Genomic DNA, 84,946 nt, shown 5'->3' with positions numbered 1-84,946 from the left:
TACAACTTGTCACTTCCTATTTTAGGGATTTTGGTGTCGTGTGGTAACCTCATCAAACCTTAAAATTCAGGGGGTGGCAAGTTTTTTGCATTCATCCCCCTATAAATCAAGGGGTTATTAACTTTTTACTATAGATTATTTGACAATACGAAAGAAAGAAAAGGGGTAAAAGGATGAAAAAACGCTGGATTTTTTGGTGGCTTGTTACGATTCTATGGATGATCATTTTGGGAGCAGGTACTGCTTTCATTTGGCTAAGAGAGGTCGATGGCGCAGGTGTTATACAAACACCCGAAGCTAAATTCGCATCATTTATCGTTTTATTGATCGCATTTTTATTTCCAATCCTCATTCAAGTAATCTGGCTAATCGTTAATTTGGTCACTAACAGTAATAAAAAATATAAATCAGCTTAAGTTGAAGAGTGAATCAGTGCGGAAGAGGTTCCCCCCTACTCTCCGCACTTATGGATCCCTATACTAATCAAGATTACTTTCCATCCTACCTATCCATAATTCCAATAAATCATAGTATTGCTTTAGATGCGAGTGGATTTCTATGGCAAGCTCTTCATTATGAGTATGAACAGTCAAATTACGATCATTGACCATCTGTAAGCCAAGAATTGCTTCCTCTTCATCCAATATATTGACTTCCCGACAACTTCGAATCACAGCTTTTGGGGAACCTACATCTATTCCCTCTATATCATAAAGATACTGCTTCCCCAATTTCCAACAGGCCTCAAAGGTAAATTCAAATCTCTGAATACAGGCATCTCGTTCTACATCACTTGGATCTTCAATAATAATTAATTTTTTAAAAGCAGTTAATGCTTGCTTTGCAGATATTATTCGTTCTTGAAGTCTTTCCATAAAATTCCCTCTCTCTTTATACTTTCGCCAAGTTTTACATTTACCTTTTTCATATCAACGATGTCGGCATTATAAGGAATAGTGGATTCCTCTACTTTCTCTAGGAGTTCCAGCCATTTTTTTGGAGAAATCTCGCCATCCCCTGGATTAATCGCAATATCAATGTCAGAGCTCCCCTTTTCTTCTTTACGGGCCCAGGACCCAAATAAATATACTTGTACATTTTCACTATCAAGAACGTCTGTTACAATGCCTCTTAATTGCTTTAATAACTGCTCTCGCCTCTCATCTTTCACTCTTCATTCCCCTTCCACCAAAACTCCATCTATACAGATCTTCTCCATATGATACTGAATCACCTTCACGATCCTTTCCTTGTCCATTCTTTGTGATTCTAGCAAAACATGCAAAGCCAATCCATCGATTAAAGCATATAATCTTTCGGTTTCCATTTCGATATCCAATTCCGCAAGGAGTACTTGCTGCTGTTGTAAATAGAGCAATAAGCTTCTCATTCCTTTAAAGATTTCATCCTTTTTTGCAGCAAGGACATCTTCTTTATGTCTTGTGTAAAACACATAAGCAAACCACACTTCCATCTCAGCCATTGTTTCAGGGTCGATGGGGACCACTTCTAATAAAATGGCCATGACTTTATCAAATGGTGGTAATTCGCTAGCAATGATTTTATTAATGCGCTCTGCCGCATTCGCTTTAACTAATTTCATCGCATAGACAAATAACTCATCCTGTGTTGAAAAGTAGTAACGTAAAGCCCCTAAGGAGAGGCCTGCTTCCTGCGCAATATTGCGTACTGTCGCTCCTTCCATTCCTTGTTCTAAAATCACCTTCCATGTGGCTTTCGCAATTTGTTTTCTTCTTTTTTCATGATCAACTATTTTTGGCATACGTTTATCTTAGCAAAAATATTTTAAAAAATACAATTGTATTAAAAAGGAAATCATGGTATATTTTAAAGCGAATTCATACAGCTGTATTGAAAAGAGGGATTGATTTGAATTTTGTTGCCTGGATGATTATCGCCGCTGAAATCGGCTTTTGGGTTGTCATCATACTCGGATTTGTGACCAGATATCTGCTCAAGAAAGAAAAATTAGGCTTTTTCTTCCTAGCTCTCACACCTGTTATCGACTTGATTTTACTATTAACCACAAGCATTGATCTCTATCATGGAGCTACCGCTACCCAAGCCCATGGGCTTGCAGCTATTTATATTGGTATTTCTCTCGCCTTCGGAAAAAGTATGATTCGCTGGGCAGATGAACGCTTCCGCTATTATATTATGAAACAAGGTCCTAAACCTTTGAAACGCCACGGCATGGAGTATGCAAAGCATTATTTAAAAAGCTGGGGACAACATGTACTTGCTTATATCATTGGAAGTGCTTTTTTATTAGGACTTATCTTCTTCATTCAAGACCCAGCCCGTACAGAAGTATTAGATGGTTTTTGGAAATTATGGTCCTTGATCCTTGGGATCGACTTTTTGATTGCCCTTTCTAATTTTATCTGGCCAAAAGCAAGAAAAGCGTAAGCGCCTTGATATGATAAACGGCTAAAGGCGCTCCGTCCTGGTGGCATACTCAAACCGCGACTTCCAGGCGATTCGTCTGCAGCAATACATCCTGCACGTTGCAACGCCGTTTTGACCTATGTCCTGTAGGCCCTCGACAAGCAAATGCTCGGTTTTGACTTTTAATAGATCAAGTTAAAAGTAGAACATCAGCTAAAAACACGCTGTCCTGACGTAAAACCATGGACTCGCTCCTACGAGCCTCTCAGGACTAGGCGCTAGAGCTGGATGCAAAACTCGACCATAGAAAAATCATAACGTATGCAGAATCATTAACCAGCTGATCCTGAATCGTTATGATGCTATTCACAGAAAAAGAAACCTCAATGTGACGAAATAATCAACGGTCAACAAAATGAGAATGAAGATAAAATGAGGGAAAGTAACGAAAATAAAGCTTTTCACCCACTGCATTCTCTCTTCCCCTGAACTTCTTGATTCCCTCTCATAAGTGGCGCTGATGCGCTCTCCTCCTGCCATCGCGCCGTAAAGAGTCCGGCAAGAAGTAAAACTACTAAAGTAACCCCTCCAGGAATTTTTAAGACAAGCATCCAATTATGTGTGACAAACCCAATAACGAAGGCAACGATGACAGTGAAAATGCCAAAGCTTAAAGATTTATCCACTTTCATCCCCCTTAGATTTTTGCTATCCCCTTATATCCACACTTCTAGAAACAATATCTATTTCCTGCTTAAACCCCTTTCTTTATCCTATGCAAGGACTAAAAAAGACTTCGTACTTTTTCTCTTACGAAGTCTTTTTGGCTTATTCACATGCCTCCAACAACAAATCCACAATATGAATGGCGCGCACTTGCTCCCCTAATCCTTCTCGTTCAATCCCAAGCTTCATCTGCAATAGGCACCCAGGGTTTGCCGTTACAATCGTTTGCGCCCTTGTTTCATTTACCTTTTCCATTTTATGATCTAATATTTGCATGGACATCTCTGGCTGAACTAGGTTATAGATTCCTGCGGAGCCACAGCAACTATCAGCCTTTTCCATCTCCCGGTATGTGACACCGGTTATCGCCTTCATTAAGACACGCGGTGCTTCCGCTGTTCTCATCACATTTCTTAAATGACATGAATCTTGATAAGTCACAGCTTGTTGTGTCACTTGCAGGGGAATACGTTCATGGAAGTTCAACTCATATAAAATCTGCGAAATATCCTTCATTTTCGCACTAAACTGCCGGGCCCGTTCTGCATATTCTGGATCGTCTTTTAGCAAGTGCCCATAATCCATTAGAAAGGCCCCACAGCCCCCCGCATTGACAATAATATAATCTGCCTCTGTTTTTTCAAACGCTTTAATATTTCTTCTTGCAAGTTCTTTGGCTTTTTCTTTTTCCCCACTATGGCCATGCAAAGCGCCACAACACCCCTGGTTCTCTGGAATAACGATCTCACAGCCAGCTTTCTGCAGTAATTTGATCGTAGCATCATTTGTCTCAAGAAACATCGTATCCATTAAACAGCCAGAGAAAAAAGCCACCTTTGCTATAGCAGATTCTGATGCAACTGCCTGCTGTGAACGGCTTTTCATTTTACGATGTTTCGGCACCGCAGGCAAAGCCCTTTCCATTTGTTGCAAACTTTCCGGAAATAAATTCATAAAGCCAATTTTCCGCGCAACTGTTTGCAATCCACTTTTTTGGTAAAAGCCTAGTAAACCAACAGCTTGAACCATTCGTTTTTGATGCGGAAATATACCAGCAAAAACCGTTTTACGCAACGCCTTCACGGGCAATGAATGAGGATGATATTCATTGAAGATATCTCTTGCCTCTTCCAATAAATGGCCATATTCCACACCCGCTGGGCAAACAGGCTCACAAGCTCGGCAGCCTAAACAAACATTTAATGAATGTTCCACTTCTTGGTCTGGGGCAATGAGTCCATCATAAACTGCCTTCATTAAAGCAATTCTCCCGCGTGGGGAATGGGTTTCATCAAAGTCTGTTTCAATATAAGTTGGACAAGCAGGCAAGCAAAAACCACAACGCATACAATTCAAAAGTTCTGACTCATTCATTCTTTCCTGAAATGTTTCCTGAATCTCCCTTTCCCGAGTTGTCATATTCATCATGAAGACACCACCAATCGTTTACGCGCCTCTTCCGTAAAAATCTTTCCAGGATTCAAAATATGTTGGGGGTCTAGAGACTGTTTAATCCCCTTCATAACGGCAATTCCCGTCGCCCCTACTTTCCATTGTAAATACGGTGCTTTCACCATTCCAACTCCATGCTCACCAGTGATCGTTCCGCCCAATTGTATGGCCCGCTCAAAAATATCCGCGAAGGCTGCCTCTACTCGCTCCATTTCCTCCAGATCTCGTGCATCGGTCGGACAAGTCGGATGTAAATTTCCATCCCCTGCATGGCCAAATGTGCAAATTTTTACCTGATGCCTATCTGCTATCTCATTAATCGCCTTTACCATATTGGCAATTTCTGAGCGTGGCACAGTCGCATCTTCTAATATAGTTGTTGGTTTTAATCTTGCTAAAGCTGATAACGCTGCCCGTCTGGCTGTTGTTAAAGCCTCTGCTTCTTCTAGAGTTGCGGCGACCTGAACAGAAATTGCCCCTGAAGCCATGCAAAGTGTGGCCATTTTTCTCATATCGCGCTCAACCACTTGCGAATCACCATCTTGTTCAATCAACAACACAGCTTCAACATCAGTCGGCAAGCCAATTTGGGCAAAATCCTCTACTGCCTGTAAAGTTGGCTGATCCAAAAACTCCAATGTAGCGGGGATAATTTGTGCTGCAATAATATTTGAAACAGATTGAGCAGCTGCATCAATATTTTCATAGAGTGCTAACATCGTTTGTTTGCTCTCAGGCTTGGGGATCAGTTTTAAAGTGGCTTCTGTGATAATCGCTAACGTTCCCTCCGAACCTACTAATAACTGGGTCAAATTATAGCCGGCAACATCTTTAGCTAATTTACCACCTGTACGAATCACTTCCCCATTAGCTAAAACTGCTTCCAATCCCATGACATAATCAGCTGTAACGCCATATTTTAAACCACGTAATCCCCCAGAGTTTTCATTAATATTGCCCCCAATCGTTGAGATCTTCATGGAACTTGGATCAGGTGGATAAAATAAACCTTTTTGTTCTACCGTCTCAATTAAATCTTGCGTAATGACACCTGGCTGCACAGTCACCGTTAAATTTTGCTCATCTACTTCAATAATTCGGTTCATATGCTTGAATAGCAGCACAACTCCCCCTGCAATCGGGACTGTACCCGCACATAAATTGGAGCCAGAGCCACGTGGAACAATAGGAATTTTTCCTTTCTGGCAAACGTTTACAATTTTAACGACTTCCTCTGTCGAACGAGGAGCTACTACCAGGTCAGGCATTGCTTGTATATTCGGTGTAGCATCATAGGAGTATACAAGCCTCTGGGCCGGTGAATCCATTATATTCTCTTTTCCTACTATCGCTTCAAATTGACTTTTGATCGATGGGGAAATCATTATGTTCCACCCTCCTCTTTTAAAAGTAAGAAACTCTTTCCTTACATCATAAAAAAAAACGATCGTATTTTCCATGGAGAGATGTTTAAATTATATTTCTTTTTTAATCTCCTTTTTTGTATGTTCATCTAAAAAGCATACAGCTAAATAAAGTTGAAATAGATCAGGAACTAGTTTTATATCCAATTCCGTAAGTTCCCTGATTTTATTAAGTCGATAGTGCAAAGTATTAATATGAATATGTAGCTCTTCCGCCGTCTTCTTTAGTGATAGATGTTGGGTAAACAATACCTTTAAAGTTGTTAATAGCTCTTTCTGTTCCAATAGAGGATCAAGTATACGTGTTATGTATTCTTTTTTAGTTGTTTGTTTAATTTCTTGTAAGCATAATTCCAGACGTAAATCTTCTTCAAACACAATGGGATTCTCAACTGAAGCTACAAGTAGTGCCTTTTCTGCATTTGTTACACCTATTCCCAATTTTCTTGATATCACTTTGTTTCCCACACCGATTCGAACAAAAATTCCCCAAGTCGTTTCGATGAATGCTTTCAATTGCTCTAACTTATGTAATAAACTATTTTTCTCTGTAATCTGTCCATGTAAAAGTAAAACACGATGACTCCCCCACTGTATGATAAGGTCTCGTCCTCGCGGATCTTCCCAAACTCGCTTTAATTGTCCGATAGTATTAAAAATAAAGGTTGAATCCTGATCCCATTCAATAAATAAAGGTAAGCGCTCCATTTCTAAATCAATATTCAACACACGAGCCCGTTCTATAAATTCTGTTGTCCATTCCCTGTTTTGAATCCAATCTAGTACAAAGGATTCTACCATTCTAGACCGCCATTGACTTTCTTCAGAATAATAACTCTCTTTTATCATCAATTCTGTCATCTTTTGTAATAATTCTCCATAAGGCATGATCTGTCTCGGTTCTCCCGTTATACCGATAACACCGATCACTTTATTTTGAAATAAGATTGGAAAATTTATTCCCGCCTTTACACCTTTTAAATAGGGGATGTCACTTTCCTTTATGATAACCTTTTCCAAATTTTGTACACAAAGTAATGCCCCTTCATGATAATCTCCAATTCTTTCTTCTTCAGTGCTAGCAATAATCTCTCCATCTGTATTGACAATAATCAGATCTTTTTCAAATAGCTTCCCCACTTCATAAATAATCTTTTTAGCTAGAATGGTTGATAACATTGGCCTTCCCCTCCGTTTTCCCATTTATTATACGATGAATTTGCTGTAATAGGGAGGATAACATAGGAAAGGTCCAAATTTATAAGATTTTTCGGGGCTAATTTATTGAGCCTATATACTAGGCTATCTAACTAGCGAAACACCGGTTCGACTTTTATCAGAAATATCCATATAATGAAAACCGTTTGAAAGGAGAGGTTTTATTTTGGGAGAATTTATATTTACCCTTATGTATGGAGGCTCGATGATTATCTATGGTTTTATCGCATTCCTATTTATTCGAAATATGGATGCGAAAGGGAAAGTAGAAAATCAGCAACATCTAAGCGAAAAGAAAGAGGCGATTTAGTCACATGTATTTTTCAATTGGAGTCATTGCTTCCTTCATCATCATTGCTGTCATCGGTATGCTAGTTTCTCGAAAGGTTTCAAGTGCGGAAGATTATTATGTCTCAGGGAGAAATGCTCCTACAATTTTAATAGTAGGGTCACTTGTAGCATCTTATTTTAGTACAGTAACATTTATGGGAGAAGTAGGAACATCTTATGATGGATATCCCATTATTATGCTAACGTTTAGTGCTTTTAATGCATGTGGATACGTATTAGGAGCTTTTTTATTCGGAAGATATTTGCGGCGGAGTAAAGCGCTAACATTACCTGAGTTTTTTGGTCAGCGTTTTAAGTCGATTAAGGTACGGCGCACAGCAGCCATTATTACAATATTAGGTTTAGGAACGTACCTTGTTGCTGTCACCCAAGGTGCTTCTTTATTATTATCCGATATTTTAGGTGTGAACTTTGTTACCGCCTTAGTGATTATTTGGATTACGTATACATCCTTTACTTTTATGGGCGGAGCGAAAGGAGTCATTATCACCGATACTGTCATGTTTTTCTTCTTTGCTTTGGCCACCTTTATCTCCGTTCCCTTTATTCTTAAAGCGGCTGGCGGTTGGCCTAATGCAATTCCCAGTACTGCCGCCTTATCGGAAAAACCAAATATATTCAGTTGGCATGGCATTACGGGGGATGCAGCTTTTATGGGAACTTCCTTAGATGCTTTTCTCTGGGCAGCTATTATTGGGCTTTCATGGGGAGTTGTCATCGCGATTAGCCCTTGGCAGGCGAGTCGATATATGATGGCTAAAAATGAGCATGTAATTATTCGCACAGGAATTATTGCCACCATTTCGATATTAGTCATTTATTTATTCCTGCATATTACCATTGCAACGGTTAATGTCGTCAATCCAAATATTAACCCATCGGAGCTTGTCTATATCTGGTCGGCGCAAAATATTATGCCAACCTGGGTCGGTGTAATCGTGATTAGCGGGATTATGGCTGCTGCTTTGTCTTCTTGTTCCACCTTCCTTCAATTAATTGGGAATAGTGTTGCACATGACTTATTCCAAATTAAATCAGACAAGGGAAGTAAAGCACTCCTTAAGACAAGTCGAATTGCCATGATTATCGTTGGTTTTGTCATTTTAATTGTGACCATCTATCCGCCACCTGCTGTCATGTGGATCGGTTTCTTTGCCGCTACAGTTTTTGCGGCATCATGGGGACCCGTTGCCTTTGCCAGCATCCACTCTAAAACCGCCACTAAAGAAGGCGCATTCTGGAGTATGATTTTAGGTGCAGCAGGAGTTGTGGTAGGGGAAATTATTGGCTCTTTTATTGACTTGCCGATTTATTTAGAACCTGTGATTGTCGGGGCAGTTTTATCACTATTAGCCTTATACATCGTTTCTAAGTTTAGCACTGTGACAAAAGAAGAGCGTACCTACCGAGAAAGCTTATTAAAAACACCTGAAGGAATCTATCATCCGAAAGATATGATTCTTACCAAAAGATTATCCTATGTTTTAATGGCTACCGGCGCAGTCGTCATCATTATTACATTTGCATTTTATTATCAACCACTTCAATCGATGACCGTATCCTTATTTGCAAAATAAGTCTAAAACATCACTAAACCGAGGTCCTTCATGGATCTCGGTTTAGTATATATATTTGGTTATTTCTCTAATTACTTATAATTTGGCTATATCACTTACCTCTCCCAAAGGTAAGTGATTCACAAGAACGAAGCAATTCTATGAATAGCTCCAATGCCTTTGTCTGGAATCGCGATTTAGTAATCATAGAAAATTGCCGAGAGAATGGTAGGCCCTTTGTATGTAAAATTTTAAGGTCTTTATTTATAATTTCCCTTTGCACCGCCCATTTGGATAATAGACTAATGCCCAAACCTGCTTCCACCGCTTCTTTAATTGGCTGTGTACTACTAAAGACAATTTTCTTCTTAGGAGTAAAGAGAAGATTGTGAAACATCTCTTCCGTTGCCTCTCGTGTGCCAGAGCCTTTTTCCCGGACAATCCATATCTCATTCTCTAAATCACTTATCGTCACCATCTCTTTAAGTGCCAATGGATGATGAGTTGAAACGACAATTACCATAGAATCTTCTGCAAAATTCTCTTCCATTAATTCTTTATCTTTAAATCCTCCTTCAATAATACCGATATCTAATTGATGACTTGTAACAAGTTCCGCAACGGTCGCAGTATTGGCAATGGTGACGGAAGGTTCAATTTCAGGATATTGCCGTTGCAAATCAGTTAGAAGATGAGGCAAAACATATTCTCCGAACGTATAACTGGCACCAATTTTAAGTTCACCTTTCGCTTTATTTGTTAAATCATCAACTAAGTTTTGCATTTTTGTATAAAGTCCCAGAATTTCCTTTGCATGATGATAAACAATTTCCCCTGCCTTATTTAATTGCACATATTTATTTGTTCGCTCTAATAACCTTATCCCGATATTTTCTTCCAAAGCACGGATATATTGGCTAACTGCCGGTTGTGTCATATGTAACTCTTCTGCTGCTCGAGAAAAATTTTGCTTTTCAGCAACCATAACAAAAACTAGCAAATGTTGATCCATGGATTCTGTCACCCCTTTAGTGCTATTATATCAGTTTACTTATCATTACTATCACAACTAATTATTTTACTTATATTATGTATCTCCTTATTCTTATTCTAGGAGGTGCTTGAATGGACATCGAGGAAAGAGCACTAAGTAACCAAACTGGCAAATGGATAGCCGGTATAGCTTTTACCTTTTTCATCGCATTATTAGGATATGTACTCGCAATGGTACCGGGATTTGACCATGTTGGACAATTAGCTTGTGCCATTATCATCGCTGTTGTCTATCGTCAATTTTTCGGCTATCCCGAAGCAATTCGAAAGGGAATTACTTTCTCTTCGAAAAAACTATTACGTCTGGCCATTATATTATATGGTCTTAAATTAAATATTGATGTTGTATTACATGATGGATTGGGATTGCTTGCCCGTGATGCGCTTGTCATTGCATTCGCTATTCTATTTACAATTTGGTTGGCAAAGATTATGAAAGCGGATAAGATGATTTCACTTCTTCTTGGTGTAGGAACTGGAGTATGTGGGGCTGCAGCAATTGCAGCTGTCGCACCCATCGTCAAATCAAAGGATGAAGACACTGCAATTGGTGTAGGGATTATCGCCTTAATGGGAACTATATTTTCAATTATCTATACACTACTAAGGCCTCTATTACCTTTAGAGGCATTGGATTATGGTATCTGGTCGGGAATCAGTCTTCATGAACTGGCTCACGTTGCCATTGCTGCAGAACCCGCCGGAAAAGACGCGCTTGCAATTGCTTTACTAGCCAAATTAGGGCGTGTTTTCTTGCTTGTACCACTCTGCTTCATTTTCATTTATTTGATGAAACGGAAAAATAAAGGTTCAGAACAAAATGCAAGGATTGAATTCCCCTGGTTTTTACTTGGCTTTATTCTGTTAAGTATACTAGGTAGCTATGTATTCGGACATTCTATCCCAGTAGCGGACTCCGTTATGCAGGGGATTTATACAGTCACTACTTGGCTATTAACTGCAGCCATGGTTGGGCTTGGACTAAATGTCAGCTTAAAAGATCTAAGATCAAAAGCTCTAAAACCTTTAATAGCGATGACAATAACATCTATTTGTCTGTCTATATTAGCATATTTCATTGTTTAATCATCGAATAGGGAGTACCAACCGGGAACTCCCTATTTGTCTATCATGATTCACTTGATGTGGATCGGGATGGAGAGGGTCCTTCATGCCTAGATGTATCGAACACTTGTCTAGCTGGAATCGCGATCGACAAATCTTTCTCTTCTAGGATTTCTAAGATCTTTAAATTAACATCTTCCTTTACATCTAAGTGCTCTGCCCAAGCCGTTGATTTTGTGAAGAAGTATAGCAAAATATCGTAGCCATTCTCCTTAAATTCATCAAATTTGACAACAATATAATCTTGATCAACACCAGGATGATTACGCAACAAGTCCTCTACTTTCCGTGTCGTAGCTTCTATCTTTTCACTTGAAGTATCATGAGGTAATCTTATAGAAAAACTCGCTCTTCTCTTATTCATTTTACTCCAGTTCGTGATCGCTTCATTCGCTAATGTGGAATTAGGAACTGTCACAACAGCATCTGCAAACGTACGAATTTTCGTACTGCGGAAAGTGATGTCCTCTACTGTCCCTTCTACTGTCGGTGTTAAAATCCAATCTCCAATCGTAAAAGGCTTTTCGGTAATAATCACAACTCCACCAAATAAATTAGCTAGTGCATCCTTTGCCGCTAATGCAAAGGCAAGTCCACCGATTCCTAACCCAGCAACAAATGTACTCACGCTATAATCAAATTCCTCGGCAATTACTGCAATCGTGATCGCAACAATAATAAAGCGAATGGTTTTCGATAAAATCGGAATCAAAATCTCATCAATATTAAAATGAAACTTCTCATTAATCTTAGTAAACAAGGCAGACGAGGCATCTGCGAGATTAAATAAACCCCAGCCTACTATAAAGATAATAGAAGATCGAATTAGATGCAGGAATAATAGATTCGTCTTATCCCAATATGGAAAATAGGCCACCGCTATGTATAGCCCTATAATGATAAATAACCAATGCATCGGCTTTTCAAAAGCCCTTGTAATATTAGTAAATAAACTTCCAGGAACCTTTTGTGTCAATTTTAATATAATCGTAAAGACTAATTTCGTAAGGGTCTTCCTTAAAAAGAGAAATAATAAAAACACCCCAATAGCAATGAGAATGCCGATTATTTCTTCGATATGGTTGGCTGGTTGCCAAAATTCCCATGATTTCCAGAACATATTTTGTTATAACCTCCTTGAGCAAAACTAAAGGGAAGAACATGAATTATCACATTCATTTACTCGTTAACTTCCACCATAATCTATTATTTACATGCTAACACAATGAGACGTTTTAAGGCTAAAAAAAAGATATCCAATATCGGATATCTTTTAATCGTTTTATTATGGTAAAGAGATTTTCATTAACTTCGCCATTTTCTTTGGCAAATCTGTATTTTCTTGTAACCCGTTAAAGCTTTCAGCTCCTGGTCCATAAGCATATACAGGCACATCTACACCTGTATGTTCATAAGTCGTCCAGCCAATTAATGCTCGTTTTGATAAAAGTTGATTAATAACTCGTTGTGGATCGTTTGCAATCTGAATTTTCGTTTGTTCCTCTGGAGTCAAAACAATGTTTGCATATTTTTTTAAAACATTTTTACTATTACTTCGTTCTTTATTCAATTGGGTCACCATATATTGCCCAGTTGCCCTGATATTCCGAAGAAAGTCAATATTGGCCGCATACTGGTTGTAACCCCCAATCGACATGCCCCCTGTATTATGGTCCCCAGCAATCACAACTAGTGTCTGCTGATCCTCAGCTGCAAAATCTATCACTTGTTTGACTGCTTGTTCAAAGGCTTCTATATCCTTCATTGCCCATGCCGCATCATTCGCATGACCAGCCCAATCAATTTGTCCGCCTTCCACCATTAAGAAGAAACCTTTCTTTTCATTTTGTAAAAGTTTAATCGCCGCTTCCGTCATTTCTGTAAGGCTAGGTTCCTTTGTCCTATGCCGATCAAGTTCAGGAGACATCGCCCCATCAGCAAATAAACCTAATAATTTACCTGAAGTATGTCCAGCTGAAAGCGTCTTACGATCGGTGATCATCTGGTATCCTTCCTCAAGGGCACGTTTTTGCAACTTTTCAGGAAAAAACTTCCTTCCCCCTCCAAATAGGACGTCTACCTTATTATCTATAAGTTGTGGAGCAATTTCCGCTTCCATTTTTCGGTTTTCCACATGGGAAGCAAAAGCTGCTGGTGTTGCATAAGTAATCGTAGTTGTTGTCACTAATCCTGTTTTCTTACCACTAGCCTTAGCCGCTTGTAAAATAGTTGGCAATTTTTCTCCTGTCGGTGACATCGCGATCATTCCGTTATTTGTTTTTACTCCTGTTGCCATTGCAGTCCCACCTGCGGCAGAGTCTGTTACAGCTGAACTTGCGGAATACGTTCGATGCATTCCGACCAACATATCATCCATGATAGAACTTTTCCCCTTATACCACCGATAACCAGTCGCATAGGTAGATGAAAAACCATCAGGAATCATAAAAATAACATTTTTTACAGTTTGCTCCTTAGCTTGTACTGAGCTCTTAGGGACAGATATAGGTACTAATGCAAGACAAATAAGGAAAATTAGCCATAACCTTTTCATATTTTAACTCTCCTTAAAATTAAAATTTAAGAGTTCGCTTTATTTTTTCACTTGCTCAAAATTTTATTCCATATTCAAATAAAGAAAAATCCCCAAAAAGAATGGGGAATATAATCAAGTAAAGTATTCTAATTTAGCTTTCGGAAAGAAGTGCTTAATATAATTGCCTAAAGTGTCTTTAATCTCCTCCTGTTCAGCATCTGTATATACATATTTTCCAATCCCATACCTTCCCCATTTCCATTTCCTTTTTGCCTCATCCAACTCAAGCTTTGTCATTGGGTAGTTTTCTTGAATCACTCGTTTGGCTGGTTTAGTAAAGCGGTGTTGGATCATTTCAAATGTAAGATCTTTTCTCGCGCTAGCTGGTAATGTGGCATCTAATTTTTCGAACATTTCCAAATAGCCCTCTTTCCAACCCTCATGCAGATAAATGGGGGCAATAATAAATCCTAATGGATAATTTGCTTCAGCTACCTTAGCTGCAGCTGCAATTCTTTCGTGAAGTCTGGAAGTACCTGGCTCAAAATATTTAATCACATAATCATCATTTATACTAAAGCGGAAGCGTGTCTTTCCTTGGTGATCGGCATCCAGAAGGTGATCAACATGGGCAAATTTAGTGACAAAGCGGAGCTGACCATGTTGCGAATTTCCAAAAAACTCAATCGCTCTTTTCAAGGAATGTGTTAAATGATCAACACCCACAATATCAGATGTACAAGATGCCTCAAACCGGGTCATTTCAGGTGCCCTTTCTTTCATATACTCTTCAGCAGCCTCAAAAATTTCATCAACATTTACATAAGTTCGGATATATGGTTTGCTTCCCATTGTCGTTTGTAAATAACAGTAATGACAATGTCCCATACATCCGGTAGCTAAAGGGATCGCATACTCAGCAGATGGCTTTGACGTATCAAATTTTAATGTCTTCCTTATTCCAACAACTAATGTAGATTTTGCCATTCGATATTTTTGAAAATGATTCTCTCCTGGTAAATTTCTAATTTGATTATGAGAAGTCGTATGACGAATCTCAATTCCCATATCTTGAAATTTTGTAATTAATTGTTTACCAAGTGGATATTCAAGAGCCTTTGGTTCGACATACACCAGCTGCGGAACGAATGGCTTAACCATAGAATTCCTCTAAATCTGGCACGCCAAATGCTTCCTGATATGCTGCCTCAGCCTCTCCTTCTGTTCGGTAAATCGCAAACTCTTCTGTCAAAGGGTAATAGTTTTCATGTAAAAATAATGCTAACTGAGAGGGGTTTTCGGGATTCTTTACCACTGCTGCTTGTTGGACATTTGCTACACTTTGCGCATGGGGATTACGAAGAATAATGTAGACAATTTCACCTGGATGATAAGACTGTTTCATTTCCATTGTTCCCACCATCTTTCCATCAATATTTTCCTTTATTTTTCGCTTGAGAATTTGTTTTATTCGAGATAAAAACTGCCAGTTTATAAACTGGCAGAATACAAATTCTAAATCGTAAAAGGAGGAATAAAAAATGGCTAAAAATAAAATTTTAGTCCCTGGAGCAAGAGAACAATTAAATCAGCTTAAAACCAATGTCATGAAAGCAAAGGGATATCAAATCGATCAAGCTCATCCCGATAATATTAAGTATGAAATTGCCAGAGAACAGAATATCCCGCTGAAAGAAGGATATAACGGACAACTAACATCAGAGCAAGCCGGAAAAATAGGTGGAACAATCGGTGGAAATATGGTCAAAGAAATGATTAAAATGGCTCAACAGCAGTTAAAAAAGTAACCCCCCTCCTACACCCTGAAAATACCAGGCATAAGTTAAGGGGCTGGGACAAAAGTGTTTTCACCGAAGAAAAATCGAACTACTAAAGCATATAACCCGCTCCGGAAATATACTTCGCTTTCCGCGGGCGGCAGGTGATTCCTCGTGCTAGCGCATTCCGAGTTTTCACCGATGCCTTTCGACGAACACGATGTTCTAGTGTCGGCGTTGGTTACAGGACGTGGCCGTCACTAGCCGATCTTCCGCAGGGGTCTACATAAAATTCCTGCTCTTTGGTAATTTATCAATCGTCTTTGCTGCTAAACATTTTAGTTATTTCCAGCCCCTTCATAGTTAGGAGACAGCTTTTAAGCCTGTGACTCCGATCACGATTAAACCAACACTAATGAGTCTAGCTCGATTTCTCGGCTCATCAAAGAAGATCATATTGACGAGCACTGCTCCGGCCGTGCCAATCCCAATCCACACAGCATAAGCGATACTAACTTGTAAATAGGAGAAAGCTGCATATAAAAAGACAAAAGATGCACCAAATCCCCCTAAATAAAGGGAGCCACTTTTCCAAGTCTTCTTCAGACTATACATTTTCAGCCCCATTGTTCCAATAATTTCACTAGTGGCTGCTAAAATGACGTAAATCCACCCCATCTTACACCGTCCCTTTCTCTTCTTTCCGGTCTGCTAAATTTAATCCGATGACCCCTGCAACCAAAATCATGATAAAGAAAATTTTCCCTGTATGAAACGTTTGCCCAAAGAATAATATATCCATTAAAGCAGTTCCCACTGTTCCAACTCCTGCAAAGGTAGCATACACCGAACCCGTTGGTAGCAGTTCACATGCCTTTGTTAAAAAAGTAAAATCTATAAATATAAAAAAGACAATAAAGATCCAATGCCACCAATGATTGGCTGTATTAAATCCATAAATCCAGACCAATTCAAAAAAACTCGTCAGCCCAACATAAAGCCATGCTTTTTTCAAAATTATCCCTCCTATATGAATGACTATCAGTCATTTCCATTTATCAAAAGGAGTCTGAATTTCGAAAGACTCCTATTTCTCCTTAGACACATATAGCATGAAGTAAAAAGGAATGAACCTCTTGCTTTTGAATATTCACTTCTTGTTCCCGGTTGGAATCATAAAGATAGATTTGCTCTGCTGCTGATTCAATTAGACCGATCACCAGCTTAGAAACCCGCTCTGTATTCACTGATTCTCGTATTGTCCCAGCAGTTTGTGCATCCTTTAAAAAGTCACTCATCCATCGATAAAAGGGCTCATAAACTGCTTCCCATTCGTTCATATGTTCTGTTGTTGCCATACCTGCATAGACCATCGCTAACATTTCGTGGTAATTTTCTGCCACAGAAAAAATAGCGTCAATGACTTGCGTAAGTTGTATAGAAAAATTAGCCTCTCGGTCCACATTAGCGCGAATTTCCTTGATACTCTTTTCTACCAACACCTCTGCAATTGCTGGCATCACCGCCATCTTTGAAGGAAAATATAAATAATACGTTCCTTGAGCAATCCCCGCTAATTTGACGATATCTGAGATCTTTGTTTTTTCCACACCCTTTTCTCGGAAAACCTCTACAGCCGCTTGAATAATTCGTTCTCGTTTATTCATATCGCCATACCTCCTAGTGGACTATCCACCCCATCTACCTACTTATGACTGACTATCATTCATAATACCATAAAAAATATAATCCAACTATTACACCATTATGTAAATTATTCAAACTGAACAATATTGCCTGCTCTTCACACTTCTGTTTTTCAAAGAATAAAGGTTATAAAGGAATTGGAAGGTACAGGCGGATAAGGAGTAATAGAACTTTCCGCTTTTAGTTTGCCTTCCGGACTGACTCATGACATTTTTAGCTATTGATCATTTTGACCCCTATTATTAAAATCCGATAAGAGCATCAATTTTATAATAGAGATTTTGGTATCAAATTCGAGCAACATTGATTTACGCTACAAGTGGACGCTTTTCGCCTAATCAACTAGGTTAGGGAATATTGATTAACCTTCTTTAACAATAAAATCCATGTATTAATTATTAATAAGCAATTATGGTATTGATTCTAGTAAACAGTCTTTTTATCAAATGAGTAAAAATTTGGCTGGGAGAGGTATTCTCTGCCAGCCAAATAAAGGTAAGGTTTATTTTTTCATTGGTAAATCGAATTGAACAGATTTTTCCTTGAATAATCGTTTCGCATTCTCATCACTCAATGGTCCCATTTGCAATTTCAACTCTTTGAATATACCAAATTCATCCTCGCGGAATAGGAATACAGCAAGACCTTCAAAGGTATCTCCTGGCTCCACCATATCTCTTACAGTTGGCTCTAACATGCCTTGTGACATCATTGTGCCCCGATCATCTACATGTAGCTTTCGATCAATAAAGGATTGAGAAAAAGCTTGATCACTATTATTTTTAACCGTAAATTTAGCGGTTAAGGCAATCAACGGACCATCTCCAAAATTCTTAAATCTTTCTTTATGACCATCCGTAGGTGTGATGTTCGCGTATTGAACACCATTTAATGTAACTTTTACTTTATCAATCTCTTTTGTTTCATTAATATCCTCTTTTGCGAAAAATATTTCTTTTTCAGCGATCGTATCTGTCACCATTTTATCTTGATACAAATTAGCCGTTTCCTTTGCTTTATCCTTTCCTTCATCAGATAAAGGTAATGGAATGACAGCTTCTTCTCCAATTCGATCACTAACATCTTCTCCACGCCATAGCGCATCAATTTTCAAAATAGGTAGCTTGGACTTTTCAAATTGATCTTTTGTGATCAGGAATGCATCTAAGCCAGTGAAAGACTTCCCAGCAGAATAAAGCGAAGCACTTTCGGTAGATTCATCTTTCATCCACTGATCACGATCCACTAGTGTCGTTCTTTTAATAATATGTTCTGTTGCATCATCTGTCTGCATAGATAGCCCGCCAGCGTAGCTAATTTCATCTTCTGATTGGTTATCAAGTGTTAATTTTAACGTTAATATATATCCTTCCTCTTCGTCATTGAAAGATCCCTTAGCTGATTCATTCATATTGCTCACATGGACAATCTGATATTCATCAATTGCCATACTAACCTTATCACTAAACGCATGAGTGAGTCCCGGGTTTTGGTTTGTAAATACAACCTCTACATCTCCACCAGTATACTCTTCAATATATGGGTTTAAAATCTCTCCATCATTTTCTGTCTTCTCTTCATCATCCTCCACTACTTCTTCATCCTTCGTAGCTTCCTCTGATTCATCTTCTTTTTTTACATCTTTACTTTCATTTGTTTCAGTTTGACCAGCAGTCTCTTTCCCTGATGTCGGCTTTGTCTCTTCCTTATCTTTGCTACTGCACGCCCCTAAAAAGATGAGGGCTAAAACAGTTGTAACAATCAACAGCTTTTTCATATAAACTCCCCTGCCTTAACTTGTTTAAAATAAAGCACGCCATCAATCATAGCACTTTCATGCCCTCCTCTTAGCCTTTTTTTAAAAATCCAATCTTTTTTCCTATAACAAAGCGAAAAAAGTTATAGAAACTTCCCAGTCCCATCCACATTCACATGACCAAAGAGCTGAACCAATTGATTCAGTTAGAAAGTTAAGGCGAAAGCCATTTTTCCCCTAAACATTCCAGATTAGATTAATTTTAAAGATATTATGAAACCATTCCATATAGCTATCCGTAAATAGATTAAAATAGATACTAAGCTTCTAGAACAACCTATTCCGGATTATAATCAATAAATCCAATAAAAATAAGGAGTGTGGATTAGAATGATCGTTGTTACGACTGAACAAATCGCTAATCATAAAATAACTGAAGTAAAAGGACCTGTATTTGGATTAACTGTACGTGCACGTGGGATCGGAAAAGATATCTTCGCTTCTTTTAAAGGATTAATTGGCGGAGAAATTAGTGAATACACGGAAATGCTAGAGGATGCTCGAAAACAAGCGCTAGATCGGATGGTAGAAAATGCACAGACAATGGGCGCTAACGCCATTATTATGGTGCGCTTTGATTCAGGAGAAATCGGTCAAAATATGAGTGAAATTGTTGCATATGGAACAGCTGTTATGATAGAAGAGGTATAAGAAAGATGGCAGTTGTGTTTAGCTTGTACGGCTTAAGTATTTTGGTTCTCATTATTTTGGCCATTGGCTCATGGTTTATTTGGGATCGTCGTTACAAAAAACAGTTGGATCACGCTGTTCCAGCAGGATATATCCAGACAAAGGAAGTCTTTATTGACCCTACCACTAAGAAAAAAATGATCGTCTATTTTCATCCTGAAACGGGAGAAAGATTTTACAAAGAAGAGCCCAATAAAAAAACTTAAAAGGAAGCAAGTAAGAAATTTTTTTCTTACTTGCTTCTTTGTCTTGATGAACGAATACTAGCTATTTCGGAAATAATGCAATGCTATCGCCTATATTAAAGGCTCAATATAGGCCACGCTTCTTTAAGAATTTCTTGTTTAGTAGCTAACTATGCTAGTGAAACGGCGTCCAATTCACTTAAAAACAAAGAGACCGCCCCATCTTCTAAAAGGGAACATTCGGAAGATGAATTTCGTTGAAGTGGGAAGCATGCTATAATAAAGTGTATTTTGCAACGAGAGTTTACACGTCATGGGGTGTGTTGGTTGAAAGGGATACCAGATAAGTTACTACAATCCGTTAAAATTATAATTCCATTGGCGCTTTTAATATTAGCCGGGACAGAACTAGATGGAATTGTAAGAAACACTGACTTCCATTTACTGAGCAAACAGATCCGAAATATGGATGATTATTTAATTCTATTTCTTTTTATCGCAACACTTTTTGCGATTTCTCCAATGTTTTTATACGACATAATTTTATTGGGTGCATTGAAAATTAAGCGATCGTTTCTCACGACAATTAAACAATCCTTTATCGTCAATACCATTTCTAATTTTATTGGTTTTGGTGGAGTTGCAGGCTTGATGCTTAGAAGCTTTTATTACTCTGCTTATAAAAGGGATAAATTGAAATTTTTTAAAAGTGTAACCTCTGTCACTTTATTTTCCCTGACAGGGATGTCCGTCTTAGCCTGGATCGTTCTAGTAGGATATCGCCATTTCCCTTTATTTTCAGAAACGCCCTTTTCTGTTCTTATCGTAATGGCGATGGGGCTTTATCTCCCCATTATGATTGGTTTCCATCTTTTTCAACGAAAACAGGGGAAGACATCTCTTATAAATAAAACCACTGGAACTCAACTTGTTCTCTCTTCTATTTTAGAATGGTCGGCGATCATCGTAATCATATGGTTAATCACTCTTTCTCTTCATATTCCAATTGGTATCGCTCAATTACTGCCAATCTTTATTGTTGCATCTTGTGCAGGGAATTTAAGTATGATTCCTGGTGGGATTGGTTCCTTTGATGTTGTCTTTCTATGGGGGATGGAAAGCTATGGGATTCAGGATGAAAATATTCTGCTGTTACTGATTTTCTACCGACTTTATTATTTGGTAATCCCGTTTTTAATCTCAGCTGTATTGTTTATTATCGATTACGCAAAGAAAGATAGGCATATACAAAGTTTAAATTAACGTAGATCCACCCTCTTTCTGTCTTGAATGGAAGGTAGAGAAGCGTCGCTTTGTAATCATGTTTAAGTAAAACCACACTTCCCCATTTTAATTCATATTGTTCCTTATTACATCGAGGTGCATAGAACTCCTGATTGGGTTTAATCTTTATCCCTTTCTTCTTGGAATACAAATACTAAATAGAGACCGATAATCGTGATACTGAGAATTGTTCCTATTGTTGATTGCATATTTTCCCTTAAAGGGGAATAGGAAAGTCCCAAAGGTGGTAAATACCAAGCGATTAAAATAAGGGGAAGAATCGCTGTCTTAGCCCAGACGGAAAACCCGATAATAAATAGAATCATCAGCACAGCAAGTGCGAGATTACCCCAAATACCGAAGTTTACAGCTGGAGCATCAATCGCTTTATCAAACAGCAAAATGCCTAATAATAATAACATACTAATTGATCCCGGAATTGCTAAGAGAAAATATTCTTTTGTCTTTGACAGTTGATTTTTAGATGAGAACCTTAAGGCAGTAAATGTCCCTACAATAAACACTATACTAAAGATAATGTAACCAATGACTTGCAAAATAGTATAACTTAATTGCCCTTTGATCAAATCATCCATTACTGGAAAAGATATGGCACCTAAAATGATCAATGGAATATATTTAAACCACCAAGATTTAAAATCATTACTCATTTCAGTTGAGATGTTTTCCATATATTCCTTTGGGGATTTACCTACAACTTTTTTTACTGACTTTCCATTCCGCTCAGCATCATAAAGATGGTCGGCTAGTTCTTGAATAGTATCATCAATCTCTCGAATGTTTTTTCCCTTAGTAAACAAATAGACTCTTAAGTCTTCAATAAATTTTTTACTATCTTTACTTAGTTGATACTCTTCCATTATGTATCACTCCTTCATTTTATTTCTTTATTGATAATAGAGTTTACACTCTGATTCAGATCGCTCCAGCGTCTAATAAAGTCATTCAGAGATTCTTCACCTTCTTCAGTAAGACTGTAATATTTCCTTTGGGGACCAGCCGTTGATTTCTTCCGCACTGAGTTTACTAGTCCTTCTCTTTGCATCCTCATTAATAAAGGATATATAGTTCCCTCGCTTATGTTATGAAATCCATATTCATTTAATTTTGTTGCCATTTCGTACCCATAGCATTCTGCATCTTTAATAATTGCTAGAAGACAACCATCTAAAATCCCTTTGAGCATTTGTGTTTGGGACATTCATCCATGCACCTCCCTATATATCTTGTTTAACAAGGTATACACTTATATTAAATCAAAAACACTTGTTATGCAAGGTAGTGAATTAAAAAAATTATTACTCTCCATTAAATCACCTAAGTTTTCATATTTACGCCGATCAACATATCTCTAACGCTTTATAATGATTATCACTCTTATTTGCATCCATTCCTGTTCATATGATAGATAATAAAATTTGGCCGGTTTAAGTCCGACATATACCGAACCTAAACCAGCCAAACGAACTGATTAAGTAAAAATTTATTTTTTTGGGGGGCACTCCTCTATATGGCCCCTTTTCTCATTATAACTTTACTCGATCTGTCTGTTTTAGCTCTTCTAAGGAGGAGCAACCAATTCCGAACATAGCCATTTGTAATTCTAGTTCCCGTGTTTCCATCACACGCATAACGTCTTCAGTAGATTGGGTCGCTTCTTTTAAAATTGACCTTCCAAATCCAATCATATCTGCTCCAATAGCAATGGCCTTGGCTGCATCTAAGCCTGTTCTCATTCCACCACTTGCCACAATCGGTTGTTTCTCAATCTGCTTGCGTACGGATATTACGCACTCAGCTGTTGGAATTCCCCATTCACTAAAGGCCTCTGCCGCCTCAGCTTTCACTTTATCCTTCGCTCGGAACTTCTCTACCTGACTCCATGAAGTACCACCTGCCCCGGCGACATCAATAAAGGCGATTCCCACATCAGTCAACTTTTTCGCTGTCATCCCATCAATTCCCCAGCCAACTTCCTTAACGCCAACTGGAACATTGAGTTTCTGACAGAGCTTCTCTATTTTTCCTAGCAAGCTTTTGAAGTTTGTATTTCCTTCTTGCTGGATGACCTCCTGAATGCTATTTAAATGAAGAACAAGCATATTTGCATCAGTAATCTCAATAATCTGCTGACATTCTTCGATTCCAAACCCATAGTTCAATTGCACTGCTCCAAGATTCGTTATAATGGGGACATTAGGTGCATATTTTCTAACTTGGAAGGAAGAACGATGGTCCTTACTTTCAATCAAAGCACGTGTTGAGCCAAGTGCTAGTGTCCACCCTCTTTGTTCAGCTGCTTCCGCTAAATGGCGATTAATCGATTCTGCTAAAGCCGCTCCGCCTGTCATCGAGCTAATTAAGAAGGGAGTTTTTAATGTATGATCTAAAAAGTTTGTTTTTAAACTGATTTCTGAAAAATCTATTTCTGGTAAAGCATTATGGATAAAGGAGACTTTTTCAAATCCAGTTGATATATGATCTCCAGTAACCTTTTCATTTAATGTAATCTCGATATGTTCCGATTTTCTTTTGTGAATGGAATCAGACATGATGGCACCTTCTTTCTATCATTATGATAAATCATCTTTCGTTTCAACATGGGCCCCCATAATAGAAACTTGAAGTGATAATGGGAGGATATTCTGTTCTTTCCATTTTTCATGCAATTCCCTGGCCGCCCGTTCACCCTCTACAAACGCTATACCGCAATCACCGCCACCAGCACCAGAGGATTTGCCGCTACCATAGTTTTCGGCTACTTCAATTAATTTCCTAATTTCCACTGTCTCAATGCCGGCTTTAGACTCTTGATCTAAGTGAAGAAGAGCTTCACGGTTCTCTCGTAATGACCGAATAGCCATTTGACAATCCTGCTCATCAAAACTTCTGAATAGATTTTGAACTGACTTTTGGCTTCGCTGTAAAAAGGATTGGTAATAAAATGGATTTTTCTCTTTTAATTGATGCACCTTACGAACCATTGGACCCGTTGCTGCCGCATTTCCTGTCCAACCTACACAAAGTTGCAAGGATGGGGGTGGGGTTATTTCTTTGATGGAAAGTCCAGGCCAATTTTTGTTCATTAAGGCTGTTAAGGATATCTCCGTCCCAATTTGTTTCAATAACCAACTAGGATCAAACGCTGAATATGCCAACCAATGGCCGAAGGTTGATGCGGCAATATCAGCACATGAGCCATTGCCTTGGGTTTGGTAGTGGGCCATTGCAGCCAATTTGAAAATAGTCCATTTAGAGGAAGCATTTGATTCAAATTTATGTAGCTCCCATAAGGAAGTGAGCACAGCTACTACAACTGCTGCACTGGAACCAAGCCCATACTTTCTACCTGATGGATCATCCAATTCACTTGTAATAGTTAATGAAAAAGGTATGGGGATTTTATTCTGCTCTTGGATATATTGATCCCATATCAATATGGCCGCACGAATAAAGGCAAACTTCGGATTTGATTCCCAAAGGTTCTTATGTTCCTCTTCCTCCCAAGCCATTTTCTTCATTCCCCATTGTGGCAGATAAATTTCATTTTTATCACTTTCTTGAATGACAGCTGTTATGTAACGATCCACCGCAATCACAATGGATGGTTGGCCTGGTTCTGTTACGGCATATTCACCTGCAACAAAAAGTTTTCCCGGGACTTTTACTTCGATTGAATCAAACACTTTCTCCATCCTTCCATATAGAACAACCATTGTTTCACTCTTCTCTAATCCACAGACTTCGTTGATTTTCGCATATAAGCCTTTTACACACTGATGAATATAGGCTGCCTAATTGTTTTCTGTCCTCTCTCCTCTTTTATCTGTGATGAACAGCATGGACTTTAAAAAGAGGTTGGCAAATAGGTTACCCCATTTCCAGGATGGCAAATAAACACATCTTGGACAGTTGGAAGAGCTTTTAGTATCTTACTTAATTTTTCCTCATTATGAGGTTCACATAACACTTTTACATTAGGTCCAGCATCAATCGTAAAATAGGCAAGAATCCCTTGCATCCGCAATTCCTGAACTTGCTCCATCACATCAAAAGTGGCACTTTGCCAATACATGAATGGGGGATTTGCCCCCAGCGTTGTCGCATGCATTTTCATTGCATTGCTCTCCAAAACCATTCCTAACTTTTCAAAATCTCGCCGGAAAATGGCGTCTTTGGCTAATTGCATATCCTTTTTAACCGCTTCGAGCCAACCTGTATAAAAGGGGGAAGTTTCGACCGTTCTCTTCATCCCTTCTCGACTTAAAACTTTCTTACGCTTTGATTCAACCAAAACGGATAAAATAGAAAGGTCCCATTCCTTTTGCGCTAGAATGGGAACGGCATGGGAATCAAGCCCATCTTTTCTTTCCCCTTTCTTCCATTCCACAAATCCACCATAAATCGAACGACATGCTGAACCAGAACCTTGGCGGGCTAATACAGAAAGTTGGGGATCACTTAACTCAAGGCCAACTGCTTTTGTTGCAGCTGCTGCTAATGCGGCATAACCTGAAGCGGAAGAGGCAAACCCGGCTGCAGTTGGTACATGATTGATCGAATCGACTGTCGCTGCCCACTGTTCTCCTGTTTGCATCCGGATAATATCTAAAAACCGACTAATCTTGCGTGTTTCTTCTTCTCCTTCCTCTTGTCCATTGAGAAGAAAAATATCTTCCTTTCGATCTGTATGAATGTGTACAGTTGTTGTCGTAGAAAACCGATCTAATGTAATGGATAAGTTACTGTTCATCGGAAGGAAAAGCTGTTCATCTCTTTTTCCCCAATATTTAATTAAAGCAATATTTGTATTTGCTTTAGCTGTGGCCTTCATCTTAACACTCCTATTTATCCTGTATTAACGGGTAATAAGACCCCACCTAAAAACTATTCAATAATATAAGACCAAGCTTGTGCTGCCCCGTTTTGTAATAAGGCCCCCGCTAAATCCTTAGCATGTTCAAGACTAGAAGCAAGAGCAATCATACAACCACCCTTACCACCACCAGTCAATTTAGCGCCAAGGGCGCCTCGTTCCTTTGCAATCTGCACTAAATGATCTAATTCTGTATCACTTACCCCTAATTTCTTTAATTCATTGTGAGCGGCATCCATCATACTCCCTACTAGAAGAGAATTCCCCTCTGCTAAAGCTTCTTTTGTTCGCAATGTATAATCACCTAAAAGGTCAATCGAATGCCTAACCTTAATGGGGGATAACAGGCTGTTTTTACGAATAGATTCAACAGCTTCCAAAGTCTCACCGATTCGCCCTGTATCAGCTACGACTAGATGTAAGGGGGATTTAATTTTAACAGGATATGTCTCACCATCCCTTTCGAACCATAAAGGATGGCTGCTTGATGCCGCAACCATATCAATGCCACTCGGATTACCATGGGCATAGGTTTCGGAAATGTGGACTAACTCTAAAAGCTTGGTTTTCGAGAGCTTTTGTTCAAAGTATTGATACAGGCTTTTTACCACAGCAATTGCACTTGATGCACTCGATCCTAACCCACGGCCGATCGGTACAGAAGAATCAATTTTAATTTGCAAGCCCTTTGCAGGCTGTTTTAAATTTTTCAAAGTCTCTGTAATACAGGTAGCTATTCCTTTTAAATCCTTTGGTGCTTCTTCTAGCTTCCCAACAAAATAGCGACAAGTCAGAAAAAGATCGCCGGAGATTTCCTTCACACTTGAAACCACTTCAAGCGATGGAAACGGAAGGGCAATGGCGGGTTTTCCGTATACTACGGCGTGCTCACCGATTAGAATGATCTTACTATGAGCACGACCGATCGCTGTCTTCTTTTGTGTCGTCATCATCTGTTCCCTCTCCTTATCGTTGACTGGAATATTTACTCACAGCCCTAGAAACCGGCGATTTTTGATATTAACCATGGAGCGGTATATAGAACCATAAATTGAATCCCATAGTTAATTCCTAAACGGTAAAGGAAGCCGGAAACAAGGCCAATTAAGAAGACTCCACCTATATTAAGCCAGCCACCGTCCATATAGGACAATAATAACACAAGCCCAAAAAACAAGCCTAATATGGCTTCATGCGGCACCCATCTAAAAACAAACGCACAGATTTCTTGAGAATATTTCACTACAACATAGTAGGTCATCACTAAAGCCACAACTGCACCAATAACGGTTGCCAAAACGAAATCCGACATACTTAATATGTGATGTAAATTATGATCTAAGTTAAACACAGGTGGCGCATTGAATAAAGCATTCCCTGGTCCTATGGCAACAGGTGATAAAGGAATCCCTAAGGCAATCAACGGGATCAAGGTACCAGAGATATACGTAGCATTTGTGAGTGCGTCCATAGAAGAAATTGCACGTGCTGCTCTTTTTACCGGATCCTTTATTCTGCTAGAAAAAAGTTCACCTAACAAACTTGTAATCCCGACCGCACTCATAATGAATGTGATCGAACCAATAAGGGAAGCTAACGCACTGGTCCCTACTTCTTGCTTCGTTAAAATTTTAAAAGGACTTGAAGATTCCTTCCTCTTTTTCTTCTTACTAAGCACAATTGATTTAAGACCAAAACGTTCTGAACGATCTCTTTTATCTTTATTTAACAGCTCGAAAAGAGTTAAAATAACGGGGCCAATGGTGATACCTAGGAAAAAGGAAATAAATACATTCGTATCTTCCGGAACTGTTCCAACTCCCCAGTATAAATGTCGTAAAGACTGAATAAGGATCGCAAATGGAATAATCGATGCCAATGCGATCCATCTGTTTTTACTCATAAGTGCCAGAATGACAGCTCCAATGAAGAAAAGCGGATCTGCATACTCTTTAATAACATCAGACACTGGAACCAAAGCATTAGCAAGAAGTAAACTAACGGGCACAGCCACTAATGTTCCAATCACAGAACCTGCAGCCATCTTCCGAATGCTAACATCTGGCTTGCCGTGTTTTTTTAATGTAACGGCATGCTCCACCATCGGGGCGGACATGACTCCACCCGGTACACCCGCAACCGCAACTGGTACGGAATCTGTTAATTTATTGGCCACAATCGCTGACATAAAAAAGGTTAGAACTACAATCGGTTCAATTCCCATTAGAACAAGCGCAAGTACAACAGGAGCAATTGTCGCCGTTTCATCCGTTCCAGGAGCAATCCCAATTATCGTATATATAATAGCAGCTAAAACTGCTGCCATAATCATTTGCAGTATTAAATTCACATCCATATTTTAATCCTCATCCTCATTGATTTCAAACGTTCTCTTTGGCTTTACAATGATACTGACAATAATAAAACCACCTATAGCCCCAGCAAGGCCGAAAAACAGCGGTTTTGGAGGCTCTGCAGGAGCCAAAAGATAAGCACCTAAAGTCGTCACACTACAGATCACAAGGGAAAGAACCAGTTCTCTCAAGTTCACTAAATCTTCCCAAACCTCAATATTCTTTTTTTCCTCTGGATTATTCTCTTTTCGCAATTCTAATCCTCCCAAAATCAAACTAACTGGAAAGGCTCCTTCCCCCTCCACTGCATAAACAATTAACATAAACTAAATGCACGCATCCTGCCGAAGCTTCTAAGTAAGCAATATCTTATCGCCCAAAGGGAACGAAGGTTTTACTTGCAATTACTACAGAATCATTATATTTACTATTGTAAGATAGCAAGTGCTTTCTATACAAGCAGATTAATGTTACCTCATTAATTAAAATTTTCCCCTTCCCTAGTTATGTTATCCATATCCTCTATCGACAGCTTAAAACTCTTTTCAATACCAGCCATTATTATAGTCCAATTGATAAACGTTATCAATTAAAAAAGGAATTATCCTTAAGCAACTCTATCGTTCATGGAACATAAGAACAAGCACGTTAAACAAAGCTATCGGATTTCATTTAACTATTTTCGGCATTTGCTCCATCATACAAAACCCTCTGCAGGACACCGGTAATTTTTTACATGTCACCGAACTAAAAAGACATCTTACCTATATTCAACAGACGGAAATGCAAATTCTCTATAAGATGTGATTAACAACAGCAATGACATGGAGGTAGTTGAAAAATGATCCAAGTTCAAAACTTGCATAAATCATATAAAGGGAATTCTGTATTACGGGGAGTAGATTTCAAAGCCAATAAAGGCGAAATTATTGGAGTAATTGGAAAAAATGGCGCAGGGAAGTCTACATTTCTTGAAATTATTATGACACTCAAAAATTATGACGAAGGCGAGGTAACCGTATTTGGTCAAGACTTGCAAAAACTAACTGAACAACAGCATCAAGCGATAAGAGCCAATATTTCAGCTGTCTTACAGCCAACCCAGTTCTTCAAAAATCTTAAAGTAGAAGAGTTGCTTCATCTTTTCAAGGCATACTATCGATCCAATACTAACATCGAACAAATTATAAAGGATTTCCAATTAGAATCCCATCGAAAAACATATTTTGAAAAACTCTCTGGTGGGTGGAAACAAAAGATTAGTTTAGCTGTTGCCTTTTTGTCTAATCCTAAATTAATTATTCTTGATGAACCAACTACAGGTCTTGACCCGCATATGAGAAATACTCTTTGGACCTATATTACCGAGTATAATCAGAAAACAAACGGTACAGTCATTCTAACTACCCATTATATGGATGAAGTAGAAATGTACTGTGACAAAGTATTATTAATCAATGATGGAAAAGCAGAGCTTTTTACTACTCCCAAAAACATTCTAGCATTAGGCTACTCATCGATTAACGATTTTTATTTACAAAATGTTTTATAAAATAGTTTTATAAATTCGTTTTTAAAAATTAGGAGGTATTTTTCATGTTACTTACACAATTACGTTATGACTTACTAATGTTTTCAAGAGAAATTTTTTACTTAGTCTTTTCACTTATTATCCCCCCTGTGACCTATATTTTTATGGGGCAATTATTCGGGGAGAATTCGTATACAGGCGGCTTAAGCTATGCGGAAACATACACACCGTCATTTATCTTACTCATTACATTTTCCGTTATTTTCTTTGCTTTTGGATTTGAACAAGTGATGAATCGTACAAACGGAGTGGAGAAAAGAGTGTTACTTTCACCTGTCCCTAAAAAAGTAATAATGATTTCCAATATTCTCAAGTCTACGATCATCACTAGTTTTGGCTATATTATGATTCAGTTACTCAGTATTTTCATCTATGATTTACCTTTTCACTTACTGGGATCGCTTGTTTCCTACATCTTCTTTATTCTACTCAATGCGATCTTGCTCTTAATTGCATCTGCTGTTTATTCCTTGTTCCAAAATATGAAAAATGCCTTAATTTTCTCGATCGTACTCTTTCAAGTTGTCATGTTTACTGGGGACTTTGCTCTCCCGATTCAAATGATGCCTAAGTTCATCCAAATTATCGCTCATTTTAACCCCCTGTATCATATGAATCATTTATTTATCGATATTTGGAATAGACAGTTCGATTTTCATATTGATAGTTTCTTATCGATTGGCTATATTCTATTCCTTCTAATTATTTCGTACTTTATCATTCAAATACGAAAAAAAACCGTATAATGAAAGGAGAAAAATGGCGGGGGACGATATAAATGAAGATATCCTTGGACATCGACCAAGATCATGAACAAACAAAGGTGACCATTCATTGCAAGGAACTTGATGATTCAATTCAAGAAATTCTAGACTTTTTAAAGGGAAAGGAAACAGAGTTTATTATTGGGAAAGATGGCGAAATGCAACATATATTAAAGCCCAACGATATTCATTATTTCCATACAGAGGCGGAAACCGTTGTCGCCGTGACACCAGCTGGATCTTTCAAGTTAAAAGAAAAATTGTATGAATTAGAAGAGATCCTTCCCTCTTCCAAATTTGTACGTTTATCAAAATCGGTAATCGCTAATCTGCATGAATTAAGTCGATTTGAACCTTCTTTTAATGGAACACTCTGTGTCCATTTTAAATCTGGTGCCAAGGAGTACGTGACACGGCACTATGTAAAAAACATTAAAGAATCACTTAAATTGAATAGGAGGAAAAACGGATGAAGAAATTTTTATTTCAAAGTGTAATGGGCATTTTATTCGGGGCCTTCATGGCTGTTTTACTTACCAATATCATTTATTTCAAGGGAGCGGATTTGTTAGATGGTCAACTTTTCCTAAAAAATTCTCTTGCTTGTCTTTTTTGTGGCTGGTTCTTCTCAGTTACACCACTTTTCTTTGAAATAAAATCACTAAAATTACCACTACAAACTGCCCTGCATTTTGTTTCAGTGGCTATCCTTTACTTCATTTTATCCTTTAGTGTTGGCTGGATCCCTTTTAATCTAAAAAGCGCCCTATTGTTTGCTGGGTTATTCCTTCTTATTTATGCTTGCATATGGATTGGATTTTATCTTTACTTCCGGAATGAAGCGAAAAAGCTTAATGATGATTTATTAAGAATTTAATAAAATCCGATAAATGCTGGGACATAACAAAAATGGCTAAGCAGGAAAGACAAACGATGCATTACCATAGCATTAGAAAAACTCTTGCGGTAGGTCGGCATTGATCACGTCCTGTGACCAATGCCGACACTAGAACAACGTGTTCATTGAAAAGGCATCGGTGCGATCATGGAGTGCGACTTAAGAAGGCTAAAACTGTGGCATCCTGCCGGCCCGAGGCTCACCAGCCGCCCGGAAAGCGAAGTATAATTCCGAAGCAAGTTATATGCACTTACTTGTTCGGTTTTTCTTTGGTGAAAACATTTTTGTTCCAGCCTCATTCTTCGCTATACTTTTCCAATACTTCTTCTATCGAATGATTTAGACTCTCTACATCTACCTTTTCAACAGGTTGATCTTCCAGATTATATTTCTTTTTTAACTGCAAAATCCTACGCACACTTTCATCAATTCTTTCCTCACTCAATTCGCCCGTTTCTACCGCTTGAACGAGGGCCTCAATCACATTTTTGACATTATCATACTCATGGGCAATGAGAATTACATCACTTCCCGCCTTTACAGATTGGACAGCAGCTTCCCCCATCTCATAATGATTCGTTATTGCCTTCATTGTCATATCATCAGTTACAACAACACCTGTGAAATCAAGTCGGTCTCGCAATAAATTGGTAATCACTTTTTTGGACATAGATGATGGATATGTAGGATCAATTTCCGGAAGCAAAATATGAGCGACCATCACCATATCAGCTCCGTCATGGATTGCCTTATAGAATGGGAGCAGTTCTATTTGTTCCATTTCTTTGACAGATTTCTCAATGATTGGCAAATCCAGGTGGGAATCCACCTCCGTATCCCCATGTCCAGGAAAATGTTTGATTACGGATATGATTTGCTGTGACTGAATACCTTTCATCGTTTCGATCCCTAGCCGACTCACAAGCTGAGGGTCGGAACCAAACGAACGATCATTAATTACTGGATTGTTCGGATTGCTATTAACATCTAGTACAGGGGCAAAATCAAGATTAAATCCGAATGCCTTCACCTGGTCGCCAAGTACCTGCCCTACTTCATAGGAAAAAGCAACGTCATTCAACATGCCAATTTCCTCATTCGTTGGCAAAGTCATCATATTATCAGGGAATCTTGAAATTCTTCCACCCTCCTGATCAACCCCTAAGAAAAGCGGAAATGGGTTTTGCACGTTTTCCCTTTTTATATCATTTAATAAGGTGATCATTTGCTTTGTGTCCAGCAGATTAGCTGCAAAGAAGATGAAGCCACCAACTTGATGATGTGTAATAAGTTCTTTCGTTCCCGCGTCCAATTCCACTCCATCCGTACCTGCAAAAATCATTTGGCCAATTTTTTCACGTATATTCATAGCCTTCAGTTGATTGTTCACACCCTTTTGCTCCTTTATGATTTTGGTTGAATCTGAATAAAGCGAGATATGATCAACAGCAGGATTAGGCACTGATTTTGTCGGTTTTGGCAATATCCATTTCAACTGTTCACTCTTAGATACGTTATATACTAAGATAACTTGATCGACATTTTTATCTTGATAATAGCGAACCTCATCAGGTTCACCTTTTAATTTTTCAATGGTCTCTAAACGAATAAAGTTAAGCTCAGGGGCATAAGAACGGATATCTACAACTCGATCTGCTCGCAAGCCTAAGGTAACTTTTGGACTTTGATACTGCTGATATATCCCTGCGGCTAGTCCATCAATTTGATCAGGGTCCCCCCAAAGCTGATCAACTTCTTGAAGACTAGATTTGCCGGCGATTAAGGGAGCTCCTGGAATCTTTCCAAATCGGGCTTCCCGAAAAATCGCCTTGATTAATTCTTCTTGATTCTCTCTACTATTAGGAACGGACTGTTCTTTCCAGCTCTGCCAAGCTAAATAGGATGACATTCCCAGCAAAAGAACAGCTAAGCAAATTAGCACCTTTTTTGTCATTTGCATCAACCCCATTATGGACTTTCTTTAGACTATACTAGTTTTCCTTTCTTTATAGAACCCTCATAAACCATCTCTTAATAAAAATCACGGTATCTCAAGTTTTATAAAATTATAGGCCTTTAAACAAGGGGGGATTTCTTTTTATATAACATTGACTTTCTCTTTCTAAACTGCTACATTAGCAATAACTAAAAACGGAAGGGTGACCCAATTAGATGAAGTACTAATCCTATTTTTTGAAAAACAATCGAACGAAACTTGTAAAGAACAGATTTTCATCTGTCTTCTTTCACATGTCTTCGAACGATCTTTTCAGAATAGGATTGGTACTACACATTGGGAAAATTAGGGACCAGTGTCTCTTTTTGTATTACCCGTATGCCTCCTATTCTGACTAAAATAGGGGGCTTTTTTGTCTCCGAATTTAAAAAGATGGAGATGATTTGATGCTATTAGAAGCAATTGAACTAAAGTATTATGTAAAAGATCGCCTATTAATCAAGACGGAGCACTTACAGGTTCAAGCAAAAGATCGGATTGGCTTAGTTGGGAGGAACGGATGCGGAAAAACAACCTTATTAGAACTATTAGCTCAAAAAAAGCAACCTGAATCAGGGAAAGTCCACTCTTATGCTAATAGTGAACTCCTTCCTCAACTAAAAAAGACGAATACAACTAAAAGTGGAGGTGAAGTGACACAGGATTATATTAATCAGACATTGGTTAAGAAACCTGACCTCTTACTCGCTGATGAACCAACAACCAACTTAGACACAGAACATATTGAGAAGCTTGAAAAACAACTACAAAGATGGCAAGGAGCGTTCATTCTTGTCTCCCATGACCGTGAATTCCTCGATGCCCTTTGCACAACTATTTGGGAGTTGAACGAGGGTAAGATCAAAGAGTATAAGGGAAACTATTCCGAATATGTTACACAAAAGGAAATAGAACGAAAACAACAAGAAAGTGCTTATGAGCAATATGAAAAGAAAAAGCAACAATTAGAGGAAGCGCTTGTATTAAAAGAGCAAAAGGCAGCTCGAGCCACAAAGCTCCCTAAAAAAACAAGTGCTTCTGAAGCCAAAATTACGGGGGCAAAGCCTTATTTTGCCAATAAGCAAAAAAAGCTCCGCCAAACAGCTAAAGCGATTGAGACTCGTTTAGAGAAGTTAGAAAAAGTGGAAAAGGTAAAAGAACCGCCCGCCATAAAAATGAATCTCCCGAATGAAGAAACTTTTACCGGACGAATTGTCTTAAGGGTAGAAGATGTTCCAGGAGTGGTCGGAAAACGAGTACTTTGGCATTCAGCCCACTTTCAAGTCAAAGGTGGTGATAAATTAGCCATTATTGGTCCGAATGGTAGTGGAAAAACAACACTTATGAAAAAATTGATTCAGCAAAAGCAAGGGATATACTTTTCACCTGCAGTGAAAATTGGTTATTTCAGTCAGAACCTAGATATTTTACAACTCGACCAATCAATTTTGGAAAATGTTCGTTCAACTTCCACACAAGAGGAAAGTTTAATTCGTACTGTGCTTGCAAGACTACATTTTTTTCGTGAAGATGTATATAAAAACGTGTCTGTCTTAAGTGGGGGTGAGCGCGTAAAAGTTGCCTTCGCCAAAATTTTCGTGAGTGATATTAATACCATTCTCATGGATGAGCCGACTAACTTCCTTGATCTTCAAGCCGTTGAGGCATTAGAGTCGTTGCTCCAAGGCTATGCCGGAACTGTCATTTTCGTTTCCCATGATCGTCGTTTTATTGAATCGGTCGCAAATCAAATATTATCTATAGAAAAGCAGGAATTAAAGCTTTTTGATGGAAGTTATAAAGAATACAAACAAGTTAATATAAGTACAAAGCGTGATACTTTAGAAGATAAACGACTTTTGCTAGAGACGAAAATAACCGATGTCCTCAGCCGACTAAGCATCGAACCTTCACAAGAGTTAGAAGCGGAATTTCAACAGTTATTGGCTGAAAAACGCAAATTGGAATTGTAGACGATAATATCCGTGATCCATCTTTATCACGGATATTATTTACAAATTTTGCAATCAACCTACGCTTCATTTTTAAAGGAGGGCTGTCCTATGTTTTTCAAACCGAATCCTAACTTTCACCCTAAAGCCGTTCATACCGCCTTATTCACTACCTTTATTTTTTGGAGTTTACTTCTTTTTGTGAATGCCATTTTTGAACAGATTCAAGGTGTGTCGCTCGTTCAGAGTTCATTTGCAATGCTTATTTCAGGGTTGTCTATTTTCTTTCTTACTGAATTTGTATGTTCATGTTTTTATCGAACTAAGTAACGCTATATGCACTCTTACCAATAAGAAAATAGTGTGATTCTATGTTTCTTTATACCACACAACAAATTAGCGAGTGGAAAATGGGTAACTTCCTGTTAGGCTCATTAGCTATCTACGAAATGGGGCATATTCGTGGTATTCGCGCTATATCTCAAGGCTTCCTAAGATGAAAAGTCTTTATCATATTCAATTATTTATTAAAAAATATAGGTATAACATCTCCAATAAATGAGGGAAGTGTTAACATGCCATCTTTTAAATTAGATATGGACATTCATGAAGCAACCGACAAATTAACTGACCTTTTTAAGGAACAAGTAACCAATGTAACAGCGATTGAGATGGGAGAGCTTAGTCGAGTATTCAGCTTTAACCATCAACAAAACGAATATGTGATTCATTTTAAACGCGATCGCTATTCGTTCGATAAAGCAAAATATATGTTTGAAACTTACTCTTCTGCCGCCCTTCCCATCCCCAAATTAATAGAAATCGGAAGCCTTTCTGGTATGTATTATGCGATTAGCGAAAAGGCATTAGGGCAACCAATAAGTAAATGGGATGAAGAAAATAAAGTAGACTCTATATTGAATCAACTCACAGATCATTTTACATATATGAGTCAAATCCCGATTGATCCAAACATTGGTTTTGGTACACTTACAGAAAAGGGAATAGCTAGCCAAAAAAGTTGGCAAGAAGCGTTAATGCATTTTTTTGATCCAGCTCAACTAGGATTCCATCATAATTGGACGAATTTATATACCATTAGTTTTTTAGAGAAAACCTTATTTACCGAAGGTTTTAACACAATGATGAGCTTAGCGGAATATTCCCCTGTAGAGCCCCATCTTGTACATGGTGATTTTCATCTCGGCAATATGCTTTCTGATGGACAGAAAGTGACAGGAATAGTTGATTGGGAAATGGCTATGTACGGGGATTTTATGTTTGATCTTGCTGGTTTACACTTTTGGGCTCCACATCTTGAGTTTCCGCAGCGTGTCAGAAAGTCGTGGATCGAGAGTGGTAAAAATATTCCTTATTTTGAAGAAAGGCTTCGCTGCTATTTATTGTTGAAAGGAATTGATGGTCTGCGCTTCTATGCTAAAAAAGACGACAAGGGTGCCTATAATTATATGAGGAATAGAGTAATTGCCTTGCTAAAGGAATGACCCCCAAAAAACCATTATAGATGTTCACAATTTTATTATAAAATGGCTGTCCAATAAAATTTGAACAGCCATTAAACTTATTGACTTCCCTTAAAATTATGTCACTTTTAGATCATCATTACTTGAAACATGGAAAGAAAAGGGAAGTTTTTAATGCATTCTTACTTAGAATAGTTTAATTCCCAAATGATGCCATATCGATCTTTCACAATCGCATGTTTTGCTCCCCAAAAAGTATCTTGAAGCTCCATTTGGATTTGTCCTTCTTTAGATAGCGCCTCATACACTTTATTGATTTCCTCTTCACTATCCAAATCAGGCCCCAATAATATTGCATTTCCATTGGATATTTGTTGATCAAAGACATCCGCAAAATAAAGTACACACGTATCATTGATATGAAGCTCTGCATGAATATATTTGCCCTCATGTCCTTTAAACATCTCGATCTCATCTGCCAATTGCGCATTTTGGATTTCGCCACCGAACACTTGCTGATAAAATTCAATCGCTTCTTTACAATTCTCAATCCTTAAATGGGGAACCATTCGCTTCATATCAAAAACCTCCTCATATAATTATGAGCATAGATTACTCTTTTATCGCTTACACGTCAAAAAATTTGCCACAACACTCTAGTAACATAATAAAAAGGGAAGGAGTATTGAAACTGTATCCCGAAAACAATAGTATTAATCAAAGTAATTTATACAAGTGATTTTGTTTAAGTACCCATATTCCTTTATTTTAAACAAAACAGGTGATGATATATGTATAATAACGAAGAACGTGAACTTTTAAAGCAGAAGATTGAACATTTCAGCAAACAATTGGATGAGGTGCAAGGGTTATTGCTCGTTGGTTCTGGAGCGACAGGTTATCGTGATCAATATTCAGATCTTGACCTATTAGTTGTTGTAAATAACAGCCAAAAAGTCTTGACTGTTCAAAACAAGCTACAGACCTATTTACACACCCAATATAGGATTTTAGAAGAAAAAGTGTATCAACATGAACCTGATATTTTTGTTACCTGCTTCCTTTTCAATAATTATTTAGGACTTGATCTAGGCATCTGGTCGTTAAATAAACTAAGAGCCACTAAACCAAATTGGCTTGTTCTCTTTGATCGAGACCCTAATAAACTCGAAAAGAAACTAGTTCAATCGCTAAAAATTCATACTCATCAAAACCTGGAGGAAATGATCGAAGACTCGCTTACTTTTATTTGGCAATTTTTCAGAAGTTCCGCTATCGCAATCAAGCGGCAACAATATATTCAAGCCATTAGAGAAATTGACTTTATTCGCTGTCACATCATCCGGTTTATCTGCCAAAAACACCATATCCACTATGATTTCGAGAAATCCATAGATCATATTACCGATCCGCACGTACAGAAATTACAAAGGACGTATGAAGTAAAATTAGAGCAATATAGTATGCAGCAGCTTCTTAGAGACGTTCTGTCCCTCTATTTTTCTGTAATCAATATTAGTGAATCAGCTATTCAATTAAAACAGCAAGAAATGCTAGACGAATTTATAAGGGACTTGTTCGAAGGTACATAGGGAATCGTGGGTGGATAAACATGACACCTCATCCCTATTTATCCATCCATGCATTTTGTTGCATATTAATGATTGGTTTGACGAACAATTTATACAGCAAATTTTAGCTATACATTACTTTGGCACCTTTTGGCAAGGAGCGAACATGCTGTAAATGAGCTGTCACCTTTGCATCGTCACTCTCAGGATATTCAAACTTAAAATGGTTAGCGACCTTTTGCGCCGAAGTTCTAAATAAGTCTCCCATCCTAAAAAGGGATTTCCACATATTGTCATACTCTCCATCTGGGTAGGTTTCAACAAAATGCTTCCATGTTTCAGGATCAAGGTAATGCTTAAAGTATTTTCCACTTTTCCCTGCACTTACCGAAAAATCCGTGTCTATCCCAATTCGCCATTCCAGCATCTGCATAAGCATATTTCTGACAGGAACATCCATCATTTCCTTTGCATAGGAGAGTTCTTCACGCCAGATCCCTTTGCCGACATAAGTGCTAACCCACCAAAATTCATTACAACAATCGGCAAACTGTTTAGACGTCGGGGGGATATCCAGTAATTATTGTCACTAGCAGGTGGAAATGTCTGCAACATATGATCTTTGTCCAATAGAACAATACTTAAGCTATCCTCACCAAGCATTTTATCTATCTTTTCCTCTGGAATCAAAGTCAAATCAATTCGATTCCCATCGGTAAACTGCATTAAATAGACAAAAATCCCATTATTATCTGGAGGGATTAAAGACATCTCCTCTGGCATTTGCATAATCATAATCTCCCCGAAACGGTGGACCCATTGGTGATTTTTTGTAAAAGAAGCCAAATCTCGCACAACATAGACAACGTCAAAGTCTTGAAAACAATCCTTCTGGGCCCGTGGATTCGTGCGTGAACCGTTCATCACAACTGCACGGATACGCTCGTCTTCTTGGGCAGTACCGACAATTAGATTCATCATTTCTTCTTCTGTGCGCATTTTCAATCTTCATTCATCCCTTCATCTGTTTGAGGAAACCAATTTCCTTTAACTTTATAGCAAGTCGATCAAGTTTCTTTTGCCAGCCCCTTCGATGATCTAGTATTAATTCAATTCCCGATAATTTAGCAATGCTCTCCACGACTTCCCCAATTGACATTTCATCTGTTTGGATATGCTCCTTGAACAGATCACTTTCTAAGACTTTAAGACGTTCATGGCTTTGTTGAAATGCCCATGAGTTCTTCCCTTCCCAACGTTTCCATAGACGTTTTTGGATCGTCGATTTAGAGGCGGCCAACGTAAAATGCAGAACATTAATCCCCTCTGCTCTTAATCTCCCAATCACTTCAGCAAAATAAAGTTCATTTGTTACAGTCATCGGTACAATGATGATCCCGGCATATTCCTCAGCAACCTGTTTCAATAAGCGATAGTTAGCCTCTCGCCATAATGGATAATCTTGAAAGTCCCCCTTTGAAATCTCCTTCGGCACATTGGCCATCAATACATAACCAAATCTCTCGGGATCATAGACAAAAGCTTTCTCTACTCTTCTTTGTAGCTCATAAGCTGTGGTCGTTTTCCCACTCCCAAATGTGCCGTTAATCCAAATAATCATCCTATCTCTGCCTCAAACGTTACGATTTCATCGGGTGCTGTTGGGGACTTTCCAAATACATAACCTGAGGAACAAATAATATTTTTATAGCCCAAATCTTTTAGAAGCAATGTAAATTCCTCGATCCCATACCAGCTTAATTGTAACTCTTGTAGTTCTGTTTCAAGCAAATGGCCCTTTTTCCACTTTTCATATTTTAAAAGGGTAGTTGTCCGTTGTTTCACCCAGTTTATCTGAATGGATTTACTCTCTAATGTGATGCCCTCCCCATTAGGAAGTGAAAATACTTCTGTTGAAATCTCTCCCTCTTTGAAATCATAAGGAAGCAATAAATCTATGATGATACGCCCCCCACTCGCTAGATGCCGTTTAAAATTCTTTAATACCGTGATCGCCTTTTCCCGGGATTCAATCAGACAAAAGGTGCCTGTTGGCATAATAATTGATTGATATTGTTGGGAAAGAGCAAAATTCTCTAGTCTCATTTCATATAATTCGGGAGCCAATTCTCGTTCTTCACATCGGTTGCGGCAAGACTGTAGCATTTCTGGAGAATAATCAATCCCATCTACTACAAAACCATTTTCTAAAAGTGGAATAAGGCATCTGCCAGAACCAACCCCCGCTTCCAATACTCTGCCATCTACATTTTCCAATCGCTTAAGATAATATTCGATATCTCCATTGATCGACCGTCCAACCGGTTTGGTTAAATCATAAAGTTCTGTACTAAGCTTGCCATAATAGCTAAACATTTTATTTTTACCTTCTTTCATATATGCACGTATGAGCATACTCTTTAAAAACAAGTAACACCTTTTTATTCGCCTACTTTTTTGTGTTCCTATCCAAGCAACATTGTAGGAAATCTCCTGTTAGATCCATCTTTACTTATTCTCTAAAAAACTAAATTCCCCTCCATAATGATAAAATGAAATTTCAATTAGTATTGACATTCTGATTTTCTCCCATAGATTAGTAAGCAAAAGTTAGCAACATCCCATATAACCAAAGCCTTTTAATGACCTCCAACAAAAGACTGAGGAGATCGTCCGCCCTTCGAAAATGTCTGTAATAACCTCTCTGTTTGATAATAAAACAAACATAGGTACAATTAAGATTATCGAATATTAAATCCTCAATATCGTAGCACTACAGCAGAAATAATATGAACGCAACAATTAACAAAATGCCTTTGTTAATGTATAGAACACCTACAATAAAGATACTTAACATAATCGGTGCAAACATATGATATTTGGTGAATAACTTTTTTAAACTTAAGAAGAATGGCTATCATAGGTGCAAAATCGTCTCTACAAAAAGCCAATAGCTAATAGAACGAGAGTAACGGCTAATAGAGCGCATACAATGGCTAATAGGCTGAGTCCGACAGCTAATAGAATGCATTTAACGGCTAATAGGACAAAAAAGCAGTAGTGATTTTAAGAAGAAAGGTCCGAAATGGAAAGGATGATCTAAGAAGCACTATCCGAAAAATTAAACATAGCCAGACAGGCTGTTAGTTAGGTGAAGGCCCAAAGTAAATGGAGCACTTTCAAAGTAAAGCGAGGAACAAATAGAGCGGTTTAATGGTTTACTGGCATTTGGGCTTCATAATTACATTATTCGTAAAGGGATGATAAAAGGTGAAAGACTACTGTATTGCCAATACGACAAAAGCAGAAAGAGAAAAACTAGTTGCGAATGCTGAAGCTATTAATTCATTAGGAGCTGAACCATTGACAAAAGAAAATCAGGCTTTATTACAAATGTATGTGAACGGTGAAATCGAGCTTGATGATTTGCAAAGAAAAATTATTGATAAATACAGCAAATGAGACACAAGTATGTGACACAGTTGTTTTAAACACACTCAAAACCGTTTGTGTGTATTTTTGCACTAGGAATAGATTTGCTAGGTTAGCCTCTTTATTTTTGGGCTCGGTAGGCTTTGGTGGGAGATCCATATAGGAGGTTGTCAATATAAGTTTGCCATAATGTCCCGAAGGATAATGCCATTTTACATTGACAACCTCGCTACCGTAAATCCAGCAGTAAGCAAGCTGTAGCTATATTTGGGTTACTACATAGACCATAGGATCTGTCATTTCCGTTGTTCCAAAGAAGTAAAGCTGATTAGCTAAGAAAAGCTCATAATATCGGTTTGGTGAAGGCTCTGGATCCCCTCTTAAGCCAATCCGCATTTGTGGAGGGGCGTTTTCAGTGAGTTCAAACTCAAATCCCTCACCTAATTGCATAAGAAAAGTCATAGAAATCTCACCATTATAAGTAGCTGGGGCTTCATCTTCTATAAGCCATAGAGGCTGACCTCCCACTTTGTTCATTTCATCTTTTTTAGTAGTAGTTTCAAACACCCAACGTTTAAACATTATTTTCTCTTGATAATCTTGTCGGGGCTTTATCGCAGCCGAGGTTCGAAATACCAATATTCTAAAATGGCGTTGATAATTTTTCAAAAATTCCTTGGGGATATCGGCCCCTTTTAAAGGAACATCGAGCATCTCTGGAATTAGCTCTTCTTCATTCGCACAATTTGTACACTGGAAAACAGCCATTGAGAACTCTTGCCATGAATGCCCTTCTGGAAAGGCAATTTGAAAAAAGAAAGTTTGTTCAGATCCACATAATGAACAACTTGGAATATCTAAATTTTCTGGGATTCTCGGCTGTCCCCCAATAAAAGATAGATCATCTTCTTTCTGCACTTGCCCAGAATTATCTAATTTTAAAGTATAGCCTGACATTCCATCATCTCCTTTTGCTCAACTTTGTTATGGATTTGGAAAAATGCGGGATATCGTTTCTCCATTCACTCGGACTTGATACAATATTTCATAAGGCCTTGTTGAACCGGCTGTATACTTAGGAACAACCCGAACAAAGACATTTTTCCCAGCTTTAACTTCATCAGCAATTAATTTTTCGAAGGCGCGAAAAGCACCTCTATTGACCCGACTATTTTGCGGAAAAAGGTTTCCAGAATTCATATTTCCCAGGCCACCGAGACGATTTCCAATCGCATGACCTGCATCATCTGTCATTTTCCCGAGTTTCCTTACATAATCACGAGCTGCTTGATTCGTCACGGTCCCTGTATTTAAATGGTGCTTTTCAATTTTAGCAAATACAGAACGGAGCTCACCATTTGAACCAATCGATGTCCTGTAGGTTAAACCTCCAGCAGTGGTTAACTCAAACCGTTCCATCCCTTTTGGTGCCTTCAATATTTTTTTGGAAATAATCTTGCCAAAAGGCAATCGACTCATACCGATGGTAAGCAAAGATGCTGCAGCATACTCAGGTGTCAGCATTTTTTTAGGATTTCGAATAATATCCGCAAGCTCTTTCCCACTTGAAGCAAGCCCAATCCCTGTTGAAACAGCAACTAGCGCAGACCAGACACCTAGGAATGGAACAACTAAGGAAAAAGCACCTGCAATAATCGCTCCTTTTTCCCATCCTGATAAGCGATCCCACCAGCTTTGCAAATGATCAAACAAGCAAGCAAAGCATGACTCATAGCCAAAGGATACTTGATTCCAAGCAAAATAGTAGAAAACAATAAGGAAGGAAGCTAGGAGAACAAGTAATACCTCAAAATATTTAAGTGTATTTTCTCTTAAAATTGGAAGGCGCTCTTCTTTTGCTTCCTTATTCCCATACAATAAAGTTAAACCTAGTTCTCTTCTTTCCCGGTAAAAATGTAGCAAATAGCCGTATTGCTGTCTGCTTTTAAATAAAGAGATCATTAAATTCCAAATTTCAGAAAATGGATTAATCATTTTCTCATACGATAACAGTGGGAGTTTATCACGCACCCGATTAAAATCCGCATAATCAATCAACAGAGCAATGCCTAGCATGATTAAAAACCAAATTTTTGTTTGGTAACCGCTCCCTAATAACCCATGGAAAGCTCTAATCCAATCAGGAAATTGATAGCTGCCATTCCACAAAGCATGGTCCATTATGGCAATGAATAAACAAAAGCCAGGCAAAATAAATATATAATTCTTTAGCTTTTTTCTAAATCTTAGAGCAAAACCAATTCCAAGTGTGATCAAAGCAGTTAGCAAAGCATGACTAGCTGTCATTTGCGTCGGGAAATAACTTTCTTCCATATAGCCGGGAAAAAGCGTAAAGAAATCCCAGTGAAGGACATTCCCTCCCAATAAAGTAAACCCATACATATTACCAGATGCAATTCTTCTCACAAACTCTTCAACGAGCTGAAAGCCTGCACCAGTTGCAGCTCCAATTAAAGCATAATCTGTAAGACTTAAAGAAGTAGCTCTTCTCGATAAATATAAGTAGGCAGCAAGTGGCAATAATTTAAGAATTTCCTCCATAATAGGAGTTAAAATAGACATGCTCCAAAAATCAGATGCTGTGCCTCCAAATAACTTAGTGATCAGCAAAACGACTACAGCTGTTAACGGTACGACAAACCAAGCACCAGCAAGAAAAAAATGAGTATATTGTTTCCATGTTAATGTTTTACTTCGGCAAAGAAGCCAGAACTGCACAATGACATAAAAGGACCATAAAAACTGGACAGTCATTGTTCGCGAATCTTTTAAGAAAAAGAGACTAATAATGAATAAAAGGACCAAAATCCACGATACAAACATATATAAATACGTAATAATTGGAAACTTAGCAACAATAGTTTGCCAGGTGTTTTCAACCTTATCTAAGGTTGACCTTATTCCATGACGAAACTTCCCCATCTTCCCTTGCATGCAGTCCCTCCTTGTCTTGAAATGACTTTATTAGTCTGTGTTACACGAATAAACATCTATGGAAGATCAGACAGATTGTTGAGATTGCTAGAGTATCATTTCATCATATAATTATATTTTTATCTTAAATAGAATCAATTTCATAATAGAGATTTTAGCCTTCAAATCCGAACAACGTTGATTTACGCTTCAGGTGGGCGCTTTCGGGGGCATCCTGCGGGATCCTCACCTGTCACGCTAATCCCCAGGAGTCGCCACCTTCCACTCCAATCAACTAAGTTAAGGAAATACATGGACTAACAATTTAATCTCCTTTAACAATAACGTTGTATGGATCATTAATAAGCAATGATGAAATTGACTTAAATACTGTGGATAATAACCTTAAGATAGTAAAGCCTAGACTTAAGCAGATATTATCGGATAATGACTGTATTTAAGGCTCCTATAAAGATTTTGTTAAATATAATGCTAGATCATCGTTTACATATACTTGGTCTCCACGATTTAGTTGCCTTCTATTTTGATATATCCCACGGCCATCTGGTAGATAGCCTCTTCTTATATATAATCGTTGGGCAGCACCATAATCCTTAATAAGCCCGAAACCAATACCAATAATAGGGTGTGTATCCGCAACAATTCTTTCTGCTTCATTCATCAATTCCGTTGCAATTCCATTATTTTGATAGCAAATTAAAACGTTCAAATCAACGATTTCTGGAATCCCTTCCTCCAAAAATGGTGGATAAGTGGATTTCCATTTAATTGTTACATAACCGGCAAACTTGTTCAGGTATTCAGCTACAAGGATAACCCGTTCCCCTTTATCTTGCTCCTCAGCATATTGCTCAAATTGGGAGGCTGGTTTATGCCAGCCTTGATCCATAAAGGCCTTTTCAATAATCTCAAAGTCGTTTTTAGCTAATTGGCGAACTGATATAGATGGTTTTTTCACTATTCTTCCCTTCCCTCTTCCCGATTTCAGCAATCTAATAAGCGTAAGCGATAAGCATTCATGGCGGTTTCTCCAAGCTGATCAAGAAGATTATAATTCGCATAGGCACCTACAACAGCACCAATCCCGGGGATTAACTGAAACATTTTTGCCAAATCAATATGATCTCGATATTCTTGCTGAAAAACGCGCCAATCCATATCAAGCAATTCCCTTTTCTTCAACTCCCAATTTTTAATCGTTTCAAATGTTTCCTTTCGTTTCTCATCACTAGAAAATGCTAGCTGAAAAACATGAAGAATAAATAATCTTTCTTCATATTTATTTGTGTCATATCCGTATATCGTCGCCGCCTCAAATAAAAACTTCATTTTAATTGACAACAATAGGGGGAAATCAGCTAACCCAAGCAAGATACCGCCTGCTCCTGTCCCCGCTCCCTCAACGACAGCTGTTTTTCTATAGGTTGAAAGCTTCTGTTTCAATGCTTTGTCCTGCTCATAAAGATTTACTTCTATAGAATCTCGCTTCTTCGTTGTCACACTAGAACCGGCAAGTGTTGCTTTTACCATATTTTTTATACTATCTGTGATCACATTATGGACTTTTTCTGGAATCAAGCTATTAACCTTTGTTTGTGTAGTTTTCGACATTCGATTTAACAGACTCGATCGTTTAAATATTTTTCTTTGCCACAGGATTAGCTCATCTCTAACCTCGTCTTCATATGCAGCCAATGACGACACATCCTTTTGTCTTTTTATTCAAATATTAAAAAACATCCTTCATTTTCGCTTATAGATATTGCTATGTTTGGAACATGCCAAATTCTTATTTTTCTTATAACAGAGTATACGAATGTTCTTTTAAAAAAGATTCATTCAAAAAAATCCTCTTTATGAAGCTATCCCCTTTTTTAAGCATTGACATTAAAATAACTTCCTTTGTATGCTTACCTAAAAAGGAGTCCAAACATGAGCCTAGAGAGTACGATTAAATACACTAATAAGGCAGTTTTAACACCAGAAGCTTTATCACGATTATTTCAAGCTTCTGGAATCAAAAGACCGTATGATGATCTTCCCCGGATTCAGCGAATGATTGACTGTGCAGATATCACCTATACAGCTTGGGCTAGTGATCAACTAGTTGGAGTAGCAAGGGCGATAACCGATTTTAGCTATTGTTGTTATTTGTCTGATTTAGCAGTAGACAAAGACTATCAAAAGCAAGGGATTGGCAAAAACTTAGTATCTTTGTTACAAGACCAACTTGGAGATCAAGTCGCACTTATCCTTTTATCCGCACCTAACGCAATGGAGTATTACCCTCAACTTGGATTTAACACAATTCGAAATGGTTTCATTATACCCCGAAAGAAATAATTTAATTAAGTCCCTCGTAATCTGATTATATAAAGCAGGATACCTTAGCTTTATTTGTACAATTTATTGGGACGATGAAATAAAGGGCATTCGGTATATCACATGTAATTAGCCACCCTAACAAATAGGAGATGGATGAAAATGTCCAAACATTTATAAACAGCATGATAACTCTTACTGCGGCCCACATATATACTTCGACCTCTCGTGCTATATCTCTTACTTTCCGTAGAGTTTTTCATTTATGCAGGCTGGTTGTATCAAGAAATGATAAAATTGCGCTACTATATTGTTCTCAATGGTCTCAGCAAAGGCAGGGATTAAGTTGCAACGTCATGTTGCTTTGTCTACTCAAGTACATCCTGTACAGTGTGATTCTGTATGGGCTACATCTATAGTCCGGTGAAAAAGGAAGCATTTTGATATTAGGTCATTCAAAAGCTATATCACATTTCGCACTTTTTACCAATTATCTAAAAAATAATTTACCTTTTTATGAAAGGATAAATGGCTTGCTTCTAATTATGTAGCGGCCCTCGCTCGGACTTCGTATAAAACGAAAAAAGGCTGTTTCAAAGGATATAATCCATTTGAAACAGCCCTCCACTTAAGAACATGTTGGAAGCTTTTCTGGTTCCATAATTTTATTATCTGTTACATGAACCTGGCAGTTTTTGCCGCTCACAACGATTTTAAAAACTCCCGTATTAAAATCTGTGCCAATTTCTTTATAGAAAATCCCTTCAAAACAAGACCGTTTAGACAAGGTGAAGCTTAATTGGTACCCGCCTTCTCCGTCCTTTACTAAAAAACAACGAACTCCCTTTTCGTAGATCTCATCTTCTTCGCTTTTAATGGTACGATCCACTGAAACGATATGGAGATCAACGAAAGTAATCTCTCTTAATAACACATTCACAAAAGATCCTTTTGTAATTTCTTCCCAGCGGTTTTGAGCTGTCTCACCAATCACAATTTGGGTAACATTATAGTGGTAAGCTATATCGGCAATGACTTTAGCTGATGGCCGTTTTTCATTATCCTTTAAGATAAATTCTTCGGCCCCTAATTCATCTGCTAATTCCCTCCAATGTTCCACATAATCTGATTTTTCCGCGTCAAATTCATCATATGGGCGTGGGTCTACCGTCAATATATATAAAGGACAATTTAGCATATTCGCTATTTTAGAGCCACGTCTAATAAGACGCTCCCCGTTCGGACCGTAATAAACACAGACAAGAATGCACTCATCCATACGACCCTTTACCTTTTTCATGAGCCTTTTCACCTCTTCGTTTTCTTTCCCCTAACTTTTTATCACTTATTCATTATTGATACAATATAACATACTTTCATATTAAAAAAAGACCTTTTTCTAGAATCGTCTAGTGTGCGTTTCTCAATTGATTCCTGTATACTATTCTATATAGTATACACAAAATAAAGAAATGTATATGGGCGACCATTGTCCTATATCCATAAAGATATGATTAAGAATGGTATAAGTGGCTTTGGTATAGGAAGAACGGATAAAGAGTACATCATCCCATCCTAGCTTTTTCAACCCACAACCTGTGGGTCCTCTTACGTCATCTAATTATTGCGACTATCCTATAAGTCGTCAAGTCCATCGTCACCATGTATTACGTTTACCATTTTGTCCATATTAAAATTAAAATTGCTATCTGCCTTTTTAACGTGTTTACGGGGATTAAGACTGCGTTCACAACATAGAGGCAAAGAAGATTGGAGGTTTCACATTGTTATCAATCAACATAACAATAGTCATCCCCCTATTAATTGCATTATTCTTACCGTACCTTTCTAAAAAGAAATTACCCTTTCATATAGGTTGGTTTGTTTTAGCTGTTCCCATCATCCTATTTATCATTATTTCCAGTTATATTCCTTCTGTTGCATCCGGAGAAACATATCTCTATACAATAGAATGGATTCCTACCTATGGCATTCACTTTACGACTTATCTAGATGGTCTTAGCATGATCTTTGGATTATTAATTACGGGGATTGGAAGCTTGGTTATCCTTTATTCCATTTATTATTTATCATCGAAGGAATCTCTTCACACTTTCTATGTATATTTACTTTTATTTATGACCGCAATGCTAGGCGTTGTATTTTCAGAAAATTTATTTGTTTTATATGTATTTTGGGAGCTAACAAGTATTTCGTCCTTCCTATTAATTGCCTTTTGGTATCACCGAAAAGGTTCACGAAATGGAGCTCAAAAGGCGCTTTTAATTACAGTTAGCGGTGGTTTTTCTATGCTAACTGGATTTATCATGCTTTACTCCATGACCGCTTCAGCAAGTATACGTGAAATTATTGCTTCCATTGATCAATATATTGGTCATCCTTTATTCGTACCAGCTTTAATTTTGATTTTAATTGGTGCTTTCACAAAATCGGCACAATTTCCCTTTCATATTTGGCTACCTGATGCGATGGAAGCTCCAACGCCAGTCAGTGCCTATCTCCATTCAGCTACAATGGTTAAAGCAGGGATTTACTTGGTAGCACGTTTTACTCCTGTTTTTGGTGGTGAAGCCTTGTGGTTCTGGTTGGTAAGTTGTGTTGGCCTTATTACGATGTTCTGGGGATCATTTCGAGCCATTCGACAGACAGACTTAAAAGCACTGCTTGCTTTTTCTACTGTCAGTCAACTTGGTTTAATTATGAGTCTGCTTGGTTTAGGATCTATCGCTTATCATTTAGGCGTAGAAGAAGAATCAGTGCTCTTCACACTGGCTACATTTGCGGCGTTATTTCATCTAATTAATCATTCTACCTTTAAGGGTGCGCTTTTCATGATTGTGGGAATCGTAGATCATCAATTAGGAACACGAGACATCCGTCGACTTGGTGGATTAATGTCCTTTATGCCTATTTCCTTCACAGTCGCTATAGCTGGCAGTTTCTCTATGGCTGGATTACCGCCTTTTAATGGTTTTTTAAGTAAAGAGATGTTCTTTACGTCTGTTCTGAACATTAATCAGCTTGATCTACTTTCCCTGGACACATGGGGGATCCTTTTCCCAATTATCGCCTGGGTCGGTAGTATTTTAACCTTTGTCTATTGCATGATCTTCGTGTTTAAGACTTTTGCCGGCAACTATCAAGAGAACAAGCTTGAGCATGAAGCACATGAGGCACCAATAGGAATGCTAATCTCCCCTGTAATATTAGCTGTCTTAGTGATCGGTATTTTCCTTTTCCCTAATATTGTGGGGAAATATATCATCACTCCAGCTATGCTTAGTGTTTTCCCAACTTTCACTCCAACGCTGGATTTAGGCCAGACTATCTCCTATTGGCATGGATGGAAATTGGAAATTTGGATGACGATCGGAGTCATAGCATTTGGTACATTCCTATATATTTTCTTCCAAAAATGGAAGGGAGTGTATTCACTATTTTCACCAAAATGGAGCTTTAATACTTTATACGACAATCTATTAGAAAAATCTGAAGCCCGGTCTTTCCATTTAACGAAATTTTATATGACAGGCTATCTGCGCGATTATTTAGTATATATCTTTCTCTTCCTAATTGTAGTGACAGGCGGGATCTTTCTTTACACAGATGCCTTTTTGTTTGATATGTCAGGGGACGCACCTGTCCGGGGATATGAATGGATCATAGTGCTTGTCATGTTAATTGCGGGAGTTTCTATCTTATTTGCCAAATCTCGCGTCACCGCCATTCTATTGAATAGTGTTCTTGGATATATGGTTGCTGTTCTATTTGTAGTATTCCGGGCTCCTGATCTAGCTCTTACTCAGCTTGTTGTTGAAACAATCTCAACGGTCTTATTTTTACTCTGCTATCATTTCCTACCCGAATGGAAAAAGGGAAAAACCGAACGAAAAACAAAATTCACCAACATGGTTATCTCCATTTCAGTAGGAAGTCTATTCATACTTATTGCTTTAGCCGTGAATAGTGAGAGTTTATTCGAAACCATCTCCCGTTATTTTGAAGGAGCTTATGAGCTTGCAGGGGGAAAAAATATAGTAAACGTGATTTTAGGAGATTTCAGGGCCTTCGACACAATGCTCGAAGTTGTCGTCCTCTTCATAGCTGGAATTGGTGTCTATAGTCTTATTAAACGGAGAACTATAAAGGGGGAGGAAAATCTTGAAGATCAATGATGTCATCTTACAAACGGTCGCTAAAGTTGTTGTGTTTATTATATTGACTCTTGCCGTTTATCTTTTCTTGTCAGGCCACAATAGTCCTGGCGGGGGATTTATTGGCGGACTTGTTCTGGCAGCCGCTGTTGTCTTACTTTGTCTTGCCTTTGATATTGATACAATTCAAAAAGCGATCCCGTTTGATTTTAAACTAGTAGCAGCAGTAGGTGCCTTCCTTGCTGTCACAACTGGTGTAGGTGCCTTATTGTTCGGTGCCCCCTTTTTAAAGCAAGTTTTTCATTCCTTTCACCTTCCTCTTCTTGGAGAGACAGAGCTTACAACCGTGACAATATTTGAGGCGGGAGTTGCCTTAGTCGTTGTTGGGGTTGTAGTAACTATTATTTCAAGTATTAGTAAGGATGTGTAGTAAGTGGAGACGTTAATCATCGTTCTAGCTGGCGTTTTAGTTATGATCGCCACCTATCTATTTCTTTCCAAGAATTTAATTCGTGTAATTTTAGGATCTGCTATCCTATCTCATGCCGCTCATTTACTGATTATGACGATGGGAGGGCTTAAAACAGGAAGTGTCCCAATTGTTGGAGAAAAGCCAATTGCTTATACTGATGCCCTTCCACAAGCCCTCATTTTAACATCGATTGTGATCGGATTTGCTGTAACAGCTTTGTTCCTTGTGTTAGCTTATCGAACTTATCGTAAGCTTGGAACCGACAATCTTGATCAATTAAGAGGGATTAGTGATGAATAATATGATTGCTTTACCAATGGTCATCCCAATTCTAACTGGCATTCTCTTAGTTTTCTTGCGGCAACATATTCGAATCCAGAAATGGCTAAGTATGGGATCCATGGTCTTGACGATTGGATTAAGTATCTATTTGTTAAATCAAATACAAACAGAAGGAATTCTCAGGTTAGACTTTGGGGGTTGGAAGCCACCATTCGGTATTCTTTTTGTCGCAGATTCTTTCTCCATGTTACTTGTTCTAACAACTTCCATTGTTTCGGCTATATGTTTACTCTATGCTTTTTACTCTTTTGATATAAATTTGGAAAAGCACTTTATTTACCCTTTTATCTTTTTCATGATTGCTGGTGTACACGGTTCTTTTTTAACAGGGGACCTCTTTAACCTCTATGTCTGTTTTGAAGTCATGCTGTTGGCCTCCTACATACTTGCCGCTATCGGTGGTACGAAAAAACAGCTTCGGGAATCGATTAAGTATATTGCAATTAATGTCTTATCTTCCTGGCTATTTTTGGTAGCTATCGCCTATTTATATGGAACATTGGGCACTTTGAATATGGCCCATTTATCGTACAGAATTGCGGAGGTTGGACAAACACCTATATTAACTGTTATTAGTGTTTTATTTCTTGTCGTCTTTAGTTTAAAAGCAGGATTATTGCTTTACTTTTGGCTTCCAGGATCTTATAGTGCACCACCTACAGCAATTGCTGCTTTATTTGGCGCCTTGCTGACAAAGGTAGGGATCTATTCTCTCTTCCGAATCTTTACCTTGCTATTTTATCATGAGCCTGAGATTACACACACTATTATCGGCATTATGGCTGGTCTTACACTAATAGCTGGTAGTATTGGTGCTATAGCTTTTAAAGATTTGCGCCAAATTATTTCTTATAATGTCGTCATCGCAGTTGGATTCATATTAGTAGGACTTGCTGTCTCCACACCCGAGGCGATCGAAGGGTCAATCTATTATTTGATTCACGATATGATTGTGAAGGGATTATTGTTCTTATTAGGAGGAACCATCATTGCTCTAACAGGGACTGCTAGAATCGATAGGATGAGTGGGCTTATAGGGAATTATCCTTTATTAGGTTGGATATTTTTGATCGTTACATTATCATTAGCAGGTGTCCCACCGTTAAGTGGATTTATCGGAAAAGTATTGGTCGGAAAAGGTGCTATCGACACTGGCCATTATATCCTTACAGCATTGGCTATTATTTCTAGCATCTTTGTTCTTTATTCTCTACTCCGTGTCTTTCTTAATAGCTTTTGGGGCGAAACTATTATTCAAATAGAAGATGAAATGCCACTAAGGAAAGGCTGGATCATCCCTTGTGTTCTTCTAACACTCGGTACGGTCGGATTAGGATTTGGAACAGAATATCTTGCTCCTTATGTACGTGATGCAGCCCACACATTAATGAATCCACATATCTATGTAGAAGCAATTCTTGAGGGGAAAATTCCATAAAGATACGGAAAAGCACAAGCGCCTGTTTAGCAACGTACAAACTCGGATAACAAGGTTCAAAGGCTAAATTTCAGTGACCAACAGCTTGTTGGCCTGAGATAAGAAAACACGATGAACCAGGAAGAGCGGAAGACGTTGCTCAGGATCGACACGCAAATGTTCCAAAACCTAGGAAGGGTGGTTTTTCCTTCATAGATTCTGGGTTATTTAGCGGAACATCGGCTAATAGCGCGACGTCCTGTCGCAACACCGATGGACTCGCATCCTACCTCCCGCCTGTAGCTAGACACCGAGGGTGAATCGATGTTAACTTACGCATGCAGGCGCCGGAGTTAGATCCAACATTAGCCAAGTTTAAACTTTGTTTTAAAAAGAGGTGATGATGTAATATGCCCGCTCAATTTATTATGAACTTATTTATTGCCTTTCTTTGGATGCTACTGACGGATGAAGATGAGTTTCGATTATCTACATTTTTTGCTGGATATCTCGTCGGTATTGTGATTGTCTTTTTAATGCAACGCTTCTTTAAAAAGCAATTTTATTTACAAAGATTTTATTACGTTATAAAGCTGATCTTTATTTTTAATTCTGAGTTATTCCAATCAGCTTTTCTTGTGATGAAGCATATTTTAAGTCCAAAAATCGATATTCAACCAGGTATCTTCACTTATAAAACGGGATTAAAAAGTGATTGGGAAGTTACTACTCTTTCCATGCTTCTGACGTTAACACCTGGCTCAGTCGTCATGGAGATTTCCCCAGAAGGAGATACACTATATATCCATGCGTTAGATATTGAAAGATATAAAGATTTTCTACTGCGTTCTTTAGAGAAGTTTGAAAAAGCTATTATGGAGGTGACTCGGTAATGATCAGCATCATGTTATTTACAACATTATCCTTATTCGTAGTCGCGATTGCGATTGCCTTGTACAGAATCATTAAAGGTCCTTCAATTCCAGATCGAGTCATTGCCCTTGATATGATTGGGGTAAACCTTATCGCCGTCATAGCTGTCATATCCATTGCTCTTAAAACGAAGGCCTTTTTAGAGGTAATCCTAGTTCTGGGGATTCTATCCTTTATTAGTACAATTGCCTTTTCAAAATTTATTGTTAGAGGTGTTATCATTGAACGGAAACGAGATGAGTGAATTTATCACTGTTTTACTTATGCTCATTGGAAGTATTATTAGTGTGATTAGTGCTGTTGGGATTATTCGGTTTCCTGATGTTTATACCCGTTCTCATGCCGCCACAAAAAGCTCTACATTGGCAGTCCTCCTCACATTAGTAGGGGCGTTCCTCTATTTTTTATTCACAGAGTCTCTAGTTAGTATCCGCTTGATCCTGGGGATTGTCTTTGTCTTCCTCACTTCTCCAGTCGCCGGCCATCTGATCATCCGGGCTGCCTATCGTTCTGGTGTTAAATTATCTGATTCTACTGTCGAAGATGAATTAAAAGATGTTCTTCATTCGAAAGATTCTGAACAGAACAGGGCGTCGGAAGTTAGTTCTGAACAAGAGCCTATCAGGCCTTAGATAAAGCATTTTTCCTTGTACAAATCTATTACAAAATGGATGAATGCCAATTGAAAGAATTAATGCCACTGAAAAACAGCACTTTTTACTTTATATTCAACATAGGTTTTATAACCATTTCATTCTTGATTTTTAACCGTTGTCGTTGATTTAAGCTGAAGGTGACAACTCCTGAGGGATGACCGTGATCGGTGCCATCCCACAGGAGTCTCCTATAGCGATGAGGAGCTCACCGTACGACCCTCCTAGAGTATAAATCCAACAGTATTCCATAGAGCCCTTTTAATTACCACCTTTTAGTGTTAAGGTGTTGCACTTCAGTAGAGTCTACTGAAATGCTTCAAGGCTGAATAAATGGCTTATGTTCAAAATGCGCAACATTTTTCTTCATTTGTTGCTGAAAAAGATCATAATGTACCCAACTAAGCGGGAACTTTAGGGCAAGTTCATGATTTCTATTGTAAATCATAACATGTTTTTGATTATATTCGATTTTCTCGATACTTTGTAATTCCAGACTATTTTGCTTTGCACCCTTTTTCACAATTAATTGATCTCCGATAATCATAACCTTTTTCTTTTTATTTCTTCGAACTTGATTCAAGGATAGCGCAACAGTTAAGCCAATAACGATCAAGATATTTAATATGGGAAAATCAAATAAATAATAAGAAAATCTAATCGCAAATGGGATGATCACAGCAATGGCAAACCAAGTACCGGTGCTAAGCTTTGGTGAGCTTTCAAAAAACACATGTTGATCAAGAACATTCATTAGATTCTTTTTTCCTTCTAGAAATGCCTGTTTATGTTCTTTTTCGCTTAAAGAGTTATATTCTACAAATTCCGTATAGCTCTCATCCCAAATACTTCCTTGCGGATCTCCACTTTCAAGGGTATAGCCCCCTACCCAACCTACATAATCCACATTGTTCATCTGGAAACGAATAAAATAATAGCGTACAAGTCGCCCATGAACATTTTCAGTCTCTACTTGATCTACAATCTCAATCTCCTCTGGATATGGAAATTTTCCTTCTTCATCAGGATTCCCAACCAAAGTATTAAAAAATCTTGTTTTAGCTAAATGAGGTTGTACCCCCTCATGAATGGGATATAAATGTTCCCAATTCCGCTCTAGTAACTTCCAATAAAGCATTTCGGCACTTTCCACATGCTGAGCTGTTTCGGTCAATATCTTTTGGTCATAGGGTAAACTCTTAGATAGGCAAATAATTAATGCATCTGTCTTTATCATCGGATCCTTAAAATGCAAAGCTCGCTGTAATTCCTTTTCCACTTCAGGCGAGAAATAATACATCATTAAGTTTATAAACAATCTCAATCTATTTCTAATTAATAAGTAGCTATCTTTCCATGCCGTATAAACGAATTTCGTTGAATAATCTGGGTCAAATTTCAAGTATTCTTCTAAAACAGTGTGATAGTCTTCTAGTAAGAGAGGAAGAACCTTCTCTTTCTTATACCCTTGATCTAATCCCGATTCATTAATAGTTGAGATCAAAGAATAATACAAAAATTTATATTGCTCTGTATGAATTTGTTCAAAGGTCTTGTCTATGATATTTCTCGCTAAAACAGGATATGATCCAAGTTCCCTAAGTGATCTAAACAATTCTTCTGATTGAATTAGTTCAACTATTTTCTCTTCTAGAAAATAAAATGCTTTTTGATCTTCTGTAGATAACAAGAATTCAATAACTCGTTCTTTAGCATGTGGATCAAATTGATCGAAATGCTTTATAAGAGCTTCCATAACTTGTGGCATTCGAAAATCACAAACAAAATCAATCAAATAATAAGAAGGATTGTCCCAATGATCCACACGCTTAGGAAACGTAGAGGTTGCTGCTTTAATGCAATCTAGCAACACCTCAATTTGTACCTGAAGGTCCTCCTGCTGCTTATATTGATAAAGATCATCAAGTGCCTCATATCTTTTCTTAGGATCCGCACTTTTGAGCTTCCTTAAGATGCTTCGCAAATTTAATTCAACCTTCAATTTTCCCACCCTGTTCTACAAAATTCTCTTTTTTATCTATATAACTACCATTGTAAACTTTCTAGATAGCGGGGAGAACTAGTCCTTTTTCCTATTCAAAGAAAAGTGCACTAAGGCTAACGTCGTCTTAGTATCAAACTAAACAAACTAGTGACAATCATCACTAATATTGCAGGCACTAACCAGCCAAGTCCCCCTTTATAGAAAGGTAAATAGGTTTCATAAAAGGAGATAATCGGCGCCATCCATTCAAAATAAGGCCTTTCAACCTGTTGGCAATACGCCTTTAAGCCATCTATACTGCTAATAAAAATCGTGATGACGATCGTAGATTGATAAACAAGGCGTGACTCCCTTATAAGAGGTGAGATACATGTCAATATCATTAACACTATTGCCAAAGGATATAAGAACATTAAAACAGGTATAGAAAAACGAATAATGTTCTCTAAACCAAAATTGGCTATAATAAAGGATAAAAGAGAAAAAAAGACAGCAAACAACTTATAGCTCACTCGCGGGACTAAAGTGTGCATATACTCTCCACAAGCGGTAATGAGCCCAATACAGGTCGTTAAACAGGCTAGAATGATAATCACTGCTAATAGTACAGCACCAAAGGTCCCAAAATAATGAGTAGTCGCATGACTTAAAATCGGTCCACCTGTTTCAAACAAGCCATATTCCTCAGTTATAACAGCCCCTAAATAAGCAATTCCTATATAAATAACACCTAGGAAAGCAATGGAAACAAACCCCGCCTTGGCTGTCGTACTTAAAATCCCCTTCGTCGATGTTACCCCCATGTTTTTAACAACATTAATAACAATAATGCCAAATACGAGGGAGGACAGTGCATCCATCGTATTATATCCTTCTAAAAATCCCTGTGAGAATGCAGACTGAACATATGCTCCTTGTGGCTCTTGAAACGAGCCTATAGGATTAATAACAACCGTTGCTAATAAAACAAGAATTAAGAGAATAATGGCAGGAGCTAAAACTTTTCCCACTATGTCGACAATCTTAGTTGGATACAACGAAAACAATAGAGTCACACCAAAGAAGATAAAAGTAAATACAAGCATGCCGATTTGATCTGCTCCATCTCTTACAAATGGAGCTATTCCGATTTCATAAGCAACCGCACCTGTTCGCGGGCCTGCAAAAAATGGACCAATTGTAAAGTAAAGGAGCACTGTAAAAATAACAGCGTAAATGGGATGAACTCGTGAAGCTAAAACTTGTAAATTTTCACTGCCAGACATACCAATTGCTAAAATTCCTAAAAAAGGCAAACCGATACCTGTAATTAAAAATCCCGATATAGCTGGCCAAAAATTCGTTCCGGCATTTTGCCCCAATGTCGCCGGGAAAATTAGGTTCCCCGCCCCGAAGAAAAGAGCGAATAACATAAAGCCTATTACTAAATATGCTGAAAATGATAATTTAACTTTCAAATTTGTTCCTCCTACAAGTCTGTCAGAAAAGATAAAAGCAGACCGTATATTAACGTACTGAAAATTTCTCAATACGCCAATACAAGCACAGTCTGTACTTAGAGTTTTGAGCAGTAAGAAATAAGCCAACGAAAGAAATTCGTTGGATCAATGAATGAACTTTTGTATGCTCTCAAACTAGATTATCTACTAACTGAAAATTCTGATACTTATAATATAACAAAACACACCATTCATATATTACTCTCTTTATCTTACTCATGCAAATAGTCGGAACAAATACCTGTTTTATATGAACAGTCATGGACACGATGAGGAATTCCTTTAGTACAAAAACTGACTTGACCTTATTTTTAAAGGAGGCGGAAAATCAAGCGAAAAGGATTTGAATATCGAAAATGAAATTTTATACTCTTACATCAGAGCTACTAAGGCATCGCTTTAGAATTGATGTATAATGAAATCTGCCGCTAGGGCCGCATGCTTTATCGTTTTGCTCTGGAGAATCTAATCGAACCCTCGCATATTTCATTTGCTAAGCATATTATTATATTTTTATAGCCGATAATCTAAACACTTTTTAAAAGTTGAACAACTAAAGAGAGGTGATTTTTCAAATGGAAATGTTTATAATGGGTCATGGATTCGTCTTAGAAAGAGAGGGATAGCAATGAAAGCATGGCATTATGCGCTCTTGGTCTTTATCGGTGGATGTTGTTATGGAATTCTATCGACATTTGTCAAATTAGCTTATGCAGCTGGTTTTACAATGGCAGAAGTATCTGGAAGTCAATTTTTATTTGGTACGGTTTTTACTTGGGTGCTTGTTCTTTTTATTAAGAAAAGTAGAACTCGCTTATCTTTTAAGCAAGCAATTAAAATTATTATCTCCGGGATTCCAATGGGATTAACAGGGATCTTTTACTATAAATCTCTGCAAACAGTCGAAGCTTCGCTCGCCATTATTTTCTTATTTCAATTTGTTTGGATTGGAACAGTGCTTGAATGGATCTTTTATAAAGTAAGACCAGATCGCAGCAAACTGATCTCTATTATTATTTTACTTTTCGGTTCCATTCTAGCCACAGGGCTTATCTCCGGTGGTGGAAAGGAGTTATCTTGGATCGGTTTTGGCTGGGGCATGCTTGCTGCTTGTTCATTTTCTGCTTTCATATTAATTAGTGGGGCTGTAGGGAATCAACTTCATCCCATTTTCAAAAGCGCCCTTCTTTCGACTGGAGCTTTATGTACGGTCAGCATTTTATTTCCACCAATCTTTATTGTTCAGGGAGAAGGCTTACTTGGCTTAGCACCTTATGGACTTTTACTCGGATTCTTTGGGGTAATGTTGCCCCCATTACTATTTTCAATTGGAATGCCTCATGTTGGGCCAGGAATTGGTACAATTCTATCGGCCTCTGAGTTACCGACAGCCGTTATTCTCTCGACATTTGTGTTACACGAAACAGTGACATCCATACAATGGATTGGGGTCGTCTGTGTATTAATAGGAATCTTCATTGGTCAAGCCTCACTATTTCTAAAAAAGAAATATATACATGTGGCTAAAGACTAATCCTTTAGGCAGATTTGCCGACATTTTGACGGCGAATCTTGCTTTTAATTCAACGTGCTTAACGCAATTTGGGAAAATCTGCATGGCCAACTTTTTTATTGAAATTCCCGAAAAAAAGTATTATTATTTTTAATATGTTGTAAAATAAATGCTGGCGTAGCACAGTTGGTAGTGCACATCACTCGTAATGATGAGGTCGGAGGTTCAAATCCTCTCGCCAGCACCAGTCATTGGAGAAGTACCCAAGTCCGGCTGAAGGGGACGCACTCGAAATGCGTTAGGACGGGCAACTGTCGCGTGGGTTCGAATCCCACCTTCTCCGTTATTACAAGATTATGATTGGTATTTAGTAATAAACTAGTGCTAACCTGAAACCTTGAAGAAAGGTTTTTTTTATTTGGATGTGAGGTGTAATATGAATAAAGCAAATGTATCAAATGATTCACAAGTAAATATAAATAAAGCCATTTGGCTCGTACTCATCTTCTTTATTATCGCTGCGGCCGGATTACTCTATGCTAAATGGTTTCCTTACTATCAAAAAGGAATCACTGCTTCAAATACACATTCTATTGGCGATTCCATCTTAGGAGATAGTTTGGGCGGCTCTCCGTCCTTTCAGATGGCTTGGGATTATGCTCTTACCTACTTTCAATCCGTATGGAAAGCAGCCGTTTTAGGGATCCTACTTGGTTCTTTGCTACAAGTATTAATCCCGACTCAATGGCTTTTAAAGGTACTAGGAAAAACGTCATTTGGTAGCACTGCTGTTGGTGGACTTGCTTCTATGCCAGGAATGATGTGCACATGCTGTGCAGCTCCAATGGCTGTTGGACTACGAAAAAAGAATGTATCAGTTGGAGCTGCATTAGCCTTTTGGATTGGAAATCCCGCGATTAATCCAGCAACCCTTGTCTTTATGACTTTCGTTCTGTCTTGGAAATTCACAGTGATCAGGATTGTCTTCGGATTTATTTTAACCTTCGGTGTAAGCTATCTAGCCAATCGCTTTGCTAATGATACAAAGCCGATTGATATCGACGAACTTGTTAAAGTAGATGCTACTGAAAATGGCGGCTTTATTTCGAAATGGTTTAAAAGTTTGGGAACAATGATTTTATATATTGTGCCTGCTTATTTTTTATCCGTATTTATTTTGGGGGCGGCACGCGTTTGGCTGTTTCCGCAATTAAGTGATACGGCTGCACACGGAATCTTGGCTATCATTTTATTTGCAATAGGCGGAATGTTATTTGTTATCCCAACCGCTGCAGAAATTCCAATTATCCAAACCTTCCTTTCTCTTGGGGTTGGTACTGGTCCTGCTGCGGCATTATTGCTTACATTGCCGTCTATTAGCTTGCCGTCATTAATTATGGTATCCACATCCTTTCCAAAAAAGGTTTTACTATTTGTTATGGTAGCGGTAGTTGTGATTGGGATTGCCAGTGGGTTGGTCGGCATGTTACTTTTATAATTCGCTGCATTTAAATATAAAAAACGATCAGCTGACTTTTCCCATCTACTCTGAGAACTCGCATTCGAAATGCGACTCCCTTCTCTCTCCTATCTTCCTAGCTAAATCTCACTACATTTCCCTAGATTTAAAAGTGCAAAAAGCGGATTACCCACCCTGGGGAATCCGCTTTTTGCTAACGATTTGCTTAATCTTTTCTTTTGCTTCTTCGATACTTTGCACAGTGATTATGATCTTTTGTGCTTCTGGATACTGCTCAGCAGCATGTTGATATCGAGGATCATAATAATATTCCAATAAACGTTGCACAACCAAGGAATAGTCTTTATTTTGCAATGCCTGTTCTACCTCTGTAGCGATCGGTGTGTGGATCCTAGCCTTTATTCGTTGAAAGGCTTCCATACACTCATGCTGGTGCTCCCACGGCTCATAATCATCCAAAATCGTTTGGATTCTTTCCTCCATTGGCATTTTAATGAAAATATGTGTGCCTTTATCTTTTAAATTCTCTATAACAGGAGGCAGAAGGGCTTTTCCGACCCTTCGACTTTCCCCTTCAAATAAAACATAGGAAGAGTTTTTTAATTGTTCCATTCTCTGGACTAGCAATGAATCAAATACTTTCTGATTATGAGGTTCAAGGCCAATCCCCCCAAAGATCGACCCACGATGGTTGGCCAATTTTTCTAGATCAATCACTGGAAACCCCTCTTGCTGAAGCCCCTGAAGAATAGCCGTTTTTCCGGTGCCAGTGTTACCATCTATAATATAGGCGTGGGGGGCGAAATCCATTGTATCTAATCGATCTACAATCCATTTACGATAAGACCTAAATCCCCCCTCTAAACGGAGTACATGGATCTTCATGAGTTCTAGGACAGTAGCCGTCGTTTTGCTGCGCATGCCACCACGCCAGCAAAATACAGCCTTCTCTCCCTCGATCTTTTTAAAGCTTTGAACAAAAGCAGGGAGCTTAGTAGAAACAATTTCTAATCCTCGCTCTTGCGCTGCTTCTGGACTGACCTGTTTATATAAAGTGCCTACTTCTGCCCTTTCTTCATCTGTAAAGAAGGGGATATTGATGCTTCCTGGGATTGTTGCATTTTGGAATTCTGAAGGTGATCGGACATCAATCATCGTAATCTTATTTTGTTTTGCTAAATTCAACAATTCCTCAATCGTAATATTTCGATGCATGATTTTTCCTTACTCCCTCACATTTAATCTTAGTGGACTAACCCTGATTCTTTCGATTTCTCGAGGAACTTTGTCGTTTTCTTATTAATGGGTTCTTTTAAGAAGGCACCAAAGATGATGGCCAATACCCCACAAAAAATGAGTACCCCAATATCTCTTAATGCTCTCCCCCAAACAATCCCACCTACCGCTTCACGCATTAAATCGACAGCATAAGTAAAAGGCAAGTAAGGATTAATGGCTTGGAAGAACTTAGGTAATAATTGAACAGGATATGTTCCACCTGATCCTGAAATTTGCAAGACAAGCAACACAATGGCCATCGCTTTTCCAACATTTCCAAATACCGATACAAGTGAATACACTATAAGAATGAAGACAGAGCTAACTAAGAGCGCGAATATAACCATCCAAACGGGATGCTTCGCATTCACACCAATCAAGAATAAGTCTCCAAGCGTTACAACAATCGTTTGAACGATTCCGATGGTCCAGAATGTGAAAAATCGTCCAAAATAGACTTGTCTTCCGGTATATATCCCATCATGATGAACATCAACTGCTAACAAGGAAATGAGTAGTAACGCTCCTACCCAACCAGCTAATACGGTATAGAATGGTGTCATCCCTGTTCCATAATTTTCAATTGGAAATAATGCGTTTTGATTTAATAATACAGGCTCCTCAAAAAAGCTTCTTTCTGCAGATGGGTCATTACGCAATAGCTGGATAATCTCATTAATATCTGTATCCTTTTGTACGTCTCGAATCTTTTCCGCTAATTGTTTGATTTTATCATTTACATATGGAAATTCCCCTGAGGCATATTCAAGCATGCCTTTCCCTTCTTGTAGGTTCTTTTGCGTATTCGTTAGCACCTTTTCTACTTCAGGCAAAGTCGATTGAATCTCGACAAGAATTCCCTTGGCTCCTGTTAGGGTTTCCTTAGCCTTTCCTACTTCTTCCAAAATCGTTGGCTCAATATTATTTTGATATTCTTTTACAAATTCATCTAACTTAACATTTGTATTAGCTGCAGCTTGATGAATTTGATCGACCACTTTACTAGCGGCCTCCGTATTATTTAGGAATTGATCCATTTGATTTACATCAGTTCGCAGTTGTTCTAACGAATTTCGCAAATCAGCAGTTTGTGAAATTGCTTGGTTAATTTGATCTTGTGACAGCTGCTCCGTTTCCTGTTCTTCCCCTGACTCTCCATCTGTTGCTGGCGGCAGTTGAGCATTCGTTTCCTGTAATTGCTGTAATGCCTTCTCAACTGTACTTAATGTAGTAATCGCATCATCCAGCTGTTTTTCTAGATTTTCCTGAACTCTTTTTCCTTCGCTAATGTCAATCTTGCTATCTTTAGCCTTTTCTAAAAGTTCATTAATCTGATCAGCAATTGATTGAACCTTTGCAACGTCCTTTTTCACTTTAGGTGCGATTGAATTCAAGCGATTTTCCGCTTCATTCATATAATCTAATGTTTGATTAATCGTCGTTAATCCAGTGTTCGTATATTCTTTTGCTTGGGGAAGTGCTCCTTGAGCTTTATTCAAAATCTCTCCAGCGGAATTTGCGTCCCCTAATGACTCATTCAACATCTTATTAATTTCCGGGAGGTTCTCCTCAAGTGTAAAAATATAATCCTCAAATTTCTCAATATCTGGTAAATTTCCCTCTATTTCAATGCCTAAATTGTTAAATAGATCGAAAATAATTCCGTTCACCGTTGAAATAAATTTGCTACTTACTTCATCCGCTATAACAGAAGCGCCCTTTTCAGTTATTTTAGGTGAAACAGCATTTAGTTTTTCATTTACAAAATACTCCATTTGGGCTTTTTCAGGTTTGTCAGATATGACAGTTCCTAACTTTTCCGAGAAGTCTTCTGGAATAATGACAATAGCAAAGTAATCACCATATTCCACTTTATCCATGGCATCTTTTCGATCGGTAAAATACCATTGCATATTCTTATTATCTTTAAGACTGTCAACAATTTCTTTTCCTGCATTTATCTCTTGATCTCGAACAGTTGCCCCTTTGTCTTCATTGACAATTCCGATTGGGAGATTTCCCGTGTTTGAATAAGGATCCCACATCGCTGCAATATTGAACCAAGCGTATAATGAAGGCAAAATAGCTAAACCACCAATCAAAATCATGGCTGCCCAATTTGTTGCAATATTTTTCAAATCTACCTTATAGATATTTAAACTGTTTTTCATGTCTAAGTCCTTTTTTGGGATCGAAATCCTTGATATTATTTGGCATATTATTCCCAATTTCGCAAAATGTAACCAGGCAAGCAACATTTTGCGCGGACACCTCACCCCAATCATATATTTGTTCTTCGAAAAATAAAAACGCCCGTTTAAAATTTAAACGGTTAAAAGTCCTTCAACCTTTCAAAAGGCTGAACCAGCTTATATCCTCTCTACTGCATTAGTGAAGCTTGGACATCATAAGAGGTGGGTTTGATAAGCAAAAGTTCTTGAACCCATCCCCCTTATCGGTTTAAGCTTATTTGGCTTCAGACCCCTCAAGCCCAAAATGCAAACAAAACGGTAAATTTGCTAGTTACTAAGTGTGAGCTAGATTCAAGCTAGACTTTTCTTACCCTATTTAAAAGTCAACCACTACATGCCCCTTAGGATCAGTGACTACTTCACCAATAAACGCCGATTCTACTCCATTTTGTTGTAAGTCTGACAATAATGCCTCTGAATCATCATTCGCTACACTGATGAGTAACCCACCCGATGTGACCGCATCACATAAAATCCATTGATCGACTTGATCCATTGTTTCCGGGAAGGTAACGGATCCTTCTAAATGAGCAAAGTTATTTTTCGTACCCCCAGGTATTACACCCTGCTCCGCCAATTCTCTAACACGATTTAGTACAGGAACTTGGTCTTTTTTAATATGCAAGCCGACTTCACTGCCTTTTGCTAGTTCTGAAGCATGTCCAAGCAAGCCAAAACCGGTAACATCTGTACAAGCATGGACATCATAGTGGGCCATCGTCTCAGCCGCTGTTTTGTTTAAAGTCGTCATCACTTTAGTTAGATTGTCTATTTCCTCGTCTTTTAATAAGCCCTTTTTTAAAGAAGAAGATAAGATCCCTACTCCGATAGGCTTCGTTAGGATTAATCGATCACCAGCTTTAGCTCCAGCATTCGTTCTAATTTTGTCGGGATGGACTGTACCTGTTACCGCAAGTCCAAACTTAGGCTCTTGATCATCAATTGAATGGCCCCCTACTAAGGTGACACCCGCCTCTTGCAGCTTATCCGCCGCTCCTTTTAATATTTCAGCTAAAATATTTTTTTCTAATGTTGCAATAGGAAATGCCACAATATTTAATGCCGTAACAGGAGTTCCGCCCATCGCATATATATCACTAATTGCATTTGTCGCTGCCACTTGTCCAAATGCATAAGGATCATCAACAATAGGTGTAAAAAAGTCAAGAGTTTGAACGATCGCCAAATCATCCGTGAGTCGGTAAACCCCTGCATCATCACTCGTATCGAGACCAACCAATAAATTAGGGTCATGCTTAGCAGGTGGTATCATTCGAATTACCTCCGATAAATCTGCAGGACCAATCTTACAGCCACATCCTCCTTTTGAAGATAAAGACGTTAATTTTACCGAACCAGACTGTGTCATGAGTCATCAACCTTTCCTCTTTAAATCTGTTCAAAGAAGCATTTTTACTAGCGTTCTTTGAACATCCTTTAAAATTATATATACAGTATAAATGATATTGTAGGATAATATCTATCTTTTATAATTCAATAAATAAAATAAGCCGTCCAAAAGCCCTAATCTTTTCGACGACTGATCTTCACGAAATTCTATTTTAGCAGACGCAAACTGTTTAGAATTACTAAAATGGTGCTTCCTTCATGCCCAATAACCCCAAATGGTAAATCAAGAGCTTGAATAAAATTTGCCAAAATCAACAAAATGATGACACTAATGGAGAAAAGGATATTTTGCTTAATAATTCTGTTCATCCTTTTTGATAGTTCAACTGCTTCCGCGATACGACAGAGATCATTTTTCATTAAAACTATGTCTGCCGTTTCCAATGCCACATCTGTCCCCTCTCCTACCGCAATCCCGACAGAAGCCGTGGCAAGAGCCGGGCCATCGTTAATCCCATCTCCCACCATCGCAACCGCTCCATAATTTTGTTTTAAGCTTTTGATAAGAGTAACCTTGCTCTCAGGGAAGCATTCTGCCTTAAAGTCTTCTATTCCACTTTCATTTCTAATAGCACGTGCGGTTTGGGGATGATCACCTGTTAGCATGATTGTATGCATGCCTAAATTTTTTAAGCGTTCAATCGCTCGCTTTGTTTCCTTTCTCACCAGGTCCTTTAAGGCAATGATTCCTACTACTTTTCCGTTCCGTTCAATAAAGACAAGTGTCTTACCTTGTGCAGCCAATTTAGCAGCCACCCCATTATAAAAATGAGCCGCTTGATCTTGATCTACAAAATCAAATTTACCTACTTTCCATTCCTGCTCATTGTGATTGGCTAATATGCCCAATCCCGGTCTATCTTCTAAATTTTCTACCTCTTCTACAGCTTTAAAACCTTGTTGTTCTACATATGCGACAATCGCTGTTGCTAATGGGTGATTAGAGTATCTCTCCATTGCCACTACTGTAGAGAGGATTTCTTCTATCGATTCCTCATTTGAAATGATCATATCTGTAACTTCAGGACGACCCATAGTTAATGTTCCTGTTTTATCAAAAGCGATGGCTTTCAGTTCACTTAATTGTTCTAAAGATGTGCCCCCTTTCACCAAGATCCCCCGACGTGCACCAAAAGAGATGGCCGATAAAGTTGCCGGCATAATCGAAGCCACCAAAGCACATGGGGAGGCAACAACTAAAAGAATCATTGCCCGGTAAAAGGTTTCACCCCAATTCCATCCCAAAATAAAATGCGGCAAAAATAGCATAAGCGCAACAGCTAGTAGGACAAGTTTTACATATCTTCCCTCAAACCGTTCAACAAAAAGTTGCGATGGTGATTTCTCGTTCTGAGCAGATTGCACTAAATCAATAATCTTCTGAAACAGTGTTTCATGGATTGCTTTCGTAATTTCCACTTTAATCGAGCCATTTAAATTCACCGTGCCCGCAAAAACATGATCCTGTATTCCCTTTGAGACTGGTATCGATTCACCTGTAATGGCTGCTTCATCTACCGTTGTTTTCCCTTTAATAATTTTCCCATCAACTGGAATCCTTTCTCCTAGTTTTACTAAGATGATATCATGAACAGCTAGTTCTGAAACATGGACTTTCGTTTCCAATCCACCTTGTAATAACCAGGCTTCCTCTGGTTGTAACTCCATGAGAGAGGCGATATCTTTTTGACTCTTACTCACCGTGTAAGTTTCCAACGCACCACTTAATGAAAAAATAAAAATAAGGATGGCCCCTTCTGCCCAATACCCAATAATGGCTGATCCTATAGCTGCCAAAACCATCAATAATTCAACATTTAATTCTTTATTTTCCACTGTGTCAATTAATCCTTCTTTTGCCTTCGCAAAACCACCAATGAAATAAGCTAATAAATATAGAATAACTGATGGCATGATAAATCCTCTCACATCCATTAACCATGCAAATAAAATTAACATACCACAAAAGATTGCAGCCATTAATTCCCCACGAAGTTGAATCCAACCAGGAATTAAAATGGTTGCATCATTCTCATTACCTTTTCTTGTTGTCGCAAGCACATCCAACTCGAAGCACCACCTTTATATCAATAAATCAAACTTCTAATTTAGAATTATTATAATGTGATTATAATTATAAATTGAGCGTCTGTCAAATACAATTGATAATTTTTATCCTAATTGATAATGGTTATCGTTACACTCAACTATTTATTAGTTTTATGAAGAATATAGATGATAATAATTATCGTTATCGCCATTTTATTTGAAGGGCACCTTACATATTTACCCTTTCACTGCACATACTGACAATAGAGCCAATAATGACAGGAGATAAAAAAATGTCTATGTCCATTTGGAAGCGAAAAGGCAATAAAAGGAAAAAGTCCAATTTAAATATTCCCCATTCACAAATGGAGCAATATAAAGATGATGAAATAAATGGAAATTTAGAGGATACAGTTGATTTTATCCAAAGTTTATTAGGCGATAATGATGATTTTATTATTCGCCGCCTTTCCATTTACGGCACACATACCGCTGTTTTATTTTATTTTTCTAATCTAGTGAATCAAGAAGTTATCAATCACGAGATTTTGAAACCCCTGATGGAATATCCAGATCATATTGACGCCCAAGACTTGACACAAGGAAAGATCTTACAAACTTTATCTGAACAAGTTCTTTATCAAGGAGAATTGACAAGAGAAGCTAAGCTAATTGATATCGTCGATGCTTTATTAGCTGGAGAATCTGCTTTAGTGATTGATGGGGCTATGGAGGCTTTTCATATTGATACCCGTTATGTGGAAAAACGAGCGATTTCACAACCAGAGACTGAACAGGTTATTATTGGGCCGAGGGAAGGGTTTATTGAAAGACTTGGAACAAATATCGGTTTATTACGCTACCGGTTACCGACCGCAGACTTTTGTATAAAGACACTAAAAGTTGGTAGGCTGACGAAATCTAAAGTCGCCATATGTTATTTAAAAGGAATAAGCAATCAAGCTTTGATTGATGAAGTGGAAAAACGGCTAGAGAAAATCGATATTGATGCTGTCTTAGATATTGGCTATCTTGAGCAATATATTGAAGATAATCATTATACTCCTTTTACGCAAACTTTGTTAACGGAGCGACCAGACAGTGCTGTCGGAAATTTAATTGAAGGAAGGGTCGCCATTCTTGTTGACGGTTCCCCCTTCGCTATGCTAGTGCCTGCTGTATTTAACCAATTCTATCAGGCAACAGAAGATTATTCGACTCGTTTTGTGATGGGAAGCTTTCAAAGATTTATTCGCATGTTTGCCCTTGTCTTTTCCCTAATTGTTCCAGGTTTATATGTTTCGTTTATTTCTTTTAATCCTGAATTATTGCCGACGGATTTTGCGGTTGCTGTCGCAGGTGGAAGGTCGGGGGTTCCTTATCCCGCTGTCGTCGAGGTGTTAATCTTGGAAGTAGCAATGGAAATATTGCGGGAAGCCACTGTACGGTTACCGAAACAAATCGGGAATGCATTATCAATTGTCGGTGTTTTAATTGTGGGGGATGCAGCCGTACAAGCAGGCCTCTCAAGCCCGATCACAGTCGTAGTTATAGCAGTTACAACTATCGCTTCATTCGCGACTCCGGTCTATAGTGCAGCATTTGCCTTGCGATTACTTCGTTTTCCATTAGCCATTCTTGCTGGGCTATTCGGATTATACGGACTAATGGTTGGATTGATTATGGTTTTAAATCATATGCTCTCTCTAAAATCATTCGGTGTACCTTATCTTAGCCCAACCTCTCCTTGGAACGCGCAAGGCATGAAGGACAGTGTCGTTCGATTCCCATTTTGGTGGATGCCAAAGAGACCGAATATGTTTCAATCCAAAAATAAAACTCGCGAAAAAGTGAGCAAAGAGGCGATTAAAACAAGACCCAATCAGCCACTTAATCCATTGAATAAGCGAAAGAAATAATGGAGGGAAGAACCAATGAAACCAACTCGAAATATAACTGTTGGCCAAACAACTGCGATACTAGTTAGTACTATCATTGGAGTTGGGGTTTTACGTCTCCCTCTCGTTTCTGTACAAGCAGCCGATACAGGCGCACCGCTTTTAGCTCTTTTATCTACCATTATTGTTTTCCTTGGAATGTGGGGCATTGTGAAGCTGGGGAGTCATTATCCGAATGAAACATTCGTGGAGTACAGTGAACTCGTCATCGGAAAGTGGCTGGGACGGCTATATACCTTTACGGTTATCGCCTTTTTCACACTGTTAACTGGTTTTGCGGCGAGGGAATTCGGAGCGGTTGTTGTGACATCTGTTTTACCAAAAACGCCTCTTGAAGTAACCGTAATTGTCATGCTATTAATGGCTGTGATCTTTACTCGAGGGGATATAAACACCTTTACTTATATTCATAGCTTTTATTTACCTGTTATATTAGTACCTCTATTAATTATTACATTAGTCTCTCTAAAAGACGCCAATATCCTTTATCTCCAACCGATCTTAGGGAATGGATTCAAAATGATGACAGGCCTACCGGAAATAGCTGCGTTATTTCAAGGAGCATTTATTTTGGCAATCCTGATTCCGTTCATGCAAAAACCGAAAAAGGCATTGAAAGCTAGCCTATGGGGAGTTGTGATTTCTGGTGGCTTTTTCATCATGATTATTGTCGCTTCCATTTCCCTTTTTGGAGTAGAAGAAATAAAGACAATCATGTGGCCGACACTAGGACTTGCGCGAGCAACCTCCCTCCCTGGCAATACATTACAACGTCTTGATGTTGTTTTCCTAGCCATTTGGGTTACAGCAGTTTTTACAACGATCTTTTCGAATTATATGTTGACAGTCCAGACGCTAAAACAGTCTTTACGTCTTCAAGATCATAAAGCGTTGACCCTTTTTCTATTACCAATTATTTTCCTTGTTGCGATGTTTCCCGGTGAAACGATTGAGATGTATCGATATATAAAAGTAGTTGGGATCTTCGGACTTTTCCTCACTTTCATTTTTCCATTTTTTATATTGATTGTAGCCAAAATCCGCAAGGTGCCCAGGAAAAGGGGAAAGGAGCAGGAAAATGACCCGTAAATCAATTTTTGTCTTTTTCATAATTTCTCTCTTGATTCCACTCCTCGGAGGATGCTGGGATAGTATGGATATTGAAAAAAGGGCAACCGTATTGGCAATTGCCATCGATAAAGTCGATCCAGATAAAGAGAAAGAAGAAGGATACATTACCCATATGCCCAATTCCGAGCCCGAAGTTGAAAAGATGTTGCGCCTCACAGCCCAAGTTTCTGTACCAGGACGAATCCCCTTAGGCCCTGAGACAACTGGTGGGGCAGAACAAGAGCCAGTATGGGTACTCAGCACCGTTGGACATACAGTGGATGATGCTTTATTAAATTTACAGCAAGAACTAGCGGACCAATTGTTTTTAGGCCATTTGCGCATCCTTGTTATCAATAAAGAAATTGCTCAAGAGGGAGTGAAAGAAATCAATGACTTTTTCCGTCGTAATGCGCAAGTGAGAAGAACGACATGGATGGTCGTATCGGAAGAAAAAGCAGCAAAGTATATGGAAATCGCACCGAAGTTAGAAAGGGTACCCGCTTTATACTTAACTGATATGGTACACAATGCAGAAAAATTAGGGAAAATCCCATCATCAGATATGGGAATATTCTGGAGAACACTCTCAAGTAAAGGGCAAGATGGGGCCTTGCCATATTTGAAAATACACAAAGCAGAGAATATAGCCATCAAAGGATTTGCTTATTTTAATGAAGATGAAATGAAAGGAGTAATTGAACCAATTGAAATCGGCCAGTTCATGGGCATTCTCGGTCAAAAGCAAGGAGGATATGGGGTATTCATTAATGTTCCAGACTCCGACGACAAGGTATTGGTACGCGCTATTCGCCGCTACTCAAGGATGAAGACGACCATTGAAAGCGGGAAACCTAAGATCCGCATTAGAATTCGCTATGAAAATGAAATAGATGAAGACGCAAAAAATAATGTCAATCTTGCCAATCTAGAATTAATTAGAAGAATTGAAAAGCAAACAGATAAAGACACAATTGCCTCCTTGAAAAGGTTAATTCAAAAAATGCAAAAGGAAGAATCCGATATCTTTGGTTTCGGTGAACATATACGGGCGAAACACCCTGCCTATTGGAATAAACATATAAAAACAAAAGAAAAGTGGCGCCAAGTTTTTAAAGACATTGACGTTGATATTGACGTGGACACCCAAATTCAACAATCCGGTATAAAAGCCAATTAAACAGATGAGGCTCACCATTATTTTTAGTAAAGGAGTTTATCGGCATGCTGGATATCGATTATGGCTACTATCTCATAAGTCTCCTCATTCTAACAGGGATTATCATCCTTCTATTAGACGTGAAGTCCTATTCAAGAAACAATCAGAAGAAGGAAAAAAAAGTTGCACTTTTTTTGGGTTGGGGAAATATTGTCTTAGGCTCGGCCTTCTATATAGTAAGTTGGGTTTATCAAAGATGGTTTTGGTAAACAAGGTTTTGTCCGCACCAATGCTTTCCTCGGTTATTTGGGCTTATAGAAGCCTGTTATACGACCGTTCCTTTGGATTTCCTGCGTTTCCGGGCTTATAGAACCTTGCTATGCGACCGTTTCATTGGATTTCCTGTGTTTCCGGGCTTAAAGAAGCCTGCTATGCGACCGTTCCTTTGGATTTCCTGTGTTTCCGGGCTTATAGAACCCTGCTATGCGACCGTTCCATTGAATTTCCTGTGTTTCCGGGCTTATAGAAGCCTGTTATGCGACCGTTCCATTGAATTTCCTGTGTTTCCGGGCTTATTGAACCTTGCTATGCGACCGTTCCTTTGGATTTCCTGTGTTTCCGGGCTTATAAAACCTTGCTATGCGACCGTTCCTTTGGATTTCCTGTGTTTCCGGGCTTATTGAACCTTGCTTCGATAGCTTCCCTACGTTTTTCGGCATATAGACTCAGCTATGCGACCGTTTCTGAATCCGTTCCTAACTCTTTACCGCGGTTCACTTTAGCCTGCTAAGGGTGACGATAAAGTTGAAATGATAATAGGAATACGTTACGTTATTTTAACAAACTACTTTAACAACATAGGTGTGATAATTTTGGCGATAAAGCAACAAAAAACATGGTTGTTCGTCCTAACCATTGGTTTAGGCACGTTACTCAATCCTCTTAACTCATCGATGATTTCAGTTGCGTTAACCCGGATGCAACATGAGTTTGCTCTAACGTTCGCTGATGCCTCTTGGCTAATTTCTGTTTTTTACATAGCAAGCGCCGCTGGACAGCCAGTTATGGGAAAATTAAGTGATATGTTCGGACCGAAAAAATTATTTTTAGCCGGATTATTGCTTGTTGCATGTTCCGCATTCCTTGCACCCTTTTCACCTAACTTCCCCTTTTTACTTGGTTGCCGTGCCTTAATGGCAATCGGCAGTTCGACCTTATTTCCAAGTGGAATGAGTATGGTGCGCACACATATTACAGATGGACAAGCGAAAGCATTAGCTACTCTATCCATCTTCGCTTCAACCTCTGCTGCTTTCGGACCTTCCATTGGAGGTTTTTTAATTGAGAGTTGGGACTGGCCATCAATTTTCGTTGTTAATTTCCCTTTTATTCTCGCTGCTTTTATAATGGCTATTTTTATTTTGCCAAACAGCTCTCAAAGTAAGATTGAATTGGGACGTATTGATTTTATTGGCATTGCCTTATTTATTTTTACAATTATTGGATTGATATTATTCCTCCTGTCATTAGAAAATAAGATTCACTGGTGGGCGTTAGGAATTTTCCTATTGGGAGCACTTAGCTTTTACCAATACGAAAAACGGCAGAAAGAACCCTTTATTGATCTACTGTCTTTAAAAAGAAATCCAACTGTTTCCTTAATTTATCTACAATTTATCAGCATTAACTTGGTGTATTATTGTTATTTCTTTGGTTTTCCAACCTTTTTACAGCAAGTTCACCATTATAGCGAAAGGAATACCGGTTTGATTATGTTGGCTCTTGCCGGAGCTGGCGTCATTATTGCCCCCTTAGCGGGGAGAATGATCGATCAACATGGAGCCAAACGGCCCTTGATTGTGGGGGCGACCATTCTATTTATCGGAACAGCTTTATTGCTAACTTTACAAGAAAACTCTTCACTTTTATGGCTAGTTATTATTATGGCTGTGTTAGGGATGAGTAATGGATTCAACAATATTTCTATGCAAACGGCGTTATATGAACATGTACGACCGGAGGACACTGGCTCTGCTTCAGGGCTGTTTCAAACGAGTCGTTATCTTGGTTCAATTCTATCCTCTAGCTTACTTGGCATTGCCTTTAATCGCCATTTAGATACACAACATTTACACAATGTCGCACTGATTTGTTTAATCTTTTGTTTGTTGGTTGTTATACTTGCGATTCGATTACCAAGTCGCCAGCATCGTATTCATCATTAATCCCTCTCCCTCTTTCCTTTTCAAAAAGCATTCTCTACAATAAATGTAAGATGTTAATAGGGAAAGGGGAAAAAGAAATGCATGAAAACTCAGATGTGAACGCTTATTTAGAACGAATTGGCTTTAAGGGGGCATTCGATAACAGTGCTCAAACACTTGCCGAACTTCAACATTGCCATTTACATACAGTTCCGTATGAAAATTTGGATATCTTGCAAAAAGTCCCGTTATCATTAGAAATACCTGATTTGTATGAAAAAATCGTGGTCCGACAAAGGGGTGGCTATTGTTTCGAACTTAACGCTCTCTTTAGCTGGCTATTGCGTCAATTAGGCTTTTCTGTAACAGATTACTTCGCTCGTTTTTGGCGAGATGAGCCAAATCTACCTCCGAAGCGACGCCACCATGTACTAAAAGTAGAAGCCGAAGGAAAATCCTATTTATGTGATGTCGGTGTTGGTGGCATTGTCCCAAGAAGACCAATTGAAATGGTAGAAGGATTGATACAGACCCAGGGAGATGAAGTATATAAACTTGAAAAAGTTCCAGAGTTTGGCTGGATGCTGTATGAGAAAAAGAAAGAGCAGTGGCGAGAGATTTTTTCTTTCACGGAAGAGCCGCAGCTAGCAAGGGATTATATTATGGCTTCCTTTTGGTGTGAACATGCACCAGAGTCCATCTTCACCAAAGAAGCAATGATAGCCATTCGCACAAAGGAGGGGCGAAATTCCGTGTCAGGTCAGGAGTTTCGTATTTTTACAGATGATCAAGTGCATGCTTTTACACCAGCTTCCTATGAAGAATACAAACAAGCATTGCAAAAATATTTTGGGATTGTTTTACCAGATGAAGTCGATGATTATTTTTAAATACTAGTTTTCCCTAAGGCCTTTCGAACTATTTTTCAAAAACTTTCATAAAAGTCGTAACCTTTCCTCTAGTTATTCGTTAGTTATAATGAATATATAGGAGAGGATGAAGTACAATGAGGAAAAGTAGGTTCTTAGTATCACTGTTGTCCGCTGTTCTCATGCTAGTCTTTATGTCCAGTCCCACTTTCGCTGCTGAGAGTGAAGATGCTTCTATGATTCCAACAACAGGAGAGCCTTCGATTGATCCAAATTACGGCGAAGGAACGATCAAAACTCCTGGGATTCAACTTTTTGCCAATCAATATTTAGCCGGTGGCAAAAGCACCATTAGTCGTTCAGGAAGTACCGTAACCGTTAGCGGTAATACAACGGCACGGACATCTGTTGATGTTATTGGTGTGAGAATTACCCTACAGAAATGGGACGCCAAAAAAGGAACTTGGATCAATCTTTCCAATTTAGGAGAATATAAGTCTTATGGCTCCACTTTTGTTGCAGGGAGCCAAAAGGTTACCGTATCTAAAGGAAGATATCGGACTTCTAACTTCCATTGGATACAGAAAGGCGGTAAATTAGAAAACGCCTCTAGTGTTTCAACCTATATCGAAGTGAAATAACAATAAGAAATTAGATAGAAGAGATAGAAGAACTAGTAATGGGGGATTTTCTCATACTAGTTCTTTTTCTTGTTGGTCAAAGTATTCCTCCCTTTATACTGTAACTCCGTCAATATGTAAACTAGTATCCCCCCACTAGTTCTTTGTAGAGGGGGGCTGTTTCACCTAATTCATTGATTCCGCAATTTTTATGATTTCCTGTTTTGGCAAATTTCCGCTTATAGAATAATACATTTGGTCCTCCTTCACCCAGAATAACTCGACGAAATTATCTTGGAATGTTAGTAGCTTTGCCTGTTGTCCATTCACAATGATATTTTCAACTTGAGTGTCTTCCATGTCGGACACCATTCCCATACCAAAGGCTTCACCAGCTACTTGCTGATCAATCAGAAAACCACCGTCGTCGCCTTCATAATGCAAATAAATTTCTCGACTTAATTCCTGCTCTCCCTTCATAACGGTCACATTTTCAAAATGATAGGCTTTCGGTATATAAGTAGGCACCAGAATTGGAAATGTGGTTTCCCGCTGTGCTTCTTGCAAATCCATTTGTAAAGATACTACTTCAGATTCCACTACCACTGGACCTGCTTCTGAGTTCATTCCTGATCCTTGGGGTGGGTCTGAAAAACCAGTATCCTCTCCCACTTTCACAAATAAATGAACCATTTTCCCTTGAACCTTTTGAAAAAATTGGGTTAGTGTTGGGGACGCAAACCCTTGGGTGGTTGAGAACAGAGTGGCGGAAGCCAGAATAACAAGAATGGATGCCGCATACATCCATACCTTTTTAAGGCTTCTTGGATAACGAGCAGGGTGTTTCTTTCTTGCCCCGTCCATTTTTCCCCATGCCTCTTCTGAAGTATACATTGGTGTTGGTGTCTGTTCCATTCCTTCATGGATCGCTTCTTTGATTAGTTGGTCTAGCATGTCATTTTTTTCTTCACTCAAAATGATCACCATCCCTAAACTCATCATAATTTTGCAATTCTTTTCTTAACTTCTTTTTCGCCCGATGAAGACGAGATTTCACCGCACCAGGACTAATATTTAACAAATCTGCGATTTCCTCCTCCTTTAAATCGTACTCAAATTTCAGTAGTAGCACTTCTTTATAAATTGGTGGTCTTAGTACAGAAATGCATTGTTTAATCAACTGCTTTAGCATTCGTCTTTCCACTTTTCCCTCTACAGGAGAGCCAGAGTGGTTACAGTTGAAATTTCTATCTAATATATAGACGTCATCTGTTAGATAATCGTTTCGCTTTTTTATTTTTCTTATATGATCAATCGCCGTTCGTGTAGCAATCGTCACAAGCCATGCTTTCATTTTGGTTCCACTTTTTAGTTTATGTAAATTTCGAAACGCTTTAATAAAGGCATCCTGTGTAAGATCCTCAGCAAGGTATGGATCTTTGACCATAAAAAATACAGCCTTATAAACATCTTCATAATGCGTTTGAAAAATAAGTTTTTCATCATCAGCTTGTGTCTTTAGCTGTTGACTTTTTTCCTCAGGCAACATTTCCCCTCCCAACCAAACTACCAACATCTCTACTAATTTTCAGACTATATGGATCTATGTAAATACTATCATAATTAGCGTAATAGCGTTTGGTGAATTCGGACATTTTTCCACCTATTTTGGATAATTCACTAGATGACTTTACACTTTCTTAATTCTTGTAGCCACTACATAGTATTCATAAAGAATAGAGTGAATTTAGTAAAATAGTAAACAATTATGAAAGGAATCTTAGTACCAAGCATGGCAAAGTATAAAGGAGTATCTTTTGTTCATATACAGTTTGAACGAAGCCACTTAGTTCCATAACTGAAGTGTATTCCCCAATTTACCCCTATGCAAAAAAAGACTGGCACAGCGTCTTGCTGACCAATCTTTTTTTGTTCTTCCCTGCTTATAAGTTCCGAATCCACACTCCGGCCATGTCAATCCAGTTTTGGCATTCTTCTTGGATACCAAAATTGTTCTGGACATTCATACTCTCTTCATTTGCAAGGGAGAGACCATGTCCCCCGCTCGGATAAATATGGAGCTCGAAGGGGATGTTGTGTTTCCTTAAAGCGACCGCAAAAAGCATGGAATTTTCCACTGGGACACTAGCATCCTCAAAAGTATGCCAAAGAAATGTAGGAGGTGTTTGATTATTCACTTGCTTTTCCAATGAAAGTCTTTCTCGCAACTCTTCCTGCTGATCCCCTAGTAAGGCTTGAAATGACCCTTGATGGGCATGGACACCTGAGGAAATCACAGGGTAACTCAAAATAAGGCCATTTGGTTTGTAAGCGTCCTTGTCAAATTTTACCCTTTCGGCTAGAAATTCTCTCTCCCAAAAAACACCAAGGCTTGCGGCTAAATGGCCACCTGCGGAAAAACCAGTAACAATCACTTTATTTGCATCGATATTCCACTCTTCGGCCCTATTTCTTACATAAGCTACTGCCGTCGCAAGTTCGGTTAAGGCTGTTGGGAAGGTCGCAGGTTGTACGCTGTATCTTAAAATAAAGACATGAAACCCCATTGCATTCATTTGAATCGCCACAGGTTCTGCCTCACGATCAGATGTCGTAACATATCCTCCGCCTGGGCAAATGATAACAGCTGGCCTTTTTCGATTTTGGTCAATTTCTGGTGAATTGTCCAACACATATGTGTAAAGCTTTGCTTCTGATTGCTCGGTCTGAATTTGAATCACTTCATGGATCAATGCACAACACCCCTACTTCTTTTCCTAAAAGTATACTCCGAATGGGAATTTTTTTAAAGTTGAAAAAATGATATCAACTTGGAGTAAGTCCAATTCTTGACCAAACCTGATCGCTAGCATTCCTATCGACTTCGCTGCTTCCAACCCTACCTGTGAATCTCCAAACATCACATATTGTTTATAGGGAGTATTGAGCTGATCTGCCCCTAAAGCAAATACTTCTGGATCTAGCTTTGCATTGGGATTTGTATATTGAATTAATGGATGAAGTTTACTGTAATCTCGTATGGTTAAACAGAAAAGGAGATGGTAATTGTTGTAGAAAAAAGTTAGAATAGTAATTTGGGAGGAAAAGAATATGAAATTAATTCGAATGTTATTATCTATTGCTTTTATTGCTTTTTTAACCGGAGGCATTCTAACAGGATGTGACGGATTTATTAATCAAGAAAAACCTATCATTAACGAAAATCCTGACCAAGGCAACCAGGACATTAAAGACAGCGAAAAAAATGCACCTCCAACTGAAAAGGAGCAGACTGCCAATCAGGATCAAAAGGATCAAAACAAAACGGATGAAAGGGATAATCCTTATGCAAATGCACCTAAAGTTGATCCAACTGAGTATCACGAAAAAGCGATCCAAGTTGTCGCTGAACCTAACGATGTAGCAATTCTCGTAAATAAACAATATAGATTACCTGATCAGTATGAGCCCGATGATTTAGTCTATCCAGATGTGCCCTTTATTTTCTCCGAAAAAGTCGAAAAACGAAAATTGCGCAAAGTAGCTGCCAAGGCTTTAGAGAAAATGTTTGCAGCAGCGGAAAAAGATGGAGTCTATTTAGCTGGAGCATCGGGATATCGTTCCCAAAGTACTCAAGTAACCATTTATAATAACTACGTGGACCAAGATGGGAAAGAAAAAGCAGACCGTTATAGTGCGAGACCAGGTCATAGTGAACATCAGACTGGCTTATCGATTGATGTTTCAGGTATTTCAGCAGAATGTGCTGTTGAGGAGTGTTTTGCTGATACAGCAGAAGCTAAATGGGTAGCCGACCATGCCCATGAACATGGTTTTATTATCCGCTATCCAAAAGATAAGGAAAATTTAACTGGTTATATTTATGAACCATGGCATATTCGTTATGTTGGTAAGGAACTAGCGAAGGAAATCTTTGAACAAGATATTACTTTAGAGGAATACTATAATGTCGCGATTCCAGTTAATGAAAATAAATAACTAACTGAGTCCATTTCATAATTGCTTATTGATGATCAATACACGCACGTTATTGTTAAAGGAGATTGAGTGGTTAGTCAATGTATTTCCTTAACCTAGTTGATTGGAGCGGAAGGTGGCGACTCCTGGGGATTAGCGTGACAGGTAAGATCCCGCGGGAGCATATAGCGACGAGGAAGCTCACCGCACGCCCCCGGAAATCGTCCACCTAAAAACATTGTTCGGATTTGAAGGCTAAAATCTCTATTGTGAAATTGATTCAACTAATTAAATAATCAAGGCCTTTTTGCTGCCGAATCGGTCCATCCTTGTAGATCTGAATTTCTCTTGATCTACAAGGACATCCCTCACCTTTTCGTTCATCAGAAGGGCCTTTTTACTTTATGATTATGAAGAAATGGGATGGATCCTATTTAAAATTTCATTAATGGCCGCTTCACCAGCTTCTTCCCATTTTTGCGGGCGGTGAATATTTCCATCTTGATCAAGCGGTTCTTGAAATTGATTCACTCCTGTTGTTGTGAGTAAGGAACTCTCATCACGATCTAGACCAATGTTTACAACATGTTTTATGACATAAGGCTTATCAAATTGAATTCGCGCATGATACTCATCAAGCATCCCCTCTACAACATGAAAAGGGATCCGCATATAGATGGTTTCTCCGCCTTCGCGCCATAAAATGGAATCGAAATGACCTTTATCATAATCCCAATTCCCTCCTAGACAATACCCTAAGGGACAGAGATGATCCATCATCTCACCATATTTTGCTATTTTCCCTTCAATTTCTGTATCCAATATAATCATTGAGCATCCACTCCAGCATAAGATTGAATACTATTTTTAGCCAATCCTAAAAAAATATACATCCCCTGGTTATCGCATAGAGGGATTTCATTATTTTCATGTAGTAAGTAATCTCATTCTTTTGTATAATAAGAGCAGCCATTCAAAGAGATCCATCCCCTATTTTAGCCAAGATCAAAACGACAGAAGGAGCCGTATTCAATGTGAGACTTTCCCTAACCTTAAACAATTTCATAATGAAGGAGAATTTTTTATGGGGAAAAAGTCTTTTCGTTTTTTATGGATGGGGCAATCTCTGGCGAACATGGGGGATGTTTTTTATATTGTCGCATTAATTTCAATCCTGTATGAATTAACCGGATCCGCTACTTTTATGGCATTACTGCCATTGTTCAATACATTCAGCCGTTTAACAGGGTCATTATTAGTCCCGATACTTATAAATCGCTTTCGTCTTTCACATATTCTAGCTTACTCCCAATTCGGTAAAACCTTGTTATTTATGGGTTTAGCTATTTTTTCAATATTACTATTAGGAAAAGAGAATATTTGGTTTATTTTCCTATTCATCATTCTGATCGCCTTCTTAGATGGATGGGCAAATCCGGTGAAAGATGCCCTTTTGCCAAGGATTGTTCCTGGATCCGAATTGGTCAAGGCTAATAGCTTTGTGGCTAGTGTGGATCAAACGATTCAATTAGGTTCTTGGGCATGTGGGGGGCTTATCGTCGCTGTTGTTGGAGCTAGTCATACGATTTGGCTAACACTTGCTTTATACTATGTGGCAAGTCTATTGATGTTTTTACTTAGCTTCGTCCACCATGATATCAGGGAAGAAGATGAACAAACCAGCGAAAAAGCAGAAGGACAATTCTTAGCAGGCTGGCTCGCCATATGGAAGACACCGTTTTTGCGAGTGATTAGCATAACCGAGATCATTGAATCAAGTGCTAATGTTGTTTGGATTGCAGCGATCATGTATGTGTATGTGGCTGATGTTCTACATGTAAGTGAACAGTGGTGGGGATACGTGAATGCTAGCTTTTTCAGCGGATTACTATTAGGTGGAATTTTAGGCTATTGGTATGCCGATGCCATAGAAAGACATATCCAAAAAGCTATAGTTTTTGGAGCGTTTTTAGTAATGCTATCTACCCTTTTATTCGGTTTGAATTCTAACCCGTGGTCTGCTTTAATGCTGTCTGTCCTATTTGGCTCTTCCAATCAAATAAAGGGAGTAGCCACACAAACCTTTGTGCAAACCAATGTCCAAGAGAGATTATTACCAAAAGTATATGCGGCACAAGAAGTAGCCATTTTAGGTATATTTGGACTTTCGACTGTGCTCTTCGGATTTTTAACAGACCAATTCGGTGCTAAGTTTATCTTCCTGCTCGCAGCAGCATTACTATTTGTATCCGCAATATTGCTGTTTATGTTCAGAAGATTATTTCACTTCAAATTGGCAAAGTAACTTAAAGAAAAGCTTATAAAAGTGATATCGGAGAGATTGAGGCGAGTCTTTCCACAAATGAAAATACCGAATTCCTATGGCGCATTACGATCGCGAAATATATTCCGTGATCGTAATGCGTCTTCTTTGGAATTAACATTTTAATTATGCCCCAGCCACTTTTCTTTTTATTAATGAACTAACATCTTTTCTAAATGTTTGATAGTTGGTGTTAAATTAGCCAAAAAGTAAGCCTCCCGCAATTTACGTGCAGGTGTACTATCTTTTAAATAAGCAGAGCCTCCGTGATGTAACATGGCCGCTTGAACGGCATCAAGAGTTAAATAAGCAATCTCTAAGCGAATCTCTGCAATATCACGCCAAGATAAAGAAGGCTGCTCTAACTGCTGTCTAAGATTTCCCTCTAATTTTGCTAATCGCTCCTTTAACTGATCAGCTTGAATAGGTAAATATTGATTACAGCCATTTTGCTTTTTATTGACCTTTTCAATTGATTGAACCGAAGCATCAACTACTCCAAAACCAAGGGGGATTTGATAAGCAATAAAAATTGATTTAATGGAATTTACAAATTCATCGGCATTCTCGGAAATCACGCAATCATCCGCGATGAAAACCTTTTTTAATGTACAGGCATATGTCGCACTGCCATTCAGGCCAAAATAATCTTTTCGCTCTTTCATCGTAATTCCCGGAGTCTCACAAGATAGAAAGCCGATAATCCGTGTGGAATCATTTACTGCAGCAATAAACCCAAAGCCATGATCCACTTCCCCAAGATTGGAGACATAAGGTATGACGCCAGATATGAAGTATCCTCCCTCAGTTTTTTCCGCTTTTAAATGCATAGTTTCTAAACCGGCAAAATACTTCAATGGATTCGAAAGAGCTGTTGCTCCTAATAAGGCACCTGATTCCAGTTTTGGCAGAATGGTAGCTTTTAAATGTTCGTTTTCCGAGTGACGAATATAGGTTAAGGCTGCTAAGTGGCACCATAGACAAAAAGCAGTCGTCATACATATTTTCGCAGTTTCCTTGACCATATAATACTCGTCAATGAGTTGCTCTTTTTCTGTTCGCCCCTGAGCGGAAAACAACCCTACCTTCCCCAATGTTCGTAAATAATCCTCTGCATAGAAGGCTTCCGTATCGATTTTTTTGACATATGGCTTTAATTCTTCTGCTATTAGTTTTGTCAACGAATTTTTCTTTTTTTCTGCACTTTTCATCATGGTCACCACTCACTTAAACGAATTATTGGTCTTTCTTTAAAATTTCTGTAATCGCATCAATTGGAGCGTGAACAGCTTCACGAGCACGTTCAACAGCATCTTGGTCAGGTGCATCATAGAAGCAGAGACATTTTGTCATATCTTCGCACACATACGTACGCGCAAACTGAACTTCAGGTACTTCTTCGTAGTGAACGGAATTTTTCTTTTTTCTTTCCAAATATTGATCCATTGTTAAATGCTCGGGCAAATTCCACTCGACTAAATAATTAACTATGTCTTTGTTCGCCTTCACTTTCTCAAGCTCTTCACCTACTAAGCGAACTTCCTTCACCAATTCAATCGGTATACTTGAATCCTTTAACACTTGAGTTGCAATCTCTTCCCTTTCTGCTTCCACAATAAAAAAGGAACGAGAAAAATCCTTGGCCACTTGCAATTCGATTAAAGCTGCTTCCTGTTTACCCAATTGTTCTTGAAGCTCTGCCACCTTGCGATCCAAATCTG

General features: G+C 38.4%; 82 protein-coding genes, 2 tRNA genes and 1 pseudogene (1 of these 85 running past the window's edge). 38 read left to right on the top strand and 47 right to left on the bottom strand.

The window, feature by feature from the left end; all coding sequences use genetic code 11:
• The first annotated feature begins 173 nt into the window (after window positions 1-173).
• Window positions 174-416, top strand: a complete 243-nt coding sequence (locus tag J2Z23_RS07460) for a DUF3923 family protein (protein WP_057984595.1) — start codon at window positions 174-176, stop codon at window positions 414-416.
• Between the two features lie 63 nt (window positions 417-479).
• Here the strand turns inward: J2Z23_RS07460 and J2Z23_RS07455 are convergent, their stop codons facing one another.
• The 3 genes from J2Z23_RS07455 to J2Z23_RS07445 are packed head-to-tail and all read right to left on the bottom strand — an operon-like array spanning window position 480 to window position 1,783.
• A complete protein-coding gene (locus J2Z23_RS07455) occupies window positions 480-875 on the bottom strand; it encodes an HI0074 family nucleotidyltransferase substrate-binding subunit (RefSeq protein ID WP_209973586.1) in 396 nt (131 codons plus the stop codon).
• Entirely contained in the window at window positions 851-1,171 is a 321-nt protein-coding gene (locus J2Z23_RS22265; RefSeq protein ID WP_064468397.1) for a nucleotidyltransferase family protein, read from the bottom strand. The genes J2Z23_RS07455 and J2Z23_RS22265 overlap by 25 nt, the downstream gene beginning before the upstream one ends.
• Before the next feature lie 3 nt (window positions 1,172-1,174).
• A complete protein-coding gene (locus tag J2Z23_RS07445; RefSeq protein WP_064468396.1) occupies window positions 1,175-1,783 on the bottom strand; it encodes a TetR/AcrR family transcriptional regulator in 609 nt (202 codons plus the stop codon).
• Between the two features lie 107 nt (window positions 1,784-1,890).
• Here J2Z23_RS07445 and J2Z23_RS07440 point away from each other — a divergent pair, with 107 nt between their 5' ends.
• Window positions 1,891-2,430: a hypothetical protein gene (locus J2Z23_RS07440; RefSeq protein WP_064468395.1), complete on the top strand. Its 540-nt coding sequence runs from the start codon at window positions 1,891-1,893 to the stop codon at window positions 2,428-2,430.
• Between the two features lie 440 nt (window positions 2,431-2,870).
• On the opposite strand, the gene J2Z23_RS07435 is transcribed toward J2Z23_RS07440, so the two are convergent.
• The 4 genes from J2Z23_RS07435 to J2Z23_RS07420 form a co-directional block, all read right to left on the bottom strand.
• Window positions 2,871-3,095 carry a hypothetical protein gene (locus tag J2Z23_RS07435; RefSeq protein WP_064468394.1) on the bottom strand — a complete coding sequence of 75 codons (225 nt, stop codon included), beginning with the start codon at window positions 3,093-3,095 and terminating at the stop codon, window positions 2,871-2,873.
• A gap of 142 nt (window positions 3,096-3,237) precedes the next feature.
• Window positions 3,238-4,554, bottom strand: coding sequence for a (Fe-S)-binding protein (locus J2Z23_RS07430; RefSeq protein ID WP_064468408.1), 1,317 nt, complete (start codon window positions 4,552-4,554; stop codon window positions 3,238-3,240).
• A 5-nt stretch (window positions 4,555-4,559) separates the two neighbouring features.
• Window positions 4,560-5,972 (bottom strand): glycolate oxidase subunit GlcD, encoded by a 1,413-nt coding sequence (glcD, locus tag J2Z23_RS07425; protein ID WP_057984586.1) that lies wholly within the window; start codon window positions 5,970-5,972, stop codon window positions 4,560-4,562.
• A 90-nt stretch (window positions 5,973-6,062) separates the two neighbouring features.
• Entirely contained in the window at window positions 6,063-7,190 is a 1,128-nt protein-coding gene (locus J2Z23_RS07420; RefSeq protein WP_057984584.1) for a CdaR family transcriptional regulator, read from the bottom strand.
• Window positions 7,191-7,395: 205 nt separating this feature from the next.
• Here J2Z23_RS07420 and J2Z23_RS07415 point away from each other — a divergent pair, with 205 nt between their 5' ends.
• On the top strand, window positions 7,396-7,539 hold the full coding sequence (locus J2Z23_RS07415) for a hypothetical protein (protein WP_165589595.1): 144 nt from the start codon (window positions 7,396-7,398) through the stop codon (window positions 7,537-7,539).
• A 4-nt stretch (window positions 7,540-7,543) separates the two neighbouring features.
• Complete coding sequence (locus J2Z23_RS07410) at window positions 7,544-9,157, top strand: sodium:solute symporter family protein (protein ID WP_057984582.1); 1,614 nt, start codon at window positions 7,544-7,546, stop codon at window positions 9,155-9,157.
• Between the two features lie 91 nt (window positions 9,158-9,248).
• On the opposite strand, the gene J2Z23_RS07405 is transcribed toward J2Z23_RS07410, so the two are convergent.
• A complete protein-coding gene (locus J2Z23_RS07405; protein ID WP_057984580.1) occupies window positions 9,249-10,148 on the bottom strand; it encodes a LysR family transcriptional regulator in 900 nt (299 codons plus the stop codon).
• A 113-nt stretch (window positions 10,149-10,261) separates the two neighbouring features.
• Between J2Z23_RS07405 and J2Z23_RS07400 the strand changes: the two genes are divergently transcribed.
• Window positions 10,262-11,275, top strand: coding sequence for a YeiH family protein (locus J2Z23_RS07400; RefSeq protein ID WP_057984578.1), 1,014 nt, complete (start codon window positions 10,262-10,264; stop codon window positions 11,273-11,275).
• 43 nt (window positions 11,276-11,318) lie between these two features.
• Here J2Z23_RS07400 and J2Z23_RS07395 read toward each other — a convergent pair whose 3' ends face one another.
• From J2Z23_RS07395 to J2Z23_RS07380, 4 genes are all read right to left on the bottom strand, one after another.
• The gene (locus tag J2Z23_RS07395) at window positions 11,319-12,434 is read right to left on the bottom strand and encodes a mechanosensitive ion channel family protein (protein WP_057984576.1); all 1,116 of its coding nucleotides are present in this window, start codon (window positions 12,432-12,434) and stop codon (window positions 11,319-11,321) included.
• A 165-nt stretch (window positions 12,435-12,599) separates the two neighbouring features.
• Window positions 12,600-13,868 carry an alkaline phosphatase gene (locus tag J2Z23_RS07390; RefSeq protein WP_209973584.1) on the bottom strand — a complete coding sequence of 423 codons (1,269 nt, stop codon included), beginning with the start codon at window positions 13,866-13,868 and terminating at the stop codon, window positions 12,600-12,602.
• Between the two features lie 114 nt (window positions 13,869-13,982).
• The gene (gene splB / locus J2Z23_RS07385) at window positions 13,983-15,011 is read right to left on the bottom strand and encodes a spore photoproduct lyase (RefSeq protein WP_057984573.1); all 1,029 of its coding nucleotides are present in this window, start codon (window positions 15,009-15,011) and stop codon (window positions 13,983-13,985) included.
• A complete protein-coding gene (locus J2Z23_RS07380) occupies window positions 15,004-15,261 on the bottom strand; it encodes a transcriptional regulator SplA domain-containing protein (protein WP_064468389.1) in 258 nt (85 codons plus the stop codon). Before J2Z23_RS07380 ends, splB begins: the two co-directional genes overlap by 8 nt.
• A gap of 130 nt (window positions 15,262-15,391) precedes the next feature.
• Here J2Z23_RS07380 and J2Z23_RS07375 point away from each other — a divergent pair, with 130 nt between their 5' ends.
• Window positions 15,392-15,658 carry an alpha/beta-type small acid-soluble spore protein gene (locus tag J2Z23_RS07375; RefSeq protein ID WP_064468388.1) on the top strand — a complete coding sequence of 89 codons (267 nt, stop codon included), beginning with the start codon at window positions 15,392-15,394 and terminating at the stop codon, window positions 15,656-15,658.
• Window positions 15,659-15,991: 333 nt separating this feature from the next.
• On the opposite strand, the gene J2Z23_RS07370 is transcribed toward J2Z23_RS07375, so the two are convergent.
• The 4 genes from J2Z23_RS07370 to J2Z23_RS07355 all read right to left on the bottom strand — a co-directional run bounded on the left by J2Z23_RS07370 (window position 15,992) and on the right by J2Z23_RS07355 (window position 19,112).
• On the bottom strand, window positions 15,992-16,306 hold the full coding sequence (locus J2Z23_RS07370) for a DMT family transporter (protein ID WP_209973582.1): 315 nt from the start codon (window positions 16,304-16,306) through the stop codon (window positions 15,992-15,994).
• Window position 16,307: 1 nt separating this feature from the next.
• Window positions 16,308-16,646, bottom strand: a complete 339-nt coding sequence (locus J2Z23_RS07365; RefSeq protein ID WP_128738598.1) for a DMT family transporter — start codon at window positions 16,644-16,646, stop codon at window positions 16,308-16,310.
• Between the two features lie 79 nt (window positions 16,647-16,725).
• Window positions 16,726-17,295 (bottom strand): TetR/AcrR family transcriptional regulator, encoded by a 570-nt coding sequence (locus tag J2Z23_RS07360; protein ID WP_057984564.1) that lies wholly within the window; start codon window positions 17,293-17,295, stop codon window positions 16,726-16,728.
• A 542-nt stretch (window positions 17,296-17,837) separates the two neighbouring features.
• Window positions 17,838-19,112 carry a DUF5068 domain-containing protein gene (locus J2Z23_RS07355; protein WP_209973580.1) on the bottom strand — a complete coding sequence of 425 codons (1,275 nt, stop codon included), beginning with the start codon at window positions 19,110-19,112 and terminating at the stop codon, window positions 17,838-17,840.
• Between the two features lie 369 nt (window positions 19,113-19,481).
• On the opposite strand from J2Z23_RS07355, the gene J2Z23_RS07350 reads away from it, so the two are divergent.
• The 3 genes from J2Z23_RS07350 to J2Z23_RS07340 all read left to right on the top strand — a co-directional run bounded on the left by J2Z23_RS07350 (window position 19,482) and on the right by J2Z23_RS07340 (window position 21,289).
• A complete protein-coding gene (locus tag J2Z23_RS07350) occupies window positions 19,482-19,802 on the top strand; it encodes a YbjQ family protein (RefSeq protein WP_209973578.1) in 321 nt (106 codons plus the stop codon).
• A gap of 5 nt (window positions 19,803-19,807) precedes the next feature.
• Window positions 19,808-20,047 carry a hypothetical protein gene (locus J2Z23_RS07345; RefSeq protein WP_057984558.1) on the top strand — a complete coding sequence of 80 codons (240 nt, stop codon included), beginning with the start codon at window positions 19,808-19,810 and terminating at the stop codon, window positions 20,045-20,047.
• A 306-nt stretch (window positions 20,048-20,353) separates the two neighbouring features.
• On the top strand, window positions 20,354-21,289 hold the full coding sequence (locus J2Z23_RS07340; RefSeq protein WP_057984557.1) for a lysylphosphatidylglycerol synthase domain-containing protein: 936 nt from the start codon (window positions 20,354-20,356) through the stop codon (window positions 21,287-21,289).
• Between the two features lie 140 nt (window positions 21,290-21,429).
• Here J2Z23_RS07340 and J2Z23_RS07335 read toward each other — a convergent pair whose 3' ends face one another.
• The 8 genes from J2Z23_RS07335 to J2Z23_RS07300 form a co-directional block, all read right to left on the bottom strand.
• A complete protein-coding gene (locus J2Z23_RS07335) occupies window positions 21,430-22,191 on the bottom strand; it encodes an HAAS domain-containing protein (protein WP_057984556.1) in 762 nt (253 codons plus the stop codon).
• A 14-nt stretch (window positions 22,192-22,205) separates the two neighbouring features.
• A complete protein-coding gene (locus tag J2Z23_RS07330) occupies window positions 22,206-22,532 on the bottom strand; it encodes a PadR family transcriptional regulator (protein ID WP_057984555.1) in 327 nt (108 codons plus the stop codon).
• A 325-nt stretch (window positions 22,533-22,857) separates the two neighbouring features.
• Complete coding sequence (gene fni / locus J2Z23_RS07325; protein ID WP_057984554.1) at window positions 22,858-23,883, bottom strand: type 2 isopentenyl-diphosphate Delta-isomerase; 1,026 nt, start codon at window positions 23,881-23,883, stop codon at window positions 22,858-22,860.
• A gap of 21 nt (window positions 23,884-23,904) precedes the next feature.
• Entirely contained in the window at window positions 23,905-25,026 is a 1,122-nt protein-coding gene (locus tag J2Z23_RS07320) for a phosphomevalonate kinase (RefSeq protein WP_064468407.1), read from the bottom strand.
• Between the two features lie 152 nt (window positions 25,027-25,178).
• On the bottom strand, window positions 25,179-26,165 hold the full coding sequence (gene mvaD / locus J2Z23_RS07315) for a diphosphomevalonate decarboxylase (protein ID WP_209973575.1): 987 nt from the start codon (window positions 26,163-26,165) through the stop codon (window positions 25,179-25,181).
• A gap of 53 nt (window positions 26,166-26,218) precedes the next feature.
• Window positions 26,219-27,160, bottom strand: coding sequence for a mevalonate kinase (mvk, locus tag J2Z23_RS07310; RefSeq protein ID WP_057984551.1), 942 nt, complete (start codon window positions 27,158-27,160; stop codon window positions 26,219-26,221).
• A gap of 44 nt (window positions 27,161-27,204) precedes the next feature.
• The gene (locus tag J2Z23_RS07305) at window positions 27,205-28,563 is read right to left on the bottom strand and encodes a tripartite tricarboxylate transporter permease (RefSeq protein WP_057984549.1); all 1,359 of its coding nucleotides are present in this window, start codon (window positions 28,561-28,563) and stop codon (window positions 27,205-27,207) included.
• A gap of 3 nt (window positions 28,564-28,566) precedes the next feature.
• A complete protein-coding gene (locus J2Z23_RS07300) occupies window positions 28,567-28,884 on the bottom strand; it encodes a hypothetical protein (protein ID WP_318249118.1) in 318 nt (105 codons plus the stop codon).
• A 518-nt stretch (window positions 28,885-29,402) separates the two neighbouring features.
• On the opposite strand from J2Z23_RS07300, the gene J2Z23_RS07295 reads away from it, so the two are divergent.
• Genes J2Z23_RS07295 through J2Z23_RS07280 form a run of 4 tightly spaced genes read left to right on the top strand, consistent with a single transcriptional unit; the run spans window position 29,403 to window position 31,793 of the window.
• On the top strand, window positions 29,403-30,113 hold the full coding sequence (locus J2Z23_RS07295) for an ABC transporter ATP-binding protein (RefSeq protein ID WP_057984547.1): 711 nt from the start codon (window positions 29,403-29,405) through the stop codon (window positions 30,111-30,113).
• 44 nt (window positions 30,114-30,157) lie between these two features.
• Window positions 30,158-30,898, top strand: a complete 741-nt coding sequence (locus J2Z23_RS07290) for an ABC transporter permease (RefSeq protein ID WP_057984545.1) — start codon at window positions 30,158-30,160, stop codon at window positions 30,896-30,898.
• A gap of 32 nt (window positions 30,899-30,930) precedes the next feature.
• On the top strand, window positions 30,931-31,389 hold the full coding sequence (locus J2Z23_RS07285) for a LytTR family DNA-binding domain-containing protein (RefSeq protein WP_057984543.1): 459 nt from the start codon (window positions 30,931-30,933) through the stop codon (window positions 31,387-31,389).
• The gene (locus J2Z23_RS07280) at window positions 31,386-31,793 is read left to right on the top strand and encodes a DUF3021 domain-containing protein (protein ID WP_057984541.1); all 408 of its coding nucleotides are present in this window, start codon (window positions 31,386-31,388) and stop codon (window positions 31,791-31,793) included. The genes J2Z23_RS07285 and J2Z23_RS07280 overlap by 4 nt, the downstream gene beginning before the upstream one ends.
• 316 nt (window positions 31,794-32,109) lie before the next feature.
• On the opposite strand, the gene nagZ is transcribed toward J2Z23_RS07280, so the two are convergent.
• Window positions 32,110-33,768, bottom strand: coding sequence for a beta-N-acetylhexosaminidase (gene nagZ, locus J2Z23_RS07275; protein ID WP_057984539.1), 1,659 nt, complete (start codon window positions 33,766-33,768; stop codon window positions 32,110-32,112).
• A 446-nt stretch (window positions 33,769-34,214) separates the two neighbouring features.
• Between nagZ and J2Z23_RS07270 the strand changes: the two genes are divergently transcribed.
• Window positions 34,215-35,783 carry a Vga family ABC-F type ribosomal protection protein gene (locus tag J2Z23_RS07270; protein WP_064468383.1) on the top strand — a complete coding sequence of 523 codons (1,569 nt, stop codon included), beginning with the start codon at window positions 34,215-34,217 and terminating at the stop codon, window positions 35,781-35,783.
• Window positions 35,784-36,337: 554 nt separating this feature from the next.
• The gene (locus tag J2Z23_RS07265; RefSeq protein ID WP_209973572.1) at window positions 36,338-37,267 is read left to right on the top strand and encodes an aminoglycoside phosphotransferase family protein; all 930 of its coding nucleotides are present in this window, start codon (window positions 36,338-36,340) and stop codon (window positions 37,265-37,267) included.
• 161 nt (window positions 37,268-37,428) lie between these two features.
• Here the strand turns inward: J2Z23_RS07265 and J2Z23_RS07260 are convergent, their stop codons facing one another.
• Window positions 37,429-37,824 carry a VOC family protein gene (locus tag J2Z23_RS07260; RefSeq protein ID WP_057984532.1) on the bottom strand — a complete coding sequence of 132 codons (396 nt, stop codon included), beginning with the start codon at window positions 37,822-37,824 and terminating at the stop codon, window positions 37,429-37,431.
• Between the two features lie 213 nt (window positions 37,825-38,037).
• On the opposite strand from J2Z23_RS07260, the gene J2Z23_RS07255 reads away from it, so the two are divergent.
• Entirely contained in the window at window positions 38,038-38,838 is an 801-nt protein-coding gene (locus J2Z23_RS07255) for a nucleotidyltransferase domain-containing protein (RefSeq protein WP_057994044.1), read from the top strand.
• Between the two features lie 103 nt (window positions 38,839-38,941).
• On the opposite strand, the pseudogene J2Z23_RS07250 reads toward J2Z23_RS07255, so the two are convergent.
• From J2Z23_RS07250 to J2Z23_RS07240, 3 genes and pseudogenes are all read right to left on the bottom strand, one after another.
• Window positions 38,942-39,816 (bottom strand): annotated as a pseudogene (locus J2Z23_RS07250) (aminoglycoside 6-adenylyltransferase).
• Between the two features lie 13 nt (window positions 39,817-39,829).
• Window positions 39,830-40,438, bottom strand: coding sequence for an AAA family ATPase (locus J2Z23_RS07245; RefSeq protein WP_057984528.1), 609 nt, complete (start codon window positions 40,436-40,438; stop codon window positions 39,830-39,832).
• Window positions 40,435-41,193 (bottom strand): class I SAM-dependent methyltransferase, encoded by a 759-nt coding sequence (locus J2Z23_RS07240; RefSeq protein ID WP_057984525.1) that lies wholly within the window; start codon window positions 41,191-41,193, stop codon window positions 40,435-40,437. The genes J2Z23_RS07245 and J2Z23_RS07240 overlap by 4 nt, the downstream gene beginning before the upstream one ends.
• 894 nt (window positions 41,194-42,087) lie before the next feature.
• Here J2Z23_RS07240 and J2Z23_RS07235 point away from each other — a divergent pair.
• Entirely contained in the window at window positions 42,088-42,279 is a 192-nt protein-coding gene (locus tag J2Z23_RS07235) for an antitoxin VbhA family protein (RefSeq protein ID WP_057984523.1), read from the top strand.
• A gap of 231 nt (window positions 42,280-42,510) precedes the next feature.
• Here J2Z23_RS07235 and J2Z23_RS07230 read toward each other — a convergent pair whose 3' ends face one another.
• The 4 genes from J2Z23_RS07230 to J2Z23_RS07215 all read right to left on the bottom strand — a co-directional run bounded on the left by J2Z23_RS07230 (window position 42,511) and on the right by J2Z23_RS07215 (window position 46,899).
• Window positions 42,511-43,206 carry a hypothetical protein gene (locus J2Z23_RS07230; protein ID WP_209973570.1) on the bottom strand — a complete coding sequence of 232 codons (696 nt, stop codon included), beginning with the start codon at window positions 43,204-43,206 and terminating at the stop codon, window positions 42,511-42,513.
• Between the two features lie 27 nt (window positions 43,207-43,233).
• On the bottom strand, window positions 43,234-45,204 hold the full coding sequence (locus tag J2Z23_RS07225) for a PrsW family glutamic-type intramembrane protease (RefSeq protein ID WP_057984519.1): 1,971 nt from the start codon (window positions 45,202-45,204) through the stop codon (window positions 43,234-43,236).
• A 445-nt stretch (window positions 45,205-45,649) separates the two neighbouring features.
• On the bottom strand, window positions 45,650-46,162 hold the full coding sequence (locus J2Z23_RS07220; RefSeq protein WP_064468381.1) for a GNAT family N-acetyltransferase: 513 nt from the start codon (window positions 46,160-46,162) through the stop codon (window positions 45,650-45,652).
• A gap of 26 nt (window positions 46,163-46,188) precedes the next feature.
• Window positions 46,189-46,899 carry an EcsC family protein gene (locus J2Z23_RS07215; RefSeq protein ID WP_057984517.1) on the bottom strand — a complete coding sequence of 237 codons (711 nt, stop codon included), beginning with the start codon at window positions 46,897-46,899 and terminating at the stop codon, window positions 46,189-46,191.
• Between the two features lie 237 nt (window positions 46,900-47,136).
• On the opposite strand from J2Z23_RS07215, the gene J2Z23_RS07210 reads away from it, so the two are divergent.
• Window positions 47,137-47,547, top strand: a complete 411-nt coding sequence (locus tag J2Z23_RS07210; RefSeq protein ID WP_209973567.1) for a GNAT family N-acetyltransferase — start codon at window positions 47,137-47,139, stop codon at window positions 47,545-47,547.
• A gap of 607 nt (window positions 47,548-48,154) precedes the next feature.
• Here J2Z23_RS07210 and J2Z23_RS07205 read toward each other — a convergent pair.
• Window positions 48,155-48,826, bottom strand: a complete 672-nt coding sequence (locus J2Z23_RS07205) for an adenine nucleotide alpha hydrolase family protein (RefSeq protein WP_057984514.1) — start codon at window positions 48,824-48,826, stop codon at window positions 48,155-48,157.
• Between the two features lie 484 nt (window positions 48,827-49,310).
• Between J2Z23_RS07205 and J2Z23_RS07200 the strand changes: the two genes are divergently transcribed.
• From J2Z23_RS07200 to J2Z23_RS07170, 7 genes are all read left to right on the top strand, one after another.
• Complete coding sequence (locus J2Z23_RS07200; RefSeq protein ID WP_057984512.1) at window positions 49,311-51,722, top strand: Na+/H+ antiporter subunit A; 2,412 nt, start codon at window positions 49,311-49,313, stop codon at window positions 51,720-51,722.
• The gene (locus J2Z23_RS07195) at window positions 51,709-52,131 is read left to right on the top strand and encodes a Na(+)/H(+) antiporter subunit B (protein ID WP_057984510.1); all 423 of its coding nucleotides are present in this window, start codon (window positions 51,709-51,711) and stop codon (window positions 52,129-52,131) included. Before J2Z23_RS07200 ends, J2Z23_RS07195 begins: the two co-directional genes overlap by 14 nt.
• Before the next feature lie 3 nt (window positions 52,132-52,134).
• Entirely contained in the window at window positions 52,135-52,473 is a 339-nt protein-coding gene (locus tag J2Z23_RS07190) for a Na(+)/H(+) antiporter subunit C (RefSeq protein WP_057984509.1), read from the top strand.
• On the top strand, window positions 52,466-53,953 hold the full coding sequence (locus tag J2Z23_RS07185; protein ID WP_057984506.1) for a Na+/H+ antiporter subunit D: 1,488 nt from the start codon (window positions 52,466-52,468) through the stop codon (window positions 53,951-53,953). Before J2Z23_RS07190 ends, J2Z23_RS07185 begins: the two co-directional genes overlap by 8 nt.
• A gap of 389 nt (window positions 53,954-54,342) precedes the next feature.
• Window positions 54,343-54,825 (top strand): Na+/H+ antiporter subunit E, encoded by a 483-nt coding sequence (locus J2Z23_RS07180; RefSeq protein WP_057984505.1) that lies wholly within the window; start codon window positions 54,343-54,345, stop codon window positions 54,823-54,825.
• Complete coding sequence (locus J2Z23_RS07175; protein ID WP_057984503.1) at window positions 54,825-55,109, top strand: Na(+)/H(+) antiporter subunit F1; 285 nt, start codon at window positions 54,825-54,827, stop codon at window positions 55,107-55,109. Before J2Z23_RS07180 ends, J2Z23_RS07175 begins: the two co-directional genes overlap by 1 nt.
• Window positions 55,102-55,497: a Na+/H+ antiporter subunit G gene (locus J2Z23_RS07170; RefSeq protein ID WP_128738600.1), complete on the top strand. Its 396-nt coding sequence runs from the start codon at window positions 55,102-55,104 to the stop codon at window positions 55,495-55,497. Before J2Z23_RS07175 ends, J2Z23_RS07170 begins: the two co-directional genes overlap by 8 nt.
• Before the next feature lie 340 nt (window positions 55,498-55,837).
• Here J2Z23_RS07170 and J2Z23_RS07165 read toward each other — a convergent pair whose 3' ends face one another.
• Together J2Z23_RS07165 and brnQ are read right to left on the bottom strand one after the other, a co-directional pair.
• On the bottom strand, window positions 55,838-57,520 hold the full coding sequence (locus tag J2Z23_RS07165) for a hypothetical protein (RefSeq protein ID WP_209973565.1): 1,683 nt from the start codon (window positions 57,518-57,520) through the stop codon (window positions 55,838-55,840).
• A 116-nt stretch (window positions 57,521-57,636) separates the two neighbouring features.
• Entirely contained in the window at window positions 57,637-58,980 is a 1,344-nt protein-coding gene (gene brnQ, locus J2Z23_RS07160) for a branched-chain amino acid transport system II carrier protein (RefSeq protein WP_082881369.1), read from the bottom strand.
• A 670-nt stretch (window positions 58,981-59,650) separates the two neighbouring features.
• Here brnQ and J2Z23_RS07155 point away from each other — a divergent pair.
• The 4 genes from J2Z23_RS07155 (at window position 59,651) to J2Z23_RS07140 (ending at window position 62,033) form a co-directional block, all read left to right on the top strand.
• Window positions 59,651-60,556 (top strand): EamA family transporter, encoded by a 906-nt coding sequence (locus tag J2Z23_RS07155; RefSeq protein ID WP_057984496.1) that lies wholly within the window; start codon window positions 59,651-59,653, stop codon window positions 60,554-60,556.
• A gap of 150 nt (window positions 60,557-60,706) precedes the next feature.
• Window positions 60,707-60,782, top strand: a tRNA-Thr gene (locus J2Z23_RS07150).
• 6 nt (window positions 60,783-60,788) lie between these two features.
• Window positions 60,789-60,878, top strand: a tRNA-Ser gene (locus J2Z23_RS07145).
• Window positions 60,879-60,971: 93 nt separating this feature from the next.
• Window positions 60,972-62,033 carry a permease gene (locus J2Z23_RS07140; RefSeq protein ID WP_057984494.1) on the top strand — a complete coding sequence of 354 codons (1,062 nt, stop codon included), beginning with the start codon at window positions 60,972-60,974 and terminating at the stop codon, window positions 62,031-62,033.
• A 147-nt stretch (window positions 62,034-62,180) separates the two neighbouring features.
• Here J2Z23_RS07140 and mnmH read toward each other — a convergent pair whose 3' ends face one another.
• From mnmH to J2Z23_RS07120, 4 genes are all read right to left on the bottom strand, one after another.
• Window positions 62,181-63,230 carry a tRNA 2-selenouridine(34) synthase MnmH gene (mnmH, locus tag J2Z23_RS07135; RefSeq protein WP_057984492.1) on the bottom strand — a complete coding sequence of 350 codons (1,050 nt, stop codon included), beginning with the start codon at window positions 63,228-63,230 and terminating at the stop codon, window positions 62,181-62,183.
• Window positions 63,231-63,259: 29 nt separating this feature from the next.
• Entirely contained in the window at window positions 63,260-65,464 is a 2,205-nt protein-coding gene (locus tag J2Z23_RS07130) for a YhgE/Pip domain-containing protein (RefSeq protein ID WP_209973563.1), read from the bottom strand.
• Window positions 65,465-65,861: 397 nt separating this feature from the next.
• Entirely contained in the window at window positions 65,862-66,914 is a 1,053-nt protein-coding gene (selD, locus tag J2Z23_RS07125) for a selenide, water dikinase SelD (protein WP_057984490.1), read from the bottom strand.
• A 188-nt stretch (window positions 66,915-67,102) separates the two neighbouring features.
• Complete coding sequence (locus J2Z23_RS07120; RefSeq protein ID WP_420798614.1) at window positions 67,103-69,016, bottom strand: heavy metal translocating P-type ATPase; 1,914 nt, start codon at window positions 69,014-69,016, stop codon at window positions 67,103-67,105.
• Window positions 69,017-69,297: 281 nt separating this feature from the next.
• On the opposite strand from J2Z23_RS07120, the gene J2Z23_RS07115 reads away from it, so the two are divergent.
• The 7 genes from J2Z23_RS07115 (at window position 69,298) to J2Z23_RS07085 (ending at window position 76,945) form a co-directional block, all read left to right on the top strand.
• Window positions 69,298-70,923 carry a spore germination protein gene (locus J2Z23_RS07115; protein WP_057984486.1) on the top strand — a complete coding sequence of 542 codons (1,626 nt, stop codon included), beginning with the start codon at window positions 69,298-69,300 and terminating at the stop codon, window positions 70,921-70,923.
• Between the two features lie 15 nt (window positions 70,924-70,938).
• Window positions 70,939-72,051, top strand: a complete 1,113-nt coding sequence (locus tag J2Z23_RS07110; RefSeq protein ID WP_209973561.1) for a GerAB/ArcD/ProY family transporter — start codon at window positions 70,939-70,941, stop codon at window positions 72,049-72,051.
• Window positions 72,041-73,252 carry a Ger(x)C family spore germination protein gene (locus J2Z23_RS07105; protein ID WP_064468374.1) on the top strand — a complete coding sequence of 404 codons (1,212 nt, stop codon included), beginning with the start codon at window positions 72,041-72,043 and terminating at the stop codon, window positions 73,250-73,252. The genes J2Z23_RS07110 and J2Z23_RS07105 overlap by 11 nt, the downstream gene beginning before the upstream one ends.
• A gap of 44 nt (window positions 73,253-73,296) precedes the next feature.
• Window positions 73,297-73,500 (top strand): CLC_0170 family protein, encoded by a 204-nt coding sequence (locus J2Z23_RS07100; RefSeq protein ID WP_057984481.1) that lies wholly within the window; start codon window positions 73,297-73,299, stop codon window positions 73,498-73,500.
• 603 nt (window positions 73,501-74,103) lie between these two features.
• On the top strand, window positions 74,104-75,456 hold the full coding sequence (locus J2Z23_RS07095) for an MFS transporter (protein WP_064468372.1): 1,353 nt from the start codon (window positions 74,104-74,106) through the stop codon (window positions 75,454-75,456).
• Between the two features lie 77 nt (window positions 75,457-75,533).
• Window positions 75,534-76,325, top strand: a complete 792-nt coding sequence (locus J2Z23_RS07090) for an arylamine N-acetyltransferase family protein (protein ID WP_209973559.1) — start codon at window positions 75,534-75,536, stop codon at window positions 76,323-76,325.
• 116 nt (window positions 76,326-76,441) lie between these two features.
• A complete protein-coding gene (locus tag J2Z23_RS07085) occupies window positions 76,442-76,945 on the top strand; it encodes a DUF6147 family protein (RefSeq protein ID WP_057984475.1) in 504 nt (167 codons plus the stop codon).
• 165 nt (window positions 76,946-77,110) lie between these two features.
• Here the strand turns inward: J2Z23_RS07085 and J2Z23_RS07080 are convergent, their stop codons facing one another.
• The 4 genes from J2Z23_RS07080 to J2Z23_RS22780 form a co-directional block, all read right to left on the bottom strand.
• Window positions 77,111-77,899, bottom strand: a complete 789-nt coding sequence (locus tag J2Z23_RS07080; protein ID WP_165589593.1) for a DUF4367 domain-containing protein — start codon at window positions 77,897-77,899, stop codon at window positions 77,111-77,113.
• A complete protein-coding gene (locus tag J2Z23_RS07075) occupies window positions 77,892-78,470 on the bottom strand; it encodes an RNA polymerase sigma factor (RefSeq protein WP_057984469.1) in 579 nt (192 codons plus the stop codon). Before J2Z23_RS07075 ends, J2Z23_RS07080 begins: the two co-directional genes overlap by 8 nt.
• A 397-nt stretch (window positions 78,471-78,867) precedes the next feature.
• Window positions 78,868-79,677 carry an alpha/beta hydrolase gene (locus J2Z23_RS07070; RefSeq protein ID WP_064468370.1) on the bottom strand — a complete coding sequence of 270 codons (810 nt, stop codon included), beginning with the start codon at window positions 79,675-79,677 and terminating at the stop codon, window positions 78,868-78,870.
• A 24-nt stretch (window positions 79,678-79,701) separates the two neighbouring features.
• Complete coding sequence (locus J2Z23_RS22780; RefSeq protein WP_057994395.1) at window positions 79,702-80,094, bottom strand: HAD family hydrolase; 393 nt, start codon at window positions 80,092-80,094, stop codon at window positions 79,702-79,704.
• Here J2Z23_RS22780 and J2Z23_RS07065 point away from each other — a divergent pair.
• Complete coding sequence (locus tag J2Z23_RS07065) at window positions 80,036-80,923, top strand: M15 family metallopeptidase (protein WP_209973558.1); 888 nt, start codon at window positions 80,036-80,038, stop codon at window positions 80,921-80,923. The genes J2Z23_RS22780 and J2Z23_RS07065 overlap by 59 nt on opposite strands.
• 387 nt (window positions 80,924-81,310) lie before the next feature.
• Here the strand turns inward: J2Z23_RS07065 and J2Z23_RS07060 are convergent, their stop codons facing one another.
• On the bottom strand, window positions 81,311-81,733 hold the full coding sequence (locus J2Z23_RS07060; protein ID WP_057984464.1) for a YugN family protein: 423 nt from the start codon (window positions 81,731-81,733) through the stop codon (window positions 81,311-81,313).
• A 253-nt stretch (window positions 81,734-81,986) separates the two neighbouring features.
• Here J2Z23_RS07060 and J2Z23_RS07055 point away from each other — a divergent pair, with 253 nt between their 5' ends.
• The gene (locus tag J2Z23_RS07055; RefSeq protein ID WP_209973556.1) at window positions 81,987-83,207 is read left to right on the top strand and encodes an MFS transporter; all 1,221 of its coding nucleotides are present in this window, start codon (window positions 81,987-81,989) and stop codon (window positions 83,205-83,207) included.
• A gap of 170 nt (window positions 83,208-83,377) precedes the next feature.
• Here the strand turns inward: J2Z23_RS07055 and J2Z23_RS07050 are convergent, their stop codons facing one another.
• Together J2Z23_RS07050 and J2Z23_RS07045 are read right to left on the bottom strand one after the other, a co-directional pair.
• On the bottom strand, window positions 83,378-84,436 hold the full coding sequence (locus J2Z23_RS07050; RefSeq protein WP_338018417.1) for an acyl-CoA dehydrogenase family protein: 1,059 nt from the start codon (window positions 84,434-84,436) through the stop codon (window positions 83,378-83,380).
• A 25-nt stretch (window positions 84,437-84,461) separates the two neighbouring features.
• Window positions 84,462-84,946 carry the 3' portion of a DUF4242 domain-containing protein gene (locus J2Z23_RS07045; RefSeq protein ID WP_057984459.1) on the bottom strand. Its footprint extends 52 nt past the window's final position, so the window shows 485 of its 537 coding nt (coding positions 53-537); the start codon falls outside the window, past its right edge; it ends in the stop codon at window positions 84,462-84,464.

It is taken from the genome of Lederbergia galactosidilytica, from assembly GCF_017873565.1.
GTDB classification, from domain to species: domain Bacteria; phylum Bacillota; class Bacilli; order Bacillales; family Bacillaceae_C; genus Lederbergia; species Lederbergia galactosidilytica.
Note: the sequence above shows the minus strand (reverse complement) of the source record. Positions and strands in the feature narration are given on the sequence as shown.

Excerpts from the sequence above, each read along its gene's own strand:
- J2Z23_RS07460 (WP_057984595.1), top strand. The coding sequence starts at position 174 with ATGAAAAAACGCTGGATTTTTTGGTGGCTTGTTACGATTCTATGGATG.
- J2Z23_RS07455 (WP_209973586.1), bottom strand. The coding sequence starts at position 875 with ATGGAAAGACTTCAAGAACGAATAATATCTGCAAAGCAAGCATTAACT.
- J2Z23_RS07445 (WP_064468396.1), bottom strand. The coding sequence starts at position 1,783 with ATGCCAAAAATAGTTGATCATGAAAAAAGAAGAAAACAAATTGCGAAA.
- J2Z23_RS07430 (WP_064468408.1), bottom strand. The coding sequence starts at position 4,554 with ATGACAACTCGGGAAAGGGAGATTCAGGAAACATTTCAGGAAAGAATG.
- glcD (WP_057984586.1), bottom strand. The coding sequence starts at position 5,972 with ATGATTTCCCCATCGATCAAAAGTCAATTTGAAGCGATAGTAGGAAAA.
- J2Z23_RS07420 (WP_057984584.1), bottom strand. The coding sequence starts at position 7,190 with ATGTTATCAACCATTCTAGCTAAAAAGATTATTTATGAAGTGGGGAAG.
- J2Z23_RS07410 (WP_057984582.1), top strand. The coding sequence starts at position 7,544 with ATGTATTTTTCAATTGGAGTCATTGCTTCCTTCATCATCATTGCTGTC.
- J2Z23_RS07405 (WP_057984580.1), bottom strand. The coding sequence starts at position 10,148 with ATGGATCAACATTTGCTAGTTTTTGTTATGGTTGCTGAAAAGCAAAAT.
- J2Z23_RS07400 (WP_057984578.1), top strand. The coding sequence starts at position 10,262 with ATGGACATCGAGGAAAGAGCACTAAGTAACCAAACTGGCAAATGGATA.
- J2Z23_RS07395 (WP_057984576.1), bottom strand. The coding sequence starts at position 12,434 with ATGTTCTGGAAATCATGGGAATTTTGGCAACCAGCCAACCATATCGAA.
- J2Z23_RS07390 (WP_209973584.1), bottom strand. The coding sequence starts at position 13,868 with ATGAAAAGGTTATGGCTAATTTTCCTTATTTGTCTTGCATTAGTACCT.
- splB (WP_057984573.1), bottom strand. The coding sequence starts at position 15,011 with ATGGTTAAGCCATTCGTTCCGCAGCTGGTGTATGTCGAACCAAAGGCT.
- J2Z23_RS07380 (WP_064468389.1), bottom strand. The coding sequence starts at position 15,261 with ATGGAAATGAAACAGTCTTATCATCCAGGTGAAATTGTCTACATTATT.
- J2Z23_RS07375 (WP_064468388.1), top strand. The coding sequence starts at position 15,392 with ATGGCTAAAAATAAAATTTTAGTCCCTGGAGCAAGAGAACAATTAAAT.
- J2Z23_RS07370 (WP_209973582.1), bottom strand. The coding sequence starts at position 16,306 with ATGGGGTGGATTTACGTCATTTTAGCAGCCACTAGTGAAATTATTGGA.
- J2Z23_RS07360 (WP_057984564.1), bottom strand. The coding sequence starts at position 17,295 with ATGAATAAACGAGAACGAATTATTCAAGCGGCTGTAGAGGTTTTCCGA.
- J2Z23_RS07355 (WP_209973580.1), bottom strand. The coding sequence starts at position 19,112 with ATGAAAAAGCTGTTGATTGTTACAACTGTTTTAGCCCTCATCTTTTTA.
- J2Z23_RS07350 (WP_209973578.1), top strand. The coding sequence starts at position 19,482 with ATGATCGTTGTTACGACTGAACAAATCGCTAATCATAAAATAACTGAA.
- J2Z23_RS07345 (WP_057984558.1), top strand. The coding sequence starts at position 19,808 with ATGGCAGTTGTGTTTAGCTTGTACGGCTTAAGTATTTTGGTTCTCATT.
- J2Z23_RS07335 (WP_057984556.1), bottom strand. The coding sequence starts at position 22,191 with ATGGAAGAGTATCAACTAAGTAAAGATAGTAAAAAATTTATTGAAGAC.
- J2Z23_RS07330 (WP_057984555.1), bottom strand. The coding sequence starts at position 22,532 with ATGTCCCAAACACAAATGCTCAAAGGGATTTTAGATGGTTGTCTTCTA.
- fni (WP_057984554.1), bottom strand. The coding sequence starts at position 23,883 with ATGTCTGATTCCATTCACAAAAGAAAATCGGAACATATCGAGATTACA.
- J2Z23_RS07320 (WP_064468407.1), bottom strand. The coding sequence starts at position 25,026 with ATGGAGAAAGTGTTTGATTCAATCGAAGTAAAAGTCCCGGGAAAACTT.
- mvaD (WP_209973575.1), bottom strand. The coding sequence starts at position 26,165 with ATGAAGGCCACAGCTAAAGCAAATACAAATATTGCTTTAATTAAATAT.
- mvk (WP_057984551.1), bottom strand. The coding sequence starts at position 27,160 with ATGATGACGACACAAAAGAAGACAGCGATCGGTCGTGCTCATAGTAAG.
- J2Z23_RS07305 (WP_057984549.1), bottom strand. The coding sequence starts at position 28,563 with ATGGATGTGAATTTAATACTGCAAATGATTATGGCAGCAGTTTTAGCT.
- J2Z23_RS07300 (WP_318249118.1), bottom strand. The coding sequence starts at position 28,884 with ATGTTAATTGTTTATGCAGTGGAGGGGGAAGGAGCCTTTCCAGTTAGT.
- J2Z23_RS07295 (WP_057984547.1), top strand. The coding sequence starts at position 29,403 with ATGATCCAAGTTCAAAACTTGCATAAATCATATAAAGGGAATTCTGTA.
- J2Z23_RS07290 (WP_057984545.1), top strand. The coding sequence starts at position 30,158 with ATGTTACTTACACAATTACGTTATGACTTACTAATGTTTTCAAGAGAA.
- J2Z23_RS07285 (WP_057984543.1), top strand. The coding sequence starts at position 30,931 with ATGAAGATATCCTTGGACATCGACCAAGATCATGAACAAACAAAGGTG.
- J2Z23_RS07280 (WP_057984541.1), top strand. The coding sequence starts at position 31,386 with ATGAAGAAATTTTTATTTCAAAGTGTAATGGGCATTTTATTCGGGGCC.
- nagZ (WP_057984539.1), bottom strand. The coding sequence starts at position 33,768 with ATGACAAAAAAGGTGCTAATTTGCTTAGCTGTTCTTTTGCTGGGAATG.
- J2Z23_RS07265 (WP_209973572.1), top strand. The coding sequence starts at position 36,338 with ATGCCATCTTTTAAATTAGATATGGACATTCATGAAGCAACCGACAAA.
- J2Z23_RS07260 (WP_057984532.1), bottom strand. The coding sequence starts at position 37,824 with ATGAAGCGAATGGTTCCCCATTTAAGGATTGAGAATTGTAAAGAAGCG.
- J2Z23_RS07255 (WP_057994044.1), top strand. The coding sequence starts at position 38,038 with ATGTATAATAACGAAGAACGTGAACTTTTAAAGCAGAAGATTGAACAT.
- J2Z23_RS07245 (WP_057984528.1), bottom strand. The coding sequence starts at position 40,438 with ATGATTATTTGGATTAACGGCACATTTGGGAGTGGGAAAACGACCACA.
- J2Z23_RS07240 (WP_057984525.1), bottom strand. The coding sequence starts at position 41,193 with ATGTTTAGCTATTATGGCAAGCTTAGTACAGAACTTTATGATTTAACC.
- J2Z23_RS07230 (WP_209973570.1), bottom strand. The coding sequence starts at position 43,206 with ATGTCAGGCTATACTTTAAAATTAGATAATTCTGGGCAAGTGCAGAAA.
- J2Z23_RS07225 (WP_057984519.1), bottom strand. The coding sequence starts at position 45,204 with ATGCAAGGGAAGATGGGGAAGTTTCGTCATGGAATAAGGTCAACCTTA.
- J2Z23_RS07210 (WP_209973567.1), top strand. The coding sequence starts at position 47,137 with ATGAGCCTAGAGAGTACGATTAAATACACTAATAAGGCAGTTTTAACA.
- J2Z23_RS07205 (WP_057984514.1), bottom strand. The coding sequence starts at position 48,826 with ATGAAAAAGGTAAAGGGTCGTATGGATGAGTGCATTCTTGTCTGTGTT.
- J2Z23_RS07185 (WP_057984506.1), top strand. The coding sequence starts at position 52,466 with ATGAATAATATGATTGCTTTACCAATGGTCATCCCAATTCTAACTGGC.
- J2Z23_RS07180 (WP_057984505.1), top strand. The coding sequence starts at position 54,343 with ATGCCCGCTCAATTTATTATGAACTTATTTATTGCCTTTCTTTGGATG.
- J2Z23_RS07175 (WP_057984503.1), top strand. The coding sequence starts at position 54,825 with ATGATCAGCATCATGTTATTTACAACATTATCCTTATTCGTAGTCGCG.
- J2Z23_RS07170 (WP_128738600.1), top strand. The coding sequence starts at position 55,102 with ATGAGTGAATTTATCACTGTTTTACTTATGCTCATTGGAAGTATTATT.
- J2Z23_RS07155 (WP_057984496.1), top strand. The coding sequence starts at position 59,651 with ATGAAAGCATGGCATTATGCGCTCTTGGTCTTTATCGGTGGATGTTGT.
- J2Z23_RS07140 (WP_057984494.1), top strand. The coding sequence starts at position 60,972 with ATGAATAAAGCAAATGTATCAAATGATTCACAAGTAAATATAAATAAA.
- mnmH (WP_057984492.1), bottom strand. The coding sequence starts at position 63,230 with ATGCATCGAAATATTACGATTGAGGAATTGTTGAATTTAGCAAAACAA.
- J2Z23_RS07130 (WP_209973563.1), bottom strand. The coding sequence starts at position 65,464 with ATGAAAAACAGTTTAAATATCTATAAGGTAGATTTGAAAAATATTGCA.
- selD (WP_057984490.1), bottom strand. The coding sequence starts at position 66,914 with ATGACACAGTCTGGTTCGGTAAAATTAACGTCTTTATCTTCAAAAGGA.
- J2Z23_RS07115 (WP_057984486.1), top strand. The coding sequence starts at position 69,298 with ATGTCTATGTCCATTTGGAAGCGAAAAGGCAATAAAAGGAAAAAGTCC.
- J2Z23_RS07110 (WP_209973561.1), top strand. The coding sequence starts at position 70,939 with ATGAAACCAACTCGAAATATAACTGTTGGCCAAACAACTGCGATACTA.
- J2Z23_RS07105 (WP_064468374.1), top strand. The coding sequence starts at position 72,041 with ATGACCCGTAAATCAATTTTTGTCTTTTTCATAATTTCTCTCTTGATT.
- J2Z23_RS07100 (WP_057984481.1), top strand. The coding sequence starts at position 73,297 with ATGCTGGATATCGATTATGGCTACTATCTCATAAGTCTCCTCATTCTA.
- J2Z23_RS07090 (WP_209973559.1), top strand. The coding sequence starts at position 75,534 with ATGCATGAAAACTCAGATGTGAACGCTTATTTAGAACGAATTGGCTTT.
- J2Z23_RS07085 (WP_057984475.1), top strand. The coding sequence starts at position 76,442 with ATGAGGAAAAGTAGGTTCTTAGTATCACTGTTGTCCGCTGTTCTCATG.
- J2Z23_RS07065 (WP_209973558.1), top strand. The coding sequence starts at position 80,036 with ATGAAATTAATTCGAATGTTATTATCTATTGCTTTTATTGCTTTTTTA.
- J2Z23_RS22780 (WP_057994395.1), bottom strand. The coding sequence starts at position 80,094 with ATGCCTCCGGTTAAAAAAGCAATAAAAGCAATAGATAATAACATTCGA.
- J2Z23_RS07060 (WP_057984464.1), bottom strand. The coding sequence starts at position 81,733 with ATGATTATATTGGATACAGAAATTGAAGGGAAAATAGCAAAATATGGT.
- J2Z23_RS07055 (WP_209973556.1), top strand. The coding sequence starts at position 81,987 with ATGGGGAAAAAGTCTTTTCGTTTTTTATGGATGGGGCAATCTCTGGCG.
- J2Z23_RS07050 (WP_338018417.1), bottom strand. The coding sequence starts at position 84,436 with ATGAAAAGTGCAGAAAAAAAGAAAAATTCGTTGACAAAACTAATAGCA.